This window comes from Pseudoalteromonas sp. 2CM39R (assembly GCF_023161845.1).
Map to the genome: position 1 here is coordinate 1 of NZ_JALNTM010000022.1, position 109,358 is coordinate 109,358.

The window sequence follows — 109,358 nt, forward strand, 5'->3', positions numbered from 1 at the left end:
TCCAACTCGATGTTGATACCCAGTGAGCGGATTTCTTTCAACAATACGTTGAACGATTCTGGCATACCTGGTTCCATTTTATGGTTACCATCAACGATGTTTTTATACATCTTAGTACGACCGTTCACGTCATCCGATTTCACTGTTAGCATTTCTTGTAGAGTGTAAGCAGCACCGTAAGCTTCAAGTGCCCATACTTCCATCTCACCAAAACGCTGGCCACCGAACTGTGCTTTACCACCCAGCGGCTGCTGAGTAACAAGGCTGTAAGAACCAGTAGAACGCGCGTGCATCTTATCATCAACCAAGTGGTTAAGTTTAAGCATGTACATGTAACCTACAGTTACTTGACGTTCAAACTGATCGCCAGTACGGCCATCATAAAGTGTAACCTGACCACTTCTAGGGTAGCCGCCTAGCTCTAGCATGTCTTTGATTTCGTCTTCTTTCGCGCCATCAAATGCAGGAGTAGCAATCGGTAAACCACCTTTCAAGTTTTCAGCTAAACGACGAATTTCGTCATCAGAGAAACTAGCGATATCCACAACCTGACGAGATTCACCGATCTCATAAGCTTGTTTGATGAATTCACGTAGCTCATGAAGCTCACGTTGCTCTTTCATCATTTCTTCTAAGCGCTCACCAATACCGCGTGCAGCTAGACCCATATGTGTTTCAAGGATCTGACCGATGTTCATTCGCGATGGTACACCTAGTGGATTTAGTACGATATCTACCGTACGACCTTTGTCATCGTATGGCATATCTTCTACTGGTACGATAGTCGAGATAACACCTTTGTTACCGTGACGACCCGCCATTTTATCACCCGGTTGGATACGACGTTTAACAGCTAAGTATACTTTAACAATTTTAAGTACACCTGGTGCTAAGTCATCACCTTGGGTAATTTTACGACGTTTGTTTTCAAACTTCTTATCGTATTCAGCTTTAAGCTCATCGTACTGTGCAGCTAGTTGCTCAAGTTCAGCTTGCTTGTCTTCTTCAGCAAGGCTTTGAGTTAGTAACTTTTCAGCATTCAGTGACGCTAAGTTGTCTTCATCGAAGCCAGCTGCCACAAGTAACTTGCGAGCACGCTCTAAAACACCAGCTTCTAGAATACGGAACTCTTCGTTGAAGTCTTTCTTCGCTTCGCGAAGCTGCATGTCTTCAACTTCTAACGCACGCTTATCTTTTTCAACACCATCACGGGTGAAAACTTGTACGTCGATTACAGTACCAGTTACAGAGTTAGGTACACGTAAAGAGCTGTCTTTAACGTCAGACGCTTTTTCACCGAAGATAGCACGTAGTAGCTTCTCTTCTGGTGTTAATTGCGTTTCGCCTTTCGGAGTCACTTTACCTACTAGGATATCGCCGCCTTTAACTTCAGCACCAATATATACAACGCCTGATTCATCAAGCTTGCCTAGTGCAGATTCACCCACGTTCGGGATATCTGCTGTGATCTCTTCTGAGCCTAATTTAGTATCACGGGCGATACACTGTAGTTCTTGAATGTGGATAGTCGTTAGACGATCTTCTTCAACTACGCGCTCTGATAATAAGATTGAATCCTCGAAGTTGTAACCGTTCCATGGCATGAATGCCACGCGAAGGTTTTGACCAAGGGCTAAGTCACCTAAGTCAGTCGAAGGACCATCTGCTAACACATCGCCACGAGTAACCGGTTCACCAACCATACAAGTCGGCTTTTGGTTAATACATGTATTTTGGTTAGAACGTGTGTACTTGGTTAAGTTGTAGATGTCGATGCCCGCTTCACCAGGGATGCGCTCTTCTTCATGTACATTAACAACGATGCGACTTGCGTCGGCATACATTACTTCACCACCACGTTTAGCAACAATCGTTACACCAGAATCTTTTGCTAGTGTTAACTCAATACCTGTACCTACTAACGGTTTGTCCGCTTTCAATGTTGGTACTGCTTGACGTTGCATGTTTGAACCCATCAATGCACGGTTAGCATCATCGTGTTCTAGAAACGGGATAAGTGCTGCCGCTACAGAGATCACCTGTTGTGGTGATACATCCATATATTGCTGATCCATGCGACCCATAAAGGTTGATTCACCTTTGTGACGACATGGAATAAGTTCATCTACAAACTCATTGGTTTCAGTTAAGTTTGAGTTCGCCTGTGCGATAACAAACTGACCTTCCTCAATGGCTGATAGGTAATCAACTTCATCAGTTACTACACCGTCTACCACTTTGCGGTAAGGTGTTTCTAAGAAACCGTAGTCATTGGTACGTGCATACGTAGACAATGAGTTAATTAGACCGATGTTTGGACCCTCAGGAGTCTCGATTGGACATACGCGACCGTAGTGAGTTACGTGAACGTCACGTACTTCAAAGCCAGCGCGCTCACGAGTTAGACCGCCCGGACCTAATGCAGAAATACGACGCTTATGCGTTACTTCTGATAGCGGGTTATTTTGGTCCATAAACTGTGATAACTGAGACGAGCCGAAGAACTCTTTAACCGCTGCCGAAATAGGCTTAGCGTTAATAAGATCTTGTGGCATTACCGCATCAAGGTCACCTAAGCTTAAACGCTCACGTACAGCACGTTCTACACGTACTAAACCTACACGGAATTGATTCTCAGCCATTTCGCCAACACTACGTATACGACGGTTGCCTAAGTGGTCTATATCATCAACATCGCCAACACCGTTACGAATAGCAATCAATACTTTCATAACCGCTACGATGTCTTCTTTGCTTAATGTGCCAGGGCCTGTGTCTGAATCGTAACCAACACGGCTATTGAACTTCATACGACCTACTGTTGATAAGTCATAGCGTTCTTCTGAGAAGAATAAGTTCTCAAATAAGGCTTCAGCCGCGTCTTTCGTCGGTGGCTCGCCTGGGCGCATCATGCGATAAATTTCTACTAGTGCTTCTAAACGGTTGCTTGACGAGTCAATATTCAACGTATTTGACATGTAAGCGCCGCTGTCCACTTCATTGATGTATAGTGTATCAATGGTCGTGTGACCGGCTTTAACCAATTCAGCCATCATTTCAAGCGTTAGCTCGTCATTTGCAGTAGCAATGATTTCACCTGTTGACTCATCAACATAGTTCTTCGCTAATACACGGCCAATGATGTACTCATGTGGTACTTCTAATTGCTTAATGCCTTTTTTCTCGATGCTCTTGATGTGGCGAGCCGTAACACGACGACCGCTTTCAACAAGGACTTCACCGTCTTCGCTCTTGATATCAAAAGCGGCAGTTTCACCACGTAAACGTGAAGGCACAAGTTCCATAAGAACTTTACCGTCAGCGATTTCAAACGCAGTAGTATCGAAGAAGATATCTAGGATTTCTTCACTCGTGTACTCAAGTGCACGTAGGATGATAGACGCCGGTAATTTACGACGACGGTCAATACGTACATATAAGTTATCTTTTGCATCAAATTCGAAGTCTAACCATGAACCACGGTAAGGAATTACACGTGCGTTATAAAGCACTTTACCTGACGAGTGAGTTTTACCGCGGTCGTTATCAAAGAATACACCAGGGCTACGGTGTAGCTGAGAAACGATAACACGCTCTGTACCATTGATTACAAAAGTACCGGTATCGGTCATGAGCGGAATTTCGCCCATGTAAACTTCTTGCTCTTTAATGTCTTTAACTGTGCCTGGAGCTTCTTTGTCCATTACTACAAGACGCAGTTTCACGCGAAGTGGAGCAGAATAAGTCACACCGCGAATTTGACATTCTTTTACATCGAATACTGGCTCACCAATACGATAACTTACGTATTGAAGCTCAGAATTTCCCGAGTAGCTTTTAATTGGGAACACAGAACGGAAGGCAGCTTCCAAACCATGATCGCCATCAGCGTCCGGGACTAAGAATTTTTTAAACGATTCTAACTGCGTCGACAGTAAGAAAGGTATATCCAAAACTTGTGGACGTTTACCAAAATCCTTACGGATACGTTTCTTTTCAGAATAAGAGTAAGCCATGGGGTTCCTCAGCTTGCTGATCTTTGACCCGACCTGTTCTTGTAAGAACAGACTTAACTGGCATCTATGCCAAGATGTACAACATTAACTGTTGTTCCAACTTAATCCCACCTCAACACTAGCAAACTATAAAGCGTTGAAATTAAAGAATAAATCAGATTTTATTTGCGCTATAAGAATAGTCGCTCTATAGCGCAAAAAGGCCGGTGATTAAATAATCACCAGCCCTTGCCTGATTTCTCAGGCAGCGAACCTAGCAAAAGCTAGATTACTTAACCTCAACTTCAGCACCAGCTTCTGTAAGGTCTTTAGCAAGAGCTTCAGCTTCTTCCTTAGAGATACCTTCTTTAACTGGAGTTGGAGCAGCTTCAACTAGAGCTTTAGCTTCTTTTAAGCCAAGACCAGTTGCGCCACGTACAGCTTTGATTGCCGCAACTTTATTAGCGCCAGCGCCAGTAAGGATTACGTCAAATTCTGTTTTCTCTTCAGCAGCTTCAGCAGCAGGACCTGCTACCATAGCAGCTGCAGCAGTTACGCCGAATTTTTCTTCCATTGCTTCAACTAGAGCAACAACGTCCATTACTGACATTTCAGCAATTGCGTCAAGGATTTGGTCTTTAGTTACAGACATTACAAATTTCCTAATAATTAACGGACTCTAAGGTCCAAATAAATTTACACCGAAAGGGATTAAACAGCTTAAAATTAAGCAGCTTGCTCTTCTTTCTGTACACGTACTGCTTCAATTGTTTTACACAATTTACCAGCAGACGCTTCTTTCATAGCGCTCATTAAGCGTGCAACAGCTTCGTCGTATGTAGGTAGAGTTGCAAGCATAGCTGCGTCTACTACATTACCTTCAAAAGCGGCCGTTTTAAGCTCAAATTTCTCATTCTTTTTCGCGAAGTCTGAAAAGATACGCGCAGCAGCACCTGGGTGCTCTGATGAGAAAGCGATTAAGCTTGGACCAACAAATGAATCAGATAGGCATTCAAAGTCTGTTCCTTCAAGAGCACGTTTAGCTAGAGTGTTACGGACAACTTTCATCCAAACACCCGCTTCGCGAGCTTCTTTACGAAGGGCAGTGATTGCACCAACTGTTACACCACGAGAATCTGCAACTACTGCAGATAGAGCACCAGTGGCTGCTTCGTTGACTTCAGCAACAATTGCCTTTTTGCCTTGAAGATTTAAAGCCATGGGTGTTACTCCTGGTTTAATGGGTTACCGTACATCGGCTTCCCTGTTTTACTCTTCCCCACCAATAAAGGTGGAGATGCTTTTTACGGCGAGAGCCAGAAGATTAGGAAAAATCTATCTGGGGATTCACACCGTCTACGTAGGTAATATTAAGGCCTAAGCCGCCTACGGTCTTGGACGGAAGCCCAATTTATCGCGTTGCCCGAAGGCGCTTCGAAATTATGGACTTCAACCCGAATTCTTTACTTTGCGATCAACTAAATTAATCAGCAAAATGGCGCAAAATTATAGTACAAATTTCACGCCATGTAAACACTCAATTAAGCAACAACTGTGCTTAAAGTGCCTTGGTCAACAGAAACACCTGCGCCCATTGTTGTAGAGATAGTTACTTTCTTCAAGTAAACACCTTTAGCTTGAGAAGGTTTAGCCTTCTTAAGCGCAACAATTAGAGCTTCAAGGTTTTGTTGTAACTGCTCAGCAGTGAAATCAACCTTACCAATAGTAGTATGGATGATACCATTTTTGTCATTGCGGTAACGCACTTGACCTGCTTTCGCATTTTTAACTGCTTCTGCAACGTTAGGTGTTACAGTACCAGTTTTAGGGTTTGGCATTAGACCACGTGGGCCTAAGATTTGACCTAGTTGACCAACAACACGCATAGCGTCTGGTGATGCAACAACAACGTCAAAATTCATCTCGCCTTTCTTAACTAGGTCAGCAAGATCTTCCATGCCTACTAATTCAGCACCGGCTTCTTTTGCAGCTTCTGCATTAGCGCCTTGAGTGAATACAGCAACACGAACGTCACGACCAGTACCGTTAGGTAGTACAGTTGCACCACGAACGTTTTGATCAGATTTACGAGCATCGATACCAAGGTTAACAGCAACGTCAACACTTTCTACGAATTTAGCTGTCGCTAGTTCTTTTAAAAGAGCAACTGCTTCGTTAATTTCGTAATCTTTAGTTACTTCCACTTTTTCGCGGATAGTACGCATACGTTTAGTTAATTTAGCCATTATCTTAGTCCTCTACGTTCAAGCCCATCGCACGCGCAGAACCTGCGATAGTGCGAACCGCAGCTTCTAAATCAGAAGCTGTAAGGTCTGGTTTCTTTGTCTCAACGATTTCTTCAAGTTGAGCACGAGTTACTGTGCCTACTTTTTCAGTGTTAGGACGGCCTGAACCAGATTTGATACCTGCAGCTTTCTTAAGTAAGTAAGCAGCCGGTGGCGTTTTCATGTCGAACGTAAATGAACGGTCGCCGTAAACAGAGATCACTACAGGAACTGGAGCGCCTTTTTCGATAGATTCTGTACGTGCGTTGAACGCTTTACAGAATTCCATGATGTTTACACCGTGTTGACCTAGTGCTGGACCTACTGGAGGACTAGGGTTAGCCATACCAGCAGCAACTTGTAGCTTGATTAGAGCTTCAACTTTCTTAGCCATTATAAATACCTCATTAGGTGGGTCTTAGCCTTGTGCGCGCGAGGACGCGTACTCTAGCGGCTTCCCAGTTTAAAAATTGGTTTCTCACTTTTTAGTAAACAGTTAAACAAACGTTTTCCCTGAATACAAAAAGGCCGCTGATTATAAGTTAATCAGCGGCCTTTTTCAAGCTTCGTGCCAAAAATTTAAAAGTTTTTAACGCGACGCTTTAAATCAATTACTTATCTTGTTCAACTTGACCAAATTCAAGTTCAACTGGCGTAGAACGACCAAAAATAAGTACCGACACTTTAACGCGGCTCTTTTCGTAGTCAACTTCTTCAACCACACCACTAAAGTCTGCAAATGGACCATCAGTAACACGAACCACTTCACCCGGCTCAAATAATGTTGCTGGTTTAGGCGCTTCTGCGTTCTCTTGTAGACGGTTAAGAATACGATCAGCTTCTTTTGTGCTAATAGGCGCAGGACGGTCTGATGTGCCACCAATAAAGCCCATAACACGTTCTGTGCTATTTACTAAGTGCCAGCTTGCATCATTCATATCCATTTGTACTAGTACGTAACCTGGGAAGAATTTACGCTCAGATTTACGCTTTTGACCAGCACGCATCTCTACGACTTCTTCAGTAGGAACTAATACTTCACCAAAGCTATCTTCTAGACCTTTGATTTTAATATGCTCTAATAATGTTTGAGCAACACGCTTCTCATAACCTGAGAAAGCCTGTACTACGTACCAACGTAGTTTCTTTTCGTTATTCTCATCCGACATGGGATCAGATCTCCAATCCAGTTAAAAAGCCTACAGCGCGGAATAAAATGCCATCTAATCCCCAAAGGATTAATGCCATAATCACTGTTGCAACCATTACAATTAATGTCGTGTGCGTTGTTTCTTGACGCGTCGGCCAAACTACCTTGCGTACTTCGATACGCGCTTCTTTTGCAAAAGCAAGGAATGTACGTCCCTTGAAAGTTTGCGAAGCAATAGCTAAACCCGCAGCTATCGCAACCACAACGCCAATAGCACGTAGTAATACAGACTGATCTGCAAACATATGGTTACCAACGACTGCGCCTGCAAGTAGCGCAATTGCTACTAACCACTTTACTGACTCCATCCCACTCGATGGTGTTTCTATATTCGTGCTCATAATATTATTACCTTAACTACAGACACAACAACCCTGCACGTCGACAGGGTTAATCCATTAAAATCTAAACTTAAAAACAAGCTTACTTAAACCGATTTTTAGTTCTAGACTTTACTCACTTTGTAAAAAATTGGCAGGGGCGGAGAGATTCGAACTCCCAACCGTCGGTTTTGGAGACCGCTGTTCTACCAATTGGAACTACGCCCCTGCAAAGTGGATGCCTATTATACTTACGCAATTCATTAACACAAGAGTAAAAAGATACCCATAACTTAAAATCTCACTGACGGCTGTAAAAATCAAACTTAACATTATTAAAAAAGCAGTTTATGATTGTTTCAATTTTAGGAATACTGTTCGCACAAGGAAGCCAGTGCCTTTACTTCAAACCCTATTCAAAACCCTCATTTTAAGTATTTTTTGCTTGTTTCATAGCATGCTTATTGCCCGCCCTATTCACTTAGATACATATTCGAGTGAGCAAGGATTATCGCAAAACTCGATTACATGCAGCATCACTGATGAGCAAGGGTTTCATTGGTTTGCCACACAAGGCGGTCTTAATCGCTTTGATGGTTATGAGTTTAAACGCTTCAAGTCTCACCCTACTGAGGCTAGTATTTCAGGAAACTGGGTCACCGATTGCCTTGCTGGCGGCCCTCATGCTATCTGGTTTTCTACAGCCAGTAATGGTTTAAACTTACTTGATACTCAAACCGGTCAATTTAAGGTTTTTAATACGCAAACTGAGTTGGCGATTACTGATAACCGTATATGGTCACTGGCGTCAGATAACCTAAATAATATTTGGTTAGGCCATGAACATGGAAAGTTAACACGATTAAATATAGTCAATAATGAAGTTGAGTCATTTAGCTATAATAGCCCCGAGCAAGCTAATACCGTAATACAAGATATCGTAATAGATGCTCAACAGAATATCTGGTTAGCGACCAACGAGGGATTAATTAAATTTAACCCAGAGCTAAAAACGTTTAAACACATAGCAAAGAGCCATAAGAATTTATGGCGCTTACACTTAAATACACAAGGGCAGCTATTACTAGCAAGCAAACAAGGCCTTAGCCTATTTATTCCAACAACAGAGGCTTTTGCGGAGTTTGCTCAATTTACAGATGTATGGATCACCGATATATTAATTGACGACACCGATACCATGTGGCTGACAAGTTATGGAAAAGGTTTATTTTATAAAACAGAGCAAAGTACATCTAAAAATAACTTTGAGCACATACCGCACAATAAACAGCAACTAAATGGGCTTGTTAATGATTACCTATTGTCACTTTATCAAGATCAGTTCGGTATCATTTGGATTGGTACTGATGGCTATGGCTTGCAACGTTATGATAAAAAGCAAAATCAATTTTCGCATCAACAGCATTTGAGCGATGATGAGACTACCATTAGTCATAATTTTGTTCGCGCTCTACTTAAAGATTCACAAGGTCAGTTATGGGTTGGTACGCGTGATGGCTTAAACAAACAAACCGACACTGGCTTTAAGCGCTATAAAGTTAACTCAAAATTGCAAAGCGGCCTTACTAATAATAATGTATTTAGCCTGCATGAAGATAACCAACAGCGACTTTGGATTGGTACCTATGGCGGTGGGTTACTGCAATACAATCCAGCTGAAGATAATTTTATTGCCTATACAACGCAAAGTCATCAACTTAGCAGCGATCGTGTTTATGCGATAACGAGCGATCCTAAAGGAAATTTATGGCTAGGTAGCAACCAAGGTTTAACACGCTTTAATCCCGACACCTTAGAGGTTCAACATTACAAGCACGACGACTCAGTAAATAGCCTTGCTAACAATACCGTATTTACCGTGCTCTATGATCACAATGCGAACGGATTATGGGTCGGGACGCGTGCAGGTTTAGACTATCTAAGTATGGCGGATGAGTCATTTACTCATTACCCCTCGGATCAGACATCGCAGACTGGTTTAAGCCATAATATGGTCACCTCTTTGCACTTGCAAAATAACGATACCCTATGGGTGGGTACCTTTGGTGGTTTAAACCGCCTTGATAAAAAAACACAAAAAATCTCTTACATTACCGAACATGATGGATTACTAAACGATAATATTTTTGCTATTAAAGATGATAGTAAAGGCCACTTATGGCTAAGCAGTAACCAAGGGCTCACTCGCTATAATCCCACGAATCAAGCTATGCAGCATTTTTTACCTCGTGACGGCGTGCAGCATAATTCGTTTATTTTAGGTGCCGCTTTTCAAGCAGCTGATGGCGAGCTATTTTTTGGCGGAATCAATGGTTTTAATCAGTTTTACCCTAGTAAACTGCTATTGAGTACTTCAGCTCCAACCCCAGTGTTAACTGAGCTATTAATTTATAACCAAGCAAGTTCAACAAAAAACTATCTAACAGATCAAAAACAGCCAGCAAAACTAATAAATCATACTAAAAAACTCTCTTTTCCAACTAGCCAAGGGGTCATTGGCTTTAAATATTCCGCCGTTAATAATGCCTCATCTGCTAATCAATACCAGTATGCTTACAAGCTAAGTGGTTTAGATAAGCAATTTATCTATACAGATGCAAGCCAACGACAAGTTAACTATTCACAGCTAAGTGCAGGTAATTATCAATTACAATTAAAAGTTAGCGATCAATACGGGCAATGGAGCAAGGTTCACACTATGCTAAAGCTGACAGTAACGCCTCCTTGGTGGCAAACGAAATTGGCGTATGCGGCATACCTTATAATAGTTTTGATTATTACATGGTTAATTTTAGCGTCACGCTATCGAGCTAAAACCGCAGAGCAACTTATTCAACAAGAAAGAAAGCTCAATCAACTAAAGACCCAATTTTTAGATAATATTAGCCATGAACTTAAAACGCCATTAAGCTTAATTTTAGCGCCAGTAGAAAACTTACAACAGCAACAACTCGGTGCTCAAGCGCAACATCAAGTTTCTATAATCAAGCGTAACGGGCTCCGCCTACTTAATTTAATTAATGAGCTATTACAGCTCAGCCAGCGCCCAAGTGCGACTATAGAATATGTATCCGCTTATTCTATAAGCCCTTTTATAGAACAAATAGTAGACGACTTCGCTATTTTGTTTGCTCAAAAAAATATTAGTTTTTCCTTTAAAGACACCACGCAACAGCCTAATTATATAAATTTAGAAACTAAACATGCTTTATCTATTATTGATAACTTATTGACCAATGCACTTAAATACACCCCATCAAATGAAAGCGTTAATCTAACGCTTTCTAACACAAACAATAATGTTGTTATAACGGTATCTGATACTGGTATTGGTATCGAAGAACACCAGCAAGCGCTTATTTTTGAACGTTTTACTCGTGTTGCAGCACACAACCAAACAGGCAGTGGTATAGGTCTCGCGCTTGTTAAGCAGCTTGTAGAGCAATACGGTGGGCAAATTTCATTAGTTAGTAAAATCAACAAGGGAAGTTGCTTCACAGTCACTTTGCCATTGTGTGAATCAGATAACTTATTAACGGATAAACAACTATCACCCTCTCAAACTATGCCGCTAAAAAACAACAAAAAACTACTCATTGTTGAAGATAACGTGGAAATGCGTGAGTTACTGGTTTCATTGTTTAGTGATGACTATACCTGTCTGAGCGCTAATAATGGAGAAGAAGGGCTTTTGCTGTGCCAAACTCAAATGCCCGATGTGGTGCTCAGTGACGTGATGATGCCAACGATGGATGGATATCAACTTCTAAGCGCTATTCGCTCAGACATTTCGATAAACCATATTCCTGTTTTATTACTCTCTGCCAAAGCAGACAGTAATAGCCGTATAAAAGGGCTTGATTTACTGGCCGATGACTACCTGTGTAAACCCTTTGAAGCATCATTATTAAAGAGTCGGATTCATGGTTTATTAGGTATTCGTGATGCGTTAAATAAACACTTAGTTAAACAGCTATCAGCTCAAGTACATGCTGTGACCTTAGATGCGCAAATAGAGCAAAATAAAGATTACACATTTACAGAACGCTTAAAAACAATCTTGCGCGAAAATTATCAAAATGAACTGTTTAGCGTCGAAGAGTTTGCCAGCGCAATGTGTTTGAGCCCTCGCGCACTGCAATTAAAAATGAAAGCTCTTTTTGACGTTACACCCAGTGATTACATTCGCAATACCCGTCTAGAATATGCAGCAAAATTATTAGCAGGTAGCGACTTAACCATAGGTTTAGTTGCAGATAACACCGGCTTTAGTTCTCAAAGTTACTTTGCTCGTTGCTTTAAAGCCAAATATACAGTGACACCTAAACAATATAGAGAAGCACAAACATGTAAAAGTAATTAGCTTCGCATCTGTACTCAAAGCTTTCGCCTGAGTACTATTTTTAAGCTACTGATTTATTTAAATTAACCTTAATTAGCCATTGCTAAAAAAATAACTACAAATGTAATTAAGCAGATAAATTAAGGAAAATACTATGCTCTCATCAATACAAAAAACGCTACTTGCCACAGCATTAATAACGAGTTTAAGCGCATGCCAAAGCACTTCAACCAATGTCACTTCAAATAAAAATTCACCTGACATTAATGAAGTAAGTAAACAAAAATACAATGGTCCTAAAGCACGTATCGCCGTGGCACGTTTCACTGATAAGTCAAATAACTCAAGATGGTGGCGAAAAGAAATTGGTGAAGGTATGGCAGATCAACTTACCACCGCACTTGTTGGCACTAATCGCTTTATTGTATTGGAGCGCCAAGCACTAGACGCTGTGCTTTCGGAGCAAGATTTAGCAGTATCAGGCAGAGTGAGTGCACAATCTGGGGCTGCATATGGCGAAATTGAAGGCGCTGAGATTGTAGTCGTTGCAGCGGTTACCGAGTTTGATGATGACAGTTCAGGTGCAAGTGTTGGTTCGGGCGGTTTTATTGGTGATGTGTTTAGCTCTGTTTCTGCTGGCTTTTCTGGATCGCATATGGCTATTGACCTAAGGTTAATTGATACGCGCACTTCACGTATTTTAGCTGCAACTAGTGTTGAAGGCGGTAGTAAAGATTTTAACTTTACCAGCGCAGCAACAAACTTTGGTGGCGCATTGGTTGGAGGGAGTCTTAGTGGTTGGTCAGATACACCAAAAGAAAAAGCACTACGTGAAGTAATAATTAAAGCCGTTGAGTTTTTAGAAACTAAAATCCCAGACACCTATTATCGCTATAACCAAAACAACACGCTTGCTGCAGGCTATACAGCACCACCACCGCCAAAGGTAGCTAGTAAAAAAGCAGCACCTGCTGCTGTCGCTGTCGATGTGCCGAATCATAGAATGCCACATTATGAAAAAATGGACTTAGCAATGTCTCGTATGAACTTGGTTTGCTTGGGCTATTTAAAAAACCAACCTAATTATGAAGAATTTGAGACTGAAGACGTAAAATACGACCGTCAAACTGTATTAGCACTGCGCGAGTATCAACAAGAAAAGAGCTTAAAAGTAACAGGCCTTGCCGATGAAACAACAAAGAAATCTTTAGATGACACAAAATGTTTAGCTAAAACTCAAAAATCAGGGCTTGAAAGCTTAGGCAGCATGTTTCAATTTAACTAAGCAACACAATTCATTTAAATCAAAAAAAGCGGCTATCCCCTAGTCGCTTTTAATCTACTCGTAATAACTCACCGCGATAAAAATCACACAGTAACCATATTTGCTCAAATTGATGGGTATTTGGAAAAGCTATTGTTTTTATTACCGCTTCAAAGTCGCTCTTATGCCAAATAGTGCTAGCGTTACGAATTAGCAACCAGGTACGTTTTGAGTAATAACGCTTAGTCGCTTTTTGTTTGAGCAATCGTCCTAATGCTGATTGCAGTCGGTTTTCACTGGGTTGTTGTGCCATGTCAGCTAAATCACGTTGCATTTGTATCGATAATGGCCGACCTAACACGGCCATTGCTTCGGTTTCGCTGGCATATAAATGCGCTACTTCTATATCGAGTTGCTCATTTTCTTGATAACAACTTACATCGGGTCTATTCGGTTCATTATGCCAAATGTGGCGCATATGAATGCCGGTTTGCTGCTCATAGCAACGCAAAAACAACTTAGCTGCATCGTGCTCTAACTGTTGTTTTTCGGCATCACTGCTGCGCTTCATGCAATACCTTATAAACGTCATTTAACAGCGAGGACGCGCCAAACCTAAATGTCTCTGGTGCTAAATATTCATGCCCCATAATCTCAGTTGTTAGCTGCAAATAATCATTGGCATCACCTGTCGTTTTCACACCGCCTGCGGCCTTAAAGCCAACTGGTTTTGATGACTTTTTGATGGTATTAAGCATAATTTCAGTTGCTTCAAGCGTGGCATTAACCGCGACTTTACCGGTGCTGGTTTTTACAAAATCAGCTCCCCCTTGAATAGCAAGCTCGGTTGCTTGAGCAATAAGTGCAGGTGTTTTTAGCTCACCGCTTTCAATAATCACTTTAAGTTTAGCGCGACTACCACATGCTTTTTTACTTTCACTCACGTATTTCAGCACGGTATCGGCTTCGCCTTTTATAAGTGCTTTGTAAGGAATGACTAAGTCAATTTCATCGGCCCCGCGCTCTATGGCTATTAATGTTTCATTAAGCACTTCATTAAGTGGCGCATCACCTGTGGGAAAGTTGGTTACTGTGGCCACTTTTACATGACTCAATAACCGATTAGCGAGCGCTATTTTTGCATCATCTACAAATTCACTAAACACACAAACTGCAGCGGGTATGCCTAACTTAGGATCAATACTGTTTACTAATGCATTAATACTAGCTTGATTATCATCGGTGTTTAAACTGGTTAAATCCATTAAACTAACAACTAGCATGGCGTTTTGAGTATTATTTGTCATTTTATGCCCATGAAATTTTAAAAACCTTAAACTATATAAGCATCATAGCTTAACCTTGCTATAGCTCATAACCAAACACTATAAGCGCGTTTTTTATACTAAATAGCACTCTACCCCTTACTAAATAAGATTTAGACCTAAAAAACATAGTTTATATAACTTTTGAGTATATCAACTAAGATTTAATTATTTTTTACTTATCAATAGCCGCTATATTCTGCCTGTGTATTAAACACTTTATTATCTTTTTAGGGGCGTTACTCAGTGCAATATTTACCTATCTTTACCAAACTCGACAACAAGCCAGTATTGGTGGTTGGCGGTGGAGAAGTTGCCTTGCGAAAATGCCGCGCGTTCTTAAAAGCGCGTGCTGCAGTAACCTTAGTTGCCCCGTGGTTTTGTGATGAATTAAAAGAACATGCGCACAGCAATGAAGTTACTTTAATAGATGCCTATTTTGAAGAGTCACATCTTGATGGCAAAATTTTGATCATTGCCGCCACCGACAATGATGAAGTTAATAATACGGTTTTTGAACTCGCTAATGCACGTAATGTGTTTGTGAACGTGGTGGATGATCAACCTAAATGTACGTTTATTTTTCCCTCTATTGTTGATCGCAACCCAATTACCATTGCGATTTCAAGTGCAGGTACCGCACCGGTATTAGCAAGACGTTTACGTGAAAAGCTCGAAACACTTATCCCGCAACACATTGGTCCACTCGCCAACTTAGTTGGTGGCTTTCGCCATAAAGTAAAACAGCGCTTTAAACACTTTGCCGATCGTCGCCAGTTTTGGGAAGCCGTGTTTGATTCATCAGTAGTGAGTAAAGTCCAAACCGGTAATACCCATAGCGCTGAACAACAACTAGAGAAAATGCTAGATGCCAAAGTAGAGCCAGAAGGTGAAGTATACGTAGTGGGTGCAGGCCCTGGGGATCCAGAGTTACTCACCCTAAAAGCATTGCAGCTAATGCAACAAGCCGACGTGGTGGTATATGATTATTTAGTTTCCGACGAAATTATGGAATTAGTACGCCGCGATGCCGATTTAATTTGTGTGGGTAAGCGCTTAGGCGATCATAGCGTAGCCCAAGAAGACACTAACCAGATGCTAGTTGATTTAGCGCAACAAGGTAAAAAAGTATGTCGTATTAAAGGCGGCGACCCATTTATTTATGGTCGTGGTGGCGAAGAAGTACAAGTACTGGCAGCCAATAACGTAAATTACCAAATAGTGCCAGGTATAACGGCGGCCGCAGGCTGTAGTGCCTATGCAGGTATTCCTTTAACGCATCGTGATCATGCTCAAGCTATTCAATTTGTTACTGGTCACTGTAAAAAGGAAGGCCAAGAGCTTAATTGGCAGTCGCTTGCACAAAAAAACCAAACACTGGCTATTTATATGGGGGTGATTAAATCGCCGCATATTCAAGCCGAGCTATTAAAACATGGGCGAGAAGCAACAACACCAGTCGCAATTATTGAAAACGGCACACGTAAAAATCAACGCGTAGTTACCGGACATTTAGACCAATTAGCGCAGCTCATTGAGCAGCATCAAATAATTTCGCCCGCGTTACTCATTATAGGTGAAGTGGCCTCACTACATGACCAATTACACTGGTTTGGTGAAAAAGCGCAGATCAGTAGCTTTGCTCAACCACTGACAGACGTAGCGTAATTTAACAGATTTTAATTTAATCATTTTAGTAGGACGACCAACAATGGCTTTAACTCACCTTCAGCAACTTGAAGCTGAAAGTATCAAAATCATGCGCGAAGTCGCCGCTGAGTTTGAGAACCCAGTTATGCTTTACTCAATCGGTAAAGACTCATCGGTACTTTTGCATTTAGCACGTAAAGCATTTTACCCTGCAAAAATTCCGTTTCCGTTATTACACGTAGACACCAACTGGAAGTTTCGTGAAATGATTGAGTTTCGCGACCGTTTAGCCAAAGAGTATGGCTTTGATTTAATCGTACACAAAAACCCTGAAGGCATCGAAATGGGTGTAGGCCCATTCACGCATGGTTCGGGTAAACATACAGATATCATGAAAACTCAAGGGCTAAAGCAAGCGCTCAATAAATACGGTTTTGATGCAGCATTTGGTGGCGCACGTCGTGATGAAGAGAAATCACGGGCTAAAGAGCGTGTTTACTCATTTCGTGATAAACACCATCGCTGGGATCCTAAAAACCAACGTCCTGAGCTTTGGAATACCTATAACAGCCAAGTGAACCCAGGAGAAAGCATTCGTGTATTCCCACTGTCTAACTGGACTGAACTAGATATTTGGCAATACATATATCAAGAAAACATCGAAATGGTGCCACTTTACCTTGCTAAAGAGCGCCCTGTAGTAGAGCGCGATGGTACTTTAATTATGGTTGATGACGATCGCATGCCACTTAATGAAGGTGAAGTACCGCAAATGAAGTCGGTTCGCTTTAGAACATTAGGCTGTTACCCACTAACAGGTGCAGTTGAATCTACCGCCAGCAATCTAACCGAAATTATTGAAGAAATGCTGCTTTCATCCTCATCTGAACGTGAAGGTCGAGTGATTGATCATGATTCAGCAGGCTCTATGGAGAAGAAAAAACGTGAGGGGTACTTCTAATGTCTAACCTAAATAACGATACATTTAATGAAGTAAAAGAAATTGGTATAGACGCTTACCTAGCACGTCAACAAGATAAAAGCTTATTGCGTATGCTGACTTGTGGCAGTGTGGATGACGGTAAATCAACCCTAATTGGCCGCCTACTGCACGATAGTCACCAAATTTATGAAGATCAGCTAGCCGCGCTTCATAAAGATAACGAAAAAGTGGGTAACGCCGGTGAAGATCTTGATTTAGCACTGTTAGTAGATGGCCTACAAGCTGAGCGTGAGCAAGGTATAACAATTGACGTAGCGTACCGCTACTTTTCAACCGCTAAACGTAAGTTTATTATAGCCGACACCCCAGGGCATGAGCAGTATACCAGAAACATGGTTACTGGCGCTTCAACTAGTGATGTTGCCATTATTTTAGTGGATGCGCGCTATGGCGTGCAGGTACAAACTAAGCGTCATAGCTTTATTTGTGACTCATTAGGCATTAAGCAGTTCGTGGTTGCGGTTAACAAAATGGATATTGTTGATTTTGATGAAACCGTTTATGAAAAAATTAAAGCCGATTATTTAAAATTTGCCGAGCAACTTAACGTATCAAATATTAAGTTTGTGCCTATGTCGGCGCTTAAAGGCGATAACGTAGTAACTCGCTCTGCGCACACTCCTTATTACACTGACAAGCCGTTGCTTGAGCTGTTAGAAGATTCACCAGCAGCTGAAATCGACACCGGTTTTGAAGCGCGTCTTCCGGTGCAATACGTGGTACGCCCTAATCTAAACTTCCGTGGTTTTCAAGGCACGCTTACATCGGGTAAATTACGTGTAGGTGATGAAGTAAAGGTACTGCCATCAGGTAAAACATCACATATTAAAGAAATTGTTACTTTTGATGGCAACCTAGATACTGCACAAGCTGGCCAAGCAATTACGGTTACTCTTAATACTGAAATAGATATTAGCCGAGGAGACGTTATTGTGCCTGCAAATTCGCAAGCTCAAGTAACCAACCAATTACAGGCTAAAATTGTGTGGATGCACGAGTCGCCATTGGTGCTTGGTAAAAGCTACAACCTTAAACTTGGCAGCAAAAACACCTCGGCCACGGTCACAAAAATTGATCACACTATTGATGTAAACACGCTAGAGCATGGCAGTGCAGATTCATTGCAGTTAAACGAAATTGCAATTGTGACACTGGAGCTGACCGAGACTATTTTAGCCGATCAGTACCATCATAATCATGAAACCGGCTCGTTTATTCTTATTGACCGCTTATCAAACTTAACGGTTGCAGCAGGAATGATAGAACAGGTACTGCAAAGTGAAGAAAACGCAGGACAATACAGCGACTTTGAAGTTGAATTTAACGCCCTCGTACGCAAGCACTTCCCGCATTGGCAAGCGCTTGATATTTCAAAGCTATAACGTTAATGAACGCCTGTTAGGAACATTTAAAGCATGGTAGAACAGCTCATTTTAACAGGCATTATGTTGCTTTTAGTCGGGTGCCTTTTTGGCACCCGTATTAATCCTGCATGGTTATTTGTAAGTGCCATAGGCACAAGCTATCTAACTGGGTTAATAGATTTAGAAAGCATGCTGGTTAATTACACTAACTCATCATTAATTACTTTAGTGTTATTAATTTTAGTGTCGATAGCGATAGAAAAAACCACGCTTATTCAGCGTTTAGCCAAATCGTTATCCAATGGTAGTTTAGTTAAGTCAGTAACTAAATTAGGGCTGTCTACCGCCTTTTTATCGTCGTTTACTAATAATACCGCGGTAGTTGCCTCATTAATTACCGCCATAAAGGATAACCCAAACCACTCTCCTTCAAAGCTATTGTTACCCCTGTCGTACACCGCGATTTTAGGGGGTACTATTACGCTTATTGGCACCTCTACTAACTTAATCGTAAATGGCTTTGCAGTAGATGCGGGCATGGCGCCACTGGGCTTTTTTGATTTTACCTTGGTGGGTTTGGGCGCACTTAGTGTGGGCTTAATTACTATTTTGGTGATGCTAAAATGCCTGCCCGACAATGGTAAAAATAGCCAAGAGGTGGTGCCTTTTTATCTAGAAGGGAAAGTGCAAACTGGTTCTAAACTAATAAATCGTACTGTAGAAGAAAATGGTTTACGCGATTTAAAAGACTTGTTTCTGGCTGAAATTATTCGTGATGGCAACCGTATTTGCGCCGTGACCCCCCAACATATTATTCAACAAGACGACATACTGCTGTTTGTGGGCGACATAAAGTCAGTGCCTTTGCTTACTCGCTTTGATGGCTTAAAAGTGGTGCACGACAAACACGAAAAAGACATTGAACACCTCGTTGAAGTTGTCGTTAGTCAGTCGTCTAAATTAATTGGCAAAACGGTAAAAGAAGCCCGCTTTAGAGAGCAATTTCATGCGGCCGTTATTGCTATCCGCCGTGGGCATGACCGTTTACAAGGCGGGCTTGGGCAAGTGCGATTACAAGCGGGTGATTCACTCATTCTCGCCCCTGGTAAAAGCTTTTATGACTTAACTAACTTAAAACGCGAGTTTGTGTATATTTCAGGGCTTGATTTACAAACCCACCTCAGTGCAAGGCAATCAAATATTGTATTGTTAAGCTTTGCGGGTGTACTGGGATTAAGTATTTTAGGTGCAGTACCGCTGGTTAAAGGCTTGTTAGTGTTACTTATTGGCCTAATGCTGTGTGGTACTATCAAACTAAGCGAAATAAAGCGCCGCTTTCCTATTGAGTTACTTGCTGTCGTGGGCAGTGCTATAGGTTTAGCTAAGCTGATGATAGGCACCGGCCTTGCCGGGCAAATATCAGACGCCATGTTTGTAGTGCTGGGCGACTTTGGCCCTTATGGCGCGTTTATCGCTATCTTTTTAATGACCGTATTATTTACCGAGTTAATCACCAATAATGCTGCTGCAGCGCTATCGTTTCCGGTTGCCTACTCACTAGCCATTGGCTTTAACGTAGAACCTTTGCCGTTTATTATGGCAGTTGCATTTGGCGCTTCAGCCAGCTTTATTTCACCTTTTGGTTATCAAACTAATCTAATGGTTTATAGCGCGGGTAACTACCGACTAAAAGACTATGTAATGATGGGGCTACCGCTTTCTATTATTTATTCAATCACCGTACTGACTTTGATCCCGCTGGTATTTCCGTTTTAATGCCCGCGTTTATAGCATAAAGAGACACAGCAAATGGATAACAATATTGTTTGGCATAATTACGCCACCACTAAAGTACAGCGCAGCGAACAAAAAAAGCATAAGCCGGCTATTTTATGGTTTACTGGTTTTTCTGGCTCAGGTAAAAGTACCGTTGCGAATGCACTAGAAGCAGCACTCAATCAGCAAGGTGCGCACACGTACCTACTTGATGGCGACAATGTACGCCATGGTTTATGTAAAGATTTAGGCTTTAGTGATGCCGATCGCGTTGAAAATATCCGCCGCGTAGGCGAAACCGCCAAGCTAATGGTTGACGCTGGTTTGTTAGTCCTTACTGCGTTTATATCTCCTTTTAAAGCTGAGCGTGACATGGTTCGTGAGTTAGTTGATGAGGGTGAATTTATCGAGGTATTCATCGACACCCCTCTTGAGGTGTGTGAAAGTCGCGACCCAAAAGGCTTATATAAAAAGGCACGCGCTGGTGAAATTAAACACTTTACTGGGATTGATTCAACTTACCAGCCGCCGGTTAATCCTGAAATAATTTTAGATACCAGTAAAAACACCCTAGACCAATCGGTAGCTCAACTGATAACGTATCTAAAACATCAGCATATACTATAGGCCCATCTAATGAACCAAACTGAACTGCTAGAAGAAACCCTTATTCTCGCTCGCGAAGCGGGAAGCGCGATTATGGGTATTTACAACAAAGACTTTAACGTTGAATACAAAGCTGATGAAAGCCCCGTAACCGACGCCGACTTAGCAGCTCATAAAATCATTAGTGCAGGGCTCAAAAGGCTCACTCCCGATATTCCTGTATTGAGTGAAGAAAGTGCCGACATTGGTTGGGACGTACGCCAAACATGGAACAGCTATTGGCTGGTTGACCCAATTGATGGCACCAAAGAATTTATTAAAAAGAACGGTGAATTTACCGTTAATATTGCCCTAATCGAAAATGGCAAACCAGTTTTAGCTGTGGTTGATGCCCCTGCGCTAGGTGTATCGTACATAGCCGCCGAAGCCATTGGTGCTTTTAAAGACAAAGGCGATGAGCGCATCGAGCTTAAAGTCACCACTAAGCCTAACAAAGGGCTTATTCGTGTTGTAGGCAGTCGCTCGCACCCCTCCCCTGATTTAGCTGAATTTGTAAAACGCTTTGATGAGGTTGAAATGGTGTCAAAAGGCAGTTCACTGAAACTGTGTTTAGTCGCCGAAGGCAGTGCTGATATTTACCCCCGCTTGGGCCCAACCTGCGAATGGGACACAGGCGCTGGCCATGCTATTGCCGAAATAGCCGGTGCTAAAGTGACTAAACTTGATGGCAGTCCGCTTATTTATAACACCAAAGATGAGTACTTGAATCCATATTTTGTGGTGAGTGCGGTGGAAGAATAAGAGCTGAGAGTTGCGGGCTACGGGCTTAGAGTCGCGAGCAGCTCAATGGCAATTTAAACACCGTAGGTTGGGTTGAGTGGAACGAAACCCAACAAGTACCTACTGGCTGCGGGTTACGGGCTTAGAGTCGCGAGCAGTTCGATAACAATTTATACACCGTAGGCTGGGTAGAGCGAAGTGAAACCCTGCGCAATTTAGCTTTAAGCGGTAAGTTGCAAGCCCTGCTCTTCACTCGTAGTTTAATTTAAAAACAACCTCACCACAGAGCACACCGAGGCGCTTCGCACTACACAGAGAATTTTAGCCATAAGCAGTAGAGTTTTAAGCGATAAGTTGTAAGTCTAGCATTTACTTCTCTCGTAGGAATTGGCTTAAGCCACGAAAAACCTTATAACTAGCTCTATTTAAAAAAACAATTTCACCACAGAGCTCACAGAGGCGCTTCGCTACAATGGGTTAGGTAAATCTATTTATTCTATCATACTGTGCTTGCAAACAACCTGCATTCGATAGTTCAACACCTTCATTTATAAGTAAATCTAAATCTTTTAACTTTAAATGAATTGCTAGTTTATCTTTTTCGTTAGGAATAGAACTTGTGCTAACGGGTAATTTATTAAAACTAATTTGTAAAAGCTTGAGTATCAATAAGCCAACAGGGCTATTCTTTAATGCTTCAAGATCTCCAGTAAAATCCTCAACACCTAAATAACAAACAAGTGCTTTTAACTTTTCACTGTCATCTTTGGTATTAAAAAGCTGATTAAACACCTCATACACATTTTCGAGTGTTAAATAATATGCGATAAATTGAATTATCTTGCATGTAGCTTGATCATTTAGTTCACCGATACTCATTGGTATATTTTTTTCACATACATATATTGAAGAATCTTTATCTTTTGAACGCATAACTGCAAATAAAGAATATTGCGCTTCGTGAGCACTATTTTTTAAAGACAAATATTTACTAATAAATTCTATTAAACCAGGTTCCCCTGCTTCAATTATTGCCATCACGCTTTGATCCGATAACTCACCATCGGGCACTTTCTCTAACAATATACGCCTTAAATAATCAACATCAGAATGTGTGCAACCAACGGATTGTTCATGATCTTTGCTTGAATCGAGCTTTAATTTTTTTCCAGCAATGTCTTCTATATGTGTGACATCACTTTTAAGGAGCATCGCTTTTAAATAATTATAGATAAGCTCGGATCTTATAACATTCGGGTTCGGCTCATTCTGCTGTTCTGTTATATCTTCCTTTCGTAACTGAGCAATTTCACGCAATAAATTGTCTAAATCATCTTTATTTTTTTTGATTTTAGATTCAGCTTTGCAGTATCGTTCAAAATAAACAGGATTGGTTTCTCGAAGTGCAATAACCATAAGTAAAGAATAGAAATTAACCTCTCCCATTAACTTATTAGGTTGCCACGCTTGATTAACTCGACGTAGTATTTTCTTAAGCTGGCGAGGTGAATCTATAATTGCAATAACTTGATCTAATTTATTCTTTTCATGGCTGTTGCTATATTTATAAAGAATGATTTTACTATGATTGTTTTTAGCCTCATCAATACTGGCTCTAGTAAAGCTAGCTAGCGTTTTTCTAAAATCTATTTTTTCAATATCTTCCCTATAATCTGTCGCTTTTGAGATCACTTCAAAATCCTCTGGTTTGTCATTACCCATAGCAATAATAAAGTTGATATTACTTAAGTCTTTATTCCTTAACCTATCCAGTAATGCAGCTATATCATTTAGGCGTTTTTCATTTTCATCACCTGTGCATCGGTCAACGTCTTGTAGGGTGATCAATAATTTATGATTTGTTTCCTCTAATACTGCATTAAGTTTTTGAAAGCTTTCTTCAATATCAACAGGGCCTGCGAGTAGTGTGGATGCAAATTGAAATATACCGCCTCCTGACTTTAGTGCTTCAGTATAATGCTTAGGCAACGAACGAAAAGCGCACATATCAATATACTGGCTGATATCATCGATAATATGGCTAAGTACAACATGTGCAACACTATCGCTTGCAGCGCCCCATGTTGATATATCGCTGTGTATCCAAATTTCATCTGGCTTAGGGATATTTGCTAACTTATTTGCAATACTAGCAACTATACTGCTTTTTCCACATCCGAATGGTCCACACAGCGCGATATGCTGGGCTCCTCTTAGCCCACATTCGTTTTTATCGCCGCCTGTCCGAAGCCGCTGAGTAATACGCTTTGCATAAACCTGCAAGTCAGGCTCTAATTGCTCAGTATTTTTAATAGTTGAATCATCTTTAAACCATTTTCGAAAATTTTCTAAGCTATCAAGTGTTAATTCAGCTTCTTGTTTTGATTCGACTTTCGACTCTGCACTAGATGCTTTTAGCTGCTCACATAGCAAATATACCGACATGACCAAATAAGCAACTGCTATACAAAAGAACACCCAGAATGCTTGCTCTGTTTCAACTAAGCTTATTGCAGAAAATAAATAAAATGCTGATACCGCGCACAGTACGACTGAAAATATGGGATTTTTTGTATACAGTTTAGTTTGATAGATAATAGTCGCTGCAGCAGCTAAAAAACTCAGTGACAGAAACTTGAAACTTACAAATGCATGAGCAGCTAATTGAGCTAAAATTTCATTGGAATAAGTTACATACACATAACTAACAATGAAAAATACTCCAAACAATACACTCATTGTCACGGGCGGATATCGCCAGTTAAATCCAATACTGCGTTTAGCGTGAGAAATGTAGAACTTATCCAGCAACAGTTTTATGCCAATACCAGCTAAAAATGCGCTGCTGTAATGCAAAACCGGATTAGCATTTAAAATAGCGCCCAAACTTGAATATGCTTTTTGTACAAAACCGATTTTGCTTAAAAATACGGTAATTGTTGCAGCGGTAATTGCGCACAACAAAAGGGAAAACCAACGCGTGGCTGTAATGGGGAGTGTTTTAACTTGCGACAACTTAATATCCTTATCAATACGTTACCTTGCCAGTGTATATCAATTGAACATTATTGGATAAGCTGTTTAATAAATAAAACCGCTCTCTTGGCTAGCGACTCGCAGACACTATGTAATATTGGGTTTCGCTGCGCTCTACCTAACCTACGTTTTAATATAAAAATGAAGTTTTATTACTTTAGGTCTTGTTTTGAGTTTAGGGCTAAAGTCAAAAAGAAAGAGCTACTCCTTCTACAACCCCTAACGATTTTGCTGTGCTATAAAAGCAAGCGAGTGTTGATTGAATAAGTCAGGGCGTTCTACGTTACAAACATGGCCGCAATGGTGAATGGTTTGCAATACGCTATTTTTATGGCGCTTAACCATTTCTTTAACCGGGCCAAGGAACATATGATCTTCTTTACCCATAATGTAAAGAATGGGTATATCAATGTCTTTTTCTTTGAAATACTGCATTAAAGGGTTTACGTCCATGGCTAATTTAAACCATTTTATAAACTCTTTTTGGCACAAGCGTTTTGCTTCACGAATAAACAAAAGTCGAGACTCTTTATGACGCTTTTTCGGCATCATAATAAAAGCAAATAAACGATACAACCACATGTAAGGCAACAAGTGTTTAAAGGTATTGCCTAAATAAACCAATGTATTACTACGGGTATTAAAACGAGTAACCGCCCCACCTAGCACCATACTAGAAACATATTGCGGGGCAATTTCTGCAATATTTCGAATAAGAATTGTGCCCAATGAAATACCAACAAAATGTGCGCTGGTTATATTGTTATGATCTAACACATCGATAATGTCTTTAGAGACATTATTAAATGAGTAATTATTATCAACAAAGTTTTGTAATAGATCATTTGATTTACCGTGACCACGAAGATCAAGCAACAACACATTATATTCTTTTTTATAAGCTTTAAGCTGACGAAACCAGATTGCCGAACTCCCCCCTGCGCCATGAACAAATACTACCCATGTTTTACTGGTTTCATGCACAAAAATAGTATGGAAAAGAATGTCTTTGCTCATTGCAGTTAGCGGCCTATTTACTTCAGTTGGCTGATTAAATTGTAGAAAGTATAACGGAGTTTAGAAAAAATCTCTTATGAAGTTCCGATTAATGGCTTCAATATTACAGGGTAGAACTCGCTTTGAGTTGTTAGTTATCAACTAACTGGGCAAGAAAGTAGCCAAGTATTTTCAATTCTCATAATACCCTTACCAACCATTCGCTGGTTAATGCATACCAAGTACACATTCGCTTGAAAATAACTTTTCAGATTGTATGTCCCTCCTTCAATAGCATCTTTGCTGATTATTCACGCATTTCGCAGCATATTCCTGCACTAATTGCGCAGCTTTTAAACACTGTTTCATATTCGTGACAGTCAGTAACTAATACGCTACAACAAATTTATATCCAAGACATAAAAACACATGAAATGTGTGGTTAAAAACTATATTCTTCGGCGCAATTATTATGATAAATAATGGATATACACACATGACAACATCTCAAGGTGCAACGCTTTCAAATGCACCAGCACAAGACGCACACACGTCTAAATCAAAATGGAACCTGCATGATACGCAGTGGACACTGAGCCTTTTTGGCACCGCAGTGGGTGCTGGTATTTTATTTTTACCGATTAATATTGGTATTGGTGGTTTTTGGCCGCTGATTATTATGGCGTGTTTAGCCTTTCCTATGACCTTTTTAGCGCACCGTGGTTTGGCGCGTTTTGTATTATCATCAAAAAATAAAGAGGCTGATTTTACCGATGTGGTAGAAGAACACTTTGGCGTAAACGCGGGCCGACTGATCTCCTTGTTATACTTTTTATCAATTTTTCCTATTTTGCTCATTTACGGTGTGGGTTTAACCAATACGGTAGACAGCTTTATGGTCAATCAATTAGGAATGGAGTCGCCGTCACGCGTTGTGCTTTCAGGTGTACTTGTTGCTGTTATGATTGGCTTAATGATGGGCGGTGAACGCTTAATGCTACGCGCCTTTGCTATTTTAGTGTACCCGCTAGTGGGTATTTTATTCTTTTTATCTCTGTATTTAATCCCAAGCTGGCAAATGCCCGATACAACTATGCCTGGGCTAGGTAGCTTTAGTAAAACACTTTGGTTATCGATTCCTATTATTGTGTTTTCATTTAGCCATGCAGCGGCTATTTCAAGCTTTGTTAATAAACAACGCAGCCACTATGGTGACCTAGCAACCTCTAAGTCAGAGGCGATTTTAAAGCGCACTAGCTTATTATTGATTACCTTTGTTTTGTTATTTGTTTTCTCATGCGTGTTATCGCTTACCGGTGACCAAATGGCTGAAGCAAAAGCGGCAAACGTCTCTGTTTTATCTTACTTAGCTAATATTACGGAAAACTCATTCATTGCAACACTGGGGCCTTTGGTTGCCTTTATTGCGATTATGTCGTCGTTTTTAGGTCACTTTTTAGGGGCACGCGAAAGCTTTACTGGGTTAGTGACTAAACACTCAAACATGAGCCCTAAAGTCGCTGATAAAGTGGGTGCGGTACTGATGTTTTTCGCTATTTGGTTCTGCGCGGTTAAAAACCCAAGCATACTAGATATGATGGACCAGTTATCAGGCCCAATCATTGCGATGATTTTATTCATTATGCCAATGATTGCAGTTTACAAAGTGCCTAGCTTACAAAAATACCGTAACCGTTTAAGTACCTTATTTGTACTGGCTGTTGGCTCATTAGCTGTATTTGCGTTACTGTACAGCATGCTTAGCTAAGTAAGTATTTATTACAAAAGCCCAGCTCATTTACTTGAGCTTTCTCAGACATACAAAAATGGCGCTCAATGAGCGCCATTTTTATTTAATCTAATTGCTATTATTCTGTATCTGGCAGGTTCCGGCCATAGAATATTTCTTGCATTTCACGTGTTAGTTTTGAGCGAATCTGTTCTTCTTCGTCATCTGACAAGTCATCAGTAGATAAACCAAATAAATAGGTGTTTAAATCGGTTTCTTTTAACATCATTTTGGTATGGAACAAGTTTTCTTGATACACGTTCACGTCCATCATTTGGTACGCTTCTTTGGTATCTTCTGTCATGAAGTTTTGAATCGAATTAATTGCATGGTCAATGTAATGCTTAACGCCGTTTACATCACGGGTAAAACCACGTACGCGGTAATCAATCGTTACCACATCAGACTCAAGACTATGGATTAAGAAGTTTAACGCTTTAAGCGGCGAAATAATGCCACAGGTTGATACTTCAATATCCGCACGGAAAGTACAAATACCATCATCTGGGTGTGCTTCAGGATATGTGTGAACACAAATGTGGCTTTTATCAAGGTGTGCAACCACTGAGTCAGGTAATGGCCCTGGCGCTTCGTCAGCATCATAGTTTTGCTGCTCTTCTACAGGCTCTTCTGAAACTAAAATAGTTACACTGGCACCTTGTGGCTCATAATCTTGACGTGCAACATTTAAAATATTGGCACCAATAATATCAACCACATCACCTAAAATGTCGGTTAGTCTATCTGCACTATACTGCTCATCGATATATTCTATATATTCTTTACGTTGCTGCTCTGTTTTTGCATAGCAAATATCGTAAATACTAAAGCTTAGGCTTTTAGTTAAATTATTAAAGCCATGAAGTTTAAGTTTATCGAAGGGTTTGTTCATATAAACCAACCTATAAATTAGTGAAATCTGCACCTGCAGAATGAAAAGTTCGCGGATTTTATACGAATTTCACTCACGGAAAAAGCGTTATTTTTCCTGATCTTCAACAACTTCATGGCTGTGGGTAATTTCTACTGTTTTATCAAGCATTAATGCAACTGAGCAATACTTTTCGGCAGAAAGCGAAACCGCTCGCTCTAGGTGTTTTTCAGACACATTCTTACCAGTTACAACAAAGTGTAAATTAATTTTAGTGAACACGCGCGGGGCTGTTTCTGCTCGTTCAGCAGTTAATTGCACATCAACGGATGAGAAGTCTTGCTTGGTTTTTTTTAAAATACTTACCACATCAACCGATGAACAGCCACCGACAGACATAAGCACCATTTCCATTGGGCTTGGTGCTGCTCCGTCACTACCCGCATCAAATACCACATTATGATTACTATTAGAGCGGCCTATATAGGTATTACCTTCAACCCATTTTACATTTGCTTGCATTGTTTTATCTCATTAGTTTAATTTTGTATTCATTACACGCAGGCTCTCACGCGCATTTAAAATTAAATAGCGAATAAAGCGTGGTTTTTAAAGGGGGAACAATTAATTAATAGCGTTATCAAATAAGTTTTTAACTAGCCCAGCAAATTCATCAATAAAAGCATGCTGTTCTACTGTAACAGTGTGAGAGGTCACACTACTCAGCACTTCTTGTAAATCGTAAACAATGCCATCAACCTCGCGCACAATTTGACTGCGCTGCTCTGTAGAAAGGTCTGGGTGTTGTTGACAAATGCGTATGACATTTTCGGCAATTACATCTTCAATTAACTCAATAACGGTTGGCGCACCTGGCTTTATTTCGCCTGGTTTTTCAAACAACGCTAAGTTCTGAGTTAGGTACATTATTAAGTCATCGTACCCTTGCCTGTTTAAAACCATCGTTTATTTACCTCAAAAATACTGATTGCTTAATTTAAGCAGAAAGCACTAATAATTGCTAGCTTTGTGGGATTGCAATACAAAAAAAGCAGCCGAAGCTGCTTTTATACTAATTAAGTCGTACTTAACTAACGCTCAGAGGACTTAATCTATTTTTAAGCCTGGGCTTAATGTTGCTGGCATGGTTACTTTTTCAAGTTCCACAGAAGCAACAGGGTATGCACAGTAATCGGCAGCGTAATAAGCGCTTGCTCTGTGATTACCTGAGGCACCAATACCACCAAACGGTGCAGCACTTGAGGCGCCTGTAATTGGACGGTTCCAGTTAACAATACCCGCACGAATACGACGTAAGAAATGATCGTAATCAGCTTGGTTATCACTTAATAAACCTGCTGATAAACCAAAGCTAGTGTCGTTTGCTTTATCAATTGCTTGGTCAAAGTCATCAAAGCGGAATACTTTTAAAAGTGGACCAAAGTGCTCTTCATCTGGGAAGTCTTTAATATTTGTGCACTCAATAATACCTGGTGTAACAAAACCGGTGTTAGCTGTATGCTCAAGCTCAACTAACACGTCACCACCCATGGCTTTTAACTCGTCTTGTGCTTTAACCATACCAGCAGCAGCGGCCGCTGAGATCATTGAACCCATAAACGGTTGGTCAGCGTCGTCGTAGTTACCAACTTTAATTGCTTTAGTCGCTGTAATTAAGCGCGCTAAAATTTCATCGCCTTTAGCGCCTGTTGGTAAAAACAATTTTCGCGCACAGGTACAACGTTGGCCGCTTGAGATAAACGCAGATTGCACAATATCGTGCACTACAGCAAGAGTATCTTCTGCATCTTTAACGATTAGCGGATTATTACCACCCATTTCAAGCGCTAAAATTTTACCTGGTTGACCTGCGAACTGTTCATGTAAAATATGACCCGTACGTGAAGACCCAGTAAAGAATAAACCATCAATGCCTTTGTGTGACGCCAATGCTTTACCTGTTTCTACTTCACCTTGAACTAGGTTAATTACCCCAGCAGGTAAACCGGCTTTTTCCCATAGTTTAAGGGTTAGCTCAGCCACCATAGGTGTAAGTTCAGATGGTTTAAATACCACAGTATTACCGGCTAAAAGTGCAGGTACAATGTGGCCATTTGGTAAGTGCCCAGGGAAGTTGTAAGGACCAAATACAGCAACAACACCATGTGGCTTATGACGGATCATCGCACGACCTTGCGGCATAGCGTTTTCAACATCACCAGTACGGTCTAAAAATGCTTTTTCAGCAATGGCAATTTTACCTACCATGGCGCCCGCTTCAGTACGTGTTTCCCAAAGTGGTTTACCTGTTTCTTGTGCAATAGCAACCGCTAGCTCTTCGCTGTGCTCTTTTAATGTTGCAGCAAAGGTTTTTACAATCTCTAAACGCTCGCTAAAGCTTTTATCAGCCCAGCTGTAAAATGCTTCACGTGCTGATGCTACAGCGCTATCTACTTGCTCTGCGCTTGCAGCTGATGCCTGCCAAATAACGTCGTTATTTGCAGGATTAACTGAGTTAAATTCTGTGCCTTGGCCTTGCGACCATTGACCATTAATAAATTGTGCAGGATGAGTCATATACTTTCTCCTAAATTAAACTGGGGTAGCAGTAACAAAATCGCCCGATTTTAAATGTAATGCATCAGCAAGTTCTTGCGTAAGCACAAGGCTGTTTGAACGCGAATCAAATGCCATAGGAACAACGGTTGCTCTAAAGTCTTCAAGCTTATCATTGGCTAGCAATACCATGGTATCACCTGTCATTTCGCCAATTTCAACACTAAAGTTTTGTGCATTACGTACAGTAGCAATGTTATCTACTTTTGCTTCAACGGTTGGGCCTGCATCAAAAATGTCGACGTAACCATTAAAAGTAAAGCCTTCACTTTTTAATAACTGAATAGCTGGGCGCGTATTATCGTGTACTTGACCAATAACCGCTTGCGCTTCTTTACTCAATAAGTTGACGTAAATTGGGTATTTAGGCATTAACTCAGCAATAAACACTTTTTGGCCAATTCCCGTCAGATAATCTGCGGTTGGAAAATCCATTGAGAAAAAGTGCTCTTCAAGCCACTGCCAAAACGGGCTACTGCCGTTTTCGTCAGATACGCCACGCATTTCTGCGATAACGGTTTGTGCAAAGCGTTGCTGGTGCTGTTTTATAAACATAAAGCGTGCTTTTGAAAGCAGCTTACCGTTACAATTTTTACGATAACCGTCTTTTAAAAACAGCGTACACAGCTCTGTAGCCCCAGTGTAGTCATTACAAAGGGTGAGAATATCTACCGCTTTATATACATCTAGCGTGCGCGAAGAGTGAATCACTTTACTCAAATGATAGTGATAAAATGCGTCATCTAAGCCAACTGCCGCTTCAATACCTGAAGTACCAACTACTTCACCAGTTTCAGTATCTTCAAGAACAAATAAGTACCCTTCATCACCAGGCTGTGACGTGGTTTTTGTAAATGAGTTAACTGAATGTGCAATCTTCTTTTGTAATAACTCTTCATTATTAGGTAAAGAAGTAAAGCCATGTCCCGACTCGTCGGCAATGGTTACTAAAGCTGCATAATCACTTTTTTGGATTGGGCGAAGGATCATCATGAATCCGCTTACTCCCTTATATATAACGGTAAATAGGAACTGCAGGGCAAACAATGTTTGCCCTTAGAGAAGTTGAATTAGCGATTACGCATTTACAACGTGGGCTACTGCTTTTTCAAAGCGTGCCATACCTTCGCGAATATCAGCTTCTGGTATTACTAAAGATGGAGTGAAACGAACCACATCAGCACCCGCTACAAGTGACATTAAGCCATGCTCAGTACCTGCAACTAAAAACTCTTTAGCGCGTCCTTTGTACTGCTCATTAACTACGGCACCGATTAATAAACCTTGGCCACGAATTTCACTAAATACATGGTACTTTTCGTTAATCGCATTAAGTAGCTCGGTAAATAACGCCGCTTTTGCTTTAACGCCCGCTAATACTTCTGGATTGTTCACTGTATCAAATGCAGCTTCTGCAACTGCACAGGCTAGTGGGTTACCGCCGTAAGTAGAACCATGAGTACCTACTTTAAGATGCTGTGCAATCTCAGTGGTTGTTAGCATAGCGCCAATTGGAAAACCGCCACCAAGTGCTTTTGCTGAAGTTAAAATGTCAGGTACTACGTTTAAGCCTTGGTATGCGTATAGCTCACCCGTACGACCAACACCTGATTGCACTTCATCAAAAATTAGCAATGCATTGTGCTTAGTACATAAATCACGAACGCCTTGAGCAAATTCGTCAGTTGGCGAGATAATACCGCCTTCACCTTGAATTGGCTCCATCATTACCGCACAGGTGTTATCGCTAATCAACGCTTCAAATGCGGCAAGGTCATTGTAGTCACAATGAACAATGTCGCCTGGCTTAGGACCAAAACCGTCAGAGTAAGCCGCTTGACCGCCTACAGTAACCGTGAAGAAGGTACGACCATGGAAACCTTTATTAAAGGCGATAATTTGTGACTTTTCTGCACCAAATTTATCAAGCGCAAAACGACGCGCTAATTTAAGTGCCGCTTCGTTTGCTTCTGCGCCTGAGTTTGCAAAGTAAACTTTTTCTGCAAAAGTCGCATCAACCATTTTTTTAGCTAAGCGAAGCGCTGGCTCATTGGTCATTACATTTGATAAATGCCAAATTTTTTCGCCCTGCTCTTTTAATGCACCCACTAATGCAGGATGGCAGTGACCAAGACAGTTAACGGCAATACCACCAGCAAAGTCGATAAACTCTCGTCCTTGTTGATCCCATACACGAGAACCTTCGCCTCGAACTGGAATTACGCTTGAAGGTGCGTAGTTAGGAACCATTACGTGATCAAATAATTCGCGATTGACTGTCATTTTATTTCCTCTTAATTGTGTGCATCACAAAGCAGTAGAATAGGGGTGTGATTATTGTTAATAACCAAATGTGTCGGCAAAAAATAATAGCTATGTATTTGCCTGAAACTACGTTGTGGTTCAATTTTCAGGCGCTCATTATTTCAGAAATTTAGGGTTATGTCTCTTCAAAAACTTTCATGTACCCCTTTAAAATAAAGGGCTTAAGATATTATTTCATAGATAGTGAATAACTATTTGAGAGCTAATAATGATGTGCATTTACCTTAGTCAGCGCCTCTACAACGAAAAAAGCATAGCGCTTATAAACCAACTGCACATGAATAAGTAGAATTAAAGTGAATGAATAGTCGCAAAAAAATTAACAGATTTAATCGATTTGAAGTGCCAAATTAGTAAAATTAGCTGTTTGTAAGGTCTCTAACTCTTTTTTTGTAAACTTATAATAGCTAAACCAGCTTTGTAATTCATCGTCTTCAATAAGCTGGTGCTCTTTTAAATTTAAGTACTGAGAGTAGCAGCGAGCTTTTAAAATTACTTGCGATAATGGCAATAAGCTATCACCTTTTTCTGTCCCATTCACTAACTGCTGCATAACAGTGTTAAAGGGTAAGTATTTAAATGACATGGTTTCAATCACCTTGGCGCTAACAAGCAGTGATTTTTCATTCAGCAATGTCGTTAAAAATAGCGGGTCAGGTTTTAACTCCAACAACGCAGTGTGTAGGTTTTTGTCACCTTCTTCACGAGCACGCTGTATTTTGCGTTGCCATACTTGCTCAAACACTTTTAAGTATAAGCGCACTAAGGCAATCTGCCCCACATTTAATAACATGCCTAAGGTAAATGCATGCATGGGATTTAACCCATTAAGCTGCGCTAGAGTTTGTGCCGCAATAGCACATGACATAGTATTGTCTTTTAACCTGCGCTTTAATAGTGGAAATGGTGCGGTACTGTTTGGCATCCAATGGCGCACTGCAAAAGTAGGCACTACCAGTTGCAGGTTGTCTAAGCCTAAATAACGTAATGCCAATGCTGGGGTATCTACTTTGACTGAGGTGCCTTTACTGCGTTGCTTACGATAAAAAGGTAAATTAACTAAGGTAACCAGCTCTCGTCCAAGCCAGTTTAAATCGTTAATTAGCGGCTCTAAACGACCGACCGATGCCGCGCGTGTTGCAAGAATATCAAGTATAGCGGGCACATTATCATCTATACCAACAGTGTCTTTGATGACTAAATCTATGTCTTCAAGACGTTTGGCCATCACGGTTTCAATAACCGTATGTAATTTTTGACTGGTTTTTGCCTGTAACTTTTGATGTGAAGTACTTTTTTGTTGACGCTTTTGCTGAGCGGCCACTTCAACTTCTAATAAGGTACGCTTTTTAACGGGTTTACCGTCATTGAGGTCTAAGGTATGAATAAAGCCTATTTGCTGATTAGCAAAACTATGACCCAGTAGCAAATCATGCGCTCGTTGGTGTAGCACGTTAACAATTCGCTGTTGCTGCAATGTATCGGTCATAAACTCTATCTTAAGGCAAAAAAGGAAAATAGCTTACAGGTATAAGCCTAGAAGCGCGTTAAAAAGTTATCAAGTAAGGCTAAGCCTTGCTCGGTCAAAATTGCTTCAGGGTGAAACTGCACGCCTTCAAGTGCGAGCTCGTTATGCAACAATCCCATAATTTCATCACGCAGCCCAGTTTTACTTTGTGTCCATGCTGTTACTTCTAGTTCTTTAGGCAATGAGTGTGCTTCAACAATTAAAGAATGGTAGCGGCACACTGTCAGCGGGTTGGGTAAACCTTTAAACATACCTTGATGCTGATGATAAATTGGCGATGTTTTTCCATGCATAACCTGTTTAGCGCGCACCACCTTACCACCTAGCACCTGAGCAATGGTTTGGTGCCCCAAACAAATACCTAATATAGGATAAGTTCCTTTAAATTGCTCTACAACAGATAACGATACTCCCGCTTCACTTGGGCTTTTAGGGCCTGGAGAAATCACAATATGATCGGGGTTTAACTGTTTAATTTCGCTCAGCGTTATTTGGTCGTTACGTTTTACCACCACTTCTTGATCTAATCGTTGAAAATACTGTACCAAATTGTAGGTAAACGAGTCGTAGTTATCGATCATTAAAAGCATGTATTAAAGTACTCAAAGTAATTAGGCGGATGGTTATTGCATGCATATTCTAACTGAAGGCTTTGCAGGTGTCAGTGTTTTGCAGCTCAGCTAATACAAATAGCTCGCTTACAATCAGCAATGGTTGATTTATTTTAAATCAGCCCAAGCTCTATTATATGAGTAATTCAGTAGTTACAAACTGTCTATCAGTAAAGTGACCTGCATTATCCAACAGCGCATTAAATACGTATAAACAAGGAGTAACCTATGTTAGGCGAAGACCATTCATTAACTAAAGACTTTCCTGATTACACGCAAACAATTGCAAAACTCAATGCAAATGATGAAAACTTTGCTACTAAAGCAAAACAATACAATGAAATCGATAAAGAAATTCGGGTACTTGAACTACAAGACTCACCTATCGATGACGAAGCTATGCAGCAGCTAAAGCACGACAGAATGGTATTAAAAGATTGGTTACATCAACAATTAACGAGTACTAATTAATCACTATTGCTTGGCGTCTATTAAATAATAGGCGCCAAAATTTAATTATCATTTCCCTCTCCTACCCTCTGCTAATCTATAATTTTAACCATTATGGTGCAAAAGCATTGCTATTCGTTTAGCTTAAAGACAAGCTATCTTTATCTAAATTAAACAACATTATTTTTTATGGCTAAATACTTACTCTCGATTGATCAAGGAACGACAAGCTCTCGGGCTATTTTATATAGCAAAGATGCACAGGTGATAGGGAGTGCTCAACAAACCTTCCCTCAGCACTTTGTAAAAAATGGTTGGGTTGAACACGACCCTGTAGATATTTGGCAAACTGTATTAACCAGCGTCAAAAACCTCTTAGCGCAACAACAAGTAACTGCCGCCGACATAATTGCCATCGGCATTGCTAATCAGCGAGAAACCACTTTAGTGTGGAATAAAAAAACTGGGCAACCTATTTATAACGCGATTGTATGGCAAGACCGACGCACTAGTGAATATTGCGATAGTTTACGTCATGCTGGGCATACAAAAATGGTGAATGATAAAACCGGTTTAGTACTCGACCCTTATTTTTCTGCAACCAAAGTTCGTTGGATTTTAGATAACGTCACTGGCGCTAAAGAGCAAGCACATGCAGGTGAACTAGCATTTGGCACGGTAGATACCTACTTATTGTGGCAATTAACCGACGGTAAAGTGCACAAAACCGATGCCACTAATGCCTCACGAACTTTACTGTTTAATATTCATCAGCAATGCTGGGATGAAGAATTACTGGCTTTATTTGACATTTCACTGGCTATGTTACCTGAGGTAATGGACTCAGCGGCTGATTTTGGGTTAACAAGCAGCGAGTTGTTCGGTAGTGAAATTCCTATTTGTGGTATTGCTGGCGATCAGCAAGCGGCTTTAATTGGTCAAGCATGTTTTGAAGAAGGTATGGCAAAAAGCACCTACGGAACAGGCTGCTTTTTAATGCTTAACACTGGCGATAAAGCACTAAAATCAAGTAATCGTTTATTAACCACTCTTGCATATCGGCTCAACGGCAAACCCACCTATGCAATTGAAGGCAGCATTTTTATGGCTGGTGCCACCATGCAATGGATAGTAGAAGGCCTAAAACTATTAGAAAACGCAGGTGAAAGTGAAGCCCTTGTCAAAGGTGTTCCCTTAGATCATGGGGTGTTTTTAGTGCCCTCGTTTACTGGCTTAGGAGCGCCCTATTGGGATGCAAATGCAAGAGGCGCTATTTTAGGCCTAACCCGAGACTCAGGCATTAGCACCATTGTGGCAGCTGCCTTGCAGTCGGTGGGTTATCAAACCAAAGATTTACAAAAAGCTATGGAGGGTGACGGACTTCGCCCTAGTATTTTAAGGGTTGATGGCGGCATGGCAAACAATAATTGGGCCATGGCATTTTTAGCTAACATTTTAGGCGCAAGCGTTGAACGCCCAACCTTGACCGAAACCACTTCATTGGGGGTTGCCTACTTAGCAGGCCTGCAAACTGGGGTATATGAATCAACTGCGCAGCTTGCCAACATGTGGAAAAGCGATCGTCGCTTTGAACCAACCATGAGCAGTGAAGAGCGCAACGATTTATACGCAAAGTGGCTACATTGCATTGCACAAGTTAGACTTTCTAATAGCACTGACGACGAGAGTGACTAAACACTGGGAAATCTATGAGCGCACACGACAACGAATATGACTTACTCATTATTGGCGGCGGTATTAATGGCGCTGGCATTGCAGCCGATGCTAGTGGTCGTGGCTTAAAAGTACTCTTATGTGAGCAGAACGATTTAGCCTCTGCTACCTCTTCTAATAGCAGCAAACTTATTCATGGCGGGCTTCGCTATTTAGAGAACTATCAATTTAGATTGGTAAGAGAGGCCTTGCGTGAGCGTGAAGTACTGTTAAAAAAAGCACCTCATATTATGTGGCCACTGTCTTTTCGACTGCCGCACCAAGCACATTTGCGTTCGCCATGGATGATTCGCATGGGGTTATTTATTTATGACCATCTAGCCTGGCGTAATACTTTACCAGCTTCAAAAGCGATTGAGTTTAACCGCGATAGCGTACTTAACAGCAGCATCACCCAAGGCTTTGAATACGCAGACGGCTGGGTTGATGACGCGCGCTTAGTGATTTTAAACGCACAAGCAGCGCATAATTTGGGCGCCACAATTGCAACACGCACGCGCTGTATTAAAGCCACCCGTAATGCAGACTATTGGGATGTGACTTTAGAACAGCAAGCTAGCAAGCAACACCTAAATATTAAAGCTAAAAGTGTTGTAAATGCTGCAGGCCCTTGGGTCGCGTCATTATTTGAAGATGTATTTACCCAGCCCACACCACATACTGTTCGTCTTGTAAAAGGCAGTCACATTGTGGTGCCTCGGATCCACAGCCAGCCGGTTGCCTATATTTTACAAAACGAGGATAACCGTATTGTATTTGTGATTCCTTATGAGCAAGATTACTCACTAATTGGCACCACGGATGAAGAGTACACCGGCGATATTACTGATGTAAAAATTAGTGAGCAAGAAATCGAATACCTGATCAGTATTACTAATCATTACTTTAAAAAGCCAATAAGCGAAGCGGATATTGTGCACACGTTTAGTGGCGTGCGCCCGCTGTTAGATGACAAATCAACAGATGCCCAAGCTGTCACCCGCGATTATAAACTGATATTAAATAATGAAGCTGATCACGCCCCATTATTAAGCGTGTTTGGTGGCAAAATTACCACTTATAGAAAGCTTGCAGAAAATGCCGTCAATAAGTTAGCGCCTTTTTACCCAAAAATGAGTGGCTCGTGGACGAAAAACACCCCTTTACCAGGCGGCGACTTTAGTAACCAAGCATACCTTATCGCTCAGTTAGAAAGCAGCTATCCTTGGCTGCCAACCGACACCTTAAAACGTATGGCTCGCAGCTATGGTACGCTTAGTTTTCAATTATTGGGTAAAAGCCAAGCAATCGGCGATTTAGGTTATCACTTTGGTCATGGCTTATATGCACAAGAAGTTGATTACTTAGTTAACCATGAATGGGCAAAAAACAGCGCAGATATATTGTGGCGCAGAACTAAGCTCGGACTACGCTTTACTGAAAAACAAGTCATTGCCTTAGGGCAATATTTGACTAAACATCCTGCTTGCCACAACTAAACTGCGATTAACTCGTTGCAACAAGGTGCTGTGATGAGTGAGCGCCTTACTTTAACCGAAACCACCTCACTGGGGGTGACTTACTTAGCAGGATTACAAACTGAGGTGTATGAATCAACTGCGCAGCTTGCCAAGCGTTCGTCGCTTTGAACCAAGTATAAGCAGTGAAGAGCGCAACGATTTATACGCAAAATGGCTACATTGTATTGCATTGAACAAGTTAGACTTTTCAATAGCACTGACGACAAGAGTGAGCAAGTAAACACAAGAATACTTATGGGCGCACACAATAATACTAAAAGTACCTGCAATGTCGTACTTCGATTAATCAAAATCACAAAGAAGCCTCAAAAACATCTGGATGACGGCTAGCTAAAGTAATAATCTCATCTATGATGACTCTTATTTTAGGCATAATGTAAGGTGTTTTTAGCCAAACAATACTGATGGGTGCTCCTTCGCCATTGAATTTCTCTAATACAGGGCATAATTGCCCATCATCAAGGTATTGCTTCACTAACCATACTGGTAGTTGAGCTAAACCTGCATCAGATAAAGTCGATTGCAAAATACCTTCACAGTCGGCTATCTCATGACGTGCTGAAATATCAACAGATTCGGTTGTCCCTTTAGCATTTTTCAGCAGCCAACTATGCCTTTGTCCTATAGGCCACCCGACGATGCAATCATGTTGGGCAATATCTTCTTTTTTGGTAATCGGTGCTCGCGTTGCTAAATAAGAGGGAGAGGCACATATCACCCTTTTTTGCTCCCCTATTTTACGTGCAACAATATCGCCCGAGTTTTCTAAGTGCCCAACGCGGATCGCAAGATCAATCCCATCACTAACTAAATCCGTAGGACGGTCATTAAAGGTTATAGATAGATCTAATTGCTCGAACTTGGACGTTAATTCTAGCAACTTGGGTAGGATTGCTCTTCTACCGAGAACTGCGGGTAAATCAATACGCACACGCCCTGATGGCAATAACTGTTGATTGCTTAAGCGCTTCTCTGCTTCCTCTAAAATGGTCATCGCTTTAAGGCAGTCGGCTAAATAGGAATCCCCATCATTGGTTAACGCGATGCGTCGAGTTGTTCGATGAAGGAGTTTGGTGCCTAGCTGTTTTTCTAGTCGAGCAACGCTTTTACTTAAAGCTGAACCGGTCATTCCAAGCGCTTGAGCCGCAAGGGTAAAACTCCCCAACTGCGCAACGGTGACAAAGTGACGAACTTCTATAAATTGGCTTTTTAACATCATTAATTCCCCACAGGACTTTGTGTTTATCATTTTAAAGACTTAATAAACCAATGTGAATCGATTATTCTGCATACATCAACGAGATTATTCACATTAACTAATTTTAATTAAGGTAAACATAATGAATAACTTCAATAGATTCAGTGGGAAGGTTGCTTTTATCCAAGGTGGCAGTCGCGGTATTGGTGCCGCCATTGTTGAGAGATTGGCATTGGAGGGAGCGTCTGTTGCTTTTACATTTGTGTCATCTCACGAAAAAGCTAAAGCGCTTGCTGAGAACTTAACTTCACAAGGTAGCAAAAAAGTCATCGCAATAAAGGCGGATAGCACTAAGCCTGAAGATATCAGAAATGCAATCAGCGAAACCATAGAACAACTTGGTCAAATTGATATTGTCGTAAACAACTCAGGTACGCTGATCTGGGACAGTATTGAAAATTTGACGATGGATGATTGGGACAAGACCATCAATACCAACGTACGAAGTGTATTTGTGGCTATTCATGAAGCCGCGAAGCATATGAATAATAACGGCAGAATAATCAATATCAGTAGTACGAACGCTCAGCGCATTCCTTTTGCTGGCGGTTCTATATATGGAATGAGCAAGTCTGCACTAACCGGATTGGTTAAAGGTCTCTCTCGCGATCTAGGCTCTAGAGGCATTACAGTTAATAACATTCTTCCTGGTCCAGTGGATACTGACTTAAACCCAGACAATGGCGATACTTCGGAGCCTGTAAAAGCAATAGGTGCACTTGGTCGTTATGGTCAAGTTGAGGAGATTGCTAGCTTAGTTGCATTCGTTGCTAGCTCAGAAGCGGGTTATATCACTGGCGCTGACTTGATGATCGACGGTGGATTTTCCGCTTAATCAAGATATGCGGTCGAGTAGCTCGTGATTTATCAATCTAACTTCAGCAATCATCGATACATGGTCAGTAAAGAGAAGTACTATGGTTGGCCTATTTCAAGGCCAACCTTTTTAGAATACCTACAAATAGCAATTAGCTGTCACAACATAAAAATCCAATATTAAATACTGAGCCCACAAAAAAGAGGCTACCAATCGACACCTTAAAACGTATAGCGCGCAGCTATGGCACACTTAGTTAACCATGAATGGTTAAGAACTAACGCAGATATATTGTGGCGCAGAACTAAGCTCGGACTACGCTTTACTGAAAAACAAGTCATTGCCTTAGGGCAATATTTAACTAAGTCATAGCTAAACTGCGATTAACTCGTTGCAACAAGGTGCTGTGTTAATGCAGCTTTTTCATCAGTCGAAAGCATTTGCTTTGTTTTGCTGGCGAAGTCATAACGTACCATGACCGTTTTACCAATAGCACAGCACTTATCTTGCTGCCAGGCTTCTTGGCGGATCACAAATGAGCTATTACCAATCTGCTCTATGCTGGAGTTAATTGTCACTTCATGGGCATAAAATAACTCGCCGACAAACGACACTTCAACCTTAGCAATAATTAACTTCCAGTTGTGAGGATTAAGATCAGGGGTAAAAAATTTAAAAATAGGTACTCGGGCGGCTTCAAACCAAACAGGGAGTACGGTATTGTTGATGTGTCCGAGTGCATCCGTTTCGCTAAAGCGCGGCATCACTTTTTCAGTAAACATAATAATCCATAATAATTAAACAGGTAACTCATGACGGACTTTATCCGCGTGTATGACAACGCGCTCAGCAGTGACTTTTGTGATAACTTTATCACTACCTTTTCTCAAAGCCCGCATATTAAACAAGGGATGACATCGGGCGGCGTTGATCTTAATAAAAAAGATAGCCACGACCTGCACTTAAACAACCATCCTGAATACGCAGAACAATTAAAGCATATTCAACAAACCACTGCACAGTATGTTTTTAAATACATCGAAGAACATATTTTTATGATGATTGGGGCATTTGGTTTAAAAGTGTATCACCCAAAAACAGGCCAGCCGGTAGATTTGACTCATGCCAATTATGACGAAGTAGGTAAACCACAACTTCCTTTATTGGTGCAACAAATTTTTAGGCTCGGTAATATTCAAGCACAAAAATATGAGGTCAATAAAGGGGGCTATCCGTATTGGCATAGTGAGGTGTATCCGCAGTTACAACATAATGAAGCCCTGCATCGGGTATTGTTATTTATGTTTTATTTAAATGATGTTGAAGAAGGCGGAGAAACCGAGTTTTATTATCAAAATCGTAAAATAGCCCCTAAAAAAGGCAGCATGGTGGTTGCTCCAGGATATTTCACGCATACACATAGAGGCAATAAGCCAGTATCAAATGATAAGTATATTTTAACCTCATGGGTTTTGTTTAATCGAGCAGAGCAAATATATGGAACCCCACAAAGCTAGGTAATCAGCCAATAAAAAAGCCATAAGTAATTTTTACTTATGGCTTTAAAAAGTATTGAATAAATAAGGGATTAACCTAGTAGCTCATCAAACAAATTAAATAGCGTGTCCATTTCTTCTAGAGTGTTATAGTGCATGCAACCAATGCGAACTACGCCGCCCTTATTAAGCACACCAAGTTGTTTGCATAAACCTTGGGCGTAAAAATTACCATCCCATACACATACATGTTGTTTGCCTAAAAATTCAGACACTTGGCGAGGCTCTAACCCTTCAAAGGTCAGTGCAAACGTAGGGGTACGCTCACTTAAGCGTGCTAAGTCATCAATACCAAACAATTTAATACGCGGGTAATTAACAAGGCGAGTTAAAAAGTATTCACTAAGCGCCATCTCGTGTTGTTTCGTTTTTTCAAACGCAACACGCAGTTTTTCTCGGCGTGAGTGACTGTCATTAAGCTCGCTAATTGCCGCAATGTAATCAACCGCTGCAATAAAGCCCGCTAGTGCTTCAAAACTTTGTGTGCCGGTTTCCCAGCGGCCTGGAGCAACATCTTTTGCTGGTTCTACTTTATAAGGTGTAAACCCTTCTAAGTGATCTGTTTTGCCATAAACCATGCCTAAGTGCGGACCAAAAAACTTATATGCAGAACACGCTAAAAAGTCACAATCTAACGCTTGCACATCGATTAGTTCATGAGGGGCATAATGCACAGCATCAACATATACCAATGCACCGACATTGTGAGCAAGCTCTATAATACGTTTAATATCGTTAATAGAGCCTGTGGTATTTGATGCATACGTAACCGCAACTAATTTAGTGTTAGCGTTTAATAAGCTTTCAAAATGCGCCATATCTAAACTGCAATCGGCTTCGTTAATTAGCGCAGTGTTAACCACTGCGCCTTTATCTTCAGCGGCTTGCTGCCAAGACGATACATTTGAAAAATGATCTGCATTGGTCACAATAATTTCATCGCCAGCTTGCCAGTCGCGTGAAATCGCGCGACTAAAGCTAAATGTTAGGCTGGTCATGTTGGGACCAAACACAATATTTTGTGCACTCGGCGCATTTAACAAATCAGCCGCCGCTTGACGCGCATTAGCCATCAGCTCAACCGTTTTGTCACTTGAGAAAAACGCACCGCCCAAGTTTGAATTGTAATGCCCTAAATAAGCGGTCATGGCACTCAGTACCGGCTGGGGCACTTGTGAGCCACCTGGCCCATCTAAGAATACCGGTGACTTGCCATCAACCGTTTGCATTAAAGCGGGAAATTGCGCGCGCAATTGCATTAAATTCATTTTATTTCTCTTAAGCAGTTAGTACAAAACAATCCAGGTAACCTGGTTTGTTAGCATCAATTTTGTTCATTGGCGTGGCGTTATGCCATACCTGACGGTCATTAATTAGTGCAAACATGCCGTCTTTTATTTCCATTTTAAAACACGGTTCAGCTTGTTGGTTTTCATAAACCAATAGCTCACCACCTTCTAAATTTTCATGAGAAACACCACATACACATACATGGTCAAACCCATCTTGATGCACACCTTCAGGAGCCGCAGGCGTATCGCTATCAATGGCAAGCATTCTAAATTGGTGAATTTCAATATCACGCTCTGCATCAATACCGGTAATCGCACAAAATTCGCTAACAATACTTTTCATACCCTCAGACTCAAGCAAGCTTTGCTCTAAATTTTCGTAAGTACGTTCAACATTACCTTGAAAGGTATTAATTGAATCGTCTTGCACAAACGCTTTAGTCGCTTGAAGATTGAGCTCACCATTTTGTAGTTTAACTACTGAATAACGGCGTTTGCGAAACGCACCATCTGCATATGGGTTTGCAGGTAAGTTATCAAAAGAAGGCTTAACCAAATCAATGTTGGCTTGGTTAATAAAACGAAGTTGCAGTAAATTCTGGTTGTTTAATGCGGTCATAAAATCCTGCTTATAATAATGATAATATTGGCAGGGATTTTAATGCATATAGCGAGGATTTTTTGCTTTATTATTCAACTAAAAAGTAAATAATACTTAAATTTAATTCAATATAAGATTATTAAAGCATGAATAATCCAAATTAAATTCAAACGACAAAAAACCCGCGAAGCGGGCTTTTCATTCAAACTCTATTAATTATACAGCTTGCTGAATAATTACGTTGTCTGCTTTTTTAGTGTACTGAGGCATACGGTGGAAGTTCAAGTAACGGTAGGTATCTGCTGCCGTTGCATTGATTTTCGCTGCATATTCTTGGTACTCAGCCGGAGTAGGTAATTTACCTAAAATTGCCGCTACTGCTGCCAGCTCTGCTGAAGCTAAGAACACGTTTGCGCCGGTACCTAAACGGTTAGGGAAATTACGTGTTGAGGTAGACACAACCGTTGCTTTATCTGCAACACGTGCTTGGTTACCCATACACAGTGAACACCCAGGCGTTTCAATACGTGCTCCAACACGACCAAAGATACCGTAGTAACCTTCGTCCGTAAGCTGGTCTTTGTCCATCTTAGTTGGCGGTGCAACCCAAAGCTGTGTTGGAATACGACCAGTAAAGCCATCAAGTAATTTACCTGCGGCACGGAAGTGACCAATGTTAGTCATACAAGAACCGATGAATACCTCATCAATTTTCTCGCCTGTCACGTCAGATAGTAAACGCGCATCATCAGGGTCATTTGGCGCACAAAGTACTGGCTCTTTAATATCAGCTAAGTCGATTTCAAGCACATGCTTGTACTCAGCATCTTTATCCGCTTCCATTAGTTCTGGGTTAGCTAGCCATTCTTGCATTGCTGTAATACGACGTTCGATTGTACGTACATCACCGTAGCTTTCAGAAATCATCCACTTAAGCATAACAATGTTAGACTCAAGGTATTCGCTGATCGACTCTTTAGAAAGCTTAACGGTACAACCTGCTGCTGAGCGCTCTGCTGATGCATCTGATAGTTCAAATGCTTGCTCAACAGTTAAGTGCTCAACTCCTTCAATTTCTAGTATACGACCAGAGAACTCGTTGATTTTACCTTTCTTCTCAACCGTTAATAGCCCTTCTTTAATACCGTAGTAAGGGATGGCATGAACGAGGTCACGCAACGTGATACCAGGCTGCATTTCACCTTTAAAACGAACCAAAATCGATTCAGGCATATCAAGTGGCATAACACCTGTTGCTGCTGCAAATGCGACCGCACCTGAACCCGCAGGGAATGAAATACCTAATGGGAAACGCGTATGTGAATCACCACCGGTACCTACGGTGTCTGGTAATAACATACGGTTCAACCATGAGTGAATTACACCATCACCAGGGCGAAGTGAAACACCGCCACGGTTCATGATGAAATCAGGAAGTGTATGATGCGTATTTACGTCAATTGGTTTAGGGTAAGCCGATGTATGACAGAAAGACTGCATGGTTAAATCTGCAGAGAAGCCTAAACAGGCTAAGTCTTTAAGCTCATCACGTGTCATAGGACCCGTGGTATCTTGCGAGCCAACAGTGGTCATTTTTGGTTCACAATATTGGCCTGGGCGAATACCGGCAACATTACATGCTTTACCCACCATTTTTTGCGCAAGCGTAAAGCCTTTATCTGACACTTCAGTAACTGCTGGTACTTTAAATACGTCAGTTGCACCTAAACCTAGTGATGTACGTGCTTTGTCTGTAAGGCCACGACCAATGATCAGTGGAATACGACCACCAGCACGAACCTCATCAAGAATGACCTCTGATTTAAGTGTGAACGTAGAGATCACGTCATCAGTACCGTGACGTTTAACAACCCCTTCATAAGGGTAAATGTCGATTTGGTCACCCATGTTGAATTCATCAACATTTAATTCGATTGGTAATGCACCTGAGTCTTCCATTGTATTGAAAAAGATAGGCGCAATCTTGTTACCTAAACAGACACCACCTACGCGCTTATTTGGGACAAATGGGATATCAGCACCCATAAACCAAAGCACGGAGTTAGTAGCAGATTTACGTGAAGACCCCGTACCAACAACATCACCTACGTAAGCAAGTGGTAAGCCTTTAGTTTTTAATTCTTCGAGCTGGGTAACTGGACCTACTTCACCGTTTTTATCAGGGTTAATGCCATCACGTTCTGTTTTAAGCATCGCTAGTGCGTGAAGTGGAATATCAGGACGTGACCATGCATCTGGAGCGGGTGATAAGTCATCCGTGTTTGTCTCACCAGTGACTTTAAATACAGTAACCGAGATCTTTTCAGCAACAGCTGGCTTATTAGTAAACCATTCTGCGGCAGCCCAAGACTCAATGATTTGTTTGGCGTATGTATTACCTGCTTTTGCTTTTTCTTCTACATCGTAAAACGCATCAAACATTAATAATGTGTTTGCAAGGCCCTTAACTACGATTGGCGCTAACGCTTCGTCATCAAGTAGGTCAACCATTGGCGCGATATTGTAGCCACCAAGCATAGTACCAAGCAATTCAGCTGCTTTTTCTTTAGAAAGAAGTGGAGAAACGGCTTCACCTTTTGCAACTGCCGCTAAAAAACCAGCTTTAATATAGGCTGCATCATCGACACCCGGCGGTACACGATTGATTAGTAGTTCTAGGACGAATTCTTCTTCACCTGCCGGTGGAGTTTTAATTAGCTCAATAAGATCAGCCGTTTGCTGAGCATCTAATGGCGCTGGTACGATACCTAACGCGGCACGTTCTTCTACGTGTTTACGATATTCTTGTAGCACAGTATTGCCCTCTTGGTGACGTGAAAGTATTCGGTAGTGTTTACAAAACACACTATAACCCAATACTTATAGTATTCTAACGCTCGATTATAAAGCTTTTATACATAGATTAAAATCCATCCACTTGGGCAACTAGTTATATCGATTATTAATAATATGAATAGTGAATTTCATAAAATCAACTTTCATGAATACTTATTAACAGCCATAAAAAAACCCAGCATAAGCTGGGTTTTTACTTAATTAGAAACTATTAACGAAGTACTTTTACACGTTTAATAGATTTTACGTGTGCTTCAACACGACGGTTTTCAGCGTGTGCTTGTGCCGTATTCGCTTCATTTTTAAGGCGTTCTTCGCCTAAGCCAGCTGTTGTAATGCGATCTTCTGCAATACCATCAGCAATTAGCTTTTTAGCTACTGCATCAGCACGTTTTTTAGATAACCATTTATTGTAAGACGCTTTACCTACTGCAGACGTATGACCTTCAAGAAGTACAGTTGTATCTGGATACTCTTTTAAGAAAGACGCTACTTCGTCAATATCATTTAAGTACTGCTGTGAAACTGACGAGTCATTGTTAGGGAATGTTACTAACAAGCTTACTGTTACTTCAGTATCTTCATAAAGTGTACAACCATCACTATCAACCGCATCTGTCATCGGTGTGTTAGCACATTTGTCATCTACATCAGGAATGCTATCATTATCAGTATCAGCAAGTGTTACCGGCACTGGAACAATTTCTGGCTCTGGTTGTGGTGCAGGCTCAACTGGTGCTACTGGCGCTGATTTTTGGCCGAAAAAGTAGTTAATACCTAATTTTGCGCCAACATCTGTGTAGCCTTTGTCTAAACCTTGGTAAACACTGGTTTCAGCATTTACAAAGAAGTTGTCTGTAACAAAGTGTCGGTAACCTACACCTGCATTTACAAACGTGTTGTCATCAACAACATCAATGTCTTTCAGACCGAATAAACCGTAAAAAGGGCCGCCGCCAAAGTGGTAAAGCGCATCGATACCGTAACGTTCGCCGTCAATATCGTTGCGGTTGTTAAGTACTTTGTCATGTGCATTAAAATCTAGGTCTGCGTATTCTAAACGTGCGCTCCAGTAATCATTAAAGCGGTAACCTAATTCAGCACCCCAACCTGTTGACTCATTAACGTCAAGGCCAGCCTGCTCACGCATGTTTTTCCACGAAGCATCGTAGTAATCACCGAACGCACCAATGTAAAAACCTTCTTGTTCGGCAGCAAAAGTAGATGCGCTAGTTGCAGCTAACGCTATGGCAATTGTAAGTGATTTTAATTTCATTGTTTTCTTCCCATTTTAACAACTAAAAATGTAGCTAAGCATTGCTAGCTCTTCTAACTTACCTATACAGTAACTGAGCCTTTGTTAATCAATACTTAACGCAAATATATTTTTTCAATATCTTAGGATAATAAAACTAGCCCATAAAAAATGTTACTGAACAAAGACTAGCTCAAAAAGCAAACAATCGCTTTAAACCCCATACGATCACTAGCCTTTATGGATGTTATGGTATCATTCGTTCATAGTTTGCTCTATGAATGAACATCGCAGGGGTAAAAAATGACCTTTTATATTCATTTTAAAATGCAATAAACCATACTTAAGTACCGCAAAAAGTACGATAATTCTTATCATCTTCGGGCGGCGTTTGAAACTCAGTGGCCTGCGCATGACTAGTGTAAGGGCTCGACATCACTTTGCTAAAACGACTGAGTAGCTCACTATCCCCATGCGTAGTGTACTGAGTAATAATATCTTCAATAATATGATTACGGGGAATCACGCTCGGATTAGCTTGTCGCATCACCTGATAACTGTGCTCATTAGTTCGTGTTTGCCATTGCTGTGCCCAAGAGGTAAGTGCTGATGGTATTTCAGCTTGCCCATTTAACGACTCAGTGAGTGCATTAAAAGTATTGGTATAATCAAGCTGGTGTTCTTTTAATAGCCCTAGTAACTCTCCCACCAGCTCATTATCTTTATCATCAGCTATTGTTAGCCCTAACTTTTGTGCCCACATAGCGCTAAATTGCTGATTAAATTGGGTCGAAAAGTCTGCAATGATAGGTGTCAGCATTGCTACGGCTTGCTCATCGTCGTCACTTATTAGTGCCATTAGACTCTCTGCTAAGCGAGCACAGTTCCAACTCGCCATGTTTGGCTGATTACCAAATGCGTAACGCCCTTGCTTATCAATAGAGCTAAACACGGTATCAAAATCAAACTGGTTCATCATGGCACATGGACCGTAATCTATGGTTTCACCACTAATTAAGGTGTTGTCGGTATTCATTACCCCATGAATAAACCCCACCCTCATCCAACTTACGACTAAGTTAACTTGATTGGTTATCACTGCGGCTAGAAAATCCAAGTATCGCTGGGCGCCAGAGCTGTTAATTTCAGGGTAATGTCTTTGAATGGCTAAATCGGCTAAGTTTTTTAGACTGGTCAAATCGCCTTGGGTAGCTAAATATTGAAACGAGCCAACTCGAATATGACTACTCGCTAGTCGCGTTACAATAGCGCCAGGTTGAGGCGGGTTACGATAAACAGTTTCACCACTACCAACCACGGCTAAACAACGCGTAGTAGGAATGCCAAGCGCATGCATTGCTTCGCTCATTACGTACTCACGAATAGCAGGTCCTAATGCACAGCGCCCATCTCCACCACGCGAGAATGGCGTAGCGCCAGCGCCTTTTAATTGCAAATCCCAAAGCTGGTTTTTATCATCACTGATCGCGCCAAGTAAATGCGCTCGGCCGTCTCCTAAGCGTGGAGAAAAATGACCAAACTGATGACCCGAATACCCTAATGCAACTGCAGAAACTGCTTGAGGTTCATTTCCACTGAATATATTTGCTCGAGAATCTGCATCCACTTGTATATTAAATTGCTCAGCTAAGGGCTCATTCCATAACAATAACTGTGGCGCTATCACCTTGGCTGGATGATCGCTAATAGCAAACCCCTCACCAATATCGGTATACCTTGGCACTAATTTCATGTTTAATCCTATTGTTTTTGGCTGATACCTACGCGATTGTCGCCTACACCATAAGCGACAATTAAGCTTAGCTCTTGCATGCTTAAGCCGCTTTGCTGCTGCAGTTCATTAAAGAATGCCTGCGCCGCACTTAGTGACTTTTTAGTTTGTAATCCACCATCTATAATTTTATGTGCACGCAAATAGCTTTCTACATCTCTTGAAAGTAAAAAAGTATCTTTTCCTAAGGCGCGCAGTGCATAAGGGCCGGTATTACCACCAAGCCTTGCACCATGCTTTTTTAAATATGCCCACAAGCCAATAATATCCTCACTTGGCCAGTTAGCAATAAACTGACTAAAGCTGCCGTGTTGCTCTGCAACTTCGTGGATCATATACGCATTATCAGTAATGGTTTTTACTTTTTTATAATTGCGCACAATCCGTTCGTCACTGGCTTTTTGTTCTAACATGTCTGGTGGCATCATCAATAATTTTTCAACACTGAAATCCCAGAAAACCTCTCTAAATCCGGCCCACTTACTGTTGATCACCGACCAATAAAAACCACTTTGAAAAACTTTCCGAGTAAATTCTTCTAGCCAATCATCATCACTTAATGTGACGAGTTGCTTTGTTGATAAAGGTTTTTCGAGTAACAATTTAAGCATTTTTTCAGAGCCCTTTCGCTCCACTGCACGCTTATAAATATCGCTAAATTTTTCCATCTGCTTAATACCTTACTTCGACCATGAAACTAGTTTACGAGAAAAGCAGCCAATACGTAACCGTTGCTATTATCGATGAACTATTCTGTATTTAGTCACTTGACACCTAGACGGCTAAAGTGGTTTAATCGCCACACTTACCCTATTACATTGTATTTGCTAATTGATTTTTCAATAGCAAATGCAAAGGGCTGGAAGAGGTGCGTTATTCAGGTAGCGTATGTTAGGAGCGCAAACTCCATTGAGCATACGTGAGGGGAATTAACGCCGAGAGGTAACACTTTTTTGTGAAAGATTACTTCGGGCGACTAGGTTGAATCCTAGCGACTGTCACCAATAACATATTTGGTGGAGAGCTTCTGGTCTTAGTATAATAAGGCCGTGCGCCCTATTATTTAAGCCCATTCGCTCTTCGAATTATAAATACATTCAAAGAGTCAGGCACCCTATATACCCGCCAATAACTCGACGAATGCCCTATAAGTTCGTGAGAGATGATCAACAACTTCAATATTAACAATTTCCATTTATGGACTGCGCTGATCACCCCATTTGATCAAAATGGCCTAGTTGATTACGCAACCTTAGACACCTTGGTGGCCGAACAAGAAGCCGCTAACAACGGCATTTTATTACTTGGTAGCACTGGCGAAGGGTTAGCCCTGACCCTAAAAGAGCAGCAAGCCATCGTAGAGCATGTTTGCCAATTACAGCCGAGCGTCCCGCTTATGGTCGCAGTCGGTGGTAGTAACTTAAAGCAGCAGCTTGAATGGGTTAACTACTGCAACCAACTGCCTATTCATGGTTTTTTACTTGGCTCGCCTTTGTACGCCAAACCCGGTGCAGTGGGGCAAACCCATTGGTTTGAAAGCCTGCTCAATGCCAGTTCTCATCCTTGTATGCTTTATAACGTACCAGGACGTAGTGCGGTTAGCATTCCCATTGCAACCATTGAAAACCTCAAACAACATAAAAATTTATGGGCACTCAAAGAAGCCAGTGGCTGTATTTCTCAATTTGAAGCCTATCGACAAGCAGCGCCTGAATTAGCCATTTTTAGTGGTGACGATGCCCTCATGCCGTATTTTGCCCAAGCAGGTGCAAAAGGTTTAGTGTCGGTTGCAGCCAATGCATGGCCAGTGCAAACCCATGAGTTTGTAAAGCGCAGTTTAAGCGGCCAACACCCTAATCTTTTTGTCCAGTGGTCTAGCGCTATCAATAGCTTATTTTCAGTAGCAAACCCTATCCCAGTCAAAGTGTTAATGCATTTACAAGGGCGTATTAGCAGTCCGCATTTACGTCCACCTTTAACACACCTTGAGCTGACATACACAGATGACATTTCATCGGCAAACAACACCATTTTATCTTGGCATTAAATACAGGTTTTTATAATGAGCTGGTTAGAACTATTAAATAATTTAGAAACGGGCGCAGTTCGCGCAGCAACACAAGACGAAAACGGCCAATGGCACGCTAACGTAGAAGTAAAGCAAGGCATTTTAGAGGCATTTAAAAACGGCACTAACATGGAGTTTCCTGGTGGCTTTGTAGATAAACATAATCTAGCGCCGCAATGCTTTGAAGCCACAGCAGGCGTTCGCATGGTGCCAGGTGGTTCAAGTGTGCGCCGTGGTGCACATGTTGCCAAAGGCACTATTATTATGCCACCTGCGTATGTAAATATTGGCGCCTTTATTGACGAGGGGACTATGGTAGATAGCCACGCATTGGTTGGCTCATGTGCGCAAGTGGGTAAAAATGTTCATTTGAGCGCCGCGGTACAATTAGGCGGGGTACTTGAGCCCATTGGCGCAAGCCCTGTGGTCATAGAAGACGATGCATTCATTGGTGCAGGCTGTGTGATTGTTGAAGGCGTGGTAGTTAAAAAAGGCGCGGTACTAGCCCCAGGTGTTCGCTTATCTGCAACCATCCCTGTTTATGACTGCGTTAATGAGCGTCAGCTTGATAAAGGCGAAGCAATCCCTGAATACGCGATTGTGATCCCAGGCTCTCGCCCTGCGTCAAACGACTGGGCGCGTGCTCAAGGCTTGAGTATGTCGTGTGCCTTAATTGTTAAATACCGGGACGAGCAAAGTGACGCGTCATTATTGCTTGAAGAGGTTTTACGTTAATGACCTTTTTGAGCACGCCCGTTAAAAGCGCTATTGATGAGCTTTCGAGTAAACTCGATACTCCATTTTTTGTCTACGACCTCGACTCACTAGATGCGCACCTTGCGCACTTAGTGGCGCAAACCGAAGTAAAGCTTTGGTATGCGGTTAAAGCCAATCCCCTATCTAAAGTGATACAAAGTTTAGATAACGCTGGTTTTAACTTTGATGTTGCAAGTAAAGGCGAGCTTGAGCAAGTACTTGCCCAAGGAATTAACAGCGAGCGCGTGCTCAACACGGGCCCTGCTAAAAGCCCAAAACAAATTAAACATTTTATTGCACGTGGCGTACGCACCTTTGTGGCAGAAAGTCTTAATCAGGTGCGTTGGTTAAACGAACAAGCCAATGCCCAGCAGTGCCAGTTGCAAGTATTACTGCGCGTTCAATTACGCTGGCCCGAGGGTGATAAAAACCCACTTGGTGGTGATAGCCTTACTCCATTTGGCTTAGGGTGCGATGAATGGCAATCGCTAAATACTAAAAACTACACAGCATTGAGCTTTGATGGCCTACATATTTTTCAGTGGGGTAACATGCTCAGCAGCGACAAACTTGCAGATCTGTGGTCGCAAATGATTACACCACTTACAGTCCTTGCTAATAACTTAAATATAAACCTGAATATTTTAGATTTAGGTGGCGGTTTAGGTATTCCTTACACCCTTAATGACCCGACTTTAAGCTGGGATGCATTAATAGCAGCCCTTGCAAAGATTAAACGCGATGCGGGTGTTAAAGAGCTGTGGATGGAACTAGGTCGCTATGCTGTAGGCGAATGCGGCCACTACGCCACACCGGTGGTTGAGCGCAAATTAAACTACGGCCAACAGCAGGTAATTATGAGCGGCGGTATTAATCACTTATTGCGCCCTGCGGTTACTAATCAAGACTTTCCTGCGCGTTTATTACGTGATTCAAACGCAGCAAACCAAGCAATGAGCCTATATGGGCCATTATGTACAGCGCTGGATTGCTTAGGGGAGCACCAATTACCGAGCGATTTAAATGAACATGACTGGCTGGTGTTTAGTCAATGCGGTGCTTATGGTTTTACCGAAAGTATGCCGTACTTTTTGTGCCATGAACTGGCCGGTGAATATGTTATACACCATGGCGAAATCAACTGTATTCGCCAAGCAGAAGATGCAAGCCACTACTTGAGGTAATAAAAATGAATAACACCACAGCTATAAGCCAGGAAAATATTGTAGTTGGTGAAGTGGCAAATGGCCTACCACTGACCATTCCTGTCTATCGTTTAAAGGGCGATGGCACAGGCCCAAGTGTGTATATACAAGCTAATATGCATGGCGCCGAAGTACAAGGTAACGCGGTTATTTATCAGCTACTTGAACAGCTAAAAAACCTTAATTTAAAAGGTGATATTACCTTAGTTCCCTACGCTAACCCCATTGGCTGTAATCAAAAATCGGGCGAATTTACGCTTGGCCGATTCGACCCTATTACGGGGACTAATTGGAATCGTATGTATCACTGTAATAATCAGCTTGCATCACAGTTTGCAAAGCAATACTACGACGCTGGCGATACAGCTCTAAAAACAGCGTTTAAAACCGCGTTAATTAATGATGTTGAGCAGCAACTTAATGGCCCAGACTATCGTTTAACAACGGGTAAACGCATAGCGCTAAACTTACAAAGACTAGCGCATCAAGCTGATATTGTTTTAGATTTACACACTGGCCCTATTTCTAGTCAGCACTTATATTGTCCTGAATATGCCACAGAAAGTGCCCGTTACTTTAATATTCCCCATGTGCTAGTGATCCCTAATGACTTTGATGGCGCAATGGATGAAGCGAGCTTTTGTCCATGGTGGCAACTTAGCGAGCAACTTGCTCAGCAAGGCCGAAATTTTAACGTACAAGTTGAAGCCTTTACGGTAGAGCTGGGAAGCCAAGAAAAAATAGATTTAAGCGCGGCGTTTGATGATGCTCAAAGTATTTTAAGTTATTTAAATCATAAGCAAGTATTTGTTGATGCGCCCTACAAGCCAAAAGTGATGACAAGGTATGGCTGCCAACTAAATGATTATATTGCTTACTATGCACCTATGGGTGGCATGGTTGAATACTTAGCCCCCCTTGGTGGGCACATTAAAGCGGGCGAACCTATAGCTAAAATACTGCGAATGGAACGCTACCTAAGCGAACAACCACTGCAAACATTAAGCTTTGATCTTGATGCGATTGCGATATTGCATTTTGCCTCAGCTAGTGTGAACCAAGGCACTGAACTTTATAAGTTTTTTACAAACGTTTTTGAGCTCTAGCTCACCCCTTCTCATTGCGTGAGAGTCTAACTAGCGAGCTATTAGCTAGTTATCCAGTAAAAGCGACTTAGGTCGCTTTTCTTTTTCTTTATTAAAGTTCAGGACAAGTTCACCGTATACGTGTTAAAAATGCGTTATAATCACTACAAATCTGTTACTTCCCTCACTTACAAAGGAATTATAATGAGTTGGCGCCACTGGATACTACTCTCAACATTACTAAGTACTGCTGTTATTGCTGAAGAAACAGCAAAAAACGAGCAAAACAATGAACTTGAGCTGGTTAAACAATGTATATTAAATGAAGTGATAGGTGGAGACGGTAAGCAAACCCTCGATCAATTGCGCGAAAAATGCTCTGCAGTTGAAGAAAGCAAGCAGCTAACAGCTATCGATAAACGCCAAGCCCGTGAAGCGGTTGGCAAAAAAAACCGTAATGTAATTACGCCGCATAAACGTAATTATATTTTACCGGTTTCTTATATGTCGAACCCAAACACTCGCCCGTTTGATGGACTTGCAGAATTAACCGATAAAAAAGATGGCGACCCTCTCGATAACCTAGAAGCTAAATATCAGTTATCAATTAAAGTACCTTTGTATGATGAGTTTGCCGACTCAGACCAAGCTATATTTTTTGGCTTTACTCTGCAGTCATACTGGCAAGTATACAACGACGATATTTCTTCTCCCTTTCGAGAAACTAATTACGAACCAGAAATTTTCTGGATTAATTACTTAGACCCTGAAAACGTTTTATGGGGCGATGAAATGGCAATAGCCATTGGTATTTCGCACCAATCAAATGGCCGTAGTCAACCAAACTCGCGTTCTTGGAACCGTATATATGCCGATTTCATTTGGGAAAATGACGGCTTTGTATTTAGCTTTAAACCTTGGTATCGCATTCCTGAAAATGAAAAGCCTGCGCCGTTAGATGCACGAGGTGACGATAACCCTGATATCTATAAATACATGGGTTACTTTGAATTTGGTGGCGCGTATCGCTTTCACGATCATGAATTTAGTTTTATGACTCGTAATAATTTAAATTCAGATAACCGCGGGGCAATTCAGCTTGATTGGTCATTCCCTCTATGGGGAAGAGTACGCGGCTATGCGCAGTACTTTAATGGCTATGGTGAGAGTTTAATAGACTATAACGTCGATATTGAACGCTTTGGTGTCGGTATATTACTGACTGACTTACTGTAATAACCGCTAATAAAAAAGCCAAGCAACTCGCTTGGCTTTTTCGTTTATTCTTATTACTTTTTAACCACAAACTGCCCTTCAAACTGAGCAACTACTTGATCACCATCAAAAATGGTTACTGGCACTAAATAGCTCGCCTTACCCGCCTCTTGTAACTCTATTAAGTTACCTTTACAGGTTTGAATATCAACACAGCCTTTAGGGTCGGTATTCAGTGGTTTTAAATATTTAATATTAGCATCGGCTAACACTATATTACCCTCAAGTCCGGCTTCTTTTAATGCTAAGTACGTTGCTCCCCAACCCGTTAGTGTAGCTAGGCTGTAAATAGAGCCTGCAAACATGGTGTTGTGTAAGTTTAAGTTAGCATTTAAATCTGCACGAGTAGTAAATTGCCAATCAGTGTAGCTTTCTACTTTTATCCCCATTGCATCACTAATAGGGATTGATTCACGCCATGTATTTTGCAGTACTTGAGTCCAATTAGGGTGACGAAACCAACCTGGCTCACTCGGCTTAAGCTTAACCATTTTATAGTGTTGAACATCACCATAGGCTAAATGCGCTTTTTCTTTATTTTCGTAGCCATGGCGCTGATAAAATTCCAGGGCACGTTCACGAGCAAACAGCACTAATTCATCAGCATCTTGATTCCACGCTATTTTTTCTAGCTCATGTAATAAGCGACTGCCAATATGTTGATTACGGTTACCCTCTGCAACCGCCATATAACGTACTTGAGCTTGTTGCTGATTATTAAAGTGCAAACGCGCCACACCCAGTACTTCACCTGCTTTATTTTTAATAAAGCGGTGTTCAGCTTCTTGCTCTAAATCGTCTTGCTCAGAACCACGAGGTTCGCCCCATGGTGCACGTAAAACTTGCCAGCGTAATTGGTAATAGGCTTGCCAGTCTTCACTACTTTGAGGGGTGCTCACTTGAAACATACAGACTCCATAAATTAAAAATGTAAAAATATTACGCTGTGCATTTTGTGAAAAACACCATACTCGATCTGGGTAAAACTGCAAATACGACTTTGGTTTCCTATAAATGACTGTAAAAAATTAATGACAAAATCGATTGCGCTTTACCCCTGCTGGTTTATGCTCAATACCATGAATAAATATATCCATGGTAGCAGTGGCCTGATCAGCAGGCACTTTATTGAGCATAGTTCATCGCTAGGCCAGTTACTTTATTGGCATAATCAACATGGCATAAATATACAAGTTCGAGAGCATCAACAGCTGCGCTGGCTACTTATTAACAACACCTTGCAATCAGTTATTTTAACCCGGAGTCCACAAGTATTACTGTTTCCTCACCTTGCCTATTTAGCAACGGTTTGGCAGCAACGACTAGCGCCTAAAAAAATACTTGAGCTCGGTTTAGGTGGTGGTGCTATACGTAACTACTTATTAAAACTGTACCCTCAAGCGCAGCTAACTTCAGTAGAAAAAAACCCTCATATAATTGACTGTTATCAAGATTTTTTTGCCCTTAATGAAAAGGGCCAAATTTACTGTGAAGACGCACAAACAGTTTTAAAGTCAGCGGTGAATATAGATTGGATTATTTTAGATTTATTTAGTGAACTAGACGCCCCTAGATTCTTATTTGATTTATGTTTTTATCAAACAATTTATGAGGCGCTTGCTCAGCGGGGCATCTTATTTATTAACTTTTTATCGCAACATAGCTCCCAACTTACACAGCTACAACTTGTGCTTAAGCACGTGTTTGGGGAAGCAGTTAGTATTAAAAAGATCACCGGATTTGTGAATCACATTGTGGTTGTTGAAAAAACACTTTAAGCGGTTAAGTTAAAGGTAACCGGACCGTCGTTACATAAACTAACCTGCATATCGGCTGCAAATACACCGGTCGCTACCTTTATACCGAGTAATTTAGCCTGCTCAACAAAGTAATTATATAATGCTTGCGCTTGGTCTGGTGTGGCTGCCGATGAAAAACTAGGGCGCATGCCTTTTTTGGTATTAGCTGCAAGTGTAAATTGCGATATGACTAATAGTTCGCCTTGTATATCTTTGAGACTGAGGTTCATTTTATCATTTTCATCACTAAAAATTCGATAATTACTGACCTTGTGTAATAGTTTATCAGCAACACGCTCATCATCTTCTTTTTCAACACCAAGCAGTAATACAATACCTTGTTTTATTTCACCAACAATCTGTTTTTCTATTGCTACGTTGGCGTGTGTTACCCGTTGAATTAGTCCTTGCATTTATTCACTATCCTCTGCTCGTTGCTCTTTTTTATTGTAATGTTGCATGTTAATACACACAGTAAATTCAGCACCTAGTAGCACTACTACCCACGACAAGTATACCCATACAAACAAAATAGGAATGGTTGCTACCGCACCATAAATCACTTCGTATGATGGAAAATGGCTAATGTACAAAGCAAAGCCTTTTTTGGTTAACTCAAATAACATTGCAGCAAACAGTGCACCAGGAATAGCGGCCCTAAATGAAACTCGCGTATTCGGCACTAAGGTATACAGCATGATAAAGCCTGCCATAGAAATAGCATAAGGGAGTAGTTTTAATAAAAAACCACTAAACCCAGGGATCCCCTGATCAGCAAACGACACTAACGACACAATATAAGAGGTGACACCAATACTCGCACCCAGTAGTACAGGTCCCAAACTCAGTACCATCCAATACACAGCAAAGGATATCATCATTGGGCGTTTTTTCTTTACTCGCCAAATACGGTTTAGCGTGGCATCTACATTACGAATAAGTAGCAAGGCAATGGCTGCCAAAAAGCCAATACCTACCGCCGTCATTTGATTAGCATTACCAGTAAACGAGCTAATATGTTCTTTAATAACATCGGAAGAAGTCGGCACAAAGTTAGTAAATAAAAAACTTTCAATGGCTAAACGGGTCGATTCAAACCCTGGAAAAGCAGAGAAGATTGCCACACCCACCGCTATCAGCGGAACCAACGACAACAAGGTAACGTATGCTAAATACCCTGCATTAATGGTTATTTGATCGTCTATACAGCGATTGAAATATTGCATCCACCAGCCTGGTTGCTGTTTTAGAAACACCTTAACTTGCTGTTTATAATGGGAGAGCTTATCATTCATACAATTAACTTTGTTGGTGGGCTTTTGATTATAATAACAATCAAGGCCATAATTTACAGCATTAACACTCGTAAATAGGAATTCAGATGAAAAAACAAACATTATTAGGGACAGCCATACTCTCGTTAATGCTGATGCTTTCAGGTTGTCAGTCGGCTTATTATTCGGCAATGGAAAAAGTAGGTGTACATAAACGTGACATTCTTATTGATCGCGTTGAAGAAACGAAAGACTCACAACAAGAGTCGCAAGAAGAATTTCAATCAGCACTCGAGCGCCTAACTACCTTAATTAATTTCGATGGCGGTGAGTTGCAAGATGCTTACAATCAACTTAATGACGATTACGAGTCGAGCTTAGCGGCGGCAAACGAAGTATCAAATAACATAAATAAAGTAGAAGATGTTGCCGATGCGTTGTTTGATGAGTGGAGCGATGAGCTAGAGCAATACAAAAGCGCCTCACTTAAGCGTCAAAGCAGTAAAAAACTAGCTGCAACTCAGCGCCAGTTTAGCCAATTACTTCGCTCAATGCGCAGCGCTGAGAGCAAAATGGAGCCAGTATTATCGTCTTTACAAGATAACGTGCTTTACTTAAAACATAACTTAAACGCACAAGCGGTAGCCGCTATAAAAGGCGAGTTTACTAACTTAAAGCGTGATATTCAGTTACTCATGAATGACATGAATAAGTCGATTGAAGACTCAAATAAATTTATTGAGCAAATGAATACCACAGGCTAATTACTATAAACTCGTTTACTAAGCCTACTAAATTGTAGGCTTTTTTATTGTTACTTTTTGTTACCTTTAAGCTCTTCGATAATCAGCTGTTGTTGTTATACTTTTACAAAATAATAATAATTAGAACAGTAAAATGAAGTTCAAAGCCATTACCCTAATACTTGCATGCACAATGCTAAGCGCCTGCCAAACAGCTAACCATGTTGAAGTTATTGCAGGGGAGCAAACCATTACCCCGCTACATCAAAATGGCGAGCGAGAAGGACGGTTTCATAATCTCTACCCGGGTAAAAAAACTTACCCGACTACCTGTAAAAGCAACTGCTACCCAACTAGCTCTAAATTACAATGCGAAAAAGACAGCGAAAACTGCCAATTTATTGGTGAGCAACAGCCTATGAATTTAAATACAGGCTTTAGCTTACGCTGGCTGGGGCATGCTGGGTTTATGATCCGCACGCCTAACGGACAGCAAGTGTTACTTGATCCTGTAAAAGAGCAGTTTGACTCACCTGTAGATTTAGCATTTAGACTAGCCTCTGGGTTTTACCGACAGCCCGGCGATTGGCTCACAGATAGTGAACTGAAAAACTTAGACGCTGTGATGTACTCGCATATTCATTACGATCACTTTAATAAAGCAGATATAGAAGAGATCGGTAATAAACCCCGCTACTTAACACCACTAGGCATGGCCGACAACTTCCCTACAGGCGGGTTTAATATTAGTGAAATGGCGTGGTATGCAAAAACAAATATTGGCGATTTAGCTATCCATGCCTTGCCTGCTCATCACTTTAGCAGCCGTGTTTTAGTACCCTTTATTTATGAAGACAACGATAAAGACCTATGGAATGGCTGGCTACTTGAACAAAATGGCAGCACCTTATTTTTTGCAGGCGACACTGGCTACTCAAAACACTTCAGCGATATACAGAAAAAATATGGCGATATTGATGTGTGCTTAATGCCGATAGCGTCTTACTATAGCGAAGATAACCCTAAATGGTATCGTTACGTTCATACAACCCCAGAAGACGCTCTAACAGCAGCACAAGAGCTAAACTGTAAAATAATGATACCTTGGGGATACGGTAACTCATCATGGAAAATGGGCGATCGCACGAGTCATTCAGCTTTACTGCGTTTATTGTATATGCACAAAAAGATGGACTCGAAAATACCCCTGCATATTTTAAATGAAGGTGAGAGTATTAAACTTTAATCAGTCATTTACAAAATTAGTAATAACTTCTCTGCTGAACTATGTTTAATTAACTAAACAGTGAGGAGGTTTTATGTTTCTTGTACGACTTATTTACGCCAGCAAAATTAGTAGTGGTTTTGGGCCTAAAGATATAGAAAATATTTTACAAAGCGCTCGAACCTATAATGTAAAAACAAACGTCACCGGCATGTTATGTTTTAGTAATGATTACTTTTTACAATGCCTGGAAGGCTCTAGAACGGCTGTAAATAATACCTACCAACAAATATTAAACGATAAACGTCACCACAATGTAATTATGCTCAACTATACCCAAATTCCTGAAAGAGAGTTTGAAAAATGGTCAATGGGCTATGTACCGCAATCTAAGCTAACCGAATCACTGAATCTCAAGTTTTCAGGCTCCATTGATTTTAATCCTTTTAAAATGTCTGGAGAAAGTGCGCATTTATTAATGCTCGCATTAAAAGACAGCATAGCAGGCACAATCAGTTAGTATAAAAATAGACTACGAGATTGTTTTTGATTGCTATTTAAGCCAAGCTAAATCATCCTTAATTGATGAGATGATTAATGAAAAAAACACTACTCGCTTTTAGCTTACTTTTTACCCAGCCAATCATGGCTATTGACGTTAGTCATACACCAACAGCTATTACTATTGATGGGGTTTCTGAAAGTGCATGGGACAAAGCCACTTGGCATAATATGCCATACTTAATGGACGGCACCCTACCAGACTCAGACAAGGATTTTAAAGGTCGCTATCGTCTTTTGTGGGATGAAAACTACTTGTATTTACAAGCAGACATTAGTGATGATGTGCTTATTGATACTCACCCAGATCCAACGGATAAATACTGGGACGATGATGCCTTAGAAGTGTTTATAGATAGTGACGCATCTGGCGGTAATCACCAATTTAACCATACAGCATTTGCTTATCATATTGGCCTTGATAACCAAGCTGCCGATTATGGGCCTGATAAAAAAGCGCATTTATATACCGACCACTTAGTTAGTAACTGGAAACGCAATACCACTGCGCCCTATAACATCACGTGGGAAGTGGCGATAAAACTCTACCCAAACGATTTCCAACAAGGCGCACAAAACACTCCGCTTAAATTAACTGAAAAACAAGTTATTGGCTTTATGCTCGCATATTGCGATAACGACGGCAGTAAAGTTCGTGAGCACTTTATGGGTTCACATGAAGTACAGCCTGTTAACGGCAGTCGCAACCTTGGCTATATAGATGCTGATGTGTTTGGAAAAATCACTTTACTACCAATAAGATAATTGAAACCATAGGTTGGGTTGAGCAAAGCGAAACCCAACATAACGGAAACATTAAAAAGCAAAACGTCTATTTTATAAGCTGTTATTTGGGTATACATACTCTTGCTCTTTACTACTGCATTCATCATCATTGAGAGAGCGACCGATTGGGCCAATTAACATATTCAAAAGCCCATTAATCACGTTTACTTTTTGATTTTTTTTATTACTATTAAGATCACCAGCAGGCTTATGACGTTCATTACTGTTCGCAGCCCCTGTAACAAAATCACACCCAGAGCTCATGGCTTGTGACGAAGTACAACCAGATAAAAGTACAGTTATCACAATAAGTATTACTTTAACCAACATTATTCCCTTAATTTGTATGAGTTTAAAAAACATTATTACTTTAACAACTTGCTCTACAAGATAGTGTAAGTAATTGTATTAGATCGGATTGTTCAATCTGTGGACACCAATATTAACCTGAACATACTGAGTATTATTTATAGTTATTACTATTTTTTAAGTGAGCTAGTTACTAAGCGGTAAAAAAGCGCACTCTTTTCAAAGAGAAATAATTGCCTGATATTTTTGGAGCTAACTTTATCTAGTTTGTTTTATCTTGTTTATCCTGACTACATAAAAGCTAAAGCTTCTCTTACTTTAAAAACAAAAAAGCCGCTGTATTTTGCAATACAGCGGCTTTTAAAATCATTATTCTAAATTAATAGATTATGACTTAGGAGCACGACCCGCACGTTTACGCTCATTTTCAGTTAAATGACGCTTACGAATACGAATGTTCTCAGGTGTTACTTCTACTAACTCATCATCAGCAATAAACTCAAGCGCTTGCTCAAGTGAATAGTTAAGTGCTGGTGTTAGTGTTTGTGCTTCATCTGTACCAGATGCACGAACGTTTGTAAGTTGCTTACCTTTAAGTGCGTTAACTGTAAGGTCGTTATCACGGCTATGAATACCAATAACCATACCTTCATAAACTTCAACACCGTGACCGATAAATAGACGGCCGCGCTCTTGTAAGTTAAATAATGCGTTAGTAAGTGCTTTACCTGTTGCGTTTGCAATCATTACACCGTTCTTACGAACACCTAGCTCGCCACCTTTGTGCGGACCGTAGTGATCGAATGTATGGTAAAGTAAACCAGAACCCGACGTTAATGTCATGAACTCAGTTTGGAAACCGATTAAGCCACGGCTTGGGATCATGAAGTCCATACGCATACGGCCTTTACCATCTGGTGCCATGTCAGTTAGCTCACCTTTACGAAGACCAATTTGCTCCATGATAGAACCTTGATGCTCTTCTTCACAGTCAATTGTTAGTGTTTCATACGGTTCTTCTAACACACCATCAACAGTACGTAAGATTACTTCTGGACGAGATACAGCAAGCTCGTAACCTTCACGACGCATGTTCTCGATTAAGATACCTAGGTGTAATTCGCCACGACCCGATACACGGAAGCTATCTGGGTTATCTGTATCTGCAACACGAAGTGCTACGTTGTGTACTAATTCTTTGTCTAAACGCTCACGAATATTACGTGATGTTACAAACTTACCTTCTTTACCACAGAAAGGAGAGTTGTTTACAGAGAACGTCATTGTTACTGTTGGCTCATCAACACTTAGTGGTGGCAATGCTTCAACGTTGTTTGGACAACAAAGCGTATCTGAAATCTTAAGCTCGCCTAAACCTGTTACTGTTACGATGTTACCAGCGTAAGCTTTATCAGTTTCAATACGTTCAAGGCCTAAGTAGCTTTGTACTGAACCAATCTTACCGTTACGAGTTGTGCCGTCTGCACTGATAACCGTAACTTGTTGGTTAGGTGCAACAGAACCACGTTTAATACGACCAATACCAATTACACCCTTATAAGAGTTGTAATCAAGCTGTGAAATCTGCATTTGGAAGTCACCTTCAGGATCTGCATCCGGTGGTGATACTTCGTCAACGATCATCTTGAACATAGGTTCCATGTTATCTGATGCTTCGTCTAAATCTAATGTAGCCCAACCATTGATTGCTGATGCGTAGATTACTTTAAAATCTAACTGCTCATCAGTTGCGCCTAGGTTGTCGAATAAATCAAAGATTTGATCCATAACCCAATCAGGGCGAGCACCTGGCTTATCAATTTTATTGATAACAACGATTGGCTTTAAGCCTTGCGCGAATGCCTTTTGCGTTACGAAACGCGTTTGTGGCATTGGGCCTTCTTGAGCGTCAACAAGTAGTAGTACTGAGTCAGCCATCGAAAGTACGCGTTCAACTTCACCACCGAAGTCGGCGTGTCCAGGAGTATCTACGATATTGATATGGTAATCATTCCAAGATATAGCGGTGTTTTTCGCTAAAATGGTAATACCACGTTCTTTTTCAATGTCGTTTGAATCCATCACGCGCTCTTCATTACCGCCGCGTGTTTCTAATGTACCTGATTGCTCAAGTAGTTTATCAACCAGTGTTGTTTTACCGTGGTCAACGTGGGCGATAATTGCTATATTTCTTAACTTTTCGATACTCATATGTTCACTCAGAGAAATTGATCTCATTGATCCTGCAGGGGGCTATACGTACTCACCTGCGCTTTCACGAGATGTCCCAGCATAGGATTTAAAAGGGCGCATATTATCCCCTATAAATGGAATGGATGAAAGTTTATCCAAAATAAAATTTCAAACTTTCGCAATAAAATAATTAACCCTTTGTTTTAAAATAATTAATTTTGATGATTAATTTTTATAAATTTATCTCAAAAGGTGGTTTTGAGTTAATTTAAAGCGACTTTACTGCGTATTTTGCATTTTCTTTGTGTTAGTCTAAGGTGATTAATTTGCAAGCAATTATGACTCTGTAAATGTTGCACCTTTTTGGAATTATTACGCACCAAAATAGTGCTTAATCTATACCACCTTTATGTTGTTTATATATTTTTACATAAAAAACAATAGATTATAATAGTGGCATAAAATCAGCTTGTTAGTATTTAAAGTATCTAAGCAGCAATAATAAAACCCAATAGTTGGAGGACACATGTCACAATCGGTTTTAGATTTTATTAAAGAAAATGACGTTAAGTTCATTGATTTACGCTTTACTGACACAAAAGGTAAAGAGCAACATGTTTCTATTCCTCATCATCAAGTTGATGAAGACTTTTTTGAAGATGGAAAAATGTTCGACGGTTCTTCAATTGCTGGCTGGAAAGGCATTAATGAATCAGACATGGTGTTATTACCTGACGCAGATTCAATTAAGCTTGACCCTTTCACAGAAGAAACAACGCTAATCGTTCGTTGTGACGTGGTTGAGCCTTCTACATTACAAGGTTATGAGCGCGACCCGCGCTCAGTAGCTAAACGCGCTGAAGAGTACATGCGCTCTACTGGTATTGCTGACACAGTTTTATTTGGTCCTGAGCCAGAGTTTTTCGTATTTGACGATGTTAAATACAAGTCTGACATGTCAGGCTCAATGTATAAAATTGATTCTAAGCAAGCAGCTTGGAACTCAGATAAAGAATATGCAGATGGCAACACAGGCCACCGTCCAGGTGTTAAAGGCGGTTACTTCCCGGTTGCACCTGTTGATGATTTCCAAGATTGGCGTTCTGCAACTTGTTTAGTTCTTGAAGAGCTAGGCCAAGTTGTTGAAGCACATCACCACGAAGTGGCGACTGCCGGTCAGAATGAAATCGCAACTCGTTTTAACACTATGGTTTTAAAAGCAGACGAAATCCAAGAAATGAAATATGTTATTCACAACATGGCTCATTTATACGGAAAGACAGCAACCTTTATGCCTAAGCCTGTTGTTGGCGATAACGGTTCAGGTATGCACTGTCACCAGTCTTTAGCTAAAGACGGCGTAAACTTATTCGCAGGTGATAAGTACGGCGGTCTTTCTGAAGACGCGCTTTACTACATTGGTGGTATCATCAAACATGCTAAAGCAATCAACGCTTTTGCTAACGCGTCAACTAACTCGTACAAACGTTTAGTACCTGGCTTTGAAGCACCGGTAATGCTTGCGTACTCTGCCCGTAACCGTTCAGCATCAATTCGTATTCCAGTGGTTCCATCTGCAAAAGGTCGTCGTATTGAAGTGCGCTTCCCAGATCCAACTGCTAACCCATATCTTGCATTCTCAGCAATGCTTATGGCTGGCCTTGACGGAATTAAAAACAAAATTCACCCTGGCGATGCTATGGATAAGGATTTATACGACTTGCCAGCTGAAGAAGCAGCAGAAATTCCAACAGTGGCAGCCTCATTAGATGAAGCACTAGCGGCATTAGATGCAGACCGTGAGTTCTTAAACCAAGGTGGCGTATTCACTAATGACCTAATTGATGCTTACATTGCACTTAAGTCAAAAGAAGTTGAAAAACTTAACATGACAACTCACCCAGTTGAGTTTGAAATGTACTACAGCTGTTAATTTATTAACCGATAAATAATGTGTGTTTTAAGCCCGCTCTGCGGGCTTTTTTTATGGTAAATTTAACGGTTCTACACTAAAGTGAAATAAGTTTAAACAATGCAGGTTAGCAGGATGATAGGTAAGGTTTTGTTGCTATTAATAGCTTTAATGATAAGCCTTAATAGCCATGCAAATAATAAAAAAATTTACGCATGGAAAGACAAAAACGGTGTACTGGTTTTTTCAGATACCCCTCAACCTGGTGCTAAAGAGGTTAAACTCACTAGCCAACACTTAAACATGCCTGCAACTAATACTGACATACTTGATACTTCACCAACTAAAACAGCGGTAAAGTTTAAAATTAGTATTACTTCGCCAGAGTCCAACCAAACTATAAGAGAAAACACCGGCTCTGTGTATGTTTCAACTCAGATTGCGCCTCGGTTTGAAGCTGGATTTACCATTGGTTTATTTTTAAATGGCGTTGCCATTGGTGAACCTAGTGACACCACTACGCTGGCGTTAAGAGATGTAGAGCGCGGGCAACACACACTACAAGTTAAACTTTATAATAAACAAAACCAAGTAATTGCAACTAGCCCTGAGAGTGTATTTTTTATGCATCGCAAAGGCCTTAATATAGGTCGGTAATTGCAGTTAAGTACGTACAATTAGCGTATATTTTACTAAAAACCTTGCCTACCTCCCCAGGCGCACTAAAATGGTGCAACAATGATAAACAAAACACATTTTAGCCCAGAGCTACTAAATATAATTTGGCAAAACCAAACCACCGCCCTAATGTTACTTGATGAAAGCTTTACGCTCATTTACGCCAACACCAGTGCCAGTGAATTACTTGGTTTAGGCGAAAAGCGCTTACTAGGACAAGCGTTCGATGATTTATTTAATTACCACTCTATCGACTTAAAACGTATTGCACAGTATTCGTTGGTTGATGGTGTAGACTGCCACCAGCATAGAGCTGACGTGGTGTTTATCGATTCTCGCCATGCAAAGTTAGCGGTCAGCACACGACGAATAAAGCATAACGATACCTTTTATATTTTATTTGAATGTCGACAAACTGATGACGAAATAAAGCACGATCAAGTCTCAAATCAAATGCATCAATACCAAGCTGCACGCAACTTAATTCGCGGTTTAGCCCATGAAATTAAAAACCCACTGGGTGGAATTCGCGGGGCGGCGCAATTATTGCAGTATGAAGGTGATCAGCAAGAAAGAGATCAATGTGCAGAACTGATAATTGAACAAGCCGATCGATTGCGTGAATTAGTTGATAGGCTCCTTGGGCCTAATCAGCTGCCGCAAAAATCGTATGGCAATATACATCAAACATTAGAGTCGGTTGTAAAACTCAGTACCTTAGATAACAACCGCGATATTCGGTTAGTTAAAGACTACGATCCGAGTATTCCTGATGTTTATATTGATCAGAGCAAAGTTCAACAGGTAGTGCTAAACATTGTGCGTAATGCACAACAAGCATTGGTAGATGGTGGCGAAATAAAAATAAAAACGCGGATTAATTACCAGCATCGTCGTCCTGGCAAAGCCCCTAAAAAGGCACTCCTTATTCAAGTAATGGATAATGGCCCGGGTATTGATGCCAATTTACGCGACACCTTATTTTACCCTATGACCACCAATAAAGAAGGTGGCTCGGGACTTGGATTATCTATAGCGCAAACCTTGATTGATCAACATGATGGCTATATCGAATGTGATAGTTGGCCGGGACATACTGAATTTAATATTTATCTGCCGTTTACAGATTAATACTTTGGAGTTTGCATGAAAACAGCTTGGCTTGTAGATGATGATGCCTCAATTCGCTTTGTACTAGAAAAAGCACTGACTCGCGCAGGGTTTGAAGTAGAAAGTTTTGCAGATGCACAAAACGTACTTAACGCGCTAAAATTTAGTCAACCTAGCGTGTTGATTTCCGATGTGCGAATGCCTGGTATGGACGGTATGGCGTTACTTGAGCTAATAGCAGAGCAAACGCCAGGGCTACCTGTGATCATTATGACCGCCCACTCAGACCTTGATTCAGCCGTTAATGCATTCCAAAAAGGCGCATTTGAGTATTTGGCCAAGCCATTTGATTTAAATGAAGCGGTTGCACTGGTGGAAAGTGCTTATCGAGCTAATTCAACTAAAAAAACCAAACGTAAAAGCGCGCCCCCCAAAAGCGCCCATATTATTGGTGAGGCCCCTGCTATGCAGGAAGTGTTTCGTGCCATAGGTAAACTCTCAGCATCGAGCATGAGCGTACTGATCAATGGAGAGTCAGGTACTGGTAAAGAGCTCGTTGCCAGCGCCTTACATAACCACAGCCCGCGAAAAGAAAACCAATTTATTGCCCTTAATATGGCCGCTATACCTAAAGAGTTAGTTGAATCTGAACTGTTTGGCCACGAAAAAGGCGCTTTTACAGGGGCAGATAGCGTGCGTAAAGGTCGCTTTGAACAAGCGAATGGCGGTACCTTATTTTTGGATGAAATCGGTGATATGCCACTGGATGTACAAACCCGCTTATTGCGCGTATTAGCCGATGGCGAATTTTATCGCGTGGGGGGTCATCAAAGTATAAAAGTAGATGTACGCATTATTGCTGCCACCCATCAAAATTTAGAAGAGCTGGTAAAACAAGGTAAGTTTAGAGATGATTTATTTCATCGCTTAAACGTGGTTCGCCTACGTTTACCTGCCTTACGCGAGCGCCCTGAAGATATAGAGCGCTTAGCGCTACACTTTTTACATAAAAGTGCAAAAGACCTGCAAGTAGATAGTAAAGTATTAAGCCCTAAAGCAATTAAACAACTGTGTTTATTTAATTGGCCAGGGAATGTTCGTCAACTTGAAAACACCTGCCGCTGGTTAACCGTTATGGCGCCTGGAGAGCTGATTGGTGAGCAAGATTTACCCCCTGAAATTATTGATAATGCCGCCGCAACCCAAGAAGGCGATTGGCTAGATTCATTTCAGCAGTGGCTTAATCAAGAGTTTAAACAAGGTAAAGAAAATATTTGGCCTGATATTCAAGCCCAGCTAGAAACCCGCTTAATAAAAACAGCACTCGCTAATTGTTCTGGCCATAAACAAGAAGCCGCAGTAAAAATTGGTTGGGGTCGCAATACGTTGACCCGAAAATTAAAAGAGCGCAATATTAGCTGATATTTTATAAGGCTAGCGTCCTAGGTTATTAATGAAGTTAATTGAGAACATCCCTTTGTTTAAGCAAATGGAGATTATAAATCGCTTAGATTTTTTTAAAGAATTCACACTTAATGAGCGCCAAATTCTGCTTGAGTCGTTTGGTTTGCTCTATTTGATAAATAAAAACCAGTTTTTATTTAAAGAATTTGATAATGACAAGCGACTGTTTATTGTGCTCAGTGGATCTTTAATGGTGTTTAAGCACAATCACTTACTGGAACTGGGCAGTATAGAGCCTGGTGAATTTATTGGTGAAGGTGCATTTATTAATAACCGAGAGCGCAGTATTAATGCACGCGCTAAGGAAAGCGCTATAGTACTGGCTATTACTGCCGATGCCCTTACCCGCCTACCTAATGTTATACGTGAAAAAATTAAAGACCGTATTATTGAAGGTATGAGCCTGCGCATTGCAAAACTCTCGGAGCATATAGAAGAGCATGGTTAACAGTTAACTTAATCCATATAAACAACCTGCATTGAGCAATTAAGCCAGCCTGGCTTATTTACATGAGCTGTTATGGTATATGTGTCTGATGGTTTATCGCCAAAAGGTGTCTCAACCAATGGCTGTGAATGAGTGTAGGTTTGTGAATAATTGCTGTAGTAAATAACCAAATAGCCGTATAAATATTCCCATTTCAATGTGACTTTTGCGCCGCTGATTAATGTGAACTCAGCATGTTGATCAGTAAAGGTTACGGCTAGGTCATTAAACTCACCTTTTTCGCACTGGGTTGTTCGCAACCGAGAAGGCATGGTAAAAGCGTCATCCGCATTAGTATTTTTTAGATAAAAACCAATATTACCATCACCATAAAAGTGATTTGCGCGTGTGGTGTAGCTAATTTCGGGTTGATAACTTAGGGTCTGTTAACCTTTCAAGGTTAAATTTGCAGCAGCCTGTTTGGTATTTAGGCAAGGCAGAGCCTATGTAGTGTGGTTATTCCCCATAAGTAGGCGATAACGCCGCATTAATACCAAACAGGCGCTGCCCTTCGGGTTCTTCCTAGGGGCAATTTACTCTTTGTTCCTCGGTTTTGACTTAGCCCACTAGGTTACAAACCTCGCGCCGCGATTAAATCGCCCCTAGTTTGAACAAATTTTAATCCGCAAAGATCAACAGACCCTAACCCCTGCATAATAGTAGCTAACTGCTCTGTTTCTTGGCGTAAAATTCTATCATTTGATAATAGTAAAGTAGCTACGCCAAATTCCCGAGGGATGTTGTGTTCAACATATTCGTAAGGTAGGGATTGTGTTTTGAGTGCTGCCTCTAACTGCTCGCGCTGTGAGTCCGATAAACCTTTACTAAATATATACACTGTAGGCTGTTGGCATGCACTCAACAATAGCATGAGTGCACACGCTAAAATTCCATTTTTCATTATCACCCCCGTTGATTACAAGCGTAGTCTAAAGGAGTGATTTAAAATCGCAACTTAATTTATTTGGCTGTTTAACCTGAAGTCTGGTTATTTAGCCATGCATCGACACTCTGACGTTTGTACAGCACTTCATTAAATAACCGATGACGCTCAAATACTAGCTCACTTTGTTTGGTTTTAAGCCCGCTAGTTAGCTGGCTATGGGTATCGTTAAACTTAGAGATAACTGAAAAGCCACGTTCAGTGTCTTCTTTTACCTGTTGTGCTAGATGCGCTCTTACATCATCAGCGGTTAACAGATCTGAATGCTCTAAGCCCATTAGCTCTTTTTTCATCGCTAATCTTATGCCCATGTTTTACTCCATTATTTATATTCAATCTCTTATACGGCCGATATTGGCAATTAGCGCGCCAATGTGTAATTTTTTTCGCGTGAAGCTTAACCCTGAATTACTTCAGTTTTTTTAAAGACTGTAAAAAGAGATAAAAAGTTTCATAAAAAATCACATAATCAACTCACCTAACAAGCTCACTTTGGTGCAAAATAGCCACTGAGCCTTTATACTACAGCTAATACCACCCCCACTGAGAAACATGATGAACGAAGAATATATAGAAGTTGAGTTAGAAGAAGAGCCTATAGAGCTGTGCAAATTATTAAAGGTATTAGATCTTGTTGAAGGTGGTGGTCAAGCAAAAAACCTAATTAGCGAAGGCTATGTCGGTGTTAACCATGAAATTTGTACAATCAAACGGAAAAAATTATACAGCGGTGATGTACTTGCATTTGATGGCGAGTTGTTTCAATTAACGTTAAGTGAAGATGCCACTCCAGCAGAACGTCCAGTTATTGATGAAACAGTTACAGCAGAAAAAGCCGCGCCAGTAGCAACAACAGAGCCGGCTAAAAATAAACGCAAACGCACTAAAAAGCCTAAGGTTGATGAAAAAACAGGTCGTCGCCCTATTTCATTTGGCTAACATTTGCTTAAGTTATATGTGTTATTAAAAGCCAGTTTGCATCACTGGCTTTTTTATTCTTTAATAGAATATCAATAATAAAAAATAGATGCTTACATGTCAGAAAACACCTCAAACCGCTGGATAAAACCCGTACTTATTACCGCCTTATTATGGAAAATATTAGGTATTCTTGCATTTGTCATGCAGCTGTTTCTCTCTCCAGAGATGATAAGTAAACTACCTGAAGAACAACAGCTTGCTTATAACAGCCAACCTTTATGGGCTACTTTAGCGTTTGCTATTGCGGTATTTGGCGGCGCATTAGGATGCGTACTTTTGTTATTCAAAAAGTCACTAGCCACATTAACATTAATAATCTCTTTGGCAGCGGTTTTAGCTCAGCAATACTATAATTTTATGATTATTAATAGCATCAACTTGTTTGGTATTAGTGCTATTTTTATGCCTATTGCAGTCACCATAATCGCGATTGCATTGGTGTATTTAAGTTTCCATTTAAAACAACAGGACTATTTTAAATAGCACTTTTTTGAGTTTAGTTTTGTGGCCAATTATTACTCAGAGTATCCCTTGAATTTTAACTTTTGGCCTTCATCTCTATTTAAATAACGACCAAAATAAATTATACAATATGGTATTTTTTATCATGGTACACACTTTGCAAATCACTACAGAGGTCACTTTTACAAGAATATTAATCTAATTTATTGAAGGGACAAATAATGAAAAATAGTTTCGACACCCAACAACAGCTCACTATCAATGGCGAGCAGTATCATATCAACTCGCTCATGGGACTTGGCGATAAAGCCAAACGCCTGCCTTTTTCGTTAAAAGTATTACTAGAAAACTTACTGCGTAACGAAGATGGTGTGAATATTAAAGAGCAAGATATTCAGGCTCTTTTAGATTGGGATCCAAAAGCGAAGCCCTCTGCCGAGGTGGCGTTTACTCCAGCCCGCGTAGTAATGCAAGATTTCACTGGTGTCCCTGCAATTGTTGATTTAGCCGCCATGCGTGATGCGATGGAAAAACTCGGTGGTGATCCTGCAAAAATAAACCCACTTTCTCCTGCTGAGCTGGTAATCGATCACTCGGTGCAAGTGGATGGTTACGGTAAAGATGGTTCATTCGACTTAAACTCAAAATTAGAATATGAGCGAAACAAAGAGCGTTACGAATTTTTGCGTTGGGGACAAACCGCATTTGATAACTTAAAAGTTGTACCACCTGCAACCGGTATAGTTCACCAAGTGAATTTAGAGTATTTAGCCCGCGTAGTATTTAATGATACAAAAAACGGCAAATCGTTAGCCTACCCAGATACACTAGTCGGTACAGATTCTCATACAACGATGATTAATGGTTTAGGCGTACTTGGCTGGGGTGTAGGCGGCATTGAAGCCGAAGCCGCTATGCTTGGCCAACCTATTAGTTTGCTTATTCCACAGGTTGTGGGTGTTAAATTAAATGGTCGCTTACCTGAGGGCACTACAGCAACCGATTTAGTACTTACTGTTACTGAAATGCTGCGTAACCACGGTGTGGTAGGTAAGTTTGTTGAGTTTTATGGTGACGGCCTTGCCGACTTACCACTTGCCGATAGAGCAACTATCGCTAATATGGCGCCAGAGTATGGCGCAACCTGTGGTATTTTCCCTATTGATGAGGAAACGATTAATTACTTACGCTTAACTAATCGCGATGAGAAGCAGCTTAAACTGATTGAAGATTACGCTAAACACCAAGGCTTATGGCGTAACGATGGCGACGAAGCACATTATACCGATAAGCTTGAACTGACTTTAGATGATGTTGTGCCAAGCCTAGCAGGCCCCAAACGCCCGCAAGATAGAATTACTTTGGATAAAGCCGGCAAGGTTATTGGTCAGCACTTAAAAGACTTTCAAGACGAGCGTATGGCACGTCGTGATAAAAGCGATGAAGAGCAAGCGCGTATTGAAAGCGAAGGCCCTACTACCAACCCTGATGAGCCTACCGATGAAGCGCAGTTTATGGGCGCAGCAAAAGTAAACTTTAATGGAGAAGAATTTGAGTTAAATGATGGTGCCTGTGTTATTGCTGCAATTACTAGCTGTACAAACACATCTAACCCAAGTGTTATTTTAGCTGCCGGTTTAGTAGCTCAAAAAGCACGTCAGTTAGGTATTAATGTAAAACCTTGGGTTAAAACCTCACTTGCGCCAGGTTCTCAGGTGGTCACCGATTACCTTGAAAAAGCAGGGTTGATGGATGACTTGGATGCGCTTGGCTTTAATTTAGTTGGTTATGGCTGTACCACATGTATTGGTAATTCAGGCCCACTTGCTGATGAAATTAGTGAGGCGATTCAAAAACACAAATTAGTTGTAAGCTCAATTTTATCGGGTAACCGTAACTTTGAAGGGCGCATACATCAAGATGTTAAAATGAACTTTTTAGCGTCGCCTCCTTTAGTGGTTGCCTATGCCATAGCGGGTAGAACCGATATTGATGTTTACAACGAGCCACTCGCGCAAGATAAGCATGGTAACGATATTTACCTTAAAAATATTTGGCCGAGCGTTAAAGAAGTAAGTGAACTAGTAAAAAGTACGGTAACTAAAGAGATGTTCGAAAAAAGCTACGCCAATGTTTACGATGGCGACAGTCGCTGGCAAAAAATTCAAATACCTGATGGTAAACTTTACGATTGGGACAGTGCTTCGACTTATATTAAAAAAGCCCCCTTCTTTGATGGTATGAGTGTTGAACCACCGGGTATTCCAACTATTGAGGGTGCGCGTTGTTTAGCTAAACTGGGTGACTCGGTGACTACCGATCATATTTCACCAGCAGGTGCAATTAAGGCAGAGGCACCCGCAGGGCTTTACCTACAAGAAAATGGGGTTGAAAAAGCGCAATTTAACTCTTATGGATCACGACGTGGTAATCACGAAGTAATGATGCGCGGTACGTTCGCTAATGTGCGCCTTAAAAACTTACTAGCTCCAGGTACCGAGGGCGGTGTTACCCGCACTCAACCTGATGATAAGCTAGAAAGTATTTATGACGCGGCAATGGCATATCAAGAAAGTGGAACACCACTAGTGGTTCTAGCAGGTAAAGAGTATGGAACTGGCTCTTCGCGAGATTGGGCTGCAAAAGGGTCATTATTACTCGGTATTAAAGCTGTGATAGCACAAAGCTATGAGCGTATTCACCGCTCTAATTTAATTGGTATGGGCGTACTTCCTTTACAATTTAAAGAAGGTGAAAGCCATGAATCACTAGGCTTAACTGGGCAAGAGCAATTTGATATTCAAGGGTTATACGATAAAACCGACGAAGTCAGTGTGATTGCGACTAACAGTGAAGGTAAACAAGTTAGCTTTAGTGCCGATGTGCGTATTGATACTCCGAAAGAGTGGGATTACTACAAACATGGCGGTATTTTACAGTACGTACTGCGCAATATGCTCGACTAACAACTTAAAACGAAAATGCAGCCCGGCTCAGTAATGAGCTGGGCTTTTTTATATTATTAATGGATGCTTGCGCTAAATCAATGCCGCTTTATAAAGATTACATACACTAAGAAGACACGCTGCGCAGAGGTCGCTATGTCTTCAATTGTAATAATAAGACTACTTAAAACATCGATTTTGCTTGGATTGTGCTTAATAGTGACAGGCCATGGTTTAATTGTATCGAGCTACTTTACCAACCAGTTCGGCATTAAAGGTATTATTACTGCAGCTGCCTGTATTGCAATTGGCGTACTTTTATCGTTGCCCACAAAAATATACTTAACTATATTATTAATGGAAGCAGAAAAGCGTTATTTGAAGACACAGCAAAAACACCTCAAAACTAAAAGCCGCTAAAACTTTCGACCTCTTTACTGCGTTGCTCTATTCTCTTTTTAGCTTTTTCAGCATCTTCAAACAGCTTATTAATTGATTCACTGTTGTATATCGCTGGTGCTCGCTGAGGAAAAGGCTTTACTGCTGATTTAGCACTGCCACTCAAAATGGCGGTATCTTCTGCAACCACGACATTAATATCGGCGGGGTTAAGCTTTACCACTTCGCTTTTACCATTCTTGTTTGGTACATCTGAGAAATGCCATTGTCCTTGCTCGTCTTGCCATTTATAAATTGGCTTAGGAGTTTCTGTCTCAAAGGTAGCCCCAGTGATTTTTTCACCCGCTGTGGTAATTGCTGAGGTAATACTATCTAACGCGCTAGATGAAAGCGCTATCATTTCATTCTTGATCTCTGTTGATTCATTATAAATATGAGAGGTGCTTAGCCAAGGCTGGCCATTGGGTTTTTTAATATAAAACAATAAGATAACAGCAATTATCATCACTGACACTGCTAAATAGGTGAAGTATTTCATAGCGTTCCTGCTGTGTGTTTAATCCATCATCACAACCAATATAATAAAAAAGAATCAATTCAGCAAATATTAAACAATAAAAAACGCAGCAAAGGCTGCGTTTTTTTCATTTTATAGCTTTGAATAATAAGGTAATTAAATTCCATCACCATCAATATGTAAGCCACATTCACGGTTCAAGCCAAAAAAACGGGTTTCCTCTTCACTCATGCCGGGCTCTAGTTTACGCGTGGTGTGCACATCCCCCATCGACACATAACCTTGCTCCCATAATGGATGGTATGGCAAATTATGCTTTGTTAAATACTGATATACATCGCGATTATTCCATTCAATGATGGGATACACTTTTACCGTACCTCGGCTTATTTCTAGTACTTGCTTTTCAGCACGGCTTGAGGATTGATCTCGACGTAGGCCACTAAACCAAGTGCTCGCATTTAGCTCCTTTAAAGCGCGTGTCATTGGCTCTACTTTATTAAGCTGGTTGTATTGCTTAATACCTGCCTCACCTAGCTCCCATAATTTTCCAAATTTAGCCTCTTGCCATGCATGGCTCAGCTGCGCTTTATACACTTTTAGGTTAAGTGATAACTGCGAAGTCATTTGCTCTATAAACTGATAGGTTTCTGGAAATAAGTAGCCTGTATCGGTTAATACCACAGGTATATCTGGGCGCTGTGCAGTCATTAAATGCAACATAACTGCAGCCTGAATACCAAAGCTCGATGATAAAAACGCAGTGTCAGGCAAATTTTCAAGTGCCCATGCAACGCGCTGCTCTGCGCTCATGTCAGCCAGCAAACCGTTCGCATCAGCTAACATAGCCTGTTGGCTTTGCTTATCTAGCTGTAATATGTTTTTAAATTCACTCATGGTCAACTTTAAACCTCACCAGCGCTTTGCGCTGCTTTTAAATTATGCGTAAAAATCGGTAACGGATACTTTTACTTCTGCAACAATACCTTTGCGAATAACAAAATCACCAAAACATTCGCCATCATTACGCTCACTAACCCATTGCCCAATGAGTTTATCGAATGCTTCTAAGTAAACCTCTTCGCCAACATTTTCAAGGTAAAGCTTTGGAATACGTGTACCCTCAGTATTCCCCCCAAGGTAAACGTTGTACTTACCAGGGCCTTTGCCGACCAAGCCTGCTTCTGCTAGCATGGCACGACCACAGCCATTCGGACAACCAACTACACGCATAATAATGCTGTCATTTGGCACTCCGTGTTTGGCTAATAAGCTTTCTATTTTTTCAATTAAACTCGGTAAGTAACGCTCAGCTTCGGCCATAGCTAATGGGCAAGTTGGCAATGCCACACACGCCATTGAATTTTTGCGTTGCTCAGTGTCCTTATCGTCAATCAAACCATGATTGCGGGCTATTTCTTCAATTACTGCTTTTTGATCGGCCGGTACACCCGCAATAATTAAGTTTTGATTTGCCGTCATGCGAAAATCACCTTGATGAATTTCTGCAATTTTGCGACACCCTGTTTTAAGCGGCTTATCTGGGTAGTCTAAAATACGACCGCTTTGAATAAATAAGGTTAAGTGGTGCTTACCATCAATGCCTTCTACCCAACCAATACGATCCCCTCGGTGAGTAAACTCATAAGGGCGGCTTGGTGCAAAGTTCACGCCTGCGCGCTTTTCAACTTCAGCTTTGAATACTTCAGTGCCAACACGATCGAGTGTGTATTTAGTTTTTGCATTTTTACGATTTGAGCGGTTGCCCCAATCACGCTGAACAGATACCACGTGCTCAGCAATTTTTAACGTATCTTCTAGGCTAATAAAGCCAAAGTCGTCCGCTTTACGTGGGTAGGTTGCTGTATCGCCATGGGTCATCGCCAAACCGCCGCCTACTAGCACGTTAAAACCAACGAGTTTGCCATCCTCAGCAATCGCCACAAAGTTTAAATCGTTAGCATGTACGTCCACCTCATTATTAGGTGGGATCGTCACTGTAGTTTTAAACTTACGCGGTAAATACGTTGAACCTAAAATAGGCTCTTCTGTAGTTTCAGATTTTTCGCCATTGAGCCAAATTTCAGCGTATGCCTTCGTTTTAGGTAATAAGTGTTCAGAAATTTTTGCCGCCCACTCGTAGGCCTCTTGATGTAACTCAGATTCAACCGGATTGGTAGTACATAATACATTACGGTTAACATCACCGGCGGTGGCAATCGAATCAATTCCAACACTATTAAGCAATTGATGCATACCTTTAATTTCAGGTTTTAATACACCATGAAACTGAAATGTTTGGCGAGTTGTTAAACGAATACTGCCATAACTGGTTTTATCACCAGCAAATTTATCAATTGCAAGCCATTGCTCTGGCTTAATAATACCGCCAGGCATACGTGCACGTAGCATCACATTATGCAGTGGCTCTAGCTTTTGTTTAGCACGTTCCGGACGAATATCGCGATCATCTTGTTGATACATGCCGTGAAAACGAATTAACTGGAAGTTATCGGCGGTAAAACCACCGGTGATCTCGTCTTTTAAATCTTGCTCTATGGTGCCACGTAAAAAGTTGCTTTCTCTTTTCAAACGCTCGTTATCAGAAAGCTTTACGTTTTTATCTTGTTCGCTCATGTTTAATCCTAAATTTGTTACAGTGACGGCTGTTAGCGTTATTTTTTATAAAGTAAGCAATGTGCACTTAGTACACGTCTTTCTGATAGCGATTTGCGCTTCTTAAGTCTTTTAAGTACTGCTCTGCGTCTTCATAGCTTTTACCAGTGTTTTCGCTAATGATATCAACTAAGGCATTGTGCACATCTTTTGCCATGCGGTTAGCATCGCCACACACATAAAAATGAGCACCCGCTTCTAACCAATCAAACACTTCTTTTGAGTTTTTACGTAACTTGTCTTGTACATAAACTTTTTCTGCTTGATCACGGCTAAACGCCACATCGACCTTACTTAGTAAACCTGACTTTAAATACCCTTGAATTTCTACTTGGTACAAGAAGTCTTGAGTAAAGTGTGGGTTACCAAAAAACAGCCAGTTTTTACCTGTTGCTTCTCGTGCATCACGCTCTTGTAAAAAGGCGCGAAATGGCGCAATACCAGTACCTGGGCCAACCATAATAATTGGTGTGTCATCGCTTACTGGTAAGCGGAAGTTATCGTTATGTTCACTGAATACTTTTACTTTACAGCCTTCTTCTGCGCGGCGTGCTAAGTACCCTGAACAACCACCTAAGTGCTCTGTGCCAAACGCTTCAAACTCAACCAATGCAATAGTTAAGTGCACCTCATCTTCAACCTCAGCTTGGCTAGAGGCAATTGAATATAAACGTGCTTGTAATTTACGCAGGCAATCAACTAGTGTTTGCGCTTCTAATTTAGCTGGGTTTTGTGCAACCACATCAAAGATTTGACGAGGCTCAATGTATTCGCGCATTGCGCCTTTATCTTCTACTAGTTTAAGCAGCTCAGGCGTGCCTGTAGCCGTGGCGTACTTTTCAACAAACCCAGGGTAGGATTGTGTTAGCTCTAGTTTTTCAATTAAGGCATCACGTACGCTGAGTTCTTCATCGCCAAGTTTAACGCGGCTAGTTGGATCAATTTGCGTTTGCGCTAGTAGCTCATCTACACGGGCTTCATCATTTAAAAAGTAAATACCGAGTGAATCACCAGGTGTATACGTAATGTCTGACCCTTCTAGTGAAATTTCAACATGGCGTACATCTTTGGTTGAATCACGACCGGTAATTTTTTGCACTAAGCTTAGCTCTGCCGCAAACGGATTTTGCTTTGTGTACTGACTAGCCGCTGCTGCAGGAGCGCCAAATGGCATTGATACAACTTGACCGCTAGTTGCATCTTGCTGGGCTTTTAAGTCTGGTTCAAACGCATTTAATGCGCCCTCAATCCAAGTGGCTGCTTCGTCATCATAATCAACGTCTAGGTCGGCGCGTTGATGAATAACCTCTGCACCTAATTTAGTTAAACGCTCTTCAAAGTCTTTAGCGGTTTGGCAGAAAAATTCATAGCTAGAATCACCTAAACCTAATACTGCAACTTTGACACCATCAAGCTTTGGCGCTTTTTTAGTAATTAAAAATTCATACAGTGTTTCGGCGTCTTCTGGTGGCTCACCCTCGCCGTAAGTCGATACAACAACGGTTAAAAACTTTTCTTTTTTCAGGGCTGTCGGTTTGTAATCTGACATACTAACCAGTTTTGTTGCTAAGCCGCGAGACTCAGCTTGCTCTTTAAGTTTAGTCGCCACCGCTTTAGCATTACCTGTTTGCGAACCATATAAAATGGTCAACGCTGCCGCTTCCGAGGTTGCGGGTGTAACTGAAGCTGGCGCGCCTAGCGCTGCAGAATTAGCATTAGCAGCTAAGTAGCCGCTAACCCAGGCTTGCTGAATTGGATTAAGCTCAGCCACTAAACCTTGTAGCTTTTGTACTTGCTCTTGCGAAAGCGGACTTGCTAGCGCATTGAGTTGACCTAACAACATGAATTTTTCCTCATAACCCTGAACGTTAAACACAATGCTTGTTCACATTGTTTAAAATGAGTGCCACCTCACTCAGAAAGTTCTGTTGAGGTTAATTGAGTATGCAGGATAGCCGCCTAAGCATAGATAAAAAAAGAATAGAATCTGCTTTGATATTCCATTTAGTTATTAAGTTATCTAAAAACCTACGAAATAGGCCTAAAAGGGTTTTATTGCCTTTTATGAAATTTTAATTTAACAATTTTGTAACTTTAATGTTCTAAGGTATATTACGCAAAAATATAAATAGGAACACCTATGTTACACGGTATATATAAAAACAAATTACTTTTGAGCACCTTGTTATTATCCTCATTACCCGCGATGGCTAATGTGGTTAATGGCAACTTTGAACAATACAGTGGCAACACCCCAGATGCGTGGACAGTGATTGATAGCGGTATTAACGTATCTGCCAACAGCACAGTCGTAAGCACAGGCTCACAAGCAGCAGCGATTAGCGTTAATACAGGCACACAAAGCAATACTGATTTTTTGCAGCAAGTCGCTGTTGAAATGGGTAAAACTTATGAGTTCTCAGTAGATGTGTATCATACCGAAGGCCATCTTAAGGCGCGTTTGTTGATAGATGGTTATCAAGGCTATTCAAATCCAGCACAAACCAACCAATGGCAAACCATTACTTACAGCTACACAGCCGATAGTAATAAAACCATTGATGTCGGCTTACGCTTTTATGATACAACGGGATTTGATGGTAGCGAGTTAGTTTATGTTGATAACTTCTTGCCTAGTAATGACAGCAGTGGCTCTCCAAGCTGCGCAGATAACAGCCTTACTTTTAGCCTAACCACAGATAACTACGGCGAAGAAACCAGCTGGCAAATAGCGCACAACCAAACCGGTGTCGTTGCAAGCGGAAGTGGGTATGCGGCAAACACCCAATATACCGAACAATTATGCGTAACCGATGGTGAGTATACATTTACTATTAATGACAGCTATGGCGATGGTATTTGCTGTTCATATGGCAGTGGTAGCTACGCCTTGAATAATGAAAGCACATTGCTCGCCAGTGGAGCTAGTTTCCAAACAACCGAAGCTACCGCTTTCTCATTAGGAAGCACTGAGCCAACACCGACGCCAACCGGCTACTATGTGACAACTCAAGGCTTGTCTGGTTACACGCTTAAAACTGAGCTTTATAACATTATTAATAATCATAATGCTCAAGGGTATTCTGCTATTTGGAATTTTTACGACGCATCAGCGCGTGATAAATACTTTGAAAACGATAATAGTATTTTAGATATGTACAGCGAGAAGCCCAATGGCTCTGATAGCTACACATACACAGCCGTTAGCGATCAATGTGGCACCTACAGTGGTGAGGCAGATTGCTACAACCGAGAGCATTCGTTTCCTAAAAGTTGGTTTGGTGGAAAAGTTGAACCGATGAACTCTGATGTTCATCATATTTACGCCACTGACGGCTATGTAAATTCAAAGCGAAGTAACTTCCCGTTCGGTGAAGTAGCAAGTGCTTCATTTACCTCAACCAACGGTAGTAAATTAGGCTCAGCAAGTAATGCGATTAATTACAACGGTACTGTATTTGAACCTATTGATGAATTTAAAGGTGACTTTGCTCGTGCTTATTTTTACATGGCAACCCGTTATCAAAACGTAATTGGTGCTTGGCAAAATAACACCGCAGCTAGTAATGACGTGCTTAATGGCACCAGTACCCAAGTATTTGAAAGCTGGGTTGTGGCCATGCTGTTAAAGTGGCATAACAACGATCCTGTTAGCCAAATGGAATTAAACCGCAACCAAGCAGCGTTTGAATTTCAGGGAAACCGTAACCCGTATATCGATCATCCTGAGTTTGTAGAGATGATTTGGTAAAAGGCTTCGGGCTTTTCTTACACCTATTTTATAATATTATTTTTTGCACTTAGGTTCGTAACACTCAACCCAAACTTCGGCGCTATAATTTATTTACTTCTGAAGGCTGAAAGCTTCAAACTTATCGCTTTTTTAAACGCAAAAAAAACCCCAGCAAAAGCTGGGGTTTCTTATAAAACAGACTTAATTAAAAATTAAGCTTGTTTTGGACGTTCAACAACATCTACCAAAGTCCAAGATTTGTTCTTAGAGATTGGAGCGCATTCACGGATAGTGACAGTGTCACCCGCTTTTGCAGTGTTATTTTCGTCATGTACGTGTAACTTAGTCGTACGTTTGATGAATTTCCCATAGATTGGGTGCTTCACGTAACGTGCGATAGCAACAGTGAAAGATTTTTCCATCTTGTCGCTGATTACACGGCCTTGAAGAGTACGAATTTTATCGCTCATTATTGACCTGCCTTCTGGTTAATAATTGTTTTTACACGCGCGATATCGCGACGTACTGTTCTTAGCGTGTGTGTCTGAGCTAGCTGACCAGTGCTTGCTTGCATGCGCAGGTTAAACTGCTCACGAAGAAGACCTAGAAGTTCAGCATTAAGCTCTTCTACGCTTTTATCTTTTAGTTCGTTTGCTTTCATCACATTACCGTCCGAGTTACGAAAGTTGTTTTGAATGGCAGCTTACGAGCAGCAAGGTTAAACGCTTCACGAGCAAGCTCTTCTGAAACACCTTCCATTTCGTAAAGTACTTTACCAGGCTGAATTTCAGCAACCCAATATTCAACAGAACCTTTACCTTTACCCATACGAACTTCAAGAGGCTTTTCTGTGATCGGCTTGTCAGGGAAGACACGGATCCAGATTTTACCTTGACGTTTCACGTGACGTGTCATAGCACGACGAGCTGCTTCGATTTGACGAGCAGTCATGCGGCCACGACCAGTAGCTTTCAAACCGAAAGTACCGAAGCTTACTTTGTTACCGTTTTGCGCTAGACCACGGTTGCGGCCTTTATGCATTTTACGGAATTTTGTACGTTTTGGCTGTAACATTACTCGCTACCTCTACTTAGCACTTTTTTTGGCTTTCTTTGGTGCGCGTTTAGCTGGCTTCTCTTGCTCTTGTACTAGTGGTAAACCACCAATAACTTCGCCTTTGAAGATCCAAACTTTAACACCAATGATACCGTAAGTGGTTAAGGCTTCAGAAGTTGCGTAGTCGATATCAGCACGAAGAGTATGTAGAGGTACACGACCTTCACGATACCATTCTGAACGTGCGATTTCTGCGCCGCCAAGACGACCGCTAACTTCAACTTTAATCCCTTTAGAACCGATGCGCATTGCATTTTGTACCGAACGCTTCATAGCGCGACGGAACATAACACGACGCTCTAGCTGAGAGGCAATGCCGTCTGCTACTAGTTGTGCATCTAGTTCTGGTTTACGTACTTCAGAAATATTAATCTGAGCAGGTACACCAGCGATTTTAGTTACCGCTTGACGTAGTTTTTCTACGTCTTCGCCTTTTTTACCGATAACAACACCCGGACGAGCCGTGTGAATAGTTACTCGGATAGATTTTGCTGGACGCTCAATAACGATTTTAGACACAGAAGCCGCTTTCAATTCCTTAGTAAGGAATGTACGTACTTTGTGATCGCCAAAAAGCTGTGCAGAGAAATCTTTTGAATTCGCGTACCAGGTAGAAACCCAAGGTTTAGATATACCTAGGCGAATACCAGTAGGATGAACTTTTTGTCCCATTACTTATATCTCCTAGCTATCTGAAACCACAACAGTGATGTGGCTTGTACGCTTAAGGATGCGGTCTGCGCGTCCTTTAGCACGTGGCATAATACGTTTCATTGTTGGACCATCGTCCACAAAGATCGTTGTTACACGTAGCTCATCAATGTCAGCACCTTCGTTATGCTCTGCGTTAGCAATAGCAGACTCAAGTACTTTCTTAACTAATACAGCCGCTTTTTTCGGGCTGTACGCCAGGATTTCTAGTGCGCGATCGACAGGTAACCCGCGGATCTGATCTGCAACTAGACGTGCTTTTTGCGCCGAACCAGAGGCGAATTTATGTTTAGCTAATGCTTGCATTTATCTTCCCCTCTTAACGTTTCTTCGCTTTCTTATCCGCAGCATGGCCACGGTAAGTGCGAGTTGGTGCAAATTCACCTAGTTTGTGACCGATCATTTCGTCAGAAACGAAAACTGGTACATGCTGGCGACCATTATGGACAGCAATGGTCAATCCGATCATGTTAGGTATGATCATTGAACGACGGCTCCAAGTTTTAATTGGCTTCTTTTCACCGCTTTCCAAAGCTTTCTCTACCTTCTTCAGCAAGTGTAGGTCTATAAAAGGACCCTTCTTGAGAGAGCGTGGCATGGCTATTCCTCAATATTACTTAGTACGACGACGTACTATAAATTTATCCGTACGCTTGTTCTTACGCGTCTTAGCACCTTTAGTCGGTTTACCCCATGGAGACACAGGATGACGACCACCAGATGTACGACCTTCACCACCACCGTGTGGGTGATCAACCGGGTTCATGGCAACACCACGAACTGTCGGACGAATACCACGCCAGCGATTTGCACCTGCTTTACCAAGTGAACGAAGCATATGCTCAGCATTGCCTACTTCACCTAGCGTAGCACGACAATCAGATTCAACTTTACGAACTTCGCCTGAACGAAGACGTAATGTTACATATTGACCATCACGAGCAAGGATTTGAACGTATGCACCAGCAGAACGTGCGATTTGAGCACCTTTACCTGGTTTTAATTCTACGTTGTGAACAGTCGAACCTACAGGCATATTACGCATTGGTAATGCATTACCAGGTTTGATTGGTGCATCAACACCAGACTGGATTGCATCGCCAGCTTTTAAGCCTTTAGGTGCGATAATGTAACGACGCTCACCGTCTGCATATAATACAAGAGCGATGTTTGCGCTACGATTTGGATCATATTCTAAACGCTCAACAGTGGCTGGAATGCCATCTTTAGTACGTTTAAAATCGATTAAACGGTAATGCTGCTTATGACCACCACCGATATGACGAACCGTAATACGACCATTGTTATTACGACCACCTGATTTAGAGTTTTTCTCTAATAGTGGTGCGTAAGGTTTACCCTTATGTAAATCTGGGTTAACCACTTTAACTAGGTGACGACGACCCGCAGAAGTTGGCTTACACTTTTGAAGTGCCATAATTCTAACTCCCCTTATTACTCGGCGCCGCCGACAAAGTCCAGCTCGCTACCTTCTTTAAGAGTAACGTAAGCTTTCTTCCAGTCGCTACGACGACCGAAACGCATGCCAGTACGTTTTGTTTTACCCTTAACGTTAAGTGTGCGAACACCAGTTACTTCTACTTCAAAAAGCTTCTCAACTGCCGCTTTAATTTCAGCTTTAGTTGCATCATTTACTACTTTGAAAACAATTGTGTTGTTTTCTTCAGCAGCAATTGTGCTTTTTTCAGAGATGTGTGGAGCAAGGATCACTTTTAAAAGACGTTCTTCACGGATCATGCTAGCGCCTCCTCAAGTTGCTTAACAGCAGCAGCTGTAATTAGTACCTTATCGAAAGCAATTAAGCTTACAGGATCGATACCAGCTACATCACGTGTGTCAACCTTGTACAGGTTACGTGCCGATAAGAAAAGATTTTCATCTACTTCTTCAGTCACGATAAGAACATCTTTAAGCTCAAGTTCTTTAAGCTTAGCAACTAGTTCTTTAGTTTTTGGTGCTTCAAGACCAAAACTTTCAACAACGATTAAACGCTCTTGACGAACTAATTCAGATAAGATGCTTTTGATCGCACCGCGGTACATTTTACGGTTTACTTTTTGGCTGTGGTCTTGTGGTTTAGCTGCGAAGCTAACGCCACCTGAACGCCAAATTGGACTACGGATTGTACCAGCACGTGCACGGCCAGTACCTTTTTGAGCCCATGGTTTTTTACCACCACCGCTTACTTCAGAACGTGTCTTCTGAGCACGAGTACCTTGACGAGCACCTGCTGCGTATGCAACAACTACTTGGTGTACTAATGCTTCGTTAAACTCACGTCCAAAAGTAGCTTCAGAAACTTCAAGAGCGCCAGAAGCGTCTTTAATTGCTAATTCCATCACTAAATCTCCAGGACTTATGCTTTAACAGCTGGTTTAACGATAACGTCACCGCCGATAGCGCCAGGTACTGCACCTTTAACTAAAAGCAGGTTACGCTCAGCGTCAACGCGAACTAGTTCAAGGTTCTGAGTTGTTACTTGCTCATTACCCATTTGACCGGCCATTTTCTTACCTTTAAACACCTTACCAGGTGATTGGTTTTGACCGATTGAACCAGGAGCACGGTGAGATAGAGAGTTACCATGTGTAGCGTCTTGCATGCTGAAATTCCAGCGCTTAACACCACCTTGGAAACCTTTACCTTTAGAAGTACCGGTTACGTCAACTTTGTTGATTTCGTTGAATAATTCAACAGTAAGCTCAGCGCCTACTTCAAAATCGCCTTCACCACCATTTAGGCGGAATTCCCACAGACCGCGACCCGCTTCAACACCAGCTTTAGCGAAGTGACCCGCTGTTGCTTTGTTTACACGGCTTGCTTTTTTAGTGCCTGCGGTTACTTGAAGCGCGTTATAACCGTCTGTTGCGTCAGATTTGATCTGAGCAATGCGGTTAGGAGTCGCTTCAATAACTGTCACAGGGATAGATACACCATCTTCAGTGAAGATACGTGTCATACCCACTTTACGACCGACTAGACCTAATGCCATTTTCCTAAAACCTCTCTAATCTTCCGATTAACCCAGGCTGATTTGAACATCAACACCAGCAGCAAGGTCTAAACGCATAAGTGCGTCTACAGTCTTGTCAGTTGGTTCTACGATGTCGATCAGACGTTTATGGGTGCGGATCTCGTACTGATCACGCGCGTCTTTGTTAACGTGCGGTGATGTAAGTACAGTAAAACGTTCAAAGCGTGTAGGTAGTGGAATTGGACCACGTACTTGTGCGCCAGTGCGTTTCGCAGTTTCCACGATTTCCGCCGTTGATTGGTCAATCAAACGGTGGTCAAAAGCTTTTAGGCGAATACGAATGCGTTGATTTGACATTCTTAAACCTCAATATAAAGAGCATTTAAAGAGCATAAAAAAACGACCGAAACAATCTTAATAATTAAGATGCCGGTTGTTTGATTATATCTACGTTGAGTTCCAAATCGGAACTCCTGTTTATTAGCTTGAAATCCAAGCTTAATTTATTCTTTCTTGTTCCCGAGGGAATTTTGAAAGCCTGCGTATTATAATGATACTGGTGATAAATGCAACAACTATTTAGAAATTATTACTTTGTTATTGTCGTTTAAAAAATAGCTAAGTTTATTAATAGTGAACGCAATAGAGGTGATGATGTCTTTATAATGTCATAGCTTGTCGATTAATCTGCAGGGGATTTTTTAGATATTATGTTATCCTATGCGCTAATTTTGCTGTTATATACCCATATTGGTTTGGGTAACTACTCTCTTATGGTGAGTCAATGCGTATTTTAAATTATGGTTTAAATCTTATCTCTGGTGGTATTAGCCGCTTATTTGTTAAAAGCAAAGTACTGCCTGAAAAACCTTTAGAGCAATTTGAGTTAAACCCTAAAAACCCGACATTTTATATAGTGCGTTTAAATTCACGCTTTGATTTAGCGGCACTGGCACGTGTTTGTAAACGAAATGGTTTACCAGACCCAACAGAGCAGCAAGTATTAGGTGACGAGGCGTTAGATCGCTTTATCGGCATTAAAAACCCTCCCCCGCTATTTGGTGATAAAGAAAAACCTACCAATGCATTAGCGCAAGGCAAACACATTGTTGAGCATTTATTAAATAGTGGCCAAAAAAATGTCCAGGTTGTGCCTGTGACTATTTTATGGGGCAGAGCGCCGGGTAAAGAAAAGCCAGGATTAAGCACTTTACTTTCGCACTCACTTACGCCCAGCTGGTTTAGAAAAATCTTTGTGGTACTTTTTTCAGGAAGAGATAACTTTATTCGATTTAGCCAGCCACTCGACTTATCTTTATTGGTTAATGAAAAAGCCGACGTTAATGAACTTCCTCATAAGCTGTTGCGTGTAGCTCGAGTTCACTTTAAGCGTCAAAAGCTGGCTGCTACAGGGCCTAAAATACCATCTCGTGATCAGTTATTTAGCTCACTGCTGGCATCACCAACAATAAAAAAAGCAATTCAAACCGAGGCCACTGAAAAAAACATCAGCCAAGCCCAAGCGCGACAAAACGCCTTGAAGTTGCTGGATGAAATTGCCGCTAATTATAGTGATGCCACCATCCGCGTTGCGGATCGTATATTAACGTGGCTTTGGAATAAGCTTTATAATGGCATTGATATAAAGTACACCGAGCAAATTCATGACCTAACCAATAAAGGCCATGAAATAATCTACATGCCTTGTCATCGAAGTCATATGGATTACTTACTGCTAACCTACTCTATTTATCATCAAGGCCTTGTACCACCGCATATTGCAGCTGGGATCAACCTCAACTTTTTCCCTGCAGGTGGCATATTCCGCCGCAGTGGTGCATTTTTTATTCGTCGCTCATTTGCTGGTAACAAACTCTACTCAGCGGTATTTAAAGAGTACTTGAGCCAGTTATTTATAAAAGGTTATTCGGTTAAGTTTTATACCGAAGGTGGCCGCAGCAGAACCGGACGTTTACTCCCCCCAAAAACCGGCATGCTCGCCATGACATTACAAGCAATGCTGCGCGGTATTGATCGCCCAGTATCTATTGTGCCTGTATACATAGGCTACGAACACGTAATGGAAATAAACACCTACTTAAAAGAGCTCGCGGGTAATGATAAAAAGGGCGAGTCGATATTAGGTATTTTTAAAGCGATTAAAAACTTAAAAAACTATGGTCGTGGTTATTTAAATTTTGGGGACCCTATTTCTATTAACCAATACCTAAATGACAACCAACCCGACTGGCGCGAGTCAATTCATGCTACCGACGTGCAAAAGCCACAATGGTTAGGGCCGCAGGTGGCTAATCTGGCTGATCAGGTTATGGTTAAAATTAACAATGCAGCCGCACTTAACTCAGTTAACTTACTGGCGATGATACTGCTAGTAAACGATAAGCACGCATTGAGTAAACCTAAATTGCTAGCTCAGCTTGAGTTTTATTTGCGATTACAACGTGAAGCTAGCTACAGCAATAAAATAACCGCACCCGATGAAACGCCAGAGCAACTGCTAGAACACGCCTTAAAGTTGAATAAGTTTGATGTGATCAGTGATGAGTTTGGTGAAATTATTGCGATAAACGATAAAGAAAAAACCTTATTTAACTATTATCGTAATAACATTTTGCATATTTTTGCAGTGCCGAGTTTAGTTGCCCTGCATTTATTCAAGCAGCATCAAAGTAGCGTTACTCGTTGCCATCAATTGGTAAAATCTTTTTATCCGTTATTCGCCAAAGAGTGGTATTTACAAGAGCTTGATGAAAGCTATGTAACCCGCATTTTAACTAACTTTAGCGATCAAGGCTTAATTGAGCTTGATGGTGATAACATTAAAGTGACTCAAAATAACGATAGCTTTGCCAAACTCGAAATGCTTGGTCGTGCATTAAGCTTTACTCTGCAACGTTATGCGATTGTGATTGGCTTTATTCAAACCAGCCAAGGTATTGCAAAAGCAGAACTGGAACGTGAAAGCTATGTGTTGGCACAGCGTTTGGGTACGTTACATGGTATTAAAACGCCGGAGTTTTTTGATAAGAAGGTACTTAGTAGTTTTATTTCCAATCTTCGCGAACAAAAGCTTATTAGTGAATCTGATAGCGGCTTACAAGGAAGCCAAGAGCTGTGCGAGACCTACAAGCAACTGCAAACACTCTTGCCAGCACGTATTTGGCAATCAATTACTGACATTGTTCACGCTCAATGTCAGTAACATACTCTTATTATCCACTGTATTGAATTAACTCAATATAGTGGATTTTAAAGAGTTAGCGCTGGCGCATTACCCCTTCTTGAATCGTCGAGGCAACTAAATTTCCTTGGCGGTCAAAAAACTGCCCACGTACCAGCCCTCGTCCCGAACTCGCGCTTGGGCTATCAATGGTATATAACATCCAATCATCCATTCTAAATGGACGATGAAACCACATAGCATGATCTATGGTCGCTACTTGCATATTCGGCTGCATAAACGACACACCATGTGGCTGCAGCGCGGTTGGTAAAAACTCAAAGTCAGACGCATACGCCAATAAGTAATTATGAATACGTTGATCGTCCGGCATATCGCCATTGGCTTTAAACCAAATATGTTTTACCGGTTCTAGGGCTTCAGGTTTAAAGGGGTTATGAAAGTTCACCGGGCGCATTTCAATCGGCATTTCACGAATAAACTTATTACGGATTGCTTCAGGAATATGCTGTGCATTTTCTTGATAAAACTCTAACGAAGAACGCAGTTCTTCAGGAGCTGGAACATCAGGCATAGTGGCTTGATGCGATAACCCTTGCTCTTCACCTTGAAACGACGCTGTCATGTAAAAAATAGGTTTACCGTACTGAATCGCACTGACACGTCGAGTGCTAAAACTTTTACCATCACGTATAGTTTCTACATCGTACACAATCGGTTTTGCAGCGTCGCCTGGACGTAAAAAATAAGAATGTAAGGAATGAACAATACGCCCCGCAGGCAGTGTTTCTTTAGCTGCTGAAAGCGCTTGCCCCATAACTTGACCGCCAAACACCGCTCTAAAACCTAAATCTTGGCTTTGTCCTCGATATAAACCTTGCTCAATTTCTTCAAGTGACAACAACGATAATAAATCATCTAATACTTGGCTCATTATTTCTTCCTCAATCCCCTAATTTATAAATGATACTATACAATAGTTAAAAAATACTAACTCACTGATTGAGGAAATCTAATATGGCATTTTGGCTTTTTAAAACCGAACCCGACGCCTTTTCAATTGATGACTTAAAGCAAGCGCCACAGCAAACAACGCTATGGGAAGGTGTACGCAACTACCAAGCGCGTAATTTTATTCGCGATGATGTAAAGCAAGGTGATTTAGTGATGATTTATCATTCTAGCTGCAAACAAGTTGGCGTTGCAGGGCTTGGTGTGGTTACTAAGGCTGCTTACCCTGATCCAACGCAATTTGATTTAAGTAGCGACTATTACGATGCTAAGGCAACCACTGAAAACCCTCGCTGGTTTGTGGTAGAAATAACTTATCAGGCGCATTTGAGTAGTTTAGTAAGCCTGCAAGCGATCAAAGCAAATACTGCTATAACTGATATAGCACTTAAAAAAGGCGGGCGTTTATCGGTCATGCCAGTGACCGAAAATGATTGGCATGAAATTTTAAATATGGCGAAATAAGCCACTAAAATAACTACATTTTCTTCATTAAAATAGTACTCCACCAGCGCAGCATGTCACCGCTCGATTTTCTTATGGAGCCAAATTTGTTATGATCTTCGGCTTGCTTTACTGGAGGATAAATGAAATTACTGTATTGGTTAGATGAATGGTTAACTCTCAGCGATGATGAGAAGCAAGCAAAACTACCAACCTCTGGTGAAGATTTACTCGGTGATGTGTATGTAAAATATCACTTTGTTGACCTCACTAAACCCCTACTTTTTACTTTTTCTCCTGCGGGCACCGATATACAAGAACGCGATCTAACTGAAGACTTTGCCCCTTGGGGCTATCATTTAGCGCAAAAGCAAGATGTTAATATTATTGCGTTTCAGCATTTGGGTAAAAGCAATTGGTTTCGTAACCGCAATTTAATCTTTTTTATTGAACAGCTATCAACTTTACTCTCTCCTTTTAAAACTAAGTTAGGCTATGGGCTCAGTCGTGGCGGCTTTGCTGTGGGTGCATTTGCTAAGTTACTCAAACTCGATAAAGTACTGCTTTTCCATCCTGTTAGCACCAAAAACAAACTTATCGCCCCTTGGGATGACCGCTCAAGTACTGAAATTGCTCAGCAATATGACTGGCAAGGTGACTACCATGATTTAGACTTAGGGGATGCCAAGGGTTACATTATTTACGACCCAACCAATCGTATTGACCGCCAACATGCTAAACGCTATAAACAGCTCACTCACTTACGCGTGTTTGGTATGGGTCACGGCACTCACGCCACCTATTTAAATAAGTTTGGTTTTTATAAACAAGTAGCGGTTGATTTTATTCGTAATCAGCAAATCGACATCGCGCAATTTAGGCTGCAAACAAAAACACTGCGTTTAAAAGAGGATTATTATAAAAAGCTTAATAAAGCCAACGCTAAATCGGCACATCGCCAAGCGTTATTAAGTACGGCTCACACTATTTTAATCGACGAAAAAGCAGCGCACGTTAAAGAGCATCAAGCGAAAATTGATATTCAACCTTTAATAGAGGTAGCTATTAAGCATCAAGACGAAAGCCCAAATGATGCCATTAAGCTATTAGAAGTTGCTCAACAACTCGTGCCTGACGACCCACTTGTTGAGCATAAACTGAGACAATTAGAATAAGTAACAAAAGGTACTCATTCTTTACTTTTTCTTGGCGTGCCCTTGCTTGGGCACAATCGAAAAGTAAAGAATCAGCGCTATCCACGAAAAGAAGATAGCGCCGACTAGCCAGCCATTTTTTTCATGGCCTTGGCTACGCTTACTGTTAAGAATTATCATGATAGGAAAAATATAAGCACACAAAACAATAATTAAAAAAGCAACTTCAGTCATTATTTTTCCAAGCTAAGCCAATCAACTTCACCACTTAACACCCGCTCTTGCGCGATGTAATGCAGAATATCACCCGCATTTACTGCATAATCTAGAGGTGGATTTAAATCCATATTCTTTGCACTTAAATTATGAGCTACACCTAACAATATTGCATCATGATCGTACTTAAAATGATGAAATAATTTACCAAATTCCATGGTTTTTATATCACTGGGTATTTGTAGGCTAAATTGCGTATCACCATGCAAAGTAGATAACAACTCTTCTTGAACTCGACTTGAGCCTGGATCTTGCATTGAACGCACCAAAATCTCTGCTGACTTAGTGCTACTACACTCTACATTGTGGCAATGCTCTAATAACATTTCCACTTTCGTTTCATCAAAAAAGTGTGCGCTAATGTGACAATCTTCTTTGACTAAACGGCTAATACGCAGTGCGGTAGTAAATGTTTGGTCGTCATCTTGGCCATCAATAATCACTTTATCGGCATGGCGAATGGCAACGCGTTCTAATTCATCCAAATCGGTAAAACTAGTCAAACGAGCAAAATCAACATTCTCATTACTTAAAAATGGATGCTCTATTTGTTCAGTAACCGCCAATAAAATACGGCGGTCTGTACGTTTAGTATCAGCCAAAATATAGTCGATCATTTTTTTTGTTCGAGCATTATGCCAACCAAAAATAATAATGTGATTACTACTGTGAGCAAAGTTTTTATCACCAGTCATAGCGCGCCTAATTAAGTAAGTTACTGTTTGCCCTGTTTTACCTAACAAGACACCAAATAAAGCCAAACCAAAGGGTATTTGTATTAATGCGACAATCCAACGGCCCAAGTCAGATGATGGACTTAAATCTCCATACCCTACCGTTGAAGTGGTTACCGTGTAGTAGTAAAAAAAGGTCCCTGGCGAAAGTAGTGCTTGCTCATTAGCCATAAATAATAAGCACCAAGTAAGTAGCATGTGTAAAGACGTTGCTATTACAACAGACTGCCAACTAACCTGATCAATGTGACTGCGCAACAGCACAACAATACGTTTAAAAATATGATGCATAATTGTTTGTTAATCGATTGATTATTTGAATCATTTGGTAACACGATACTGCACATCATAACACTTAAGCAACGTTTTACTGTAATCGAAATATTCACGGTTCGTTATGAATAAAAATAAGAGTAAACTATAGTTATTAAGTTATGAGGAAAGAATGGGTCTATTATGTCAGGTGTTTTAGCGTCAGTTGATCAACGTACTCAGCTTGTAGGTGAGAATCGTTTAGAATTGCTACTTTTTTATTTACATAGTCGCCATTTATTTGCACTCAATGTATTTAAAATTAAAGAAGTGGTGAAGCTTCCCCGTTTAAGCAAAATACCGCACTCTCACCCAAAGGTGACGGGTGTTGCCAATATACGAGGTGAATCTATTCCGGTGATTGATCTACGCCAAGCCATTTCTATGTCGCACAAAGAGCATGGTGAAGATTGTAATTTAGTAGTGACTGAATATAACCGTACCACCCAAGGTTTTTTAATTGGTAAAGTTGATCAAATCATGAACATGACCTGGTCTGATATTATGCCACCACCCAGCTCAGTGGGTAAAAATCATTACATTACTGCACTTACTAAAGTACAGCGCGACGACGTGGAGCACTTGGTAGAAATTATAGATGTAGAAAAAGTACTGGCTGAAATAGTTGAGTACGAGGTTAATATTTCAGATGGGGTGTTAGACCAAACTATAGTTAACGAATTCTCTGGGCGAAAAATACTACATGCTGATGACTCGCCAACAGCACGCAAGCAAGTTAGCGATACGCTATCGCAGCTTGGTATCGAAATCGTTCCTGCCAGTAATGGCTTGGAAGCACTCAATATGCTTAAAAGTTGGGCCGATGAAGGCCGCGATGTTGAAAAAGAATTACTTATGGTGATTACTGATGCCGAAATGCCTTCAATGGATGGTTATCGATTAACCTATGAAATACGTAACGACAACCGCTTAAAAAACTTACATGTGGTACTTAATACCTCACTAAGTGGCAGCTTTAACCAAGCCATGGTGGAAAAGGTCGGCTGTGATGCATTTTTATCAAAATTCCAGCCTGACTTACTGGTGCAAGAAGTACAAAATCGTTTAAAACATGTGTTAGGCAACGCTTAATTATAAAACTAGCAAATATCTGCCAGGGTAAATATTTGCTAGTAACATTCTCCTCATCAGCAACCTTTAAAAAATCTGCCTTACTGAGTGGTTATTCAAAGCGGTGTTTGCTAATCCTAAGATTTCATGATTAATTAGCAAATAAGTTTTCACTAACTCGTTATTAATTATGCTCAATAAAGTTGCCAGCCCGTTTACTAAGCTCGTCGAGCGCTACTTACCCGACCCATTTATATTTGTCATTATGCTCACTATTATTACCTTGGGTATTGCGAATTTAGCGACTCCTGCAACTACACTTGAGGTAATCACATCATGGGGTAGCGGGTTTTGGAACTTACTAAGCTTTGCCATGCAAATGCTGTTGGTGCTAGTAACAGGCTACATGCTCGCCAGTACCTCGTTAATAAGTAAGTTATTAACAAAATTAGCAATGCTTGCTAATACGGCCCCAAAAGCCATTATTTTAGTGACATTTATTTCGCTTTTAGCAAGCTGGCTTAATTGGGGGTTTGGCTTAGTGATTGGTGCTTTATTTGCTAAAGCCATTGCTAAGCAGACTCGAGTAGATTATCGGCTCTTAGTCGCAAGTGCTTACTCAGGTTTTGTAGTATGGCACGGCGGATTAGCAGGTTCCGTACCACTAACCATTGCCAGCGAAGGGCATTTTTCACAAGCGACAATGGGGATTATTGGCACCGAGCAAACATTATTCGCAGGCTTTAACATTGCGATTCTGATTGGCTTATTTATTATTATGCCGTTAGTTAACCGTTATATGCTACCGAGTGAAAAAGACAGTGTTTATATTGACCCATCACTGCTTAAGAACACTTTAGCCGATAAAATAACAATAACACGCCCTGCGCAACATTTAGAACAAAGCAAACTGCTTGGCATGGGCATTGGCTTACTCGGACTTGCCTACTTAGGTTATTACTTTTTTATCGCAGGTGGCGGCTTAAATCTCAACAGCGTGATAGCGCTTTTCTTATTTTTAGCTATCACACTACATCAGACCCCCCACAATTTACTAAATAGCCTACAACAAGCGATTCCAAGTGGCGCGGGAATTGTAATTCAGTTCCCTTTTTATGCCGGTATTATGGCGGTTATGGTCGATACAGGGTTAGCACAACAAATATCGCAGGGCTTTATTGCCATAGCGGATGCCGATAGCTTGCCATTTTACAGTTTTATTAGTGCAGGACTCGTTAATATGTTTGTACCCTCAGGTGGCGGACAATGGGCAGTACAAGCGCCTATTGTTATACCTGCAGCACAAGAGCTTGGTGCGGATATAGCGCGGGTTGCTATGGCTGTGGCGTGGGGAGATGCGTGGACTAATCTAATTCAACCTTTTTGGGCACTGCCCGTATTGGCTATAGCGGGCCTAAAAGCTAAAGATATTATGGGTTTTTGCGTGGTACAGCTGATTATTACTGGGGTGTTTATTTCGTTGGTATTGAGCTTTTATCCGTGAGTATTTTGGTAATAAATAGGCGCGATTTTATATCGCGCTTGCTAGCTGCAAACCAAAAGAACTAAGTAAGAAAGTAAAGTTAACTGATAAGTCATTTAATCTCACCAAATAATCTCACCTAGTGCTAATAAATTACAGATCATGTGAGCGATAATGCAATACCACAAGTTACCCGATAGATGACGAATTAATCCCATCAAACAAGAAAACACAAACAGAAAAGTAAAAATTTCAACTTGATCATACTGCCCATGTAACAATGTAAACACGATACTTGGGATAATAATTGCGCCAATAGCTCCCAAGGCTGTTTTTTTCAGCCTGTAGAATGCAACTCCTCGAAAAACTACTTCCTCAAATATAGGCCCAATAAATACTGCTGCTAAAAACAGCATAATTTTAGCTAAAAGCGAGTTTGTTTGTGCTTCAACTTCTAACATAAAACCTGGCAAGGCGACTTCCATAAAGCCAAAAAGCCATTGTTCCAGTAAAACGTAAGCCGCTGTTAATAGCACTATAATGATTAAAGGAAAAAGAGCCACCTTCTCTATTGCTAAACGCCCAATAACTTCGCTTTTATTTTGCGCATCAAGAGTAGACTTTAAAAATGGCAGCGTAAGTACAGCAGTGAGGAAGGTAGATATAAAAACTAAGCCGGGATTCGAATCTAGTTGCTCTAAATGAGTAATGTCATTTAATAATAATGCCCCACCACCCGATAAAAAAATAATCAAGTATGAAGCCATTGGGAGCGCCAGTGAAAAAAAGGCCAACCAATAAAGCGTGTACAATAAAGATTCCACTGTACTTTGGTTTACTTGTTGTTTTATCGCATCATCCATAATTTTATCAGCTCACGGCTTCTTGTTATTTTTCATTCTGAGGGATAGTACCATACCAATTCCCCCATTAAGAAACAAACCAAAACTAACATCTTGCTATCGCCATACAAACCTTAAAAAATACCGTGCAAAAAACAGCATGGTGAGCAAAATTTGATCTGCCATACTGTTTTTTTTAGCTCGATAAAATTGTCATCGGTAGGCTAAGTATTGGATTTTCAGAATCTGCAAAATGCATCATCACTGCTACATGGCCTACAACTACCAGCGCATACATTACTGCTGAAAAGCCTTGTCCATATTTATCTAATGGCAGTAAATGTGAGTAATGCCGGCCGCGCCATTCAAACACAATTTCTAGCGCCCCAACAAATAAAAAGAACACTAATAACATTAAACCAAAGGTGTAACTTAGCCATAAACCAAATAGCACACCTAGTAAGCACACACTTAAACCAACCCAAGAGCGCATTGAAAAGCTAATGCTTTTTAGTACATGCCCGCCATCAAGCGGTAAAATAGGCAGTAAATTGAATAAATTAAGCAGTGCACTAAGCACCGCAACACCTGCAAATATTTCCATTTCCGTAGCGTAATAAAGCACTACACCAAGTACAGAAGTAAACAAACCAAAGGCAGGCCCCATTAGTGATATAACCACATCTTGCCAGCGCGTAGTTATTTTATCGTCGCTAACGGCTAACCCGCCTACAAAAGGAATTAAATAAATGCCTTTGGTTTTAATGCCAAAATACTTCATAGCTCGTACGTGGCCATATTCGTGTACCACCAGGCAAGCAATCAGCATTAACGCAAATTCAATGGTAAACAGCCACGCATAACCGGCCACCGATGCACTGGCAAGCGCCACTTTAACAACTTTAGCACTTTTAAATAATTTAAAGCCAAGCGCCGCGAGCCCTAAAAACCCTTTTTTAGGTTCGCCTTGTGCTGCTGCAGGTAAAGCTAACTGAGTTGCAAACTGATTATTTACATATAGCGCCAAGCTTTGCTGGCTTACTTCGCTGCTATCAATACCAATTAACTGCTCATCAAGCATAAACTCGACATAATTTTCACGTGGGTTTTCAAATGCTATCGCTTGCTGATCATGAAATATTTTTACAACTTGCTGCCCTGATATCATCAGCGTAAACGGTTGCTCTGCCAGAGAAAGATCGACTTTTATCATTGTTATACCCATTATAAATTATGGCGCTAGTATACCTTTCCACCAAAAAAACACGAGTGAGCTAGCATCATTTTATTAGCGATAATTTAAGGTAAAAATGCCTGAAATACTGACAAAAACTATTCAAGCGACTATTTTTAGTATTACAGGAAGTAAGTTATAACTACCAAGGACACCAATGCGAACTCAATTGCCAAACATACTCGTTGTTGATGACTCAAAAGCCATTTTAATTGTTATGAAAGCGATTTTTAATGAGCTCGAAATGCCAGAAGTCACCACTTGCTTAAGCGCAGTTACAGCATTAGAGAAAGTAAAGCCTGATATAAACTTTTATGACGCCATATTTACTGATCTGAATATGCCAGAAATGGATGGTATGGAGTTAATTCGTAATTTAGGTGAAATAGGCTATTGCGGTGCGATTGTTATTATTTCTGAAATGGACCCTAAAATAATCAGCCTAGCAGCTGACCTAGCCAAGCAGCACAATGTGCATTTAATTGGTAACCTTACCAAGCCTGTGCAACTAAATCAGGTAAATACGTTACTTGCCAAAATAGCGCAGTTAAACAGCCACACACTTGTAAAAGAGCGCCCAATTACTAAAGCTAAGCTGATTAACGCATTAAAAAATAATGAAATAACACCGTATTACCAACCTAAAATAAATATAAACAATAACCAAATACAAAGTGTTGAAGTATTGGCTCGCATTGTTTCAAATAAAAACGAACGCGTTATTTTACCAAGCCGCTTTATAAGCCTTGCAGAGCAATGTGATTTAATCAATGACATTACTTTTACGCTGTTTGAAAAAGCCTGCAATGACTTAAAGCAGCTCAAAGAGCAATTAGGAGAAAGCTTAAAATTGTCATTTAATATGTCGCCATGCCAGTTAAATGATTTGAACTGCCCTAATAAGTTATTGCTGCTATTACAAAAGTACGGCGTGCTTCCCAGTGATGTGGTTGTTGAAATAACCGAACAACATGCGCTTTCAAGCTATACCCAACTTGAAACCTTAAATAGATTCAGAATATTTGGTTTTGGTATTTCGCTGGATGACTTTGGTACTGGCTTTACTAATATTAATCAACTAAAACAACTTCCTTTCACTGAAGTTAAAATAGACCGCTCTTTTATAAGCCATATTGAAACCGATAAGTTTTCGCAAGTGGTGGTCAGCTCATTAATTAATATGACTAGCCAAGAGCAGCTACAACTTGTTGCTGAGGGTGTTGAGCGCCCAGAGGAACTTGCCTACCTAAAGCACTATCAAACAGACTTAACTATACAAGGATTTTTGTTTAGCTGCCCAAAAGCAAAAGCTGAATTTATCTCATGGGCACAGCACTGGATAAAAACAGCCACTAAAACAAATAATAACTAGGGCCTACTGACCTTTGTCTGTTGATATTTACAGACCTCCTAACGAGGTTCGTTATCGTCGGCGCTGACGATATGCTCACTATCAGCTAAACGTTGATGCCAACGTTGTTTAGCAACGGCACGCATGTTGGTAGATTGATCTCGCTCATCAACAATTTCTAAACCCATTAACGCTTCGATCATATCTTCTAGGGTTACAATGCCTTGTACATCACCGTATTCATCGATCACTAAACAAATATGGGTTCGCTTAGTGAGTAATGTTTGTAATAACGACGACACGTTTTGCGTACTCGGTACGGTATAAATAGGCTTAACCAGCTTACTAATTTTGTAGTCTGTACCTAAGCGGTGGTATGCCAACATGATATCGTTTTTATGAACAAACCCTATGATATCGTCAGCATCTTTGTCGTAAATTAGCACTCGAGAGAATGAGGAAGAGCCATGTTCACTTAAGTACTGATTAACAGTAAGGTCTTTATGAATTTTAAAAATAACCGTACGCGGAGTCATTAAATCGGTTAGTTTTGCATGTCTAAAGTGCAGTAAGTTGCGGATGATCTCTGATTCATCAGCATGAAGTGCCCCTGACTCACTGCCAATATCGGCCATCGCTTCTATTTCTTGGCGAATATAATAGGCCTCATTATGCTTTTGCCCCATCAAATTGGTTAGCTTTTGTGCAGCCCATACAAACGGCTTAAGTACTAACACCAAAATACGTAAACCATAAGTCACACTCGGTGTTAAAGCACGCCAATAATTGGCACCCAAGGTTTTTGGAATAATCTCAGATAACACCAGTACCAATAAAGTCATAATTGCAGATGCAATCCCCACTGCAGCATCTGAGAATACAACGGCGGCTTGTGCACCTACCCCTGCGGCACCAGCAGTATGGGCAACTGTATTAAGCGTTAAAATAGCCGCTAATGGCTGATCAATATTACTTTTTAGCTTTTCAAGCTGCTTCGCCAGCACTGGACGCTCTTTGCGCAGCAATGCAACATAACTAGGCGAAATGCTTAATAGCACCGCCTCCATTATTGAACACAAAAACGAAATCACAATCGCTGTAACCATGTAAATGATTAATAGTGTCACTTTTTTTCCTCTATATTGGATATATGAGCATCATAACAATACATGCTATATTTGGCCAAATACCCAATAATAATAGGCATAACAATGAATTTAAGCGCACCTTGGCATCGTTACGCAAAACGTTTTACTTACTTAGCAACCCTACTAACATTAAGTAGTCTGAGTTTAACGACCTTAGCCGCCCCACTCGATCAATCAAAAATCCAATTTATTGGTCCGCTTGCAGAAGATATGCAAGCTAAGCCATTTCAAACACCCCATAGCGATGTGATTATAAATAATCTAATTGCACAGCTTAAATTAAATACAGAAAGCTTTGTTGTATTTGGTAAAAAACACAAGTGGCAACCACTTGATAAAATTAACGCGCTTACTTTAGGCGGTTTACAAGCACTTAAATTTAATTTGGAAACTAACCGATTTACACAAGGTTCCTTAAACATTAAAGGAATAGAGCAAGGTCAGGTTTTTATCAATGGTGAGAAGCAAACTGGTGAAAACCAACGCTATCAGCTTGCTTTAAATAACGGCTCACATACCGTGCTCGTCATCGCTCAACAGGTTGCTAATTGGAATGATGTTAGCTTAGAGTTTGTGCCAAAAGCAGAAACTGACGTCGTGACCCTAACGACAAATAAAACCAAGCGCTTATCGGCTAAGCAATTGTTTGACGCCCCAACTATTAGTGCCCCCTCTTTGTCGCCTGATGCCAAACATTACTTAAGTACAACCAAGCACTATAGTGACAAAACCGGCAACGATGCCATTACCACAACCGAGCTTAAAAATACTAATAACCAAACGGTATACCGATTTGAAGCAGCCCAGCCAAGTCAGTTCATTTGGAGCCCTAATAACCAATTTTTAGTTTATTTACTAAATGGTGAATTAAAGCAACTAAACCGTAAAAACTTAACAATTAAAACTTTAGCTTCTGGCCTTGAAGGCGCAAGTAATTTCAACTTTTATAAGGACAGCAGTATTATATTTAGTTGGTCAAAATCGCCAGAAGAAAATAACAGCCTAACCAAGCACCATAAAGGTCTTCAAGATCGTTGGTCATATGCCCGTACGGTTAGCCAATTATATTTACTCGATACCAACAGTGGTCTAACCAAAGCTCTGACCGAAGGCGTATTGAGCCATCAACTTGAAGATGCTAACAGCAACCGTGGAAAGCTATTAATAAGTCGTCCAGTAATGGCGATGCAAGCCTCAACTCACCCAGAGACTGAGTTGGTTGAACTTACATTAAAATCCAACAGCATAAAATCATTAGGTAAGTTTAAAACCTTTAATCAAGCTAAATATGCCGCAAACAATATTTATGTTGTTGCAGGCCCTGATTTTAAGAATGGTGCAGGCAGAACATTACCAAAGAACATGCTGGCTAATAATTACGATGGCCAGCTGTACTTACTAACTGATAATGCCAAAAAAGTAACGGCGTTAAGCAAACAGTTTGACCCCGCAATTGGCACATTAGAAGTACTAAGCAATGGTGATGCGCTAATCAAAGTGACAGAAAAAGATACCCAACCACTGTATTTATTTGACCTGAGTAAACAGCGCTTTAAAAAGTTAAATACAGGCTTTGATATTGTGCAGCAATTTAGCTTTTCAAATACGCGCAATGCCCAGTTATTAATTAGTGGCAGCAATGCGTCGAGCGCTCAACAACTCAAGCGCTTAGACGTAAGTAAAAACAAGGTAGAGATCATTTGGGATTCAAACCAGATTGCATATGCCAATACGACTATTCCTGCGCTTGAAGAATTTAACTTTACCAATAAGCGTGGCGTAGAAATCTCTGGCCGTGTTTATCTGCCAAGCAATTTTGATAAAGCCAAGAAGTACCCTGCTCTTGTTTATTATTATGGTGGCACCTCACCAGTAACACGCGGGTTTACGGGCCGCTACCCTTTTAACTTATGGGCAGCAAACGGGTATGTGGTTTATGTTGTACAACCAACCGGCGCAACGGGTTTTGGGCAAACTTTTTCAGCTCAACATGTAAATGCTTGGGGCGACTATACCGCCGATGACATTATGCAAGGCACAGAGGCATTTTTAGCTAAATATGATTTTGTAGACAGTAGTAAAGTAGGTAATCTTGGTGCATCTTATGGTGGCTTCATGACTATGCTGCTTGCCACCAAAACCGATATGTTTAGCGCATCTATTGCGCATGCCGGTATTTCAAACTTAACGTCATACTGGGGTGAAGGATGGTGGGGTTATTTATACTCAGGCGAAGCCTCAAAAAATAGCTTCCCGTGGAATAACCCTCAACTTTACAGCCAGCATAGCCCTGTATTCCATGCTGATAAAGTAACCACACCATTACTGCTTATTCATGGTGACAGTGATACCAATGTGCCTGTGGGCGAAAGCTTAACTATGTACACCGCACTAAAACTGCTTAATAAAGACGTTGAAATGATAGAGTACAAAGGAGCGGATCACCAAATATTTGCGCGCGATAAGCGATTTAATTGGTGGAACACCATGTTGGCTTACTTTGACAAAAAGTTAAAAAATGAACCACAATGGTGGGATTCAATGTATAAAGATTAGCAACCATAATGCGCACTTTCTTGCTCAAGTGAAAAGTGCGCATTACAAGAGTAATGTTATTAGACCAATTCGTAATATAATGTTACCGAAAAACAACGATCTCTGTGTTATACAGGCCATCAATGATGCTAATATACAAAGCTGAAACTAAAAAAATAACAGACTATGGCAATTAATGTTTTATTGGTTGAAGATGACGAATTACTCGTAAAGCGCATCCAAAATCATTTTATAAATACCGAGTTTTCTATTGACGTTGACCCCACCGGGGCCGATGCGTTAAATGTTGTTAAAAGCCGCGTAAGTCAGCGCAATACTATTTCCTTGGCAATAATTGATATTGTGCTACCAAAACGCGACGGTTTACAACTTGCCAAAGAGCTAAATACGCTCACCGATATTGGCGTTATCTTATTATCGAGTCGTGACTCACAAGCCGATCGAATTGCAGGCCTTGCTCAAGGTGCCGATGACTATATTTGCAAGCCGGTAGATTTACTTGAGCTTGAGCTAAGAATGCGCGCCCTATACAAACGAGTTGCCAATAATCACAGCGACGATGACAGTGAAGAGTTTATTGAATACGCCGATTTTAAGCTTCATCCAGATAATCGCACCCTTATTACAGCCAGTGGGATTGAATCACGACTGACTGAAGCAGAACACAAAGTGCTTATTTGTTTGATTGGTAATGCTGGTAAAGCGACTTCCCGTGAAAAAATATCAGAAGAAATTGGCCAGCCCGATTGGAGCCCCAACGATCGCACAGTAGACGTGTTAGTGGGTCGTTTACGTAAAAAGCTGAACGATGAGAAAGATCAAAAACGTATTGTCACTGTTCGCGGTAAAGGCTATATGCTTTCAATTTAAAGCCTTAGTGCTGGGTTAACTGCGATAATAAACGCTCAAATGCCCGATAATTAAGCGCTTCTTTAAGCTCATTTAAACTGATTTGTGGCGCACCTTTTAAATCACTAATAGTTCGCGCCACTTTGATTACTCTATGATAAGAGCGCGGCGATAACGCCAGCTTTTCACTGGCTCTGGCTAAAAACTGCAGCTCTGCAGGTGGTAACTCACAGTGCAAGCTCATCTCTTTGTTATTTAAGCGCGCATTTACTTTACCTTGGCGTTTAAGCTGAACTACATAAGCTGCTTCTACTCGTGCCCTCACCTCAGCACTGGTTTCTTCTGTAGTTGTACTTTGTAGCTCCACGCTGCTCAACCTTGGTAGTTCAATTTGCAAATCAATTCTGTCAATAAACGGCCCCGATACTCGCGATAAATAGCGCATTACCTGATCGGGTGTCGCCCGTTTATCATGATGACACCCTGTCGGACTGGGATTAAGTGCTGCAATAAGCTGAAACTGCGCTGGAAATTCCATTTGTCTGGCCGCGCGCGAAATCGTCACTGTTCCGGTTTCCATTGGCTCGCGTAGCGAGTCTAGCACTTTACGCTCAAATTCAGGGAGCTCATCTAAAAACAACACACCGTTATGCGCTAACGATATTTCACCGGGTTTAGGGTTAGACGAACCACCCACTAGCGCTACTGCAGAACAGGTATGATGCGGATTGCGAAACGGTCGCTGACGCCAATTGGTTAAATCAATTGAGTGGCCAATAATTGAATATAAAGCAGCAGTATCAATGGCTTCATCATCAGACATGGTTGGCATTATTGTGGCCATTCGTTGTGCAAGCATTGATTTTCCGGTCCCTGGTGGACCTAAAAATAGTAAATTATGCCCACCAGCAGCGGCAATTTCTAATACACGTTTAGCACCAGGTTGGCCTTTTACATCGCTTAAATCGAGTAAAAAATCTGGCGCTTGGGTGCAATCAGGGTAGGCAATGTTAAGCGGTAAAGGTTGTTGATTGAGCAAGTCTCCCCATACCTCTTGTATAGAACTGACGGCTTTTCGCTTTACACCACTGACAAGGCTGGCCAAACTGTCATTTTCAAGAGGCAGAAAACAACAACGATTTTGCTCTTTGGCACCAAGCACTGAAGGCAAAATGGCATTTACCGCCCGTATTTCACCATTAAGTGCAAGCTCACCGTAAAATTCATACTTATGAATATCAGGGCAGACTATTTGACCCGATGCGACCAAAATACCTACCGCAATCGCAAGGTCAAATCGCCCTCCATCCTTAGGAAGATCGGCAGGTGCTAAATTAACGGTAATACGCTGATCGGGAAATCCAAATTGCGAGTTTTCTAGAGCACTACGTACTCTATCCTTGGCCTCTTTAACCGACGCCTCAGGTAAGCCGACGATATGAAAGGCGGGTAAACCATTCCCTAAATGTACTTCAACCATCACCTCGGGGGCGTTTATCCCCACCTGAGCGCGAGAAAATATACGGGCTAACGACATTCCTTATCCTAGTTAACAGCTGTATTAACCAGTTTAGTCAGGATATTTAAAAACATGTAATATAATCTTCCATTTAATCGCCGAAAAACGTAGCAATAAGGTCATTAGCATACTCAGAATCATTGCCACTTCCACCGTTAACGATAGGTTGATACTTAATGTATAGACAATGCCACCAGCAATACAGGTAATAGCATACAGCTCACCTTTAAGCAGCATTGGAATATCGCGGGCAAGCACGTCGCGAATAAGCCCACCAAAACAGGGGGTTATTACAGCCATAATCACAACCGTCATATCTGGCATACCAGCCAATTGCGCTTTTTGCGCTCCCATGACCGCAAAAAAGGCTAAGCCAAACGCGTCAGCGGTTTGCAATACATAGTATGGAATGGATTTTTGCTTATTGATCAGTCGTGTAGTAACCAGAACCGCCACCAAAATAGCGTAGAAGTAGCTTTGGTCGTGTAACCAAAATACGGGCTGGTCGAGTATCACATCGCGAACGGTACCGCCGCCAATAGCCGTAACAGTTGCAAGTACAACTACACCAAAGCCATCCATTTTCTTTTCATAGGCTACCAAGGTGCCTGAGATAGCAAATACCGCCACACCTATTAAATCAAACCAGTGATAAAGTTCAGTCATAATTTTGATTACAAAAAGTTTTAAAGAGTTTAGTGCATAGCATACTAAATATTCAGCAATAACACTTTCAAAAAGTAGAATTAGAAAAGAACAGCAGGTATACGTGTTAAAAATAGCGTGAGGGAATATGAATTTTAGGCATAAAAAAACACTCTTGTAGAGTGCCGATTTAATAAAACATGTTATTTCAGTGGTTGCGGGAGCCAGAGTTTGTAAGGAGCGAACCGACGACCTTTGCTGGCTAATGGAGAGTT

Annotated in this window: 100 protein-coding genes, 1 tRNA gene, 2 pseudogenes and 1 riboswitch; of the genes and pseudogenes, 44 read left to right on the forward strand and 59 right to left on the reverse strand. The window is 41.0% G+C overall.

All coding sequences use genetic code 11. The features are described from left to right. The 8 genes from rpoB to MTF66_RS31420 all read right to left on the reverse strand — a co-directional run. Window positions 1-4,016: DNA-directed RNA polymerase subunit beta (gene rpoB / locus MTF66_RS31385; protein WP_248529609.1), on the reverse strand; the 4,016-nt coding region annotated here is incomplete at its 3' end. Between the two features lie 268 nt (window positions 4,017-4,284). Next, complete coding sequence (gene rplL / locus MTF66_RS31390) at window positions 4,285-4,647, reverse strand: 50S ribosomal protein L7/L12 (protein WP_008108465.1); 363 nt, start codon at window positions 4,645-4,647, stop codon at window positions 4,285-4,287. Between the two features lie 74 nt (window positions 4,648-4,721). After that, entirely contained in the window at window positions 4,722-5,216 is a 495-nt protein-coding gene (gene rplJ, locus MTF66_RS31395; protein WP_008108464.1) for a 50S ribosomal protein L10, read from the reverse strand. A 320-nt stretch (window positions 5,217-5,536) separates the two neighbouring features. Further along, on the reverse strand, window positions 5,537-6,241 hold the full coding sequence (rplA, locus tag MTF66_RS31400) for a 50S ribosomal protein L1 (protein ID WP_010392122.1): 705 nt from the start codon (window positions 6,239-6,241) through the stop codon (window positions 5,537-5,539). Window positions 6,242-6,245: 4 nt separating this feature from the next. Continuing rightward, entirely contained in the window at window positions 6,246-6,674 is a 429-nt protein-coding gene (rplK, locus tag MTF66_RS31405) for a 50S ribosomal protein L11 (RefSeq protein ID WP_008108462.1), read from the reverse strand. Window positions 6,675-6,891: 217 nt separating this feature from the next. Next, the gene (nusG, locus tag MTF66_RS31410; RefSeq protein ID WP_008108460.1) at window positions 6,892-7,449 is read right to left on the reverse strand and encodes a transcription termination/antitermination protein NusG; all 558 of its coding nucleotides are present in this window, start codon (window positions 7,447-7,449) and stop codon (window positions 6,892-6,894) included. A 4-nt stretch (window positions 7,450-7,453) separates the two neighbouring features. Continuing rightward, a complete protein-coding gene (gene secE / locus MTF66_RS31415; protein WP_054202752.1) occupies window positions 7,454-7,831 on the reverse strand; it encodes a preprotein translocase subunit SecE in 378 nt (125 codons plus the stop codon). 131 nt (window positions 7,832-7,962) lie between these two features. Beyond that, a tRNA-Trp gene (locus tag MTF66_RS31420) sits at window positions 7,963-8,039 on the reverse strand. Window positions 8,040-8,204: 165 nt separating this feature from the next. Here MTF66_RS31420 and MTF66_RS31425 point away from each other — a divergent pair. Both MTF66_RS31425 and MTF66_RS31430 read left to right on the forward strand, forming a co-directional pair. Then, window positions 8,205-12,194, forward strand: coding sequence for a two-component regulator propeller domain-containing protein (locus tag MTF66_RS31425; RefSeq protein WP_248529610.1), 3,990 nt, complete (start codon window positions 8,205-8,207; stop codon window positions 12,192-12,194). Window positions 12,195-12,327: 133 nt separating this feature from the next. Continuing rightward, complete coding sequence (locus MTF66_RS31430; protein WP_075170828.1) at window positions 12,328-13,458, forward strand: CsgG/HfaB family protein; 1,131 nt, start codon at window positions 12,328-12,330, stop codon at window positions 13,456-13,458. A gap of 49 nt (window positions 13,459-13,507) precedes the next feature. Here MTF66_RS31430 and MTF66_RS31435 read toward each other — a convergent pair whose 3' ends face one another. Both MTF66_RS31435 and deoC read right to left on the reverse strand, forming a co-directional pair. Further along, complete coding sequence (locus MTF66_RS31435) at window positions 13,508-14,008, reverse strand: hypothetical protein (RefSeq protein WP_054202755.1); 501 nt, start codon at window positions 14,006-14,008, stop codon at window positions 13,508-13,510. After that, window positions 13,992-14,744, reverse strand: coding sequence for a deoxyribose-phosphate aldolase (gene deoC / locus MTF66_RS31440; RefSeq protein WP_248529611.1), 753 nt, complete (start codon window positions 14,742-14,744; stop codon window positions 13,992-13,994). The genes MTF66_RS31435 and deoC overlap by 17 nt, the downstream gene beginning before the upstream one ends. Window positions 14,745-15,008: 264 nt before the next feature. Between deoC and cysG the strand changes: the two genes are divergently transcribed. Genes cysG through cysQ form a run of 6 tightly spaced genes read left to right on the forward strand, consistent with a single transcriptional unit; the run spans window position 15,009 to window position 21,962 of the window. Then, window positions 15,009-16,430, forward strand: coding sequence for a siroheme synthase CysG (gene cysG / locus MTF66_RS31445; RefSeq protein ID WP_248529612.1), 1,422 nt, complete (start codon window positions 15,009-15,011; stop codon window positions 16,428-16,430). 43 nt (window positions 16,431-16,473) lie between these two features. Then, complete coding sequence (gene cysD, locus MTF66_RS31450) at window positions 16,474-17,373, forward strand: sulfate adenylyltransferase subunit CysD (RefSeq protein ID WP_008108450.1); 900 nt, start codon at window positions 16,474-16,476, stop codon at window positions 17,371-17,373. After that, on the forward strand, window positions 17,373-18,797 hold the full coding sequence (gene cysN / locus MTF66_RS31455; RefSeq protein ID WP_010392104.1) for a sulfate adenylyltransferase subunit CysN: 1,425 nt from the start codon (window positions 17,373-17,375) through the stop codon (window positions 18,795-18,797). The genes cysD and cysN overlap by 1 nt, the downstream gene beginning before the upstream one ends. Window positions 18,798-18,830: 33 nt before the next feature. After that, on the forward strand, window positions 18,831-20,555 hold the full coding sequence (locus tag MTF66_RS31460) for an SLC13 family permease (protein ID WP_248529613.1): 1,725 nt from the start codon (window positions 18,831-18,833) through the stop codon (window positions 20,553-20,555). Window positions 20,556-20,588: 33 nt separating this feature from the next. Next, entirely contained in the window at window positions 20,589-21,182 is a 594-nt protein-coding gene (gene cysC, locus MTF66_RS31465; protein ID WP_008108444.1) for an adenylyl-sulfate kinase, read from the forward strand. A 9-nt stretch (window positions 21,183-21,191) separates the two neighbouring features. Then, window positions 21,192-21,962, forward strand: coding sequence for a 3'(2'),5'-bisphosphate nucleotidase CysQ (gene cysQ / locus MTF66_RS31470; protein ID WP_248529614.1), 771 nt, complete (start codon window positions 21,192-21,194; stop codon window positions 21,960-21,962). A 456-nt stretch (window positions 21,963-22,418) separates the two neighbouring features. Here the strand turns inward: cysQ and MTF66_RS31475 are convergent, their stop codons facing one another. Beyond that, the gene (locus MTF66_RS31475; RefSeq protein WP_248529615.1) at window positions 22,419-24,956 is read right to left on the reverse strand and encodes a P-loop NTPase fold protein; all 2,538 of its coding nucleotides are present in this window, start codon (window positions 24,954-24,956) and stop codon (window positions 22,419-22,421) included. A 240-nt stretch (window positions 24,957-25,196) separates the two neighbouring features. After that, window positions 25,197-25,994, reverse strand: a complete 798-nt coding sequence (locus tag MTF66_RS31480) for an alpha/beta fold hydrolase (protein ID WP_248529616.1) — start codon at window positions 25,992-25,994, stop codon at window positions 25,197-25,199. 475 nt (window positions 25,995-26,469) lie between these two features. On the opposite strand from MTF66_RS31480, the gene MTF66_RS31485 reads away from it, so the two are divergent. Further along, a complete protein-coding gene (locus tag MTF66_RS31485; RefSeq protein ID WP_248529617.1) occupies window positions 26,470-27,741 on the forward strand; it encodes an aromatic amino acid transport family protein in 1,272 nt (423 codons plus the stop codon). A gap of 100 nt (window positions 27,742-27,841) precedes the next feature. On the opposite strand, the gene speD is transcribed toward MTF66_RS31485, so the two are convergent. The 8 genes from speD to MTF66_RS31525 all read right to left on the reverse strand — a co-directional run bounded on the left by speD (window position 27,842) and on the right by MTF66_RS31525 (window position 35,692). Beyond that, window positions 27,842-28,654, reverse strand: coding sequence for an adenosylmethionine decarboxylase (gene speD / locus MTF66_RS31490; RefSeq protein WP_248529618.1), 813 nt, complete (start codon window positions 28,652-28,654; stop codon window positions 27,842-27,844). 87 nt (window positions 28,655-28,741) lie between these two features. Further along, entirely contained in the window at window positions 28,742-29,155 is a 414-nt protein-coding gene (locus MTF66_RS31495) for an OsmC family protein (protein WP_010392086.1), read from the reverse strand. Between the two features lie 102 nt (window positions 29,156-29,257). Next, on the reverse strand, window positions 29,258-29,596 hold the full coding sequence (locus tag MTF66_RS31500) for a DUF3802 family protein (protein WP_010392083.1): 339 nt from the start codon (window positions 29,594-29,596) through the stop codon (window positions 29,258-29,260). Between the two features lie 144 nt (window positions 29,597-29,740). Beyond that, window positions 29,741-31,210, reverse strand: a complete 1,470-nt coding sequence (astD, locus tag MTF66_RS31505; RefSeq protein ID WP_010392081.1) for a succinylglutamate-semialdehyde dehydrogenase — start codon at window positions 31,208-31,210, stop codon at window positions 29,741-29,743. A gap of 15 nt (window positions 31,211-31,225) precedes the next feature. After that, window positions 31,226-32,242, reverse strand: a complete 1,017-nt coding sequence (astA, locus tag MTF66_RS31510; RefSeq protein WP_055012478.1) for an arginine N-succinyltransferase — start codon at window positions 32,240-32,242, stop codon at window positions 31,226-31,228. 84 nt (window positions 32,243-32,326) lie between these two features. After that, window positions 32,327-33,532, reverse strand: coding sequence for an aspartate aminotransferase family protein (locus MTF66_RS31515; protein ID WP_008108435.1), 1,206 nt, complete (start codon window positions 33,530-33,532; stop codon window positions 32,327-32,329). A gap of 370 nt (window positions 33,533-33,902) precedes the next feature. Beyond that, the gene (locus tag MTF66_RS31520; RefSeq protein WP_010392076.1) at window positions 33,903-35,063 is read right to left on the reverse strand and encodes an HDOD domain-containing protein; all 1,161 of its coding nucleotides are present in this window, start codon (window positions 35,061-35,063) and stop codon (window positions 33,903-33,905) included. A gap of 47 nt (window positions 35,064-35,110) precedes the next feature. Further along, window positions 35,111-35,692, reverse strand: coding sequence for an aminodeoxychorismate/anthranilate synthase component II (locus MTF66_RS31525; protein ID WP_109875692.1), 582 nt, complete (start codon window positions 35,690-35,692; stop codon window positions 35,111-35,113). Between the two features lie 249 nt (window positions 35,693-35,941). On the opposite strand from MTF66_RS31525, the gene MTF66_RS31530 reads away from it, so the two are divergent. The 4 genes and pseudogenes from MTF66_RS31530 to MTF66_RS31545 all read left to right on the forward strand — a co-directional run. Next, on the forward strand, window positions 35,942-36,184 hold the full coding sequence (locus tag MTF66_RS31530; RefSeq protein WP_054202764.1) for a YdcH family protein: 243 nt from the start codon (window positions 35,942-35,944) through the stop codon (window positions 36,182-36,184). A 168-nt stretch (window positions 36,185-36,352) separates the two neighbouring features. After that, a complete protein-coding gene (gene glpK / locus MTF66_RS31535; protein ID WP_248529619.1) occupies window positions 36,353-37,858 on the forward strand; it encodes a glycerol kinase GlpK in 1,506 nt (501 codons plus the stop codon). 14 nt (window positions 37,859-37,872) lie between these two features. Further along, entirely contained in the window at window positions 37,873-39,375 is a 1,503-nt protein-coding gene (gene glpD, locus MTF66_RS31540) for a glycerol-3-phosphate dehydrogenase (protein ID WP_248529620.1), read from the forward strand. Between the two features lie 39 nt (window positions 39,376-39,414). Next, window positions 39,415-39,586, forward strand: a pseudogene (locus MTF66_RS31545) (glycerol kinase); the annotation flags it as partial. 123 nt (window positions 39,587-39,709) lie between these two features. Here the strand turns inward: MTF66_RS31545 and MTF66_RS31550 are convergent. Beyond that, complete coding sequence (locus tag MTF66_RS31550; protein WP_248529650.1) at window positions 39,710-40,633, reverse strand: LysR family transcriptional regulator; 924 nt, start codon at window positions 40,631-40,633, stop codon at window positions 39,710-39,712. Between the two features lie 124 nt (window positions 40,634-40,757). Between MTF66_RS31550 and MTF66_RS31555 the strand changes: the two genes are divergently transcribed. Further along, on the forward strand, window positions 40,758-41,510 hold the full coding sequence (locus tag MTF66_RS31555; RefSeq protein ID WP_138570126.1) for a 3-oxoacyl-ACP reductase family protein: 753 nt from the start codon (window positions 40,758-40,760) through the stop codon (window positions 41,508-41,510). A 225-nt stretch (window positions 41,511-41,735) separates the two neighbouring features. Next, window positions 41,736-41,864, forward strand: coding sequence for a hypothetical protein (locus tag MTF66_RS38550; RefSeq protein WP_258306477.1), 129 nt, complete (start codon window positions 41,736-41,738; stop codon window positions 41,862-41,864). Window positions 41,865-41,875: 11 nt separating this feature from the next. Here MTF66_RS38550 and MTF66_RS31560 read toward each other — a convergent pair whose 3' ends face one another. Further along, window positions 41,876-42,274, reverse strand: a complete 399-nt coding sequence (locus tag MTF66_RS31560) for a thioesterase family protein (RefSeq protein WP_248529621.1) — start codon at window positions 42,272-42,274, stop codon at window positions 41,876-41,878. A 30-nt stretch (window positions 42,275-42,304) separates the two neighbouring features. Between MTF66_RS31560 and MTF66_RS31565 the strand changes: the two genes are divergently transcribed. Further along, the gene (locus MTF66_RS31565; RefSeq protein ID WP_010392055.1) at window positions 42,305-43,009 is read left to right on the forward strand and encodes a 2OG-Fe(II) oxygenase; all 705 of its coding nucleotides are present in this window, start codon (window positions 42,305-42,307) and stop codon (window positions 43,007-43,009) included. A 71-nt stretch (window positions 43,010-43,080) separates the two neighbouring features. Here the strand turns inward: MTF66_RS31565 and MTF66_RS31570 are convergent, their stop codons facing one another. The 6 genes from MTF66_RS31570 to MTF66_RS31595 form a co-directional block, all read right to left on the reverse strand. Then, window positions 43,081-44,316, reverse strand: a complete 1,236-nt coding sequence (locus tag MTF66_RS31570) for a cysteine desulfurase-like protein (protein ID WP_248529622.1) — start codon at window positions 44,314-44,316, stop codon at window positions 43,081-43,083. Window positions 44,317-44,326: 10 nt separating this feature from the next. Next, window positions 44,327-44,959 carry a 2OG-Fe dioxygenase family protein gene (locus MTF66_RS31575; protein ID WP_008108423.1) on the reverse strand — a complete coding sequence of 211 codons (633 nt, stop codon included), beginning with the start codon at window positions 44,957-44,959 and terminating at the stop codon, window positions 44,327-44,329. Between the two features lie 198 nt (window positions 44,960-45,157). Continuing rightward, window positions 45,158-47,755 carry a bifunctional aconitate hydratase 2/2-methylisocitrate dehydratase gene (acnB, locus tag MTF66_RS31580; protein ID WP_248529652.1) on the reverse strand — a complete coding sequence of 866 codons (2,598 nt, stop codon included), beginning with the start codon at window positions 47,753-47,755 and terminating at the stop codon, window positions 45,158-45,160. Window positions 47,756-48,008: 253 nt separating this feature from the next. Beyond that, a complete protein-coding gene (locus MTF66_RS31585) occupies window positions 48,009-49,073 on the reverse strand; it encodes an OmpA family protein (RefSeq protein WP_248529623.1) in 1,065 nt (354 codons plus the stop codon). A gap of 322 nt (window positions 49,074-49,395) precedes the next feature. Further along, window positions 49,396-50,805 (reverse strand): YdiU family protein, encoded by a 1,410-nt coding sequence (locus tag MTF66_RS31590; protein ID WP_248529624.1) that lies wholly within the window; start codon window positions 50,803-50,805, stop codon window positions 49,396-49,398. Window positions 50,806-50,813: 8 nt separating this feature from the next. Next, a complete protein-coding gene (locus tag MTF66_RS31595; RefSeq protein ID WP_055012467.1) occupies window positions 50,814-51,512 on the reverse strand; it encodes a DNA-3-methyladenine glycosylase I in 699 nt (232 codons plus the stop codon). Window positions 51,513-51,699: 187 nt separating this feature from the next. Further along, window positions 51,700-51,879: riboswitch (Lysine riboswitch) on the forward strand. Between the two features lie 127 nt (window positions 51,880-52,006). Here MTF66_RS31595 and dapA point away from each other — a divergent pair. From dapA to MTF66_RS31620, 5 genes are all read left to right on the forward strand, one after another. After that, complete coding sequence (dapA, locus tag MTF66_RS31600; protein ID WP_248529625.1) at window positions 52,007-52,891, forward strand: 4-hydroxy-tetrahydrodipicolinate synthase; 885 nt, start codon at window positions 52,007-52,009, stop codon at window positions 52,889-52,891. Between the two features lie 15 nt (window positions 52,892-52,906). Beyond that, a complete protein-coding gene (locus MTF66_RS31605) occupies window positions 52,907-53,647 on the forward strand; it encodes a 2,3,4,5-tetrahydropyridine-2,6-dicarboxylate N-succinyltransferase (RefSeq protein ID WP_109875684.1) in 741 nt (246 codons plus the stop codon). Beyond that, complete coding sequence (locus MTF66_RS31610) at window positions 53,647-54,852, forward strand: PLP-dependent decarboxylase (RefSeq protein WP_248529626.1); 1,206 nt, start codon at window positions 53,647-53,649, stop codon at window positions 54,850-54,852. Before MTF66_RS31605 ends, MTF66_RS31610 begins: the two co-directional genes overlap by 1 nt. Before the next feature lie 5 nt (window positions 54,853-54,857). Beyond that, complete coding sequence (locus MTF66_RS31615) at window positions 54,858-55,979, forward strand: succinylglutamate desuccinylase/aspartoacylase family protein (RefSeq protein ID WP_248529627.1); 1,122 nt, start codon at window positions 54,858-54,860, stop codon at window positions 55,977-55,979. A 183-nt stretch (window positions 55,980-56,162) separates the two neighbouring features. Beyond that, a complete protein-coding gene (locus MTF66_RS31620; protein ID WP_248529629.1) occupies window positions 56,163-57,194 on the forward strand; it encodes a phospholipase A in 1,032 nt (343 codons plus the stop codon). Window positions 57,195-57,247: 53 nt separating this feature from the next. Here the strand turns inward: MTF66_RS31620 and MTF66_RS31625 are convergent, their stop codons facing one another. After that, a complete protein-coding gene (locus MTF66_RS31625; protein ID WP_010392028.1) occupies window positions 57,248-58,141 on the reverse strand; it encodes a bifunctional GNAT family N-acetyltransferase/hotdog fold thioesterase in 894 nt (297 codons plus the stop codon). A gap of 123 nt (window positions 58,142-58,264) precedes the next feature. Here MTF66_RS31625 and MTF66_RS31630 point away from each other — a divergent pair, with 123 nt between their 5' ends. After that, complete coding sequence (locus MTF66_RS31630; protein ID WP_248529630.1) at window positions 58,265-59,011, forward strand: spermidine synthase; 747 nt, start codon at window positions 58,265-58,267, stop codon at window positions 59,009-59,011. Here the strand turns inward: MTF66_RS31630 and dtd are convergent. Together dtd and MTF66_RS31640 are read right to left on the reverse strand one after the other, a co-directional pair. Continuing rightward, entirely contained in the window at window positions 59,008-59,445 is a 438-nt protein-coding gene (gene dtd / locus MTF66_RS31635; RefSeq protein ID WP_010392023.1) for a D-aminoacyl-tRNA deacylase, read from the reverse strand. The genes MTF66_RS31630 and dtd overlap by 4 nt on opposite strands. After that, window positions 59,446-60,327, reverse strand: a complete 882-nt coding sequence (locus MTF66_RS31640; protein WP_248529632.1) for a virulence factor BrkB family protein — start codon at window positions 60,325-60,327, stop codon at window positions 59,446-59,448. A gap of 86 nt (window positions 60,328-60,413) precedes the next feature. Between MTF66_RS31640 and MTF66_RS31645 the strand changes: the two genes are divergently transcribed. From MTF66_RS31645 to MTF66_RS31660, 4 genes are all read left to right on the forward strand, one after another. Continuing rightward, window positions 60,414-61,070, forward strand: coding sequence for a DUF2959 domain-containing protein (locus MTF66_RS31645; protein WP_109875678.1), 657 nt, complete (start codon window positions 60,414-60,416; stop codon window positions 61,068-61,070). 133 nt (window positions 61,071-61,203) lie between these two features. Beyond that, entirely contained in the window at window positions 61,204-62,295 is a 1,092-nt protein-coding gene (locus MTF66_RS31650; RefSeq protein WP_248529634.1) for an MBL fold metallo-hydrolase, read from the forward strand. A 73-nt stretch (window positions 62,296-62,368) separates the two neighbouring features. Next, window positions 62,369-62,794, forward strand: a complete 426-nt coding sequence (locus tag MTF66_RS31655; RefSeq protein ID WP_010392015.1) for a BLUF domain-containing protein — start codon at window positions 62,369-62,371, stop codon at window positions 62,792-62,794. 77 nt (window positions 62,795-62,871) lie between these two features. Further along, window positions 62,872-63,600, forward strand: coding sequence for a CBM9 family sugar-binding protein (locus MTF66_RS31660; protein WP_055012461.1), 729 nt, complete (start codon window positions 62,872-62,874; stop codon window positions 63,598-63,600). Window positions 63,601-63,672: 72 nt separating this feature from the next. Here MTF66_RS31660 and MTF66_RS31665 read toward each other — a convergent pair whose 3' ends face one another. Then, window positions 63,673-63,927, reverse strand: a complete 255-nt coding sequence (locus MTF66_RS31665; protein ID WP_235575580.1) for a hypothetical protein — start codon at window positions 63,925-63,927, stop codon at window positions 63,673-63,675. A 390-nt stretch (window positions 63,928-64,317) separates the two neighbouring features. After that, entirely contained in the window at window positions 64,318-66,141 is a 1,824-nt protein-coding gene (gene typA / locus MTF66_RS31670; RefSeq protein WP_010392008.1) for a translational GTPase TypA, read from the reverse strand. A gap of 508 nt (window positions 66,142-66,649) precedes the next feature. Between typA and glnA the strand changes: the two genes are divergently transcribed. The 5 genes from glnA to MTF66_RS31695 all read left to right on the forward strand — a co-directional run bounded on the left by glnA (window position 66,650) and on the right by MTF66_RS31695 (window position 71,735). Beyond that, window positions 66,650-68,056, forward strand: coding sequence for a glutamate--ammonia ligase (gene glnA, locus MTF66_RS31675; protein ID WP_010392004.1), 1,407 nt, complete (start codon window positions 66,650-66,652; stop codon window positions 68,054-68,056). Window positions 68,057-68,170: 114 nt separating this feature from the next. Beyond that, a complete protein-coding gene (locus tag MTF66_RS31680; RefSeq protein WP_054202783.1) occupies window positions 68,171-68,692 on the forward strand; it encodes a DUF4124 domain-containing protein in 522 nt (173 codons plus the stop codon). Window positions 68,693-68,773: 81 nt separating this feature from the next. Continuing rightward, complete coding sequence (glnL, locus tag MTF66_RS31685) at window positions 68,774-69,844, forward strand: nitrogen regulation protein NR(II) (protein ID WP_008108383.1); 1,071 nt, start codon at window positions 68,774-68,776, stop codon at window positions 69,842-69,844. Between the two features lie 15 nt (window positions 69,845-69,859). Further along, entirely contained in the window at window positions 69,860-71,245 is a 1,386-nt protein-coding gene (gene ntrC, locus MTF66_RS31690; RefSeq protein ID WP_010391999.1) for a nitrogen regulation protein NR(I), read from the forward strand. Window positions 71,246-71,276: 31 nt separating this feature from the next. Then, window positions 71,277-71,735: a Crp/Fnr family transcriptional regulator gene (locus MTF66_RS31695; protein ID WP_008108381.1), complete on the forward strand. Its 459-nt coding sequence runs from the start codon at window positions 71,277-71,279 to the stop codon at window positions 71,733-71,735. 8 nt (window positions 71,736-71,743) lie between these two features. Here MTF66_RS31695 and MTF66_RS31700 read toward each other — a convergent pair. The 3 genes and pseudogenes from MTF66_RS31700 to MTF66_RS31710 form a co-directional block, all read right to left on the reverse strand. Continuing rightward, a pseudogene (locus tag MTF66_RS31700) lies at window positions 71,744-72,160 on the reverse strand (hypothetical protein); the annotation flags it as partial. A gap of 185 nt (window positions 72,161-72,345) precedes the next feature. Then, entirely contained in the window at window positions 72,346-72,675 is a 330-nt protein-coding gene (locus MTF66_RS31705; protein WP_374237621.1) for a hypothetical protein, read from the reverse strand. Window positions 72,676-72,746: 71 nt separating this feature from the next. Continuing rightward, entirely contained in the window at window positions 72,747-73,028 is a 282-nt protein-coding gene (locus MTF66_RS31710; protein WP_008108379.1) for a hypothetical protein, read from the reverse strand. Window positions 73,029-73,272: 244 nt separating this feature from the next. Between MTF66_RS31710 and MTF66_RS31715 the strand changes: the two genes are divergently transcribed. The 4 genes from MTF66_RS31715 to MTF66_RS38625 all read left to right on the forward strand — a co-directional run bounded on the left by MTF66_RS31715 (window position 73,273) and on the right by MTF66_RS38625 (window position 77,525). Then, window positions 73,273-73,656, forward strand: coding sequence for an RNA-binding S4 domain-containing protein (locus MTF66_RS31715; RefSeq protein ID WP_008108378.1), 384 nt, complete (start codon window positions 73,273-73,275; stop codon window positions 73,654-73,656). Window positions 73,657-73,752: 96 nt separating this feature from the next. Then, window positions 73,753-74,181 carry a hypothetical protein gene (locus MTF66_RS31720; RefSeq protein ID WP_248529636.1) on the forward strand — a complete coding sequence of 143 codons (429 nt, stop codon included), beginning with the start codon at window positions 73,753-73,755 and terminating at the stop codon, window positions 74,179-74,181. A gap of 200 nt (window positions 74,182-74,381) precedes the next feature. Next, on the forward strand, window positions 74,382-77,126 hold the full coding sequence (gene acnA / locus MTF66_RS31725; RefSeq protein WP_248529638.1) for an aconitate hydratase AcnA: 2,745 nt from the start codon (window positions 74,382-74,384) through the stop codon (window positions 77,124-77,126). Between the two features lie 135 nt (window positions 77,127-77,261). Then, window positions 77,262-77,525, forward strand: a complete 264-nt coding sequence (locus tag MTF66_RS38625) for a hypothetical protein (protein WP_041709663.1) — start codon at window positions 77,262-77,264, stop codon at window positions 77,523-77,525. Here MTF66_RS38625 and MTF66_RS31730 read toward each other — a convergent pair. From MTF66_RS31730 to MTF66_RS31745, 4 genes are all read right to left on the reverse strand, one after another. Continuing rightward, window positions 77,512-78,042 carry a DUF4124 domain-containing protein gene (locus MTF66_RS31730; protein WP_055012455.1) on the reverse strand — a complete coding sequence of 177 codons (531 nt, stop codon included), beginning with the start codon at window positions 78,040-78,042 and terminating at the stop codon, window positions 77,512-77,514. The genes MTF66_RS38625 and MTF66_RS31730 overlap by 14 nt on opposite strands. Before the next feature lie 135 nt (window positions 78,043-78,177). After that, a complete protein-coding gene (locus MTF66_RS31735) occupies window positions 78,178-78,918 on the reverse strand; it encodes a phosphoadenylyl-sulfate reductase (protein ID WP_248529639.1) in 741 nt (246 codons plus the stop codon). A 42-nt stretch (window positions 78,919-78,960) separates the two neighbouring features. Beyond that, window positions 78,961-80,658, reverse strand: a complete 1,698-nt coding sequence (gene cysI / locus MTF66_RS31740) for an assimilatory sulfite reductase (NADPH) hemoprotein subunit (protein WP_054202790.1) — start codon at window positions 80,656-80,658, stop codon at window positions 78,961-78,963. Window positions 80,659-80,725: 67 nt separating this feature from the next. Further along, window positions 80,726-82,540 carry an assimilatory sulfite reductase (NADPH) flavoprotein subunit gene (locus MTF66_RS31745; RefSeq protein WP_054202791.1) on the reverse strand — a complete coding sequence of 605 codons (1,815 nt, stop codon included), beginning with the start codon at window positions 82,538-82,540 and terminating at the stop codon, window positions 80,726-80,728. Between the two features lie 297 nt (window positions 82,541-82,837). Here MTF66_RS31745 and MTF66_RS31750 point away from each other — a divergent pair, with 297 nt between their 5' ends. Beyond that, complete coding sequence (locus tag MTF66_RS31750; RefSeq protein WP_248529641.1) at window positions 82,838-84,448, forward strand: endonuclease; 1,611 nt, start codon at window positions 82,838-82,840, stop codon at window positions 84,446-84,448. Between the two features lie 194 nt (window positions 84,449-84,642). Here MTF66_RS31750 and rpsQ read toward each other — a convergent pair whose 3' ends face one another. The 11 genes from rpsQ to rpsJ are packed head-to-tail and all read right to left on the reverse strand — an operon-like array spanning window position 84,643 to window position 89,609. After that, a complete protein-coding gene (gene rpsQ / locus MTF66_RS31755) occupies window positions 84,643-84,900 on the reverse strand; it encodes a 30S ribosomal protein S17 (RefSeq protein WP_008108356.1) in 258 nt (85 codons plus the stop codon). Continuing rightward, the gene (gene rpmC / locus MTF66_RS31760) at window positions 84,900-85,091 is read right to left on the reverse strand and encodes a 50S ribosomal protein L29 (RefSeq protein WP_008108355.1); all 192 of its coding nucleotides are present in this window, start codon (window positions 85,089-85,091) and stop codon (window positions 84,900-84,902) included. The genes rpsQ and rpmC overlap by 1 nt, the downstream gene beginning before the upstream one ends. Continuing rightward, complete coding sequence (rplP, locus tag MTF66_RS31765; RefSeq protein WP_008108352.1) at window positions 85,091-85,504, reverse strand: 50S ribosomal protein L16; 414 nt, start codon at window positions 85,502-85,504, stop codon at window positions 85,091-85,093. The genes rpmC and rplP overlap by 1 nt, the downstream gene beginning before the upstream one ends. Before the next feature lie 12 nt (window positions 85,505-85,516). Then, on the reverse strand, window positions 85,517-86,218 hold the full coding sequence (rpsC, locus tag MTF66_RS31770) for a 30S ribosomal protein S3 (RefSeq protein ID WP_008108350.1): 702 nt from the start codon (window positions 86,216-86,218) through the stop codon (window positions 85,517-85,519). Between the two features lie 12 nt (window positions 86,219-86,230). Beyond that, window positions 86,231-86,563 (reverse strand): 50S ribosomal protein L22, encoded by a 333-nt coding sequence (rplV, locus tag MTF66_RS31775; RefSeq protein WP_004588690.1) that lies wholly within the window; start codon window positions 86,561-86,563, stop codon window positions 86,231-86,233. Between the two features lie 13 nt (window positions 86,564-86,576). Next, window positions 86,577-86,855 (reverse strand): 30S ribosomal protein S19, encoded by a 279-nt coding sequence (gene rpsS / locus MTF66_RS31780; RefSeq protein WP_004588689.1) that lies wholly within the window; start codon window positions 86,853-86,855, stop codon window positions 86,577-86,579. A 15-nt stretch (window positions 86,856-86,870) separates the two neighbouring features. Continuing rightward, a complete protein-coding gene (gene rplB / locus MTF66_RS31785) occupies window positions 86,871-87,695 on the reverse strand; it encodes a 50S ribosomal protein L2 (protein ID WP_007376192.1) in 825 nt (274 codons plus the stop codon). A 17-nt stretch (window positions 87,696-87,712) separates the two neighbouring features. Next, entirely contained in the window at window positions 87,713-88,015 is a 303-nt protein-coding gene (rplW, locus tag MTF66_RS31790; RefSeq protein ID WP_006791359.1) for a 50S ribosomal protein L23, read from the reverse strand. Continuing rightward, complete coding sequence (rplD, locus tag MTF66_RS31795; RefSeq protein WP_008108340.1) at window positions 88,012-88,617, reverse strand: 50S ribosomal protein L4; 606 nt, start codon at window positions 88,615-88,617, stop codon at window positions 88,012-88,014. Before rplD ends, rplW begins: the two co-directional genes overlap by 4 nt. Before the next feature lie 17 nt (window positions 88,618-88,634). Next, window positions 88,635-89,270 (reverse strand): 50S ribosomal protein L3, encoded by a 636-nt coding sequence (gene rplC / locus MTF66_RS31800; RefSeq protein WP_008108338.1) that lies wholly within the window; start codon window positions 89,268-89,270, stop codon window positions 88,635-88,637. 27 nt (window positions 89,271-89,297) lie between these two features. Next, on the reverse strand, window positions 89,298-89,609 hold the full coding sequence (gene rpsJ, locus MTF66_RS31805) for a 30S ribosomal protein S10 (RefSeq protein ID WP_002957900.1): 312 nt from the start codon (window positions 89,607-89,609) through the stop codon (window positions 89,298-89,300). Window positions 89,610-90,036: 427 nt separating this feature from the next. Here rpsJ and plsB point away from each other — a divergent pair, with 427 nt between their 5' ends. After that, window positions 90,037-92,475 (forward strand): glycerol-3-phosphate 1-O-acyltransferase PlsB, encoded by a 2,439-nt coding sequence (gene plsB / locus MTF66_RS31810; RefSeq protein WP_010391947.1) that lies wholly within the window; start codon window positions 90,037-90,039, stop codon window positions 92,473-92,475. Between the two features lie 55 nt (window positions 92,476-92,530). Here the strand turns inward: plsB and tesB are convergent, their stop codons facing one another. After that, window positions 92,531-93,388 (reverse strand): acyl-CoA thioesterase II, encoded by an 858-nt coding sequence (gene tesB, locus MTF66_RS31815; protein ID WP_010391943.1) that lies wholly within the window; start codon window positions 93,386-93,388, stop codon window positions 92,531-92,533. 83 nt (window positions 93,389-93,471) lie between these two features. Here tesB and MTF66_RS31820 point away from each other — a divergent pair, with 83 nt between their 5' ends. Then, a complete protein-coding gene (locus tag MTF66_RS31820; RefSeq protein WP_138570145.1) occupies window positions 93,472-93,930 on the forward strand; it encodes an EVE domain-containing protein in 459 nt (152 codons plus the stop codon). Window positions 93,931-94,052: 122 nt separating this feature from the next. Next, window positions 94,053-95,084 carry a cytosolic protein gene (locus MTF66_RS31825; protein WP_138570146.1) on the forward strand — a complete coding sequence of 344 codons (1,032 nt, stop codon included), beginning with the start codon at window positions 94,053-94,055 and terminating at the stop codon, window positions 95,082-95,084. A gap of 21 nt (window positions 95,085-95,105) precedes the next feature. On the opposite strand, the gene MTF66_RS31830 is transcribed toward MTF66_RS31825, so the two are convergent. Beyond that, on the reverse strand, window positions 95,106-95,297 hold the full coding sequence (locus tag MTF66_RS31830) for a hypothetical protein (RefSeq protein WP_010391937.1): 192 nt from the start codon (window positions 95,295-95,297) through the stop codon (window positions 95,106-95,108). Continuing rightward, a complete protein-coding gene (locus MTF66_RS31835; protein ID WP_010391935.1) occupies window positions 95,297-96,364 on the reverse strand; it encodes a potassium channel family protein in 1,068 nt (355 codons plus the stop codon). Before MTF66_RS31835 ends, MTF66_RS31830 begins: the two co-directional genes overlap by 1 nt. A 165-nt stretch (window positions 96,365-96,529) precedes the next feature. On the opposite strand from MTF66_RS31835, the gene MTF66_RS31840 reads away from it, so the two are divergent. Both MTF66_RS31840 and MTF66_RS31845 read left to right on the forward strand, forming a co-directional pair. Next, window positions 96,530-97,477, forward strand: a complete 948-nt coding sequence (locus MTF66_RS31840) for a chemotaxis protein CheV (protein ID WP_010391933.1) — start codon at window positions 96,530-96,532, stop codon at window positions 97,475-97,477. 169 nt (window positions 97,478-97,646) lie between these two features. Next, a complete protein-coding gene (locus MTF66_RS31845) occupies window positions 97,647-98,960 on the forward strand; it encodes a short-chain fatty acid transporter (RefSeq protein WP_248529643.1) in 1,314 nt (437 codons plus the stop codon). A gap of 101 nt (window positions 98,961-99,061) precedes the next feature. Here the strand turns inward: MTF66_RS31845 and MTF66_RS31850 are convergent, their stop codons facing one another. Continuing rightward, a complete protein-coding gene (locus MTF66_RS31850) occupies window positions 99,062-99,802 on the reverse strand; it encodes a CPBP family intramembrane glutamic endopeptidase (protein ID WP_248529644.1) in 741 nt (246 codons plus the stop codon). 175 nt (window positions 99,803-99,977) lie between these two features. After that, complete coding sequence (locus MTF66_RS31855) at window positions 99,978-100,994, reverse strand: metalloprotease (protein WP_248529646.1); 1,017 nt, start codon at window positions 100,992-100,994, stop codon at window positions 99,978-99,980. 178 nt (window positions 100,995-101,172) lie between these two features. Here MTF66_RS31855 and MTF66_RS31860 point away from each other — a divergent pair, with 178 nt between their 5' ends. Beyond that, the gene (locus MTF66_RS31860) at window positions 101,173-102,387 is read left to right on the forward strand and encodes an EAL domain-containing protein (RefSeq protein WP_075169529.1); all 1,215 of its coding nucleotides are present in this window, start codon (window positions 101,173-101,175) and stop codon (window positions 102,385-102,387) included. A 38-nt stretch (window positions 102,388-102,425) separates the two neighbouring features. Here the strand turns inward: MTF66_RS31860 and MTF66_RS31865 are convergent, their stop codons facing one another. Then, window positions 102,426-103,493: a hemolysin family protein gene (locus tag MTF66_RS31865; protein ID WP_008108284.1), complete on the reverse strand. Its 1,068-nt coding sequence runs from the start codon at window positions 103,491-103,493 to the stop codon at window positions 102,426-102,428. A gap of 84 nt (window positions 103,494-103,577) precedes the next feature. Here MTF66_RS31865 and MTF66_RS31870 point away from each other — a divergent pair, with 84 nt between their 5' ends. Together MTF66_RS31870 and MTF66_RS31875 are read left to right on the forward strand one after the other, a co-directional pair. Further along, entirely contained in the window at window positions 103,578-106,070 is a 2,493-nt protein-coding gene (locus tag MTF66_RS31870) for a S9 family peptidase (RefSeq protein ID WP_248529648.1), read from the forward strand. A 165-nt stretch (window positions 106,071-106,235) separates the two neighbouring features. Then, window positions 106,236-106,940, forward strand: coding sequence for a response regulator transcription factor (locus MTF66_RS31875; protein WP_008108280.1), 705 nt, complete (start codon window positions 106,236-106,238; stop codon window positions 106,938-106,940). Between the two features lie 4 nt (window positions 106,941-106,944). Here the strand turns inward: MTF66_RS31875 and MTF66_RS31880 are convergent, their stop codons facing one another. Further along, complete coding sequence (locus MTF66_RS31880) at window positions 106,945-108,456, reverse strand: YifB family Mg chelatase-like AAA ATPase (RefSeq protein ID WP_138570151.1); 1,512 nt, start codon at window positions 108,454-108,456, stop codon at window positions 106,945-106,947. 33 nt (window positions 108,457-108,489) lie between these two features. Then, entirely contained in the window at window positions 108,490-109,104 is a 615-nt protein-coding gene (locus MTF66_RS31885; protein WP_008108278.1) for a trimeric intracellular cation channel family protein, read from the reverse strand. Between the last annotated feature and the right edge of the window lie 254 nt (window positions 109,105-109,358).

What these genes read in the sequence shown, in the direction of transcription:
- rplL (WP_008108465.1), bottom strand. Translation starts at nt 4,647, where the DNA reads ATGTCTGTAACTAAAGACCAAATCCTTGACGCAATTGCTGAAATGTCA.
- rplJ (WP_008108464.1), bottom strand. Translation starts at nt 5,216, where the DNA reads ATGGCTTTAAATCTTCAAGGCAAAAAGGCAATTGTTGCTGAAGTCAAC.
- rplA (WP_010392122.1), bottom strand. Translation starts at nt 6,241, where the DNA reads ATGGCTAAATTAACTAAACGTATGCGTACTATCCGCGAAAAAGTGGAA.
- rplK (WP_008108462.1), bottom strand. Translation starts at nt 6,674, where the DNA reads ATGGCTAAGAAAGTTGAAGCTCTAATCAAGCTACAAGTTGCTGCTGGT.
- nusG (WP_008108460.1), bottom strand. Translation starts at nt 7,449, where the DNA reads ATGTCGGATGAGAATAACGAAAAGAAACTACGTTGGTACGTAGTACAG.
- secE (WP_054202752.1), bottom strand. Translation starts at nt 7,831, where the DNA reads ATGAGCACGAATATAGAAACACCATCGAGTGGGATGGAGTCAGTAAAG.
- MTF66_RS31430 (WP_075170828.1), top strand. Translation starts at nt 12,328, where the DNA reads ATGCTCTCATCAATACAAAAAACGCTACTTGCCACAGCATTAATAACG.
- MTF66_RS31435 (WP_054202755.1), bottom strand. Translation starts at nt 14,008, where the DNA reads ATGAAGCGCAGCAGTGATGCCGAAAAACAACAGTTAGAGCACGATGCA.
- deoC (WP_248529611.1), bottom strand. Translation starts at nt 14,744, where the DNA reads ATGACAAATAATACTCAAAACGCCATGCTAGTTGTTAGTTTAATGGAT.
- cysD (WP_008108450.1), top strand. Translation starts at nt 16,474, where the DNA reads ATGGCTTTAACTCACCTTCAGCAACTTGAAGCTGAAAGTATCAAAATC.
- cysN (WP_010392104.1), top strand. Translation starts at nt 17,373, where the DNA reads ATGTCTAACCTAAATAACGATACATTTAATGAAGTAAAAGAAATTGGT.
- MTF66_RS31460 (WP_248529613.1), top strand. Translation starts at nt 18,831, where the DNA reads ATGGTAGAACAGCTCATTTTAACAGGCATTATGTTGCTTTTAGTCGGG.
- cysC (WP_008108444.1), top strand. Translation starts at nt 20,589, where the DNA reads ATGGATAACAATATTGTTTGGCATAATTACGCCACCACTAAAGTACAG.
- cysQ (WP_248529614.1), top strand. Translation starts at nt 21,192, where the DNA reads ATGAACCAAACTGAACTGCTAGAAGAAACCCTTATTCTCGCTCGCGAA.
- MTF66_RS31480 (WP_248529616.1), bottom strand. Translation starts at nt 25,994, where the DNA reads ATGAGCAAAGACATTCTTTTCCATACTATTTTTGTGCATGAAACCAGT.
- MTF66_RS31485 (WP_248529617.1), top strand. Translation starts at nt 26,470, where the DNA reads ATGACAACATCTCAAGGTGCAACGCTTTCAAATGCACCAGCACAAGAC.
- speD (WP_248529618.1), bottom strand. Translation starts at nt 28,654, where the DNA reads ATGAACAAACCCTTCGATAAACTTAAACTTCATGGCTTTAATAATTTA.
- MTF66_RS31495 (WP_010392086.1), bottom strand. Translation starts at nt 29,155, where the DNA reads ATGCAAGCAAATGTAAAATGGGTTGAAGGTAATACCTATATAGGCCGC.
- MTF66_RS31500 (WP_010392083.1), bottom strand. Translation starts at nt 29,596, where the DNA reads ATGGTTTTAAACAGGCAAGGGTACGATGACTTAATAATGTACCTAACT.
- astD (WP_010392081.1), bottom strand. Translation starts at nt 31,210, where the DNA reads ATGACTCATCCTGCACAATTTATTAATGGTCAATGGTCGCAAGGCCAA.
- astA (WP_055012478.1), bottom strand. Translation starts at nt 32,242, where the DNA reads ATGATGATCCTTCGCCCAATCCAAAAAAGTGATTATGCAGCTTTAGTA.
- MTF66_RS31515 (WP_008108435.1), bottom strand. Translation starts at nt 33,532, where the DNA reads ATGACAGTCAATCGCGAATTATTTGATCACGTAATGGTTCCTAACTAC.
- MTF66_RS31520 (WP_010392076.1), bottom strand. Translation starts at nt 35,063, where the DNA reads ATGACCGATACATTGCAGCAACAGCGAATTGTTAACGTGCTACACCAA.
- MTF66_RS31525 (WP_109875692.1), bottom strand. Translation starts at nt 35,692, where the DNA reads ATGCTTTTAATGATCGATAACTACGACTCGTTTACCTACAATTTGGTA.
- MTF66_RS31530 (WP_054202764.1), top strand. Translation starts at nt 35,942, where the DNA reads ATGTTAGGCGAAGACCATTCATTAACTAAAGACTTTCCTGATTACACG.
- glpK (WP_248529619.1), top strand. Translation starts at nt 36,353, where the DNA reads ATGGCTAAATACTTACTCTCGATTGATCAAGGAACGACAAGCTCTCGG.
- glpD (WP_248529620.1), top strand. Translation starts at nt 37,873, where the DNA reads ATGAGCGCACACGACAACGAATATGACTTACTCATTATTGGCGGCGGT.
- MTF66_RS31550 (WP_248529650.1), bottom strand. Translation starts at nt 40,633, where the DNA reads ATGTTAAAAAGCCAATTTATAGAAGTTCGTCACTTTGTCACCGTTGCG.
- MTF66_RS31555 (WP_138570126.1), top strand. Translation starts at nt 40,758, where the DNA reads ATGAATAACTTCAATAGATTCAGTGGGAAGGTTGCTTTTATCCAAGGT.
- MTF66_RS38550 (WP_258306477.1), top strand. Translation starts at nt 41,736, where the DNA reads ATGGCACACTTAGTTAACCATGAATGGTTAAGAACTAACGCAGATATA.
- MTF66_RS31560 (WP_248529621.1), bottom strand. Translation starts at nt 42,274, where the DNA reads ATGTTTACTGAAAAAGTGATGCCGCGCTTTAGCGAAACGGATGCACTC.
- MTF66_RS31565 (WP_010392055.1), top strand. Translation starts at nt 42,305, where the DNA reads ATGACGGACTTTATCCGCGTGTATGACAACGCGCTCAGCAGTGACTTT.
- MTF66_RS31570 (WP_248529622.1), bottom strand. Translation starts at nt 44,316, where the DNA reads ATGAATTTAATGCAATTGCGCGCGCAATTTCCCGCTTTAATGCAAACG.
- MTF66_RS31575 (WP_008108423.1), bottom strand. Translation starts at nt 44,959, where the DNA reads ATGACCGCATTAAACAACCAGAATTTACTGCAACTTCGTTTTATTAAC.
- MTF66_RS31585 (WP_248529623.1), bottom strand. Translation starts at nt 49,073, where the DNA reads ATGAAATTAAAATCACTTACAATTGCCATAGCGTTAGCTGCAACTAGC.
- MTF66_RS31590 (WP_248529624.1), bottom strand. Translation starts at nt 50,805, where the DNA reads ATGAAATTAGTGCCAAGGTATACCGATATTGGTGAGGGGTTTGCTATT.
- MTF66_RS31595 (WP_055012467.1), bottom strand. Translation starts at nt 51,512, where the DNA reads ATGGAAAAATTTAGCGATATTTATAAGCGTGCAGTGGAGCGAAAGGGC.
- dapA (WP_248529625.1), top strand. Translation starts at nt 52,007, where the DNA reads ATGATCAACAACTTCAATATTAACAATTTCCATTTATGGACTGCGCTG.
- MTF66_RS31605 (WP_109875684.1), top strand. Translation starts at nt 52,907, where the DNA reads ATGAGCTGGTTAGAACTATTAAATAATTTAGAAACGGGCGCAGTTCGC.
- MTF66_RS31610 (WP_248529626.1), top strand. Translation starts at nt 53,647, where the DNA reads ATGACCTTTTTGAGCACGCCCGTTAAAAGCGCTATTGATGAGCTTTCG.
- MTF66_RS31615 (WP_248529627.1), top strand. Translation starts at nt 54,858, where the DNA reads ATGAATAACACCACAGCTATAAGCCAGGAAAATATTGTAGTTGGTGAA.
- MTF66_RS31620 (WP_248529629.1), top strand. Translation starts at nt 56,163, where the DNA reads ATGAGTTGGCGCCACTGGATACTACTCTCAACATTACTAAGTACTGCT.
- MTF66_RS31625 (WP_010392028.1), bottom strand. Translation starts at nt 58,141, where the DNA reads ATGTTTCAAGTGAGCACCCCTCAAAGTAGTGAAGACTGGCAAGCCTAT.
- MTF66_RS31630 (WP_248529630.1), top strand. Translation starts at nt 58,265, where the DNA reads ATGACAAAATCGATTGCGCTTTACCCCTGCTGGTTTATGCTCAATACC.
- dtd (WP_010392023.1), bottom strand. Translation starts at nt 59,445, where the DNA reads ATGCAAGGACTAATTCAACGGGTAACACACGCCAACGTAGCAATAGAA.
- MTF66_RS31640 (WP_248529632.1), bottom strand. Translation starts at nt 60,327, where the DNA reads ATGAATGATAAGCTCTCCCATTATAAACAGCAAGTTAAGGTGTTTCTA.
- MTF66_RS31645 (WP_109875678.1), top strand. Translation starts at nt 60,414, where the DNA reads ATGAAAAAACAAACATTATTAGGGACAGCCATACTCTCGTTAATGCTG.
- MTF66_RS31650 (WP_248529634.1), top strand. Translation starts at nt 61,204, where the DNA reads ATGAAGTTCAAAGCCATTACCCTAATACTTGCATGCACAATGCTAAGC.
- MTF66_RS31655 (WP_010392015.1), top strand. Translation starts at nt 62,369, where the DNA reads ATGTTTCTTGTACGACTTATTTACGCCAGCAAAATTAGTAGTGGTTTT.
- MTF66_RS31660 (WP_055012461.1), top strand. Translation starts at nt 62,872, where the DNA reads ATGAAAAAAACACTACTCGCTTTTAGCTTACTTTTTACCCAGCCAATC.
- typA (WP_010392008.1), bottom strand. Translation starts at nt 66,141, where the DNA reads ATGAGTATCGAAAAGTTAAGAAATATAGCAATTATCGCCCACGTTGAC.
- glnA (WP_010392004.1), top strand. Translation starts at nt 66,650, where the DNA reads ATGTCACAATCGGTTTTAGATTTTATTAAAGAAAATGACGTTAAGTTC.
- MTF66_RS31680 (WP_054202783.1), top strand. Translation starts at nt 68,171, where the DNA reads ATGATAGGTAAGGTTTTGTTGCTATTAATAGCTTTAATGATAAGCCTT.
- glnL (WP_008108383.1), top strand. Translation starts at nt 68,774, where the DNA reads ATGATAAACAAAACACATTTTAGCCCAGAGCTACTAAATATAATTTGG.
- ntrC (WP_010391999.1), top strand. Translation starts at nt 69,860, where the DNA reads ATGAAAACAGCTTGGCTTGTAGATGATGATGCCTCAATTCGCTTTGTA.
- MTF66_RS31695 (WP_008108381.1), top strand. Translation starts at nt 71,277, where the DNA reads ATGAAGTTAATTGAGAACATCCCTTTGTTTAAGCAAATGGAGATTATA.
- MTF66_RS31705 (WP_374237621.1), bottom strand. Translation starts at nt 72,675, where the DNA reads ATGAAAAATGGAATTTTAGCGTGTGCACTCATGCTATTGTTGAGTGCA.
- MTF66_RS31710 (WP_008108379.1), bottom strand. Translation starts at nt 73,028, where the DNA reads ATGGGCATAAGATTAGCGATGAAAAAAGAGCTAATGGGCTTAGAGCAT.
- MTF66_RS31715 (WP_008108378.1), top strand. Translation starts at nt 73,273, where the DNA reads ATGAACGAAGAATATATAGAAGTTGAGTTAGAAGAAGAGCCTATAGAG.
- MTF66_RS31720 (WP_248529636.1), top strand. Translation starts at nt 73,753, where the DNA reads ATGTCAGAAAACACCTCAAACCGCTGGATAAAACCCGTACTTATTACC.
- acnA (WP_248529638.1), top strand. Translation starts at nt 74,382, where the DNA reads ATGAAAAATAGTTTCGACACCCAACAACAGCTCACTATCAATGGCGAG.
- MTF66_RS38625 (WP_041709663.1), top strand. Translation starts at nt 77,262, where the DNA reads ATGTCTTCAATTGTAATAATAAGACTACTTAAAACATCGATTTTGCTT.
- MTF66_RS31730 (WP_055012455.1), bottom strand. Translation starts at nt 78,042, where the DNA reads ATGAAATACTTCACCTATTTAGCAGTGTCAGTGATGATAATTGCTGTT.
- MTF66_RS31735 (WP_248529639.1), bottom strand. Translation starts at nt 78,918, where the DNA reads ATGAGTGAATTTAAAAACATATTACAGCTAGATAAGCAAAGCCAACAG.
- cysI (WP_054202790.1), bottom strand. Translation starts at nt 80,658, where the DNA reads ATGAGCGAACAAGATAAAAACGTAAAGCTTTCTGATAACGAGCGTTTG.
- MTF66_RS31745 (WP_054202791.1), bottom strand. Translation starts at nt 82,540, where the DNA reads ATGTTGTTAGGTCAACTCAATGCGCTAGCAAGTCCGCTTTCGCAAGAG.
- MTF66_RS31750 (WP_248529641.1), top strand. Translation starts at nt 82,838, where the DNA reads ATGTTACACGGTATATATAAAAACAAATTACTTTTGAGCACCTTGTTA.
- rpsQ (WP_008108356.1), bottom strand. Translation starts at nt 84,900, where the DNA reads ATGAGCGATAAAATTCGTACTCTTCAAGGCCGTGTAATCAGCGACAAG.
- rpmC (WP_008108355.1), bottom strand. Translation starts at nt 85,091, where the DNA reads ATGAAAGCAAACGAACTAAAAGATAAAAGCGTAGAAGAGCTTAATGCT.
- rplP (WP_008108352.1), bottom strand. Translation starts at nt 85,504, where the DNA reads ATGTTACAGCCAAAACGTACAAAATTCCGTAAAATGCATAAAGGCCGC.
- rpsC (WP_008108350.1), bottom strand. Translation starts at nt 86,218, where the DNA reads ATGGGACAAAAAGTTCATCCTACTGGTATTCGCCTAGGTATATCTAAA.
- rplV (WP_004588690.1), bottom strand. Translation starts at nt 86,563, where the DNA reads ATGCAAGCATTAGCTAAACATAAATTCGCCTCTGGTTCGGCGCAAAAA.
- rpsS (WP_004588689.1), bottom strand. Translation starts at nt 86,855, where the DNA reads ATGCCACGCTCTCTCAAGAAGGGTCCTTTTATAGACCTACACTTGCTG.
- rplB (WP_007376192.1), bottom strand. Translation starts at nt 87,695, where the DNA reads ATGGCACTTCAAAAGTGTAAGCCAACTTCTGCGGGTCGTCGTCACCTA.
- rplW (WP_006791359.1), bottom strand. Translation starts at nt 88,015, where the DNA reads ATGATCCGTGAAGAACGTCTTTTAAAAGTGATCCTTGCTCCACACATC.
- rplD (WP_008108340.1), bottom strand. Translation starts at nt 88,617, where the DNA reads ATGGAATTAGCAATTAAAGACGCTTCTGGCGCTCTTGAAGTTTCTGAA.
- rplC (WP_008108338.1), bottom strand. Translation starts at nt 89,270, where the DNA reads ATGGCATTAGGTCTAGTCGGTCGTAAAGTGGGTATGACACGTATCTTC.
- rpsJ (WP_002957900.1), bottom strand. Translation starts at nt 89,609, where the DNA reads ATGTCAAATCAACGCATTCGTATTCGCCTAAAAGCTTTTGACCACCGT.
- plsB (WP_010391947.1), top strand. Translation starts at nt 90,037, where the DNA reads ATGCGTATTTTAAATTATGGTTTAAATCTTATCTCTGGTGGTATTAGC.
- tesB (WP_010391943.1), bottom strand. Translation starts at nt 93,388, where the DNA reads ATGAGCCAAGTATTAGATGATTTATTATCGTTGTTGTCACTTGAAGAA.
- MTF66_RS31820 (WP_138570145.1), top strand. Translation starts at nt 93,472, where the DNA reads ATGGCATTTTGGCTTTTTAAAACCGAACCCGACGCCTTTTCAATTGAT.
- MTF66_RS31825 (WP_138570146.1), top strand. Translation starts at nt 94,053, where the DNA reads ATGAAATTACTGTATTGGTTAGATGAATGGTTAACTCTCAGCGATGAT.
- MTF66_RS31830 (WP_010391937.1), bottom strand. Translation starts at nt 95,297, where the DNA reads ATGACTGAAGTTGCTTTTTTAATTATTGTTTTGTGTGCTTATATTTTT.
- MTF66_RS31835 (WP_010391935.1), bottom strand. Translation starts at nt 96,364, where the DNA reads ATGCATCATATTTTTAAACGTATTGTTGTGCTGTTGCGCAGTCACATT.
- MTF66_RS31840 (WP_010391933.1), top strand. Translation starts at nt 96,530, where the DNA reads ATGTCAGGTGTTTTAGCGTCAGTTGATCAACGTACTCAGCTTGTAGGT.
- MTF66_RS31845 (WP_248529643.1), top strand. Translation starts at nt 97,647, where the DNA reads ATGCTCAATAAAGTTGCCAGCCCGTTTACTAAGCTCGTCGAGCGCTAC.
- MTF66_RS31850 (WP_248529644.1), bottom strand. Translation starts at nt 99,802, where the DNA reads ATGGATGATGCGATAAAACAACAAGTAAACCAAAGTACAGTGGAATCT.
- MTF66_RS31855 (WP_248529646.1), bottom strand. Translation starts at nt 100,994, where the DNA reads ATGATAAAAGTCGATCTTTCTCTGGCAGAGCAACCGTTTACGCTGATG.
- MTF66_RS31860 (WP_075169529.1), top strand. Translation starts at nt 101,173, where the DNA reads ATGCGAACTCAATTGCCAAACATACTCGTTGTTGATGACTCAAAAGCC.
- MTF66_RS31870 (WP_248529648.1), top strand. Translation starts at nt 103,578, where the DNA reads ATGAATTTAAGCGCACCTTGGCATCGTTACGCAAAACGTTTTACTTAC.
- MTF66_RS31875 (WP_008108280.1), top strand. Translation starts at nt 106,236, where the DNA reads ATGGCAATTAATGTTTTATTGGTTGAAGATGACGAATTACTCGTAAAG.
- MTF66_RS31880 (WP_138570151.1), bottom strand. Translation starts at nt 108,456, where the DNA reads ATGTCGTTAGCCCGTATATTTTCTCGCGCTCAGGTGGGGATAAACGCC.
- MTF66_RS31885 (WP_008108278.1), bottom strand. Translation starts at nt 109,104, where the DNA reads ATGACTGAACTTTATCACTGGTTTGATTTAATAGGTGTGGCGGTATTT.